This is a genomic window from Salinicoccus sp. CNSTN-B1 (assembly GCF_054792835.1).
The window spans coordinates 1,268,372-1,382,741 of record NZ_JBTWMN010000004.1 but is presented as its reverse complement, the minus strand read 5'-3'; the positions used below and the strand labels follow the sequence as shown (position 1 = coordinate 1,382,741).

Here is a 114,370-nt window from a genome sequence, read left to right as displayed (position 1 = left end):
CAGTTACATGACGCTTACTCAGACCACCTATTATGCATATGGTTTTGTAATGTTAATGGGTATAAGCCTTATAATGATGAGCTTTTATTATCTTGGCTTTGCAAAGTATTGGCTGCGATATCTGTTTACTGGATATTTTATATATGGGGTCCCTATGGTGTTGACATGGTTATTTCATTTTATGCCCCTGGTCAATATCAGTCAGATGGACAAGAATATGCCGGGAATGAATTTTTATCTCTATCACTTACCAGTCTATACTATCGTTTTCGCCATAATGCTACTCATCCTCAGCTATGTAATTAACCTCCAGAACATAAGGAAATATGATATGGCATAATATTTCTTCGAAGAGTTTTTTGCAACGATTGTTAAAGGTATCTTTCCTGTCAGTATACTATGTTCCAATCAGTTGATTTATGTGGCACAAAAAAGTCCCGGCAACCAATTTAAGTTGTCCGGGACACTTTGCTGTGTTATTTATTTGCCGCTTCTTCTTTGGCTTTACGTTCTTTTTCGTAATGTTCTTCAGCCAGTATATCGATTTCCTTCTTGAGCTCATCGACCATCGTTTCTTCCGGCACTTTTCTGACTGTCTTACCGTGCATGAAAAGAAGTCCTTCCCCACGGGCACCTGCTATACCGATATCCGCTTCGCGAGCTTCGCCTGGTCCGTTTACTGCACAACCAAGTACCGCCACTTTAAGCGGTGCCTTGATGGATGAAATATATTCTTCCACTTCATTCGCGATTGAAATCAAGTCGATCTCGATACGGCCACATGTCGGGCATGCAATGAGAGTGGCTGCGTTACTTGCCAGACCGTAGCTTTTCAGAAGTTCTCTTCCGACTTTGATCTCTTCAACAGGATCGGCAGATAGGGATATGCGCATCGTATTGCCGATGCCGCGTGAAATGATGGCACCGAGTCCCGCAGAACTTTTCACAGTACCGGCAAATAGGGTACCACTCTCAGTGATGCCGAGGTGCAGCGGATAATCAAATGCTGCTGCCGCTTTCTCATACGCTTCTATCGCCAAGTTGACGTCTGAGGCCTTCATGGAGACGATGATATCGTGGAAATCAAGGTCTTCCAAGATCTTGATGTGGTGCAGGGCACTCTCCACCATGCCGTCGGCTGTCGGATAACCGTATTTTTGAATGATGTGTTTCTCAAGACTTCCGGCATTGACGCCGATGCGGATCGGGATGCCTTTCGCTTTACACGCCTTCACCACTTCTTCGACTCTCTCCCGGCGTCCGATATTGCCTGGATTGATGCGGATTTTATCTGCGCCGCCTTCTACAGCGAGAAGGGCGAGCTTATAGTCAAAATGGATGTCCACAACGAGTGGAATATTGATCTGTTTTTTTATTTCTGGAATGGCGAGTGCATCTTCCTCTTTAGGACATGCAACACGTACTATCTGGCATCCTGCTTCTTCAAGACGATTGATTTCTGCGACTGTCGCTTCGACATCATGTGTCTTTGTCGTCGTCATGCTTTGGATGATGATCTGATCGGAACCGCCGATCGTCAAATCGCCAACCTTTACAGGTCTTGTATTAGTACGATGTGTTATTTGGGACATAATCAAGCTCCTCATGTATATGATGATACTCTAAATCACTAGCAATTATACTAGAAACCGGCCAGAAATGTAAATGTAATGCCTACTGATTACGTTTTCATGACCGGCAGTTTCCTGAAGTAATGGATATAGAACGGCAACGTCAAAAGATATAGGGACCAGAGCATGCTTCCCGAAAGCAGCTCGACTAGAGCCATCGGCAAGAGGATGAACGCAGTTGCAAAGGAAATGAATTTGTACCAGTTCATAAAGCGCGATTTCCGTTTCAGCAATGCCGAAGATGTATGGAAGAGATAGGCAAGGATCGACATGAAGATGACGCTAAAGAACATGACCACAAATATAAAGAAGACCACATATACTGACACGTAGAAATAAAGGCTTGAAGATTGTTGGGATATGAAAGTCTTGAGCCCCTCATCATCCTTGACGTCGCCGATATAGGAATAGTCGAACCCAGTGTTTTGCACATCACGGATGTATATGCCGTCTTTTACGAAACCGATCAGAACATTGCGATCTTCTACTGAATCGGTGGCGACTTCACTGCTGAAAAGGACATCATTCCCTTTTATTGACACAGTTTCATCCTCACCGACGTATTGGCCATCTACAATGGAGAATTCCGGAATTTCCGATTCGATGTCTGCAAGTCCAGCCGCAGCATTGGCACTTTGAAAAAGCGCAATGATGTTCGGCAATGCGATAAGCAATGAGATGACGAATATATTCAACAGCATGTGTTTGAAGTTTGCCGTTCTAAAAAGCGGGTATTTCTCAAATGTAAGCAGACGCTTGTAAAAAGTGAACAGTTTCATCTTGTAACGCTTCCTTTTGTACTAATGTATTGTAGTGCAGGCGTCACTCAGCCCTTAGGCTGAATAATCCATACCAATGTGCAATACATTTGTCATTTTATCATTGAATTGATATATTTGGTATGTAAACAAATCACTATGGAGGGGAATTTACTATGGCTTTTGAACTACCAGAACTACCTTATGCATATGATGCGTTGGAACCACACATCGATAAAGAAACGATGGAAATCCACCATACAAAGCATCATAACACCTATGTAACTAAACTCAATGACGCTGTCAAAGGCACAGACCTTGAAAGCAAGTCCATTGAAGACATCATTAAAATCTGGATTCAGTTCCTGAAGACAAGAAAACAGCAGTGAGAAACAATGGTGGCGGACACCTTAACCACTCACTATTCTGGGAGCTCCTCACTCCAGAAACAAAAGAACTCTCTGGTGAACTCAAAGACGCAATCGAATCCAAATTCGATTCTGTAGACAAATTCAAAGAAGAATTTGAAGCAGCAGGTGCTGGACGCTTCGGTTCCGGCTGGGCTTGGCTCGTTGTAAACAATGGTGAGCTCGAAATCGTATCTACACCTAACCAGGACAACCCAGTAACAGACGGCAAGGCACCTATCCTCGGTGTTGACGTTTGGGAACATGCCTACTACCTGAAATACCAAAACAAACGTCCAGAATACTTGAAAGCTTTCTGGAACGTCGTCAATTGGGATAAGGTAAGCGAATTGTACAGCAATGCTAAATAATTCCAAGCAATGGGAATGGGACGGGCAACCGTCCCTTTTTTGATTTCCAGAACCAAAGATTCCATAATGTGATAGAATGACATTACATATTTTTCAGGTAAAAGAGGATGAGTTTTATTGAAAAGAGCCAAAACCAAGAGTCTTGAAACCATAAATAATCAAGTGATGAAATCCAGGATAAACATAATCATGCTGATCGTCTTCCTTCTTTGCCTGGCACTCATATTCCGCATAGGTTATCTGCAGATCGTCAAAGGGGATATGTACCAGGAAGAGGTGGAGAATGCCCAGTATGTAGAGATCAACCAAAATGTGCCGCGCGGTGAAATATACGACCGGAATGGCAACTTGCTTGTCGGCAATGCTTCCAAGAAAGCCATCTATTTCACCCGTCACCGGAATATGTCCTCCGGTGAAATAATGGATGTCGCCCTGAAGTTATCGGATTACATCGAGATGGATACTGAAAACATCTCCCTTAGGGATAAACAGGATTATCTGATCAACCGTTATCCGGAAGAAGTAGAAAAGATAATGAAAAAAGAACAGACCTTACTCGATAATGGCAATATTTCACAAAAACAGTTCAATGAAGAGTTATATAGGCAAATCGATGACCAACAGCTATCAGACATTCTGTCAGAAGAAGATCTCAACACGATCGCCGTCTTCGTCGAGATGGTCAACGCCCGGGAACTCAATCCTGTAGTCGTTAAGAGTGAGGACGTGACCGAGTCCGAGTTCGCGGCCGTGAATGAGTCGCTTGATTCATTGGAAGGCATTTCCACCGGGATGGACTGGGAACGTGAATATCCGTATGACTCCACCCTTAAGACCGTTCTCGGAGAAGTATCCTCATCAGAAGAAGGGTTGCCAAAAGAACTGCTCGATTACTATATGGCAAGGGGATATTCGCGTAATGACAGAGTAGGTAAAACCTACCTTGAATACCAATATGAAAATGTTCTGCGCGGTGAAAAGGCACAGGTTAAATATTCCACCGACAAATCAGGTAAAATACTTAAGCAGGAAACGGTCAAGAAGGGGGAGCCGGGCGATGACCTGTATCTCACCATCGATATCGAACTTCAACTTGAACTTGAAGAGATTGCCGAACATCACCTCACATCCCTCAGAAAGATGGCTGAGGAAGTGGCGGCACGCAATAATAGGACCGGGGAACTCGATTACACGATCATCCCGGAATATTTGAACACAGTTGTTCTTGTCGTGCAGGACCCGAATAATGGGGATGTGCTGGCCATGGTCGGAAAACAGCTCGATGAAAATGGTGAAATCGTCGATTACCATTATGGTGCGCTTACCTCAACCTATCCGGTAGGTTCCTCCATAAAAGGTGCCACAGTCACAACCGGCTATCAAAATGACATCATCGAGCCGGGGAAGTGATGATCGATGAGCCCCTTAATTTTGCAGGGATGATACAAAATCTTCATTCTTCAACCGCGACAGCAAAGTTGCGATAGATGACCAGGAAGCGCTGATGGTCTCTTCCAACGTCTACATGATGAAGATCGCCATGGGGCTGGCAGATTTCAGCTATACACCGGGAATGTCATTGCCGACGGATATTACAGGTGGCGCGAACAAATTGAGGAATGGCTTGAATCAATTCGGCCTCGGGGTGTCGACGGGCATTGATCTGCCGAACGAAGCCACCGGGCTCAGTCCGGATCTGACAAACAACCCATCAAATTTATTATCCCTATCCATCGGACAGTATGACACGTATTCTGCACTCCAACTGTCCCAGTACATGTCCACCATTGCAAATGGCGGAAACAGGGTTGGACTTCATATGGCAAAAGAAGTGCGCAGTGGAGATGCCAACGGGGAAGGGACACTGCTGCAATCCTTCGATGGCAAAGTGCTGAATACTGTACTGTATTCTCCAGAAGAGCTGGAGCAGATCCATAAAGGGTTCTATGATGTGTTCAACACGCATGACACCGCAACGAATCGATACGGCACCGGCTGGGATGCCTATCATGAGCTCGAACCAAAGGCTGCAGGCAAGACTGGTACGGCCGAGACAGAATTTGAAGGAATAGAGGTCCTGAACCAGACATATACAGGCTACGCGCCGTATGATGATCCGGATATGGCATTCGCCGTCATCTTCCCGAATATGCCCTATACGGTTCCTTTCTTCCCTGGACAGTACTTAGGCCGCGATGTCGTCAATAAGTATTATGAACTCTATTATGAGCAGTCACCTAAACCGAATTATCAATATAATACAGATACTTTTTATCCGAAACTCGTGTACGGACAGTAAGGCACCTTTAAAGGTGCCTTATTTTTTGGATTTATAGTGCTTGAGATGGCGGTGTATAATAGTTATTGCAACTGACGGCTTTTGATTTGACGGTGGAATGATTATAATGAAAGATAGAAATGAAATGCGGAAAGAGAGGCTTTTGAAATGAATAAGAAAGATATGCGAAAAGAGATGATGGACAGGCTGGCTTCGCTCGATCCTTCTGACAAGAAGCGCAAGGAGGAAACTTTAAAAACCAAGCTACTTGAATATATCAGTCAATTGAACATCACTTCAGTCGGCATCGTGCTGTCGATGCCGCACGAAATGGATACCGATGGCATCATCAGTCAATTGAAATCGCAAGGAATAGAAATCTATACACCCGTATGCAACTACGACCAGAAAGTGATGAACTTCTGCGAGTTCTCTTCTTTTGATGCGGTTGTAAAAGATGAAAAGGGATTGAGGTGCCAGAGGATGCCGAGCGCGTCAACAATGCACCTGGTCTCATCCTGGTCCCAGGCCTCATCTATTCTCAAACCGGCTACCGGATCGGATATGGGGGCGGGTATTATGACAAGTTTCTGGCAAACTATACCGGCCTGAAAGTATCATTACTTTTTGAAGAGCAGCTTGGTGAAGTCATTGTCGAACCCCATGATATCCCTGTAGATATATTGATTACACCAGAGCGTACGATAGATGCAGCAGAGAAGAGAAATGAAGATGCCTGATATATGGCGCACCGCCTACGAAGTGACCCGTTATACAGATTATACGTTTTACGATTTCGACCAGAGTCGTGAAGTGATATGGCTTAAAAACGATAAAAAAGCGAGTATGATGTGCCTGCATGCCACAAATGTAGACACATCATCTGAGGACGCCGTCGACTATATACTACACCGCCTGTTTATCCGCGGTCAGCATGGGGTGGTGCGTCATGTTGAAAGTTATTATCCTGATGCGGACGGGGCGTCCGAACGATTCGAAGCGGATGGCGTAGAGATTACCCACGAGGGGATCAAAGACTACGGCACTCTGATCGATAATCCTTTCTATAGATTAGACTTGAAATATAAACAATCCAAGCCTGCCGCGCATTACCAGAAACGATTGTTGAGCCGGCATCCTTTTGAACGCTATATGATCCGCTTCACTCCGATGACATATTTATTGACCGCAATCAATCTGGTTGTGTTCCTGCTCAATCTCATCCTTATCCATATAGTCGGTTCCTTCCAGCTTACAGAGCAGCTGGCTGTCAGCCACTCTGCAGTGGTTTCCGGGGATTTATACAGACTTTTGAGCAGCAGCTTCCTGCACGTCACCGTCGAGCATTTCCTGTTTAACATCTTTGCTTTATTCATAGCCGGAAAATTCATAGAAGTGCTCTATGGAAAGTGGCGCTTGGCCATCGCCTATGTATTGACAGGCATACTATCAAGTCTCTTTTCACTGGTGTTCATCACTGAAGGGGCTTCCCTCGGCGCGAGTGGGGCAGTATACGGCCTGATCGGCATTCTGATTGTACATCTGTTGATCAGAGGTAAAATCGACTTGAAGCTGCTTCTGCAGGTCGCCATTTTATTTGTGGTATTATCATTCATCTCCCAAATCATGGCGAACATCAATCATTATGCGCATTTCGGTGGACTTCTGCTTGGGGGATTGCTTGGCATACTGTTTAACCGTCAATATTTCAAACGGGTGTGGGCCATAGCATCCATTTCTCTGCTGGTGTTAATTGCAGCAGTCTCATATTTTATGGTGATGGGCTCGGACGCAGAACCGTCGCATAACCAGGAAGCAATGTCGAAGCTTCAAGCCGGGGACTATGGTGCAGCACTTGGCATCGTCACTGAAGCGGTTAATGAAGGTGATGATACAGCAGGTACCTACCACGTACTCGGACTTATTGCTGAGTACACGGGAGACTATGACCTTGCTGAACAGTACCATGAGAAAAGCTTTGAGATGAATCCGAAACATGAGTGGGCAGTGAAGCACAAGCTGCTTAAACTCAGAAAGGATAAAGACTATGAAGCCATGGGCCGAATTCTGGACGACTTGAACATTAAGAGAATTAAAGACGAAGAATTGAGGCTCATCACCAAGGAGTATTATGGAAATGAATAAGGATCTAAACCACATCAACCAACTGCTGAGACGTTTTGGCATATATGTATATGATAGGGATAGGAGCAATATGCTCCTTATGATGGAAATGGAAATCAAGGAATTATACAAGGCCGGGCTGCTCGATAAGAAAGAATATGCCGAAGCCCTGTTGATTCTAAGACACAGAAAGGACGGCTGAGCATGGATAATATATTGGCGGCAGATATAGGGGTACGACCTGCAAACTAGGATTATTTTCGGATGATGTGGAATTGCTCCATAAATGGGAAATTCCAACAGAAACACTGCCAGACGGGGCAGGATACTGGAAGATATCTATGAAGCTTTCATAAAAGAGACCGCGAATCATGGCTTGGACTTGACGGATATTGCTGGTGTCGGTCTCGGAGTCCCAGGCCCGGTTGATTTTAAAAATGGCATTATAAACGGTGCGATCAACTTGAATTGGGATGGTAAAAAGCCAATTTCATATGAATTTGAGAAGATGAGCGGCATCCCAACAATCGTGGATAACGATGCCAATGTTGCAGCGCTCGGTGAGCAGCATAAAGGAGCTGGAAGCGGGTATGACGATGTGGTCATGGTGACGCTCGGTACAGGAGTTGGAGGCGGTATCGTCGTCAACGGCCTGCTTGCTCATGGTCATGGAGGCGCTGCAGGCGAGATCGGCCATCTTAACGTTGATACGAAGAGGAGGTTCCAATGCAACTGTGGCAAGAAAGGGTGTCTTGAGAAGGTGGCCTCTGCCACAGGTATTGTGAACCTTGCCAGACATCATTTTCACAATGGTGTGGAAACCACACTCTCTAAAGCCCTGGAAGAAGGCACGGTAACATCCGCGGCTGTCGTTGAAGCGGCAAAGGTCGGGGACACGCTCGGCATGAAGGTACTTGACGAAGTCGCCGGGTTCATTGGCCTTGCGTTGAGTGATATATCCGTCCTCACCAACCCGAACTACATCATAATCGGTGGCGGCGTCAGCCGGGCCGGTGAGATCCTTATGGAGAAGATACGGGAGCATTATAAGCGCCTTACGTTTCCACCAGCCTATGAAAATACTGAGATCGTCTTTGCTGAACTCGGTAACGATGCAGGAATATACGGAGCCGCACGGCTCGTGAAACAATTTTTAACATAAAAAAAGCAGCCAAGGCTGCTTTTTTTTATTAGAGGAAATCGCTGATGCTGTAGCTTTCGGAAAAACCGAAATTGTCTGATGTGATGATGCGTTTTGCGACGTAGGCAGCGACTTTCGGTGGATATAGACGATTGGAAGATTTATGCTTTCTGAAGGTTTCAAGGTCCGGGAACTCTTCAGGGTCCGCAGAACGGATTTCCCCCTGCATATCCGTATCGACAACTCCGGGCCTGTAGGTGGCGGTGAATATCGGGTAGTCCAACCGATCCATCTCTTGGCGTAGAACATCACTCACCATATTTACTGCCGCTTTAGAACTGCAATATGCTGACCAACCTTCCATCGGATTTAAAGCAGCGCCACTGGAAACCGTAAGGATGCGTTTCGCAGCTTGAATGTCACTAAAGGCATTGACATAGCCTTTCATCAACAGTGCTGGGGCCAGTACATTGATTTTATAGTTTTTCATGAATCCTTGAGCATCCATGTTCGCAATGGAATGAACCGGCCCTACGATGCCTGCATTGTTGATCAAGTATATCTCGTCCCCTTTTTCCGGCGAGATGGAATTGAATATTTCAGGCAACATCTCTTCCAATTTCTGTTCATCCAGGAAATCCACATGAAATTCTTTATAAAGCTCAACATCCGTTTCGACTTTGGAACGGGAGATGCTGATAATCCGATCTTCCCTGAAGATGTCAAGCATAGCATGGCCAAGGCCACGGCTTGTTCCGGTTATAAATACATATCTCATACTAAACGCTCCTTTTATTCAGTTACTGATGATTATAGAGTCAACTGAAATATTTGTAAAATGCTGAAATGCAGATAAATGAATAAATATACTTGATTACGAATGTTTATAATGATATTATTTAAATTATTCTAAAGACGAGGGGATGTATGAAGATGAATGAAAAAGTAGTATTGGCCTATTCAGGCGGTTTGGATACAAGTGTGACAATTCAGTGGTTTATAGATAAAGGATACGATGTTGTGGCGTTGTGCCTAGATGTCGGAGAAGGAAAAGACTTAGATAAGGTCCAACAAAAAGCTCTGGATATGGGGGCGATTGAATCATATGTGATAGATACTACAAAAGAGTTTGCAGACGACTTCGTTTCTTATGCAATTTATGCAAATTCTATGTATGAAGGAAAATATCCACTAGTATCTGCATTGAGTCGCCCTTTAATCTCCAAGAAACTCGTGGAAGTTGCACACCAATCCAATGCAGACTATGTCGCCCATGGTTGCACAGGTAAGGGCAACGACCAAGTCCGCTTTGAAGTGGCCATCAAAAGCCTTGATCCTGCACTTAAGGTTCTTGCACCAGTACGTGAATGGACATGGAGTAGGGAAGAGGAGATCGATTATGCCAAAGAAAAGCAGATTCCCATCCCGGTAAACCTCGACTCGCCTTATTCGATAGACCAGAATCTGTGGGGCAGGAGCAATGAATGCGGTGTGCTTGAGGATCCTTGGGCCAAGCCACCGGAAGATGCATATGATCTGACCAGAAACATCAAGGAAACCCCTGACGAAACGGAAGAACTTGTACTGCATTTTGAAAATGGACTGCCAAAAGCCCTCAATGGTGTGTTCTACGAGTTGGATGAACTGATCATCAAATTGAATGAGATTGCCGGAGTCCACGGTATCGGGAGGATAGACCATGTCGAAAACAGGCTCGTTGGTATCAAATCACGCGAAGTGTATGAGACACCAGGTGCGAAGGTGATCCTTACAGCGAAGCACGACCTTGAAACGATCACATTGACAAAAGACATTGCGCACTTCAAACCATCCATCGAGCAGAAATTCACAGAGCAGATCTATAACGGGCTGTGGTTCTCCCCATTGTCGGAGTCCCTCAGGAAAATGCTTAAAGACATGCAGCAGCCAGTTAACGGCGAAGTGCGCCTTGAACTGTACAAAGGCAATGTGACGGTCACCGGCAGGCGTTCCGACAACAGCTTGTATGATGAAAAACTTGCAACCTATACCAATGAAGATGCTTTCAATCAAGATGCTTCTGTAGGGTTCATTGAAATTTTCGGATTGCCGACCAAAGTAAAGGCGATGCTTGATAACGGTGTGAAACTTTATGACTAAAAAGGCATGGGGCGGAAGATTCCAAGGCGAGTCACTGGGTTGGGTGGAAGCATTCAATGCTTCCATCCATTTTGACAAGATACTCATCGAGAAAGATATAGAAGGTAGTATTGCACATGCAACCATGCTGGAGAAGAAGGGGATTTTAAGCGAAGACGAAGCAGAACAGATCATCTCCGGGTTAAAGGCGGTGATGGAGGATTTCAATGCGGGGCGGATGGAACTGTCCGTACAGCATGAAGACATCCATATGAATGTCGAACGCGCACTGATCAATAAAATCGGGAGGTGGGCGGCAAACTGCACACAGGGAGAAGCCGTAATGATCAGGTGGCGACAGATATGCATCTATACATCAAAGAACAAGTAGAACATATTATAGAAAGCATCAATAGTCTAAAAAAGACCATACTCGCACTTGCCGAGGAAAATATCCATGTCATCATGCCTGGCTACACTCACCTTCAAAGGGCACAGCCAGTCCTCTTTTCGCATCATATCATGGCATATTTCTGGATGCTGCAAAGGGATGGGGAGCGCTTCAGGGAGTCATTGAAGCGCATCGATCTATCACCGCTTGGAGCGGGGGCAATCAGCGGCACGACATTCGATATTGATCGCGAGATGACCGCCGACCTCCTTGGCTTTTCCGATATATACCAAAACAGTATGGATGCCGTCAGTGACCGTGACTATATCATTGAAACCCTTTCAAATATCAGCCTCGTGATGATACATCTGTCGAGGTTATCGGAAGAAATCATCTTCTGATGAGCGAAGAAGCGAATTTCATTCAGCTGTCCGACCAATTCACTACCGGGAGCTCCATGATGCCACAGAAGAAGAATCCTGACATGGCAGAACTGATCCGCGGAAAAAGCGGACGGACGACCGGTGCCCTGATGGGCATGTTGATGTTGGTCAAAGGCCTCCCCTTGACCTATAATAAAGACCTTCAGGAAGATAAAGAAGGAATATTTGATGCAGTGACGACTGTTTTGGGGTCCCTAGAGATAATGAACGGCATGTTGGAGACTCTGTCCATAAATGAGGAAGTGCTGGAGGAGACGGTATCAGAAGATTTTTCAAATGCTACAGAACTGGCTGATTATCTGGTGCAGAAGGGAGTGCCTTTCAGAAAGGCTCATGAAGTGGTGGGGAAACTTGTTTTAAAGTGCATCCATTCCGGCAAGTACCTCAAAGATCTTAGCCTAGAGGAATTCAAGCAACATCACTCTTCAATAGAGGACGACATCTATGATCAACTCTCCCCCGCACATCAGTTGACAGAAGGAACAGCCGGGGTGGCACCGGCACAGAGGCAGTAATCGCACAGATGAAACGTGCCGAAGCACTACTGAAATGACAAAAAAGGCAAATCCTCTAGAGGATTTGCCTTTTTTATATAAACGGTCCAGCCTAGTGCCCGAGGTCTGGATAACCGTATGTAAATATAGTCGCGATTGCGAAGAAACCAAAAGTGGCAACTGTTGCTAGACTGAAAAGTACCGCCAACAGATTTTTATTTTTGACTGCCGCCACCAATCCCCATATACCGACGATTGAAATCATCAGCATCAGCAGGGAAAAAGTATTGATCCCGATGTGGATCGTTACGCCGCCAATTTCAAACAGCTCACCCGTATCAATGAATGGCATGATGCTCAACCTCCCATAATCTCTTTATTCTCATATATATTGTATAATTAAAAATGTACTTTGTCGAGGAGATTTTAAGGAGGATCATTTATGGAAATAAGAACTTTACCCCTTGGGCCATTGGAAACGAATTGTTATCTGCTGCGTGAAGGAGAAGAGGTACTGATCGTCGATCCATCTGGAGAGCCTGAAAAGATCAAGGAGGCTATCGGGTTGGATCAGACCGTCAAAGGGATTTTGCTGACCCACGCCCATTTCGATCATATCGGAGCACTCGAAGATATCGCCAATCATTATGATGCTAAAACCTGGATGGGGCGCCCAGAAGCTTGAGTGGCTTGCCGACCCGGCAAAGAATGGGTCGGCCAAGTATACGGACATGGGCTTGCCTATTATAACAGCCGATATACAGCCAATACCTCTAGAAGAAGGTCGTCATTCGATTGGTAAGTTTGAGTTCGAGGTCCTTTATACACCGGGCCATTCACCTGGAAGCTTAAGCTATCTTTTTAACGACTTCATCGTTTCAGGTGATGTCCTGTTCAACGGTGGGATAGGAAGGACAGATTTATATCAAGCAGACCATAGCACCTTGATCGACAGCATCCGCAGCAAGATGTATATGCTCGATGATGAGATCGTTGTATACCCAGGGCACGGCCCGGAGACCACCATCGGGTATGAAAAGAAGACAAATCCTTTTGTGAGGAAATAGAAAAAGGACCGTACAGATTTGAATCTGTACGGTCCTTTTAAACATGATCAACCAAATCTCGGCTCGAGTAAAAATGTAGTGAAGTACGTAAAACCTACAAAGAAAAGGACGAGGTATGCAGCAAAAACGTACATGTACATCCTTTCTGTCAATTTCATGTAACCGAGGAGAATGAAGAATCCGGTTTGCGCGAGAAACAGCAATGTCATCGCCATCATGTCACCGACATAGAAGAGGATTGCAAATACACCAGTCCAAAAGCCGAGTGTCTTGAATACTTTATCCATAAGAACAGTCCTTTCATCCTTACTTTACATATCATAGTCAATTATAAATAAAGAAGATATTAAAGTAAATACTAAATAAATCAAATGGTTTGGAATCCATTTCCATTATTCACTATTATACAACAAAAACTATGCCAATAAGGGGAAATTCATCAATTTATTTCAGAAAAGATCAATTCCTTCACTTTTACCCATATATAAGGTGGAGGTGAAGAATGAAAAAGCTTATAGAAACGATTTTAAAAGATGCAATGCTTGAGGAGGCCACGGATGTCCACTTGACATCTGAAGGTGAAATGGCGCATGTGAGGATCCGTTGCCTCGGAAAGATGCAGCTGCTCGAAGTGATCGACATTGAAGTCTATAGGCGAGCCATCAACTATCTGAAATTCATTGCAGATCTCGACATCAACGAACATCGTGTCCCGCAGAGTGGCCGCACCGCAATCCTGATTGATGAAGAAGTCGTCAACCTCAGGGTCAGTACACTACCAGTCTCGCTTATGGACGAAGTGGTCGTCATACGAATCCTCAACCTGATGGAAGATAAGGCATCGAATGAACTATTCAGCACCACTTCTGAATACGACTTCTTCCAGGACTACATCAACCGGCAGCAAGGTCTGATTCTGTTCACAGGTCCCACCGGTTCCGGGAAATCGACACTGATGCATCGGTTGATCAGGGAGGTCGCAGCAAGAGGGGAACGGCAAATAATCAGCATTGAAGACCCGATTGAATATGAGCAGGAAGGGATTGTACAGGTTGAGATCAATGAAAAAGCACAAATCGACTACGAGCCTCTGCTAAAAGGTGTGTTGAGGTGTGACCCGGATGTCATAATGTTCGGGAGATAAGGGATGCTAATATCGCGTCCAACCTACTTAGGGCAAGTTTATCGGGACACCTTGTATTCAGTACATTCCACAGCAAATCTGCTGTGGCCGCACTCAGTCGCCTTAAAGATTTTGGGCTCTATGATGAAGAGATGATACAAAGTATCTCATTGATCATAAACCAGCGTCTCATCCATACTCAAAAAGGATCTTATATCATTTATGAAACGCTTGGAAATACAGAGATACAAGAGTTTTTGAAGACCGGTTCCGTTGTTTATGGGACACTGCACGACCGCCTGATCCTTATGCTTGATGAAGGGGGCTGAATGCGGATGAGTTTAGGTTTTACGAGGATAAATTCAAATAAACTCGGCAAATATGATGCCCACTTTCTGATCAAGCTCGCTGATTTGCTTGAAACTGGCTTCACTATGCAGCAGTCACTGCTTTTCCTGTTGGAACAATATGATGTGCTGAAACCAAAAGATCGACTGCAGATGATAGAGGCCGTCCGAGAAGGAAAAAGCCTTGGAAAATTACTTAAGGATATGGGATATGGCAATTCAGTCATTATCCAAATTGCATTTTCTGAAATACATGGGAAAGTATTGGAGACGTTGCGGGAATCTGCAAGGTATATCGAATACGTGAGGAATACGCGTTCGAAACTGCTTAAGGCGTTGCAGTATCCTTTGTTGCTGATAACAATCTTTGTAGGGCTTCTATTGACCCTCAATTTTACAGTCATCCCCCAATTCAAAAGCCTTTACAGTGCCATGGGCACACAATCTCAAGGGATTGTGGCACTGCTCATCAAAGCGCTTGATGCGTTGCCTATAGCACTCCTGGTGTGCTTTATAACCGGAGTTGTGGCTTGTATTGCTATATCAGCTATCTTTTCCATCAAGGACGTGGCATTGAAATCTCGTATATTTACCAAGATACCTTTAGTGAATTATTTTTTTACCGGCTATCAGACATATAGGTTTTCACGGGAGTTCGGCTATTTTCTGAATAATGGACTTGAAGTGAAGGAGATTCTTGACCTTTTCATTCATCAGGAAATAAATGGCTATCTAAGATATATGTCGGAGTCCATAAAGGATGGCTTGATGAATGGTGAAAGCCTGTCACTTGTCCTGGGCGAGGTAGAATTGCTTGATGCCAAATTGGCTGTGTTCGTCAGTCACGGCGAACAGAACAGCAGCGTCGGCAAGGAGCTTATCATGTTCAGCGAATACACGTTGGAGCGTCTTATCATGTATGTGGAAAATATAACGAAGAAGATACAACCCGTAATCTTCGCAATACTCGGAGTCCTCATCATCTGCTTATATCTGATTATAATACTACCGATATTCCAGATGATGTCTGCGATAAACTAGGAGGAAACAGATGAAAAAATATTTTAAAGGAAAAATGAAGGCAAACGGTGAAGAAGGATTTACTCTGATTGAAATGCTGTTGGTGCTACTGGTCATATCAGTGCTGATCATACTGATCATTCCGAACATAGCGGCCCAAAGTGCAAACGTCCAGGACACAGGATGTGAAGCGCAAGTAAGGATGGTCCAGAGCCAAGTGGAATCCTATACATTGAACGAGGGCGCGCCGCCTGCTTCAATCAATGCACTCGTACCTGAGTATTTGACCGACGACCAAGTTACATGTGCGAACGGAGACACCATTGCCGTCACCAATGGCAAAGCAGCACGCACGCCATGATGGTTTTACGCTTCTTGAAATGATGCTGACATTATTCATCGTCAGCATCATATTGCTTATTGGCGTAGTCAGTATACCTGACTACGAAGCAGGCGGGACAGAAGGGGACATAGAACGGATAAGCCATTTCTTCTATAACGCCCAGACGGAGGCGATGGCTTCAAAATCTTATAATATTGTCGATATCGACCGTGCCGGCAACACTTTTCATCTACGTAGCCGGGATGGCAATATACTTAATTCCTATACACCTGAGTGGTGCCAGCTCAATTCAGGCGGGCTCGAGCGCATCATCTTTAAGCCAGATGGTGATGCGAACAAGTTCGGCACCATAAGTTTAGACTGTCCAGGTTCTTCTGTAAGATTCATTTTCCAGATTGAGAGGGGGCGGTTCCGTGTCGAATGAAAAAGGGTTCATGCTGATTGATGGACTGCTTGCGATGCTGTGCCTCAGTATCATTGCCGTCACTCTGGTGCCGGCAGTCATTACAATTCAAACTACAGCCGAAGAAACGCAGATCCAACTGGAATTACATCGGACGCTATACATTGAGTTACTCTCCTACGATGATCGGGAGACATTCATCAGTCAGACCGAGAACTGGGTTGTCGAAGGAGGCAGAATATGTGGCAAAGCGAGCGGAGAATGCATCAAAATCAAAAAATGATTCAGGATTCACTTACCTAGAAGTACTTGTCAGCTTGGGCATCGCTACTTTTATAATGGCTCTATTGCCTTCATTACTCGCGCTATTCAATTATGAAGAAGAGGAAATGGAGTTCGAACATGATTTTTTCATAATCGATATCAGCCAGTCATATAAGGATAGTACAGCCACTGATTATGAGCCGAGCCAGGAATCCATTGTTTTCATGGATAAGACAACTAAAGTACGCTATAGAAGACATGGCTCGAGAATCATTAAGACAGTGGGGGACAAAGGTTACGTTACGGTAATGTTCAATGTCACCGAATTTAAGGTTGAAGAGACGGATGAGTCCATCATCCTCTCGTTTCTCGGGAAGGGAATGGAAAATGAAGAACAGATTACATTTATCAAATGAAGGTTTCTTCAGCTTCTCGATGTATATTGTATTGATATATATGGCAGGCGTGTACTATCATTATCATAACCGCTTCATGATGATCATTGAAATACAATCCAATTTCATCGAAATCTATAATACGCGGATACAAGATATACTGGGGTGAGGATATGATCCTTATAGGCTTTATGGGGAGCGGGAAGACTACGGTCGCAAAATTGCTTGGTGCACATATGGAAAGGGAAGTCCGTGACCTTGATGAAGAAATCGTAAAATCCTCAGGGATGACCATCCCCAAATATTTGCAGCTGAAGGTGAGACAGGTTTCAGGCTACGTGAATATGATGTCCTAAAAGCACTGCCTAAGCAGGACATTCTTGCGACAGGCGGAGGCGTGGTGACGTATGCAGCCTCAAGAAGGCTTCTTATGGAGATGGATCAGCCGATCATCTATCTTCATGCAGATTTTCCAACGCTTTATAATAGGATCCGTGAGGATATGAACAGACCTTTAGTAAAAGATAAGGCATCGGTGAAGAAACTATACGAAGAACGTCTTGATCTATACCGCAGCACTTCAGCAATTGAGATCGATGCCACTTCAACCCCAAAAACCGTCGTCGATCAGATAATGCAGACCCTTTAATGCACTTTCCTAGACAATGAATTAAAGCGCTTGCTATTTTCTAAAAATTGGGGTTATAATGTAGTCGTAAAGACAATTAAAAATTTGCGAATGAACAATGCTCGAGAGAACGAGTTATCGTCGCCGAAGGAGCAAACCGTAATGGTGAATCTCTCAGGCAAAAGAACAGCATTGGGACGCATTCCTGAAGGCATATCAACAGGGCAGCTATTGGCTGTCCTGTTTTTTTATTATCCAAAGGAGGAATAGAAATATCATGTCTGAACTTAAAAAGACGCCGCTGTATAACTATTATAAGGAAGCCGGGCAAAAGTCATCGACTTTTCCGGTTGGGCTCTGCCGGTCCAATTCAGCAGTATAAAAGAAGAACATAAGGCAGTAAGGGAGAGTGCAGGCCTTTTCGAGGTGAGCCACATGGGCGAGATCCTTGTAGAAGGGAAGGAGTCTGAAGCATTCCTCAATTATGCACTGACGAACAATGTCGAAAAACTTACCGACACAAAAGCCCAGTACACCATGTTATGCAACGAGTCAGGTGGCGTCATAGACGACCTCGTCATCTATAAATTGGAAGATGAGAAATATCTTCTGGTAGTCAATGCCGGAAATACTGATAAAGACTATGAATGGCTGACCTCCATAAAAGGATATGATGCGACTGTCAAAAATGTCACTTCCGACTATGGACAGATCGCCATCCAGGGACCTAATGCACGTGAAATTGTGCAGAAGCATACCGATGAAGATATCAGCGAAATGAAGATGTTCCGTTTTAAAAAGGATGTTGAGATCGGTGGCTGTAATGTAATCCTTTCACAAAGTGGCTACACAGGAGAGGATGGCTTCGAGATATACTGCGACAGCTCAGATACGGAGAAACTCTGGAAACTTTTCGTCGATGAAGGCGTAACCGAATGTGGACTTGGGTCTAGGGATACCCTCAGACTGGAGGCAGGTTTGCCACTTCATGGTCAAGATCTCACTGAGGATATTTCACCGATTGAAGCTAAAGCAGGCTTTGCCGTGAAAACCGACAAAGAGGACTTCATTGGAAAAGAAGTGCTCAAGCAACAAAAAGATGAAGGGGCTCCAAGAAGACTCGCCGGTTTTGAACTGCTTGAGAGAGGAATTGCGAGAACCGACTATGAAGTGACGGATGAAGAAGGAAACAAGGTAGGATATGTAACAAGTGGCACCCAATCTCCAGTCACCAAAAAATCCATCGGCTTTGCTCTTGTGGATACTGACTTCTTTGAACTCGACAAAACGTTCAACGTCAAAGTCCGCAACAAAGATGTGCCGGCTAAATTCGTGAAACCCCCGTTCCATAAAAATTAAAAACAGAAGGAGTGTATCAATTGAGTCACCGCTATTTGCCGTTAACTGAAAAAGATAAGAATGCAATGCTTGAAACGATTGGCATAAAAGATGTTTCCGAATTGTTTGAAGACATCCCTGAGAGTGTCCGGTTCAAGGGTGAATTGGACATTAAAGAAAAGAAGAGTGAAACATCCCTTTTGAGGGAACTCACCAACATCTCCAAAAAGAACATCACTACAGAAACACATACCTCGTTTCTGGGTGTGGCGTCTATGACCATTACATCCCGACAGTTGTGGATCATGTCATCTCGCGTTCGGAATTCTATACTGCCTATACACCTTATCAGCCAGAGATCTCCCAAGGGGAACTGCAGGCGATCTTCGAATTCCAGACCTTGATTGCAGAGCTCACAGGTATGGACGTGGCAAACTCTTCTATGTACGATGGACCGACTGCCTTTGCTGAGGCCGCAACAATGGCTGCCGGCCAGACAAAGAAAAAGAAAGTAGTCGTATCGAAGGGTGTTCACTATCAGGCGATTGAAGTGCTTAAAACTTATTGTAAAGGCCAAAACATTGAAGTAGTGGAAGTTGATCTCAATGGATCCTATACCGATCTTGAAAAACTCGCTGAAGCGTCTGATGAAGATACGGCAGCGGTGATGGTGCAATATCCGAACTTCCTCGGTTCCATTGAAGATCTGGAAGCGATGGAGGAGATTGCCCACAAGCATAAGGCATTGTTCGTCGTAAACAGTAATCCGCTTGCACTCAGCCTTCTTACACCTCCAGGTGAGTTTGGGGCGGACATCGTCACTGGTGACACACAAGTGTTCGGCATACCGGCACAATTCGGCGGCCCTCACTGTGGTTATTTTGCAGCCACTAAAAAGCTCATGCGTAAAATGCCAGGCCGCCTCATTGGGCAAACTCAGGATGACGAAGGCAACCGTGGATTCGTACTCACGCTACAAGCCCGTGAACAGCATATAAGACGGGATAAGGCAACAAGCAACATCTGTTCCAACCAGGCCCTGAACGCGCTGGCATCTTCGGTTGCGATGAGCGCCTTGGGTAAAAATGGTGCAGTAGAAATGGCTGAACAGAATATCCAAAAGACCAACTACATGAAGAATAAGCTGAAGTCTGCCGGATTTACAATCCTGGATGGTCAGTCTTTCAATGAATTTGCAGTAAAACTCTCAAAAGATGTCGACGAAATCAATGATGAACTACTTGAATACGGCTATATCGGCGGTTATAACCTAGAGAAAGTGGACGCTGATTTTGCGGGCTATATGCTTGTAGCTGTTACAGAATTGCGCACTAAGGAAGAAATAGATGGATTTATCGAAAGGTTGGGTGAATACAATGCTTAAGGGATCCAGTCCTTTGATTTTTGAAAGAAGCATAGAAGATCGCTTTGCCTATTCGCTTCCGGATCTGGAAGTGGAAAAGGCGGATATCAGTACGATTATAGACGATAAATTCGTCCGGAAGACAAAGGCCGAGTTGCCGGAAATAAGTGAACTTGATCTGATGCGTCACTATACTGAACTATCCAACAAGAACTACGGCGTCGACTCCGGATTTTATCCGCTCGGTTCCTGTACCATGAAATATAATCCGAAAATTAACGAAAAAGTTGCCAGGATGCCAGGTTTTGCACTCAGCCATCCACTCCAGAGCGACAAGACGATACAAGGTTCCCTTGAAATCGTCTACGATATGCAGGAACACCTCAAAGAGATTACTGGCATGGATGAAATCACATTGCAGCCTGCTGCTGGTGCGCAAGGCGAATGGACGGCACTGATGATGATCAAAGCCTTCCATGAAGACAATGGAGACTTCAACCGTACTAAAGTGATCGTACCGGACTCGGCTCACGGAACAAACCCGGCAAGTGCGGTAGTAGCAGGGTTTGAAGCCGTGACTGTAAAATCCAATGACAAAGGGCTCGTTGACATCGAGCACCTGAAGAGCCTGGTAGGCGATGATACAGCTGCAATAATGCTCACGAACCCGAATACCCTTGGACTGTTTGAAGAAGATATTCTGGAAATGCGTGACATCGTCCATGAAGCGGGCGGTAAACTTTACTATGATGGCGCCAACTTGAATGCCATCATGGCTAAAGTACGCCCTGGAGATATGGGCTTCGATGCGGTCCACTTGAACTTGCACAAAACATTTACAGGTCCGCATGGCGGTGGTGGCCCTGGCTCAGGGCCAATCGGAGTCAAATCAGAATTGGCGAAGTATCTTCCTAAACCGATCGTCGTCAAGAATGAAGACGATTCCTACAAAGTCGAGCATGATGTGCCTAAGAGCATCGGACGCGTAAAACCATTCTTCGGTAACTTCGGCATATTCCTGCGGGCATATACGTATATTCGCACCATGGGGCCGGACGGTCTCAAGGAAGTATCGGAAATTGCGGTCCTTAATGCCAACTACATGATGAGAAGGCTTGAAGGTACATTCGAACTTCCTTACAAGCAACATTGTAAACATGAATTTGTCATCAGCGGTTCCAGGCAGAAGAAAATGGGAGTGCGTACACTCGATATGGCAAAACGTCTGCTTGATTTTGGATATCATCCGCCGACGATCTACTTCCCACTCAACGTTGAAGAGTGCATGATGATAGAACCGACGGAGACGGAGTCCAAGGAGACACTGGATGGATTTGTAGACACCTTGATCGGTATCTCCAAAGAAGCTGAGGAAGATCCAGATATCGTCCTTGAAGCCCCTCATACTACTGTGGTCGGTCGCTTGGATGAGACTCAGGCTGCCAGAAAACCAGTGCTGAGGTTCCAACGTGATGACATTGTAGAAGAGAAATAAAATAATGGCCCCGGCTCATCGAGCCGGGGCCATTCATTGTATTATTTGTTTTTGGACTTGATTTTGCCAGTCCATTTGCTGATGCCGTTTTTCAGCATGTAGACATCTTTAAATCCTGCTTTCTTCAACATCTTCCCAGCCCTGTAAGGCAACCTCCCGGTCTGATCATACAGATAGACAGGCATGTCCTTCCTAAGGGAATTCATCTTCATGGAGAAATTCATCATGGGAATATTCCTTGCACCCATAATATGTCCATATTCATATTTCTCTTTATCCCTCAAGTCTATGAGCTGAACTTTCCTCAAATCTTTTTTAAATTCTTCCTCTGTAAGAGGTTTGACGCTCTTCATATTCCTGTAGCCGTTCACTACCAGAAGAAGGATGATGACGATTGACGCCAATAGAATAATCAACCAAGTATCCAATTTGTATCTCTCCTTAAAAATTTCACATAAGCTTATTATAAAGATGTTCGACACAATTTAAAAGAGAAAATGATGAGGAACATCTAGTGGGGATAATCACTGAAGCGGGGTGGAGGGGACGATGTACGAACTTAGGCTGGTCGGTTGATTGGCAGACAATGTTTAAAGATGATAAAAAAACTGCCCAATTCCGGGCAGTTTCATTATTTGCGATTCCTATATCTGCGTTTTGATTTTCTGAGTGCGCGCTTATATTTTCTTTGGCTCGGTGTCAATATAAAGAAATAATATATTCCATAGAGGATAAGGCCGATGATCAGCAGGGTCACCAGCGAATTGAGTATCATTCCCATGAAATAATCCAGGTTGGTTACAAGGCCGATTGCAGCTATGGCAAGCACCAGGTACATCAAAAATCGTTTCATCTATTTCACACTCCTTGATAATCTGTTGAATGAGGCGATGGCCACTTCAACTTGCTTATGATCGGGTTGTTTAGTAGTCAGCAGCTGCAGCAGTAGTCCAGGTAGGCCGAACCATTTAAGGACCGGCACATGCCTTACCTTATTTGTGAACTGAAGGAACTCGAAGGACAATCCGATGACTACCGGTATCAATGCCAATCTGTTGAGGATTCTGACATAGAAGGGATCTACCGGCACGAACATATAGACGACAAATCCTACAAGTACGGTGAATAGTATGAAGGAACTGCCGCATCTATAGTGCAGCCTTGAATGGTGCTGGACGTTCTCCACCGTCAACAGTTCATTATCCTCGAAAGTATTGATGACTTTATGCTCGGCGCCATGGTATTGAAACAGGCGCTTGATCATGGGAGTCATCGAAATGGCGTAAATATAGAGAAGCAGCAGAATAAGCTTGAAGAAGGACTCCAAGGCGACTTGCCCAGCATGGGAAGTAACAACCCCTGAGAAGAATTCGGCTATGAAGACTGGTATGAGGGTGAAAAGGGTTTTTCCGACCAGAAAAGAAAGTATGCCTATCAGAATGGTGGACAAGACGATTTTGGACTTATTCGCTTCCTGCTTCTCCGCTTCAATGTTCATGTCATCTGATGGATGCCTTTCATACCTTTCAGAGGCGAAATCCATATGTTTCATCCCATATATGCTTGATTCAATAATGGCCACATTCCCCCGCAAGATAGGAATTTTCTTTAGTTTCTGAACCCAGTCCTTTTGCGGACGGTCCATTTCGAAATAATCTATGGAATCGTCATTGCGGCGGATGGCGGTCACCATCTTCCTGGACGACTGGAACATTACCCCTTCGATGACGGCTTGACCGCCATATTTCGTATTGGTCATCAGTCCACGCTTCCTTCATCAATAGTATTCATTTACTTGCTTAAGCTGATCGAGGCCTTCCTTGAACAGATCAGGATCATCATTCTCTATACCCCTGTTCAAAATATCGATTGCTGCAAGGATTTCGTCGTTGGCCAGTAGAATGGATTCATGCCGGCGTTTCAGGTAATCATCCAACTCAACATCAGTGGTTTCATCATTATAGTCTTCTATCGTACGTGATATCTGTTTTTCGACTTCTTTGAAATTGGACTGGAGGTTTTGGGGCGATTCTTCGTTTTCCCTTATCATTTTGTCCAGCTCATCAAAAGAAGATTCCATTTCCGAAGCATACGATTCGATATCCTGTACATACTTGCTTATGTCGGGATTACCCCTTATTTCTTTCATTTTGGAAATTTCCTGCTCCAGATTCTCAAGGCGCTGTGTATTCTTCTGGAGCGAGACTTCCTCAGTCTGCAGAAGCCGCTTCAACTCCTCGTTACGCTCATTCGCCTTTTTTAAATCCTGTTCTACCGGGTTCCCGCTACAGGCGCTCAGGAACATCACCGACAGTATGATCGACATCATTCGTTTCATAATCTGATTCTCCTAATTTTCATTGTATAATGATATCATGTTACACCAAAAGATGATATTGTTTTGCAAATTACAAAAAAGTCGGGATATAAGCGATATTGCATGATTCTATTACTGAAATAAAGGTTGTTTTGATGTAGAATGTAATCTGAAAGGTGGAGTATAAGCATATGATCAAATTTGATAAAGTGAACACCCTTTTAGAAGAGAACAACTTGGATGCACTGCTCATCATGAGCGACTACAACAGAAGATACTTGAGTAACTTCACAGGGTCAAGCGGTGCTTTAGTCATCACGAAGGAGAACCGATACCTGATTTCTGATTTCAGGTACGATGCGCAGGCCAGGGCACAAGCTGAAGGGTTTGAATTCATCCTTCAGGATAAAGGTCTCCTTGATTTCACAGTGGAATTCATCAAAGGGAAAAACCTTCGTACCCTTGGTTTTGAGGGCCATCATATCAATTACAATACTTCTGAAAAGCTGGCTGAAAACTTTGAAATTGTGCCTTTGACGAATGAGATTGAAAAAATCCGCATGTTCAAGACACAAGAAGAGGTTTCCATAATCAAAAAAGCGTGCGAAATAGCCGATGAAACCTACGATCACATATTGAAGTACATTAAGCCAGGGATGAGTGAACTCAACGTGCGCAACGAAGTTGAGAATCACATGCGCAAACTTGGAGCGGAAGGTTCAAGTTTTGATATCATTGTAGCCAGCGGCTACAGGGGTGCACTCCCGCATGGTGTGGCTTCTGATAAAATCATAGAGGCCGGCGAGATGATCACACTTGATTTTGGAGCATATTATAATGGGTATGCATCTGATATAACCCGCTCGTTTGGCGTCGGGCACGTATCAGAAGAAATGGAGAAGGTACACAACATCGTCCTGGAGTCCCAACTGGCTGCACTTGATGAAATCAAAACAGGGATGACCGGTCGGGAAGCGGATGCGGTTGCGCGTGATATCATCACGAAACACGGCTATGGAGATAACTTCGGTCATTCGCTTGGACATGGGTTCGGTTTGGAAGTGCATGAAATGCCGAGCTTGGCGAAGTCCAGCGAAACCGTTCTCGAGAAAGACATGTGTGTTACAGTAGAACCGGGCATCTACATTGAAGACGTAGGCGGCGTAAGGATTGAAGACGACTGCCTCGTTACAGATCAAGGTCTTGAGAAACTTTCACACAGCAGTAAAGAGCTGTTCATCATCTAAATCAATGAGAATACAGGAGGAATACTATGATTTCAGTCAACGATTTTAAAACAGGACTCACAGTAGAAATAGAAGGGGGCTTGTGGCGTGTGGTCGATTTCCAGCATGTCAAGCCAGGTAAAGGCGCCGCCTTCGTCAGAAGCAAACTCAGGAACTTGAGGACAGGGGCCATCCAGGAAAAAACGTTCCGCGCAGGTGAGAAGGTGGGTAAAGCCCATATCGATAACTTGAAGATGCAGTATCTGTATGCAGATGGAGACAACCACGTCTTCATGGATAACAATACATTCGAGCAGGTGGAGTTGGATGCTTCGGCACTTACTGATGAGCTCCAGTACCTGAAGGAGAACATGAATGTTTCCCTGATTATGTACGAAGGGGAGACACTCGGTGTCGAACTGCCTAAAAACGTAGAACTCAAAGTAGTTGAAACGGAACCGGGAATCAAAGGTGATACAGCAAGCGGCGCGTCTAAATCCGCGACTCTTGAAACAGGACTTCAGCTCCAGGTGCCACTCTTTGTAAATGAAGGGGACACACTTGTCATCAGTACTGATGACGGCCATTATGTTTCAAGAGCCTAGAAAGTGAAAGCAGAGTAGCCTCTGCTTTCATTTTTTACTTGAATTGGTATGACCACTTGCGTAAAATACAAGACAGAAATTTTGAAAGTTAAGGAGCCTGAACATGAAACATGAATATATTGACTCACTGATAAGTAAAATGGAAAAAGCTTCACTCACCGAATTGACATATAAGGATGAGGAAGTTGAAATCAAACTTAAGCGCGGAGGAGAACCGGAGCAGTCTGCAAGACCGGCTGCTGTGCCTTCAACACCGGCTGCAGCAGAAGCACAGCCGCAGCAGCCATCACCTGAAGAAGAGGGCAAGGTGATCAAGGCTCCAATGGTCGGAACATTCTATAAAGCAGCTTCTCCAGAGGCGGACCCATATGTGAAAGTAGGGGATAAAGTCGATAATTCCTCAGTAGTGTGCATCCTTGAAGCAATGAAGCTGTTCAATGAAATACAGGCGGAAATTTCCGGTGAAATCACAGAGATACTTGTCGAAGATGGAGACATGGTTGAATACGATCAGCCATTGTTCAGAGTACGATGATCAAAAAGATACTGGTTGCAAACCGCGGAGAGATTGCTGTAAGAATCATCAGAGCGTGCACTGAGTTGGGGATAGAATCCGTCAGCATCTATTCTGAAGCAGATAAGGACAGCCTACACCGGAAAATCGCCACTGAATCCTACTGCGTCGGTCCAAAGCTTTCAAAAGACAGTTACCTCGATATGATCAGCATCATCACGATAGCCAAAAAAAGTGGATGTGACGCCATTCACCCGGGCTATGGGTTTTTGGCTGAAAACAGCGATTTTGCAGAAATGTGTGAAGTATCCAACCTTATTTTCATCGGCCCTATGCATGAAACAATCTCATTGATGGGTGTTAAGGATGTCGCTAAAGACACGATGAAGAAAGCGGGCGTACCTACCGTACCCGGCAGTGAAGGCGTTGTGGCTTCTGTAGAAGATGCAAAGGAAATCGCTGAAGAAATCGGTTATCCGGTCATCATTAAAGCAAGCCATGGCGGCGGGGAAAAGGTATCCGGGTTGCGAGGGATGAGGCCTCCCTTGTACAAAATTATAAGATGACGGAACAGGAAGCAGAAAGTTCCTTCGGCAACAAAAGCCTCTATATCGAAAAGTACATAGAGAATTTCAGGCATATAGAAATTCAGGTGCTCGGAGATTATCATGGCAATGTCGTACATCTTGGTGAACGCGATTGCACCATCCAAAGGCGGATGCAGAAATTGGTGGAGGAGGCACCGAGTCCGGTACTTTCCGAAGCAAGGCGTGAAGAGATAGGGCAGACGGCTGTGACAGCTGCAAAAAGCATCGATTACATCGGAGCCGGCACCATCGAGTTCATCTATGACTTGAATGACGACAGCTTTTACTTCATGGAGATGAATACGCGCATCCAAGTGGAACATCCAATTACGGAAATGATCACCGGTGTAGACCTTGTCAAAATGCAGATCAAAATCGCAAGAAGAGAACCCATACCGTTCAAACAGGAGGAAATTGAATTTAAGGGGCATGCGATCGAGCTGCGCGTCAATGCGGAGAATCCATACAAAAATTTCATGCCTTCTGCCGGCAAGATCACCGACTTCATGGTGCCAGGCGGCTTCGGCGTCAGACTGGATAGTGCCTGCTACGCTGGATACGTCATTCCTCCCTACTATGACTCCATGATCGCGAAGCTGATCACTTTTGCGCCATCAAGGGAAGAAGCCATCAACACTGCACTGCGTGCACTTGGAGAATTCAAGATTGGCGGGGTCGATACGACAATTCCTTTCCATATGAATCTGTTGAACCATGAATCATTCAAGAACAATGACTATAATACAAACTTCCTGTCAAACCATGATATAATGAATTGACGAGGTGATTAATATGATTATTGAAGAGAATAAAGCAAATCTTGGACGCATCGAGATTTCACCGAAGTACTTGAAGTGATTGCAAGTATTGCCGTGACGGAAACAGAAGGTGTGCATGCATTGCATAACAACTTTGCCAGCGGCAACTTCGAGAAGATCGGCAAAAAATATCGTGGCCGCGGGGTCAAAGTAGACAGCAAGGATAAGGAAGTCCGACTTTCAACCTACGTCACGCTTGACCAGAAGCCACAACGTGCATGGCACTGCTGAAAATATACAAAAGAACGTCACCCAGACTATTATGAACATGACGGATAATATTGTAAAAGAAGTCAATGTCCATATCGTAAATATCAAATAGATGATTAGATGGTGTTATTAATGAACCGACATGAACAACGAAAGAAAATATTTCAAATACTGTTCCAACTGGATCATGGACTTGTGAGCCTAAAGGATGCATCATTCCATGATTTGTATCAGGAATACCCGTACATCAAGTCAATCGTGGATTATCATTCAGAACATGAGTCCAGGATAGATGATGAAATTAAAAATCATCTGACCAGCTACACTTTGGAACGCATCCCGAAAGTTGAAAGGAATATTTTGAGGACAGCCATTTCTGAAATACTTCATGGGGATTCCCCAAAAAAGTAGTGATCAATGAAGCGATCATCCTTGCGAAACAATACGGGGAGAAGGATGGCTACCGCTTTGTCAACGGTGTCCTCAAAAACTTTATTTTTGAAACGGATGAAAACACGGATGGAGCACAGTAAATACCTTACCGTAGGTGCATTGACAAAGTACCTGAAATATAAGTTCGACCAAGATCCGTATTTAACGCGTGTCTATTTAAAAGGTGAGCTCTCGAATGTCAAACATCATTCGAGTGGCCATCTATTTTTTGCATTAAAGGACAAAGATGCCGTACTGCGCGGGGTGATGTTTTCACGGAATGCCCACGCATTGAAGTTTCAGCCGGAGGAAGGGCAGAGCGTACTCATCGAAGGCAGGGTCAGCATTTTTGAAAGTAGTGGCCAATACCAGATCTATGCAGACAGCATTGAGATGGATGGCATCGGCCTGCTTTTTGAAAAGCTTGAAAAAGATAAAGCCGATTTGCGCAATCAAGGGTATTTCGATGACAAGTATAAAAAAAGGATTCCGGAGTATCCCAAGAAGATTGCCATAATCAGTTCCCAAACCGGTGCAGCACTGCAGGATATGGTCACTACGCTTAAACGACGCTATCCTCTTGTTACAGTGACGATCTACAACACATTGATGCAAGGCAGTAAAAGTAGGACGACAGTCGTTCGTAGTCTTGAAGAGGCGGATGAATCGGGGGCGGATACTATAATTCTGGCAAGAGGGGGCGGATCCATAGAAGATTTATGGACTTTCAACGAGAAGGACGTCGCACTTGCTGTATTCAACATGAAGACACCCATCATCACAGGCATCGGTCACGAAACAGATACAACCCTTGTCGACTTCGTTTCTGATTTGAGGGCCCCTACACCAACTGCAGCTGCAGAAATATCTGTCCCGGACCGTGTCGATATTTTCGAAAAGCTCAGTCAGACGGAAAAATTCCTGGCACGCAGCATCCATCAAAAAATCACGTCCGATAAAAACCGCCTGTCGACGCTGGCTTCCTACTATAAACTCAAAAACCCGGACCTCCTTTATGATCAGCAGACGGAAAAACTGGTCGCACTAAAAGATAGCCTTGATTCGAGAGTTACATCAAAGATTCGTGAAAGTGGCTACCGTCTGTCGAATGCAAAAGAAGGCGTAAGATATAATACACCGATCTTTAAAATCAGAAGGGGCGCCGAAATACTGGATGCCTACACTGCAAATCTTGATAGGACACTCAAGGTGAAGATTGAATCATCACGGCAAACATTGGGTGCATCACTAGACCGCCTCAATTCGCTGAGTCCGACAAATGTATTGAAACGTGGATATTCCTACACCACCAACGAAGGTCAGGTCGTCAAAACAGTGGACGCGTTAGGTGATGGGGACATCATAGAAACGACATTAAGGGATGGCACAGTCCTATCCAAAGTAACAGAGGTGAGAAATGATGCCGGAAAAGAAAGATGAAACATTCGAAGAAAAGATGAACCAGCTAGAAACAATCGTAAAAAAATTGGATGAAGAAGAGGTTTCACTTGAAGAATCGCTTGAACTCTACCAAAAAGGAGTGGAGCTTACTGCAGAGTGCGACAAGATACTCAAAAATGCAGAGTTGAAGGTTGAAACACTTAACAAGAAAGGGGCAGAAGATGAAGAATGATATGAATGATTACCTCATAAAAGCTGAATCTAGAATCCTTGCCCACCTTCAGACGAACCGTGTCTCCAAAACAATTGAAGAAGCCAGCAGCTATTCCATCAAGGCTGGCGGCAAAAGATTTCGTCCTTATCTGCTTTTTGCCGCACTCGAGTCATTGGGTGCTGACCTGGAGAAAGGTGTCGGAGCCGCAGCAGCGGTGGAAATGGTTCATACATATTCCCTTATACATGATGACCTCCCGGCCATGGATGACGACGACTACCGGCGTGGTGAGCCCACCAACCATAAAGTATATGGTGAAGCTGCTGCGATACTCGCAGGAGACACCCTACTGACCGAAAGCTTTCACCTCATAACTCTGGATGCCCGATTGGCCCAGACCAGAAAGTAGAGATCATCGCTCAATTGTCGGAGAAAGCAGGACAGAATGGCATGATAGGTGGACAGATGCTTGATATAGAAGCGGAAGGCAAAAATATCACCTTTAACGAGCTTGAGGATATCCATCATTACAAAACGGGACAGCTGATCGTCCTTCCCATAAAAATTGCATGCATAATTGCTGAGGCCAGTGATTCTGTTATGAAACCGCTTCTTGAATTCGGCGATAAACTGGGCATCCTCTTCCAAATACGGGACGACATTTTGGATGTGGAGGGCAACCTTGAAACTACCGGCAAAGAAACAGGTAGTGACGCACGGAAAAATAAGATGACCTATGTGAGAACGTATGGCCTGGAAGGTGCTAAGAAAGAATTGGAGAAATTAACTGGAGAAGCGGAAACAATACTATACTCACTTGCTGACGAAATAGATATTTCCCATCTCGATAGGGTATTGCAACGCTTTGCAGTAAGAGATAAATGATAATTCATCAGGATGAATTATCATTTTTATTTTGACCTCTACATAAAAGTGGTATAATTGGCATTAGTAAATTTAAAGGTGGTTGCTATATGAATCTATATAGTATAAAAGAACCCTCATTCCTGAAAGAGATGGATGAAGAGGAACTTAAAATACTGGCACAAGACATCAGAGATTTTCTTATCGAGTCATGTTCTAGGACGGGCGGCCACATCGGAGCGAATTTGGGGGTCGTGGAATTGACCCTTGCACTTCATAAGCACTTCAATTCTCCGGAGGACCGCCTGATCTTCGATGTGGGCCATCAAGCCTATATCCATAAGATATTGACTGGACGCATAAACGATTTTGATTCCTTGAGGCAATATAAAGGCTTATGCGGATTTCCAAAATTACGTGAATCTGAACATGATGTCTGGGAAGCGGGGCACTCCTCAACGAGTCTCTCTGCTGCAATGGGCATCGCCAAAGCGCGCGATATAAAAGGTGAGAGTAACCACGTCGTCCCCATCATTGGAGACGGTGCATTGACGGGCGGCATGGCTTTGGAGGCGTTGAACCACATTGGTTCCGACCGTACCAATATGACCATAATATTAAACGACAATGAGATGAGCATTGCACCGAATGTAGGAGCAGTCCATAATATGCTTGGCAGAATGCGCACCAATACCCAATATAACCGGGTCAAGCATGACATTGAAGATTTCTTGAACCGCCTTCCACAAGTAGGCGTCAAGTTAAGGGATATGGCTGATAGGATCAAAGACAGCATGAAATATCTTATAGTGAACGGCATCTTCTTTGAAGAGCTCGGCATCAAATATCTCGGCCCTGTCGATGGCCACGACTTCGAAGAGTTGTCGAATGCAATCCAGATATCCAAAGATTACAACGGACCCGCCGTAATCCACGTCATCACCAAAAAGGGCAAAGGATATCACCCAGCAGAAGATGACAAGATGGGCAAATGGCATGGATTGGGACCTTACAAGATCGACACAGGGGAAGTCCTTGGCAGTAAATCGACTCCATCATGGAGTGAATTCATGTCGAACACTGTTCTTGAACATGCCAAAAACGATGACAGGATTGTTGCTTTGACACCTGCCATGCCTGTCGGCAGCAAGTTGACGAAATTCAGAATGAACTGCCGGAGCGTTTCTTTGACGTCGGCATTGCAGAGCAGCATGCTGTTACAATGTCAGCTGGCCTTGCTGCAAGTGGCATGCGACCATATCTGGCCATATATTCAACATTCCTTCAACGCGGCTTCGATCAATTGCTGCACGATGTAGATAGGCAAAACCTGAACGTCTTCATAGGCATTGACCGAAGCGGCCTCGTAGGTGCCGACGGCGAGACCCATCAGGGCGTCTTCGACATCAGCTTCATTACCCCGTTGCCGAATATGACCTTGATGATGCCAAAGGATGAGATTGAAGCATCACAGATGATCGATTTGGCATTCAGTCATGAGGGACCTATTGCGCTGAGGTATCCAAGGGGCAATGTAAAAGGCCTGAAGCAGGAAGGGACATCCGAAATCCTCGAGTACGGAAAATGGGAATTGATGGCTGAAGGTGACGATATGACCATCATCTCATTCGGACCTACGCTTGACCTTGCACTAGAAGCTTCGGATACGTTGAAAGATGCCGGGATAAAAGCCGGTGTAGTCAATGCCCGATTCCTTAAGCCAATGGATCATCAGATGCTAAACACACTGGGCGGCAATGGTAAACCTATTCTTACAGTCGAAGAATCAATGTTGACTGGTGGACTGGGCAGCATGATCGCAAGCTATCTTGCGGATAATGATTACAATAACGCCCTCCATAGAATTGGTATCGATAATGAATATATCGAACATGGGGATGTAGGGAAGCTTCTTGAAGACATCGGCATTACAGCCGAAAATATAGTCCTTCAGTCGAAGCTGCTGATGGAGCAGGCAAATGACAAGCAAATCAAGAATTGATCAGCATGTGCACCAGCACTTCAATTTAGGCACCCTTGAAGAAGTCAGACGGATCATAATGGCTGGGAAGGTTTTAAACAACAATGCCCCCATATATAAACCTTCAGAAATGATTGACCCAAGTAAAGCTGATATTCGCTTCAGGAACATAAAACCCTATGTTTCCCGAGGAGGAATAAAGCTCAACCATGCAGTACAATATTTTGACATTAGCTTAAATGATAAAATAATGATAGATGTGGGCAGTTCAACAGGTGGGTTTACTGATTGCGCCCTGCAAAAAGGCATAAAGCATGTATATGCAGTCGATGTAGGCACCAATCAGCTTGATTATAGATTGCGCGTCGATGACCGGACTACCGTGATGGAACAGACCAATTTCAAAGATACATCCGCAGGCGACTTTTCAAGTTTACCGGATGTCATCTCAATAGATGTCTCCTTCACTTCTGTAGTACCGATAATCAGGCATATCACACATCTGTTCGACCATGAATACGAAATCATCGCCCTCATCAAACCGCAGTTTGAATCCTATCTGGAAGAGAGAGAAGCCGATGGCATCATTACTTCCAAGGTGACCCATGAAAATGTGGTCAACCGTGTAATGGCGGAGTGTCTTTCCCTCTCCCTTTCAATAACAGGATTGGAACGTTCACCGATTACAGGAACGAAAGGCAATATTGAATATCTGCTTCATCTTAAGCACAGCCAGGGCAGTATTGAAAATTTAGTCGAGGAAAAGGACATCCAGCGCACCATCTGGGCTGATGTCCTTTTTTTATATTATAATCATTCATTTTATGATATTATGTGTATAAATATACATGAATGGTATAAGGAGGCTTACTGATGTCCAATAAGTCCATCAGACAAATCAAGATACGGGAGATTATCACCAACAATAAAGTAGAGACCCAAGAAGAGCTTGTCGAAAAGCTGAACGAGTATGATTTTAATGTCACCCAGGCCACTGTCTCGAGGGACATAAAGGAATTACAGCTGATCAAAGTACCGGCCCAGACGGTGCCTATGTCTACAGTATGCCTAAGGACCGCAAATTCCATCCACTCGAAAAGCTCGGCAGATATCTAATGGATAGTTTCGTTAAACTCGATTATACCGGCAATATGCTTGTACTGAAGACATTGCCCGGCAATGCCCAGTCAATTGGTGCGATAATCGATCAGCTAGACTGGGAAGAAGTCGTTGGAACCATCTGCGGGGATGACACATGCCTGCTTATATGCAGAGATGAAACTGCACAGGAAGAAATCAGGAATAGAATCTTCAATCTGATCTAAACTGGAGTGTTTATTTTGCTTATAAGACTTAAAATTAAAAACCTTGCAGTACTGGAAGATATTGAGCTGGACTTCGATAGTGGCCTCACCATCATTTCAGGCGAGTCCAGGTCTGGAAAGTCAATGATTATAGAGGCCATCAGATATCTCTACGGTAAGCGTGCGTCCGTGGAAGATATCCGTTATGAAACGAAGGGGGCAGTCATAGAGGGTGTCTTTGATCTCCCTTCAACCGAGGCTGTACAGCATCTCCTCAAAGAAAATGACATTCCTGAAGATGAGCTCTACATCATCCGCAGAGAAATCATGCAGAATAGAAAAAGTATCATAAAAATAAATTCACGCATGGTCACTTTAGGCGCACTGAAAGAAATAATGTCTGAAGTCATCAGCATCCATTCGCAATCTTCCCAATCTGAAGCTTTGGAGTACGGCCAGCACATCCTTTATCTGGATCGATACATCGACTTGGAAAACAGACCTTCCTTTAGAGAATACAGGCAGAATCATCAAAAATACAAAGCTTTGGAAGCGAAAATAAAAGAACTGGAGTATAAGGATAAGAACCGGGTACAACAGTTGCAGATGTATCGGCACCAATTTGATGAACTGGAAGAAATGGGACTTGAAGAGGGTGAAGAGGACAAGCTGATAGAGGATATCGGTTATCTTGACAACTATGAGAAGATAAACGGCAGCCTATCACTAATCAGCAATCAATTAAGCACAGAATATGCACCACAGACCATACTGTATGACATCACCAATCATATCGAGACGTTATCCAATTTTGATGAGAGCTATAAAGAATTCAATGATATATTGGTTGAGTCATATCACCTGTTGAATGAACTGGACAGCAAAGTCTCAAGCGACCTGTCAACCTTGGACTATGATGAAGAAACCCTCAATCTCAAGCAATCCAGGCTATCAAGCATCAATTCCCTAAAACGCAAGTACAATATGACAGTCGATGAACTGATGGACTACCAGAGTAAGCTGGAGCGCGATATTGCAGAGCTTGAGAACATTGCCCAATCCTTTGAAGCACTACAGGAGGATAGGGAGAAGGCATTGAAGGAAATGGAGCATCATGCTAAAGATCTCCATGATTACAGAGCCGAGCAGAAGCATTTTTTGGAAACGCGCATAAAAAAAGAACTGCATGACCTTGATATGCCAGCGGCCGACTTTGAAATCGGCATATCGGAAGCGAATTTTGATGAAAGAGGCTATACCGCAGTAGAGTTCTTGATTTCAACAAATGCCGGCGAACCTTTAAAATCAATGAACCGCATCGCTTCAGGTGGAGAGATAGCCAGGGTGATGCTCGCGCTTAGGACCATCTTTACTGAATTCGATGCACAGACCCTTCTCATACTTGATGAAATCGATACAGGAGTAAGCGGACAAGTGGCAACCCGCATGGCCCAGAAGATGGCGCGTCTCTCCAAGACGAGGCAGGTCATCTCCATATCACATCTACCGCAGGCAGCTGCAATGGCAGACCACCATCTCTATATAACTAAAGAAACATCTGATCACCGTACATCCAGCCATGCTAAATATCTCAACCAGGATGAGCATGCATATGAAATCGCGAGGATGCTCAGTGGTTCAGATATATCAGCCGCCGCTCTAGAAAACGCCAAAACCTTAATAAAAGCAAAAAATGAAGAGACGCTTTAAAGCGTCTCTTCATTTTTTTCGTTTCCTTTCCTCCCACGCGGGGGCTTGTCCACCATTTTCATATACTTTTCCTTGGCGCGGTTCTGCCGCTGTTCACGGTGCAGGATATATCCTCCAATGAACCATATGCCAAATATCGCAATTACCAACCCAACGATGAACTGGACTACTGTAAGGGTAAATGGATCATTGACGATGCCGAATACACTATCCCTCATATATTTGATGCCAAGTCCTGCCATGATTACTGGCATGACAAGGATAAGGAGCGCAATGATTTTTTTCATTAAACCACCTGTCTAAAATTTATTAAGTCCATTATAACTCAAGTCAACCACATATAAAAATGATCAATATTTTTAAATCTTTAGAATATTTCAATTTTAAGTAATGCCGTGTAATTTGATTTTCGTATCTGTATAATAATGGCTGAGGGGAGGGAATATGGTGGAGTTCGATGAAATATTCAAAAAAGAATCAAGTAAAATGATAACGCTTTCAATATGCAGGGCTGGGGACATCACAGTGCTGGAGCCAGTCATCAAACTTATTGAAAGCCATGATGTCAGATGTCATCTCATTGACGACCGTCCGAAATTAGAACACCTACTGGATTCTATGGGGCAGACGGAACTGCTTGAGAGCAACCTTTTCATCCATCATATCACGGATGATGAAGAAGCGGCCCATAGTGCCTTACGGCTCATCGCCCAAGGTAAGGCCGATATATTGGTAAAAGGTATGGTGCCGACCGCAACACTTCTTAGGGAAGTATTGAAAAAAGAGCATGGGGTGGTCGAATCGACCATGCTGAGCCATGTCGCCCTGTTCGATCCACCGAATTACCATAAAGCTTTATTGCTCAGTGATGCGGCAATGAATATTGCGCCAGATCTAGAACAAAAGAAACAGATTATCAACAATACAGCTGAAGCAGCCCAAATGCTTGGCATCAGCAAACCTAAAGTCGCGCTGTTGTCGGCTGTCGAGAAAGTGACAGATAAGATGCCATCGACCGTAGATGCACACGCGTTGGTCGAAATGGGAACTCAGGACTTCAAATATGATATTATAATGGAAGGGCCACTTCAATATGATCTGGCAATTTCTAAAAAAGCTGCATCTCAAAAGAGGTGCAATCCGAGGTGGCGGGCGATGCCGACATTCTGATTGCCCCCAATATAGAAGCTGGGAACATCCTCTACAAGTCACTGGTGTATTCAGCTGGTGCTAGGGTCGCTTCCGTGTTGACCGGGGCCCGGGTGCCGATCGTCCTTACATCACGTGCCGATAGCTCTGAAGATAGATTCAATTCCATCAATCTGGCAATGGCACTATCAAAATAATTAAATGGAGTGGTAAAAATGATATTCGAAAAAATGGAACAGTACGATTATGAGCAACTGGTTTTCTGTCACGATGAAACAAGCGGTTTGAAGGCAATCATCTGCATCCACGACACAACACTTGGTCCAGCACTCGGTGGGTGCCGTATGTGGAACTACGAGACCGAAGAAGAAGCAATAGAAGATGTACTCCGTTTGGCTAAAGGCATGACGTATAAAAATGCAGCAGCCGGCCTTGATCTCGGGGGCGGTAAGACAGCTATCATAGGAGATGCTTCCAAAGACAAGTCAGAAGCCTTCTTCAGAGCATTGGGCCGTTACATACAGAGCCTTGGAGGCAGATACATCACAGCAGAAGACGTTGGCACAACTGTAAGCGATATGGACCTCATCTATCAGGAGACGCCTTATGTCTGCGGAGTGAGTGAATCATACGGCTCAAGTGGCAACCCAAGCCCGATGACGGCTCTCGGCGTCTATATGGCAATGAAACGTACAGCGAAAGAAGCTTTTGGCGACGACTCCCTGAGTGGAAAAACTGTAGCTGTACAAGGTGTGGGCAACGTTTCCTATGGCCTCTGCAAACACCTTCATGAGGAAGGTGCCAAACTGATCGTCACAGATATCAATGAAGATGCCGTAAATCGTGCCGTCACTGATTTCGGTGCGCAAGCAGTAGGAATAGATGACATCTACTCTGTCGATGCAGACATCTTCGCACCTTGTGCGCTCGGCGGCATACTGAACGACGATACGATTCCTGAATTGAAAGTGGCAGCTGTTTGCGGCAGTGCCAATAACCAGCTTCTTGATGATGATAAACACGGCCGTATGCTGGAAGAAAGGGGCATCATATATGCGCCTGACTATGTAACAAACTGCGGCGGCGTGATCACAGTAGCGGATGAGCTTCAGGGCTATAATGCAGAACGTGCCGAAAGTAAAGTGAGGGGCATATACGACCAGATGGATAAAATCTTCTCCATTGCAAAGCGTGACAATGTGACGCCGGCAGTTGCAGCGGATCGTTTGGCAGAAGAAAGGATCAAGAGCATGATGCATGTCAAAAGTACTTTCTCCCTAAATGAAATGACACCTCTCAGCAGGAGGTAACCCATTTGACATATAAAATCCTAGTGCTTAATCTCGGAAGCACATCGACCAAAGTGGCCATCTATGAAGACGACAGGCCACTTGCTTCCGATACATTGAAGCACCCGACTGAAGAAACCGTCAAACCTTTAGCCGATCAGACCGAATTCCGGCTTGAAGCGGTCCGCACCTTCCTTAAAGCACAACGTGTGCCACCAGAAGAAATTGATATCGTCAGCGCCAGAGGCGGACTTCTCAAACCGATTTCAGGCGGGACCTATAACATTTCACAGAAAATGGTCGACGATTTGCGCGAAAACAGGTATGGCAGGCACGCTTCTAACCTGAGTGCACTGATTGCCGATCGGTTTAGGGAGAAGTACGGCTGTAAAGCCGTGATTACGGACCCTGTGGTAGTGGATGAGCTGGTTGAGGAAGTACGCATGACCGGCCTTGAGGAAATCAGACGCAAGTCGATTTTCCATGCTCTGAACCAAAAGGCTGTAGCGCGCAAGTACGCGCATTCCATAGACCGGGATTACGAGGATATCAACGTCATCGTATGTCATATGGGCGGCGGTATTACAGTAGGCGCCCACGCCCACGGGCGGGTAATTGATGTGAATGACGGACTGGCAGGGGAAGGTCCGATGAGTCCGACACGAACTGGCACTCTGCCGAATGGCAGTCTGGCCAATTCATGGAGGATAACGCCATGGACTATGATGCAGTCGTGGAAACATTGACCAAATCGGGCGGTTTCGTCTCATTGGCCGGAACGCAGGATGCTCTGGAACTTGAGAACAGGGCAATAGCCGGTGATGAAAAGGCAATCGCCATATACCAGGCGTTAGCCGTTCAAATCGCTAAAGAAATCGGCTCACGGGCGGCTATACTGAAGGGTGATGTCGAACAGATTATATTTACCGGCGGTTTGGCGTACAGCACTTATCTCATTGATCTCATAAGGCCATATATTGCATTCATCGCGCTGGATACTACTTATCCCGGCGAGGAAGAAATGCAGGCGCTTGCAGAAGGTGGCTATCGCGTGTTGAGCGGAGAAGAGGAAATGAAGGTATATGAATAGGAGGAAAACGAATGGCTCATGAATATGACCTGGTCATACTTGGTGGCGGTACTGCAGGCTATGTAGCAGCGATCAAAGCCAGCCAACTGGGTTTGAAGACTGCACTTGTCGAAAAGGAGAAATTGGGTGGCACATGCCTCCATAGAGGCTGCATACCTACTAAAAGCCTCCTGCAGTCAGCGGGCATCGCAAACGCCATGAAAAATGCAGGCACCTTCGGTATAGAACCGGTAACACCTGTAGTCAATATGGCTAAAGTACAGGAACGCAAGACTGCCGTCGTCGATCAGATGTACAATGGCGTAAAACATCTCATGAAAAAGCATGCCATCGATGTCTATAACGGTTATGGACGCATATTGGGACCTTCCATCTTCTCACCAATGGCGGGGACAATTGCAGTAGAGTACCCAGAAGATGAAGAACGAGAAAGCGATATACTCATAAATCAACATGTATTGATCGCGACAGGTTCATATCCACGCCCACTGCCGATTCTTCCCTTTGATGGCGAAGTCGTGCTTTCGAGTGATGATATGATGACCCTGGAGAGTATCCCTGATAAAATGGCAATCATCGGAGGTGGTGTCATCGGGCTTGAATTTGCAAGTTTGATGAATGACCTTGGTACTGCCGTAACGGTAATTGAAGCGGGGGGTCAGATCATTCCCCTAGAAGACGCAGATATCGCCAAACAGCTGAGACAATCCCTAGAGGCCAGAGGCATCATATTCAAGACTGGCCATGCGCTGGATGAATCAGACATAGAAGTAGGGGAGAAGTCCGTCAGCCTTGCCATCGGTGACGACGAACCAAGCATCTTTGATAAAGTGCTTGTGGCAATCGGCAGGGCACCTAATTCTGCTGATATCGGGTTAAACAATACCAAAATCAAGCTTGATGGCGGCTACTTGAATGTTAACGAGAACTACCAGACTGAGGATAAACACATTTATGCAGTCGGTGATGCCATCGGCAACCTTCAACTGGCGCACGTAGCAACCAAAGAGGCGATCAATGCCGTTCTGCATATGGCAGATAATAAGCCTTATCCAGTGGATTACAACGCTGTACCAAGGTGTATATACACCTCGCCTGAAGTCGCCTCTATCGGTATGACTGAAGCTACATTAAAATCAGAAGGTATCTCCTACAATGTTCATAAAGTTCCGTTTGCCGCCATCGGCAAGGCAGTCATCAATAATGGCTCAAAAGGATTCGGCAAGATTCTCACGGATCCAGAAGTCAAAGGATATTCTGGGCATCTCGTTAATCGGCCGGAAGCGACCGAACTCATAAACGAAGCGGCACTCGCCAAATTCCTTGACGCTTCTGCGCTGGAGCTCGGTTCAGCCATCCATGCACACCCTTCCATCGGGGAAGTGCTGATGGAATTGGGGCTCAGTGCCGAAGGACAGGCCATCCATGTATAAGGAGGAGATTTATCGTGTTGGATTATAGAGAAGCGGGGCTCGCCCCGATGATTTAAAGGAAATGTATAGGACCATGCACCTTGCAAGAAGGCTGGATGAAAGGATGTGGCTTTTGAACCGTGCGGGGAAACTGCCTTTCGTCATTTCATGCCAAGGTCAGGAAGCGACTCAAGTAGGGGCAGGGTATGCGCTCGATACGACAGTTGATGTAATCAGCCCCTATTACAGGGACCTCGCCCTGGTGACGCATTTCGGCATGACGGCTGAAGAGACCATGCTTTTTGCTTTTGCAAAAAAAGGTGATGTTTCAAGTGGCGGCAAACAGATGCCTTCACACTTCAGTAAGAAAAGTAATAACATCATGACCCAGGGCTCCTGTGTTGCGACCCAGGTCCTTCACGCAGTCGGTGCCAGCTTCAAGTTCAAGATGGACGATGAAAAGCGCGTTGCTCTGACGACACTCGGCGAAGGGTCATCGAACCAGGGCGACTTCCACGAAGGGTTAAACTTTGTAGGCGTACATAAACTGCCATTTATATGCATCATAGAAAATAACAAATACGCCATAAGTGTACCGGTGGAACTTCAATATGGTGCAGACAAGTTGTCCGATCGTGCAATTGGATATGGAATGCATGGAGAGCATATAGACGGGAATGATCCGATTGCTGTCTATAAGGCAGTCAAAGAGGCTAGGGAGCGCGCAATGAATGGCGAAGGCGGCACTCTTATAGAGGCAATGTCCACGCGGCTGACCGCCCATTCCTCTGATGACGACGACAGCTACAGGGAAAAAGGTGAGCTGAAAGAAGAGGATTGCCTCATGCGATTTAAAGCCTACATCAAAGAGCATGAAGTTGCGGATGATGAGTGGTTCGAGACTCTTGAGGCCGAAGCGAAAAAAATCGTCACTGATGCGACCAAGGCTGCAGAAAACGCACCTTATCCGGATGCCAGGGAAGCGCTGACGCATGTATATGAGGAGGTAAACAATGGCTAAGACATCCTATCTGCAAGCAATACATCAGGCACTGGATTATGAGATGGGAAAAGACGATAGTGTATTTGTACTGGGGGAGGATGTCGGCAAAAAGGGCGGTGTCTTCAAAGTTACAGAAGGCCTCCAGGAAAAGTATGGGGAGATGCGCTGTCTCGACACACCTCTTGCAGAATCCAACATTGTCGGCACAAGCATTGGCGCAGCAATGATGGGTAAAAGACCAGTTGCTGAAATACAATTTGCAGAATACATTCTGCCTGCGACAAACCAGATTTTAAACGAAGCGGCGAAAATCAGATACCGTTCCAACAACGACTGGAATTGCCCGATGGTGATACGTTCTCCTTTCGGCGGCGGGATTCATGGTGCCCTTTACCATTCGCAGTCGATAGAAACGATCTTCACCTCGACACCGGGGTTGAAGGTGGTCGTCCCATCCACTCCTTCCGACGCTAAAGGACTGCTCATCTCCGCAATCCGCGATAATGACCCGGTGCTCTTCTTCGAGCATAAGAAGGCATACCGTCTCCTTAAAGAAGATGTTCCTGAAGGCGAATATACTGTGCCGATCGGCAAAGCTGACGTCAAGCGTGAAGGCGACGACATTACGGTCATAACTTACGGCCTGTGCGTCAATTATGCCATGCAGGCTGCCGAGAGACTTTCCAAGAAGGGCTATGAAACAGAGATCCTGGACTTGCGCACCATCTATCCGCTGGATAAGGAAAGCATTATAGAAGCGGCATCCAAAACAGGTAAAGTACTTCTGGTGACCGAGGATAACCTCGAAGGCAGCGTGATGAGCGAGGTATCAGCCATTGTAGGAGAGAACTGTCTGTATGATCTCGATGCTCCGATAATGCGTCTGGCAGGACCAGATGTCCCGGCAATGCCATATTCTCCGCCGATGGAAGATTTCTTCATGATCAACCCGGACAAGATAGAAGCAAAAATGATGGAACTTGCCGAACACTAAGGAGGAAAAGAGTAATGGAAAAGGTGCTTATGCCAAAGCTTGGTGAGAGTGTCACTGAAGGAACGATAGAAAAGTGGTTGGTGAAGCCAGGCGATAAAATAGAAGAATACGAGCCTTTGTGTGAAGTCATAACCGACAAAGTCACCGCTGAGGTCCCCTCTGTATTTGACGGTACAATCAAAGAATTGCTGGTTGACGAGGGGGATACTGTCGAGGTGGGCACGCCCATCTGCATGATGGAGACGGAAGGGGATTCAAATGCAGAACCCGTTTCAGAGTCTGAGGAGTCAAGTGTAGAGACGGTGGATGAGAATCCTGAAGAAGAAAAAACCACAAAAACTAAAGGGCAGAAGATGCGCATATCTCCTGTAGTCATGCGCTTAGCCGAAGAGAATGATATCGACCTTAAAACGGTTGAAGGCACTGGATTTGAAGGTCGGATTACAAAGAAAGATATTATGGCTGCGATAGAATCCGGCAGCACTGCTCCAATGGAGCCTAAACAAGAAAAACATAAAGAGGCTGACTCTCCAGGTCGCACTGAACCTGTGGCGCCTGCAGAAACTTCTACGACCCCGGGTGAAGAGATTCCGGTAACGGGAGTACGCAAAGCAATCGCCAATAAGATGGTCCAATCCAGTCAGGAGATTCCACATGCCTGGCTGATGATGGAAGTCGATGCGACCAATTTAGTCAATGTCAGAAACAAGCATAAGAATGCCTTTAAAGAAAGTGAAGGGTATAATCTGACGTTCTTCAGCTTTTTTGTTAAAGCTGTAGCTGAAACCTTGAAAGAGTATCCAATGCTCAACAGTTCATGGCAAGGTGATAAGATCGTCGTCAATAAGGATATCAATATCTCCATTGCTGTCGCAGGAGATGATAAGTTGTATGTTCCAGTAATCAAGAATGCTGACGATCTGTCAATCAAAGGGATAGCAAAGCAGGTGAGCGAGCTCGCCTCTCTGGCCGTAGGCATGCACTGACCCAAGACCATATGAAGAACGGCACCTTTACTGTCAACAACACTGGCGCATTCGGATCGGTCCAATCAATGGGGATCATCAACCATCCCCAAGCAGCCATACTGCAAGTGGAATCAATCGTCAAGAAACCTGTGATCATAGACGATATGATTGCAGTAAGGGACATGGTCAACCTCTGCCTATCCATCGATCACCGCATATTGGATGGCCTTGTGGCGGGACAATTCCTGAAAGCAGTCAAACAGCGTATTGAAGCCTATTCCATTGAACATACTTCAATCTATTAAGCTTTACAAAAAGAGTGATTGAATATAGAATTGAGTCATCAAATCCTTTGCGTATGCTTTGGATTATAAGGACTGGAAGAAGGGATTTTTGCAATGAATATGGATTTCAACATGTACATGAATGATATTGTCACTACTGCAAGAAGCGAAATGAGGGAAGCGGGCTATACTGAAATGACGACGCCTGAAGAAGTGGATGAGCACCTTCTGAAGGAAGGGACGGCTCTGGTGATGGTCAATTCAGTCTGTGGTTGTGCCGGCGGAATTGCACGTCCAGCAGCAAAGCATGCACTCAACTATGATAAGCTTCCTGACCAGCTGCTTACGGTCTTTGCCGGACAGGATAAGGAAGCCACTGAGCATGTCAGGGAAAAAGCACCAGATTTCCTGCCTTCTTCACCATCTTTCGCACTCTTTAAAGACGGAAAGATTGTAGATATGATAGAACGCCATAACATTGAAGGCCATGAAACCATGAGTGTAATCATGGACCTGCAGGCTTGGTTTGAGGAGCACGGCAAAGATATCTGATATAATAAAAAGAGGTCCCGAGGGACCTCTTTAATTTGATTAAATCGCAGTGAGCATGCTGATGCCGAAAAGGACACCAGAAATCACTATCAGAAAGATCATAAACCAGATTACTACTCTCTGCATTTTCTTATTTTGCATGGAATCATCCTCAATTTTTTACTCATTACATTATAATACACTGAACATCCACAATCAACTCAGTAACAGGAGGCACACACAATGAATCAAGAAAGATTGACTTCGCAATTCATGGAAATGGTCCAAATCGATTCCGAAACTGGAGAAGAGAGGGAAATTGCAGATTATCTGCTGAAGACCTTCAGGGAAATGGGCGTTGAAGCAGAAGAAGACGATACCCAAAAGGACACGGGATATGGGGCAGGAAACATCCTTGTGAGGATGGCCGGCAACACTGAAGCAGAGCCACTTTATTTCACGGTTCATATGGATACGGTGGCACCCGGAAAAAATATTAAACCAGCCATCGAAGATGGTTATATCGTAAGCGATGGGACTACTATACTTGGTGCAGATGACAAGGCCGGCATTGCAGCCATCATAGAATCCATCCGTACAATCAAGGAATCTGAAATCCCACATGGTGATATTGAATTCGTAATTACAGTTGGAGAAGAATCTGGCTTGGTCGGCGCCAAGGCATTTGACGCCTCGCGTTTGAAAAGTCGTTTCGGATACGCCATAGACTCCACGGGCAAAGTCGGCACTGTAGTGACTACGGCACCGACCCAAAGTAAGATTGAAGTGAACATCCATGGTAAGAAAGCACATGCAGGTGTGGCACCTGAAGAAGGCGTCAGCGCGATAAACATTGCCGCCAAGGCAATCAGCCAGATGAAGCTCGGCCGCATCGATTCCGAAACCACAGCGAATATCGGCCGATTTGAAGGCGGTGGCGCAACCAATGTGGTCACAGATCACGTATACCTTCTGGCAGAGGCGCGCAGCCTGGATGCCGATAAGATGGAAAAACAAGTGGCGCATATGAAGGATGTATTTGAAACAACTGCCTCAGAGATGGGCGGGCATGCAGAAATCAAGTCCGAGGTCATGTATGCTGCATTGGATGCCGGGAAAGAGTCTGAAGTAGTGACCACAGCTGTCAAAGCCATCGAAAACATTGGCAGGACGCCTGATTTAATCAGCCTCGGGGGTGGCAGTGATGGCAACATCTTCGCCGGACACGGAATAGATACAGTAATACTCGGAGTCGGATATGAAAACATCCACACTACCGAGGAGCGCATCCCGGTCGAAGAACTCGTCAAGGTCGCTGAACTTGTTACAGGCATCATCAAAGTCCAAAGTGATAAGGAGTAGCATATATGCTGTATGATATCGGAGTGGTCGGCTTGGGGGTTATGGGCACAAACATCTCCAAGAACATGGCCCGGAATGAATTTGATGTTACTACATTCGACTTTTACGAAGATGTGAGAAAAAACAGGACCTTTGAACTGAAGGAAGAAGGCGTATCAGTTTCTTCCTCTCTGGAATCCTTTGTAAAGAGCCTTAAAAAACCTCGCAACATATTGCTTCTCGTCAAAGCAGGGGAAGTGACCGATAAGACCATCTCACAAATAGCCCCCTTGCTGGAAGAGGGGGATACGCTGATAGATGGCGGTAATGAACAGTATGAGAATACACAACGCCGCAACGGACAGTTGACGGCGATGGGCATCAACTTCATTGGCATGGGCGTCAGTGGGGGAGAAGAAGGCGCCTTGAATGGTCCTTCTCTAATGCCGGGTGGCCAAAAATCTGCCTATGATAATGTTAAAGATATACTGGAAAAGATTTCAGCCAAGGCGGATGATGGTAAGCCATGTGTCACCTATATCGGCAATGATGGTAGCGGCCACTATGTCAAGATGATCCATAACGGCATAGAATACGCAGATATGGAACTCATTGCAGAGAGCTACTATTTCATGAAGCATGGCCTCCGCATGAGCAATAAAGAGATGAGTGAAGTGTTCGATGAATGGAATCAGGGTGATTTGAACAGTTATCTGATTGAAATCACTGCACGCATCCTTGAATTCAAGAATGAGGACGGTGAATATATCATTGACCTCATCTTGGATAAGGCCGGGCAAAAAGGCACGGGCAAATGGACTGGTATAGAAGGTCTGAAACTGGGCATCCCGCTTTCCATCATTACTGACAGTGTGTTCTCAAGATGCCTCTCAAGTCTGATTGATGAGCGTGCGCAGATCAATCAGGCGTATGATGCCAAAATGGGAGCGCTCCCGCAAAAAGATAAGAATGAAATCCTTGAAGACCTGAAAAATGCTTTATATATAAGTAAACTGATGAGCTATTCACAAGGTTTCCGTCTATTGAAAGAAGCAAGCGACATCTACGAATGGAATCTGCAGTTGGGAGAGATCTCCATGATCTGGAGGGCCGGATGCATCATCCGGGCGCACTTCCTTGAAGAGATCAATAGAGCATATGAAAAAGACCCTGAACTCGATAATCTGCTTCTTGATGACTATTTCAAATCCGTGGTAAAGGAAGCACATCCGAGTCTAAGGCGCATTGCCATCAAGGCGATTGAAAATGAAATTCCAGTGCCTGGTTTCCTGAGTGCACTCTCTTACTTTGACAGCATGAAGCAAAAGCGTGTTTCCAGCAATATGATACAAGCCCAACGTGATTACTTTGGTGCACACACCTATGAAAGAATCGATAAGCCAGGCGCTTTCCACACCGACTGGCAACAGTAAAAAAACGCAGTGTGAGGTTGATTGAAGTCAACTTCACACTGCGTTTTTATTAATCAGATAAACGTTGCCATACTTGTACTTTGCTGTCTTCAGAGAAAAACAGACTTCTACTTTTGATCAACTCCATGGAATAGGCACAATTCAGCTCGCGCTCTTCCTTGAATCGCCATCTACGGAATATATAGCGATAGATGTCTTCGCTGACGACTTCCGGATTCCCTTCAGACTCGAAGATCACATAATCGCCGGATTCCGTATAAGTCTCTTCAAATGGTGCAGGGGAGTAGGAGGAAACGCCAATCATCAATTCCATCTTACCCCCTATATACCTCTCAAGAAGTACGATGCCTTTAATATGGCCGTCATTGTACTTGAGGAGCTCCTCAAGTACATGATTATCTTCGAGGTATGACAAAAAATCATACTTCATCAAAGTACTGTAATGGTCTACCGAGAAGCGGCGGACGGCACCTATGATTCTGAACCCTTCAATATGCTTCTCCGTGGAACGGTATTTTGGCCGTTCGACCGGAACTACTTCAAAGGATATGCGTTCCGTAAGATCCAATGTGTGAAAATACTTTTCAGTTTCGTAGGGCGAAATCCCAAACGCTTCACGATATGTTTTCTTGAACTGCTCGATGTCATGAAAACCATACTGCTTGGATATATCAATCAGCCGTCTATGTCCTGCCTCCAATTCATATGCAATCTCCGTCATCTTGCGCCTCATCTGATACTCGTAGGGGCTGAACCCGACCAATGAGGAAAAGATTGTGATGAATGATTTCGGTTCTACGGACATATCAAGGAGCACTTCATCATAATCTATATTCTCTCTGATATGGTCTTCTATATATATAATGAACCTCTCTACAAAATTTACTGTTTGCATATTAACCTCACTTCATTTCTATACATTCCACCATTTGAACCCATCTTTCGAGAGGAGCAGATTGCTTTTGACAGGCCCGTCGGAGCCCGCCCTGTAGTTTGGAAACGGAGCGATGTCCGTCTCCCATACCTGGTTGATCGAATCTACGAATTGCCAGGCATTCATCAATTCTTCATAGTGGGTAAAGTTTGCTGCGTCCCCGTTCAGACAGTCATATATCAGATTCTCATACGCATCTACTGTACGCGCAAGGTCTTTATTATCGATTGCATAGGAGAGTTTAATCTCCTTTGTATCCTTTTCACTGCCATGGTCTTTGACGTTAAGCTGCAAAGAGATGCTTTCGTCAGGCTGAATGCGTAAAATGAGAAGATTTTTAGAGAGCACATCGTCCTGCTCGTTTTGATAATACAGGTTCTTTGGCACCTCTTTAAATTCCACAACGATCTTCGTCTCCTTATTCCTCATCCTCTTACCGGTACGGATATAGAAAGGAACGCCTGCCCATCTGAAGTTATCTATAAAGAGGCGGGCGGCGATGAAAGTCGGGTATTGGAGGTTTCGCTGACATCTTCTTCATCCCTGTATTTGCAGACATACTCACCATCTACTGTCCCTTCATCATATTGACCGCGTACAAAATGATTCTTTACATCCTTCTTACCTATTTTTCTAATGCTCTTCAGAACTTTAATCTTTTCGTCCCGGATATCATCACTGTTTAAACTGATCGGTGGTTCCATGCCAAGCAGTGAAACGATCTGAAGCATATGGTTTTGGAACATATCCCGGACTGCGCCGCTTCTTTCGTAATACTCCCCACGGTCAAGTACACCCAAGGATTCAGATGAGGTGATTTGGATATTTGAGATGTAGTGGTTGTTCCATAATGGTTCGAATAAACTATTGCTGAAACGGATGACTTCAATGTTCTGCACCATCTCTTTCCCCAAATAGTGATCTATTCTGTATATTTCATGCTCTTCAAATGTTTTGGAGATGTCCTGGTTCAGTCTATAGGCACTTTCATAATCCCTACCGAATGGCTTTTCGATTATCAGTTTCTTATAACCCTTGGTCTCTGTGACACCTGAACGCCGCAGATTATCCGTAATGACCGTAAAGAATTGGGGGGCATCGCCAAATAGAACAATCTGTTCCCTTCCGTGTCGACTGATGCCTCGACACTCTCAAATTTATCCTTCAATGTTGAATAGCTGTCGACATCGGTGATATCTACCTGCACATAATGAATGCAGCTCAAAAGGAGTCCAGTCCTTCAAGGCTTTCCAGCTTTTCGTTATCTTGCAGGGAAGTGCGGGCCACTTCCCTGAAGTCTTCATCATTCATATCTTTACGTCCTATCGCCAATATGGCGAAATCATGTGTCAATGAACCCTCCTGGAACAGATGGAACATGGATGGCAGAAGTTTTCTTCTTGAGAGGTCCCCTGTGGCGCCAAACAATGCGATGGATGCTTTAAATGATTGGGTCATATGCAAACAAGTCCTTTTATCAAAAATTTTCTTATATTATTATTCCACTGTATTCTGAAAAACACAACTCCATAACTATGATATAATGAACCAACATTTAATGATAGGTGATTGCATGAAATTTAAAATACTCGGCTCCGGTGCGGGCATACCTTCGAAATCAAGAAACACCCAAAGCTATATATTGGATGTGGTCGAGGAACTCAACCAATATTTCCTCATTGATGCTTCTGAAGCATTACAGCACCGCATCATGAGCACAACGATACGACCGGCTAAAATCAAACACATCTTCATCACCCACCTCCATGGCGATCATATCTTCGGTCTGCCGGGGTTTCTCTCTTCTCGTGCCCACCAAGGCGGGGAAGGGGTGCCGTTATATATCTATGCACCTGCCGGCTTGAAGGAGTGGGTGGAGCTGACCTTAAGGACAAGCGCTTCACATCTGAACTATCCGATTCACTATATAGAGGTTGCACATAATATGGAGTTTGACGCAGATGGTTTCAAGGTGAAATCCTATCTGCTGGACCACGCTATTGAGAGCTATCTTTATGTATTCATTGAACCAGACAAGCCAGGTGCCCTAAAAGATGATAAATTGAAGCGACTCGGCATACAGCCTGGTCCGTTCTATAAAGAGATAAAACAGTCGGACACTTTCGAATTCGATGGACGGATATACAATACGTCAGAATTCATGAATCCTCCGACAGAAGGCAGGAAAGTGGCAGTCCATGGTGATACAAGGGTGGTCCAGCATCCGGATTACCTGGATTTGGTTGATGGATCGGACCTTATCGTCCATGAGGCAACATATCTCAATGGAGAAGGCGAAAAAGCACATCTTTACTACCATTCCGAAATGTCCGAGGTGCTAAAGAATTTTTCATCAATTTCATATGGAAAGCTGATTTTCAGCCATATCAGCAATCGTTATGACCAGGAGCAGATCAACAGCGTCAGCGGCACGCTGCCTGAAAACACGCTGTTGGCCTATGACCTCATGGAAATCACCATCCCACGTGATTCGCAATGAAGCTGGCGATTACCTGCCGATATTTTTCAGGATTGCGGTTGAAACTTTCAACGTGACCGCCCCGTTCGGGATACCAAGCCGCCTTAGGCGGCTTTTTTCTTTTATACAGTTCTTTTGTATGCGTATATGGGATGAATTTATCAGGCTTCGAATGGATGAAGAGTATCGGTTGCCTGATGTTGTCCACCACCCGGTATGGGGAAACTTTAAAGAGTGAGAATCGGCTTCTCAGACGGAAGAATATATTTGTGAATATAAGCACTAGAGGCGACCCGATTTTTGTATATTGGCTGAAGATGTGGGTGAGTTCATCTCCAAAAGTGGAGAATGAAGCATCCGATATATAGAATTCGGCGCGGTTCGATAATTCACCTGCATAGAGCAGCATGGTGGCCGCTCCCATGGATTCTCCATGCACACCTACCTGGATATCAGGTCCGTAGTGGTCAAAAAGATATTGTATCACTGTCTCTAGATCATATTTTTCGTAGAAGCCGTAAGTGGAATGGAGTCCACCTGTGTTCCCATGACGCCTCGCATCGTAGATGACACAATTATATCCCATTTCTGTGAACATATTGAGGTATTTTATGGAACTTATTTTATTCTCCGTGACCCCATGGCACAGGACCATCCATTTATTCGTTTCGTTAGGGTGGGTGAAGACGGCATTGATGCTGTAGTCGAATTTAGAAGATATGAGGACATCATCTTGCGGCAGCTTTTTGAATTCGTCCATATCGAGCCTCTTAGCGCGCGTTTCCCTGCGTTTGATGATCTCGACGTCCCGTAGTTTAAAGAAAAGGATCTGATTTGAGGCGTAATAGCCAAGTGAGATAAGTAATACGAGAAGGGAGCCTGATAGCCCGGCTCCCCATCTTAAGAAACTCCTCATGCCCGATGCTCCTCATATTTGATTATTTTCACCGCATCGAGAACTGCCTTATATTCTTCCTGTGACAGGTCCGGCATTTTATTGTAGCTTTCGATATTCGATTCCAACTGTTTCAGGCTGCTCACCCCGTTGACTATGGCAGCTTCATTATATTTGAGGAACGCATAGGATAATGCGGTTAGATCTTCATCCACTTCACTCAGACGTTCCAGGCTTTCTTTCAGATCTTCGTAGGAATAATCGAGGAACCCATCAGGGAATTTTTCTTCAATGACACTTCTCCAGCTGCTGCTGAGAGCGCCTTTCATGACTGGTCCGCGTGCCAGGATCGTAACATCTTCTTTTAGGGTGGTTGCAACTTCCAAAGGACGGTTATCCAACGGGTTGAACTGCATCATGATGGTCGACATGTCGCTGTGGCGCAAGTAATAATCGATGACGTTCAGCCGTATCGATGATATGCCGTAGCTTGTGATTACGCCTTCCTGCTTCAGATCGTCGAATGCACTGATGGTTTCGTCTTTATTATCTTCAATGGTCCCACCGTGGAGTTGATATAGATCAATATGGTCTACTCCAAGACGGTGCATCGAGTCTTTTATGGCTGATTTAATATGCTTTGGCGTAGGGTTCCATCCTACTTTCTCCTGCGTCTTCTGATCGAATTCATTTCCTCCCTTTGTCGCGATGGTGAAATCATAGGTAGAGCGGAAAGCATTCAGTACTTTGCCCAATTCCTGTTCGTTTTTCCCGAACTGATAGAGATCGGCAGTATCAAAATGGGTGATTCCCGACTCCAATGCAAATTGAATGATCTTCTCCATCTCATTTTTATCGTCAAGTGGCAGATTCATACATCCCAAGGAAAATTCAGAAATGTTCAATCCATCTTTTAAATTTAGTTGTCGCATATGGTTCTCCCTCCATTGAATATATGATTTGATTATACCAATTCAAGCCACAAAGTTGCACATATTTGTCTTTATTCATACGTCTGAAAACTATATGGCAGGCCATACGTGTGTTAATATAAACATATGGTTTTAAAAGAACTCGATAATGGAGCGTAATGAAATGGATAATGACCAACACTATGATCACCTTAAAGAAGAACTGATTTCAAGCGAACGAATTTTTGACGGCAAAGTAATTAAAGTGGATCACAGTCGGGTGAAATTGCCGAACGGTGCCGAAGCTGATAGGGAAATCGTCTATCATAAAGGTGCGGTATGTCTGATTGTGGTGCAGGACAACCAGATGCTGTTCGTCAGACAATACAGGGTCTCAACGAAAGAATTCCTGCTAGAAATTCCGGCAGGCAAAATCGAGGAAGGCGAAGCGCCTATTGAAACGGCTAGAAAAGAGCTGAGGGAGGAAGTCGGCGGCACTGCGGGAGAACTGAAGAAAATTCAATCTTTCTACGTGTCTCCTGGATTTTCCAATGAATATGTCCATCTTTATGAAGCGGCAGATGTATCCTTCAAACCGCAGGAACTGGACGATGATGAATTCCTCGACATTGTGAAGATCGATCTCGATCAGCTGAGGGTGGAGCTCGAAAGTGGGGCATTCAAAGATGCCAAAACAATCGTCGCAGTCCAACATGTCTTGGCCACCCACAATTTATAATCATTTTAACCACCTTTAAAATTTTATACAAATCCGTTATAATGTCTGTGATTATATTACAAAGTGGGTGAACCCGTGGAAAATAGGATTCAAAGAATCAAAGAGGCACTGCAGGGTGCCCAATACAAACTGACCCCTCAGAGGGAAGTCACGGTGCGGGTCCTGCTCGAAAACGAAAGGGATCATCTGAGTGCAGAGGATGTCTTTCTTAAAGTGAAAGATAAATACCCGGAAATCGGCTTGGCGACCGTCTATCGTACATTGGAACTTCTAAGCGAACTGAAAGTACTCGATAAGATCAATTTCGGGGACGGGTCAGCCGTTATGACCTCCGCAAAGAAGGGGCCGAACATTTCCATCACCATCTTGTCTGCATGGAGTGTGGTGCAGTTGAGGAAGTTGAAGAAGATCTGCTTGGGGACGTAGAGAAGATAATTGAGAATGATTATAACTTCAAGGTTCTGGACCATCGCTTGACCTTCCACGGCGTATGCCGGGATTGTCAGGAAAGAAGTCGAAAAAAATGAATTTTGATGCATACATCGATGAATATCTCCTCTTTCTGAGAGTCGAAAAAGGTCTGAGCCAATCTTCAATCGAATCTTACCATCAAGATCTAAAAAAATATCAGACTTATTTGAATGACTCCGCCATAGATGACTTGAATCGGCTAGACACCGAATTCCTGATTCAATTCCTAAAGATGTTGGATGGCCAAGGTAAAAGCGCCAAAACTTTATCGCGCATGCAGTCTACACTGAAAAACTTCCATCAGTTCCTGGTCAACGATGATATCACCGCACATAATCCGGCACTACGCCTCCAATCCATAAGGAAAGGCAAGACCTTACCTGTCTACTTGACTGTTGAAGAGATGGAAACACTACTATCCACTCCCGACGACTCGATTGCGGGCAGAAGGGACCGTGCCATGATGGAACTACTCTATGCTTCAGGGCTCCGGGTCAGTGAATTGATCGACATCAAGACAAATGATATCAATACGAATCTTGGCTTCATCCGCGTAAAAGGAAAAGGCGACAAGGAGCGTATCGTACCGATTACAGACTATGTAGGCGATCTTCTTGACTCACATATTTCATCAGGACGATTGTCATTACTTAAGGATAAGAATACCGATATACTTTTTTTGACGAATAGGGGAAAGGGCTTCACCCGCCAAGGACTATGGAAGACGATAAAGAAATATGAAGTGCTGAGCGGCATTGGAAAGAACATCACGCCGCATACCTTCAGGCATTCTTTCGCCACCCACCTTGTTGAGAATGGTGCTGACTTAAGAGCCGTGCAAGAGATGTTGGGCCATTCCGATATCAGCACCACTCAAGTCTACACACAAATTTCGACTGTAAAGATCAGGGAGATGTACAAACAATTCCACCCAAGAAAGTAGGAGATAGCATGTTTAAAAGAATACACCTGGTAGTACTTGATTCTGTTGGAATCGGAGCGCAGCATGATGCCAAAGAGTTCGGGATGAAGGTTCACATACATTAAAGCATACACTCGAGCAATATCCTGTAGAACTACCAAACTTGGAAAAGTTCGGTCTGGGATGCATTGATGCATTGCCAGGCATCGATTGCCCGGAGGATACTGAAGCATTCTACAGTAAAATGGATGAAGTATCACAGGGTAAGGACACCATGACGGGCCACTGGGAAATTGCCGGTCTCGATATCAAAAAACCTTTTAAAGTATACCCAGACGGTTTCCCTGAAGCTCTGCTGGATAGAATCCGGGAAGCAACGGGCCGTGACATTGTAGGGAACAAACCGGCAAGTGGTACGGATATCATCAAAGAATATGGCGAGCATCAACTGAAAACAGGCGACCTGATCATCTACACCTCCAATGATCCAGTCCTTCAAATTGCGGCTCACGAAGATGTTGTGCCCCTTGAAGAACTCTATGAGATTTGTGAAAAGGTCAGGGCGATGACACTCGACCCGGATTTCCTGGTGGGCCGCATCATTGCACGGCCATTTATCGGGGAGTCGAAAAACGACTTCAAACGTACTGAAAACAGGCACGACTACGCGCTTGAACCATTCGGCAGAACTGTGTTGAACGCGCTTGAAGACAATGGCAATGATGTAATCGCCGTAGGTAAAATCAACGATATTTTCACAGGTTCCGGTGTGACAGATGCTGTCAGAACAAAAAATAACGAAGATGGCATGGATAAGCTGCTCGAAGTCATGGATCGCGATTTCACAGGTCTTTCTTTCCTCAATCTGGTTGATTTTGATGCGCTCTATGGTCATAGGAGAGATTCTGAAGGCTACAGCAAAGCGTTGAAGGCCTTTGACGATAGATTACCCGAGATCGTCTCCAGATTGGCGGCTGATGATCTGCTCATCATTACAGCTGACCATGGGAATGACCCTACCTTCAAAGGTACGGACCATACGAGGGAGTCAGTTCCTCTCCTGATTAAAGCCGGAAAAGATATGAACTATAGAGCACTGCGCAATTCCGAGACTTTCAGCGACTTAGCAGCCACCATCGCTGAAAATTTCAATATCGAGTATAAAACGCATGGTCAAAGCCTGTTTGAGGAGATTGTTTCACATGCGAAATAAAAAGTTCACCTTCATTCTGATCGTCTTGGCAGCACTCGCATGGGGGTTGGATATTGGGTCATGGTGCTATAGAAAACATCACTTGTGATGTTTTCTTTTTTAATGGCCGCTTCGCGGTCTGAAATTACACCAGAACGATCCCTGAGCCTATGCTTAAACACTATTGCTTCATCCTGTACGAATATATTTATGACCATCTCCCGGAAGGTCCTGATAGGAGTCAATGGGTCTTGCATGGCGTGCAGGTGCGACCATGTCTCCTCTGTGAGGGGGAATTGCAGGGGAGTGAAGGGGGTAGTTTTAATATACTTCTTTCTTTCGTGAATCATTGCGATAAGATTTTCAGCCATGCCTAAAGAGAAAAGATCATATCCATGCGCTTCATAAAGTGCGATGGCGCGACTATAGGAACGTTCGGCCCCTACTGTATTTCCTTGCCTGTAATGGTATTCGGCAACTGCCACCAAAATAAGAAAGACTTCCGGATCATGCTTAGTGAAGAGAGGCTTCGATTTCCAGTGACTCTCCATGATTTCATGGCATTCGAAGTAATCTTGCTTTATAATGAGTTCGTTATAGAAATCTAAGAGTTGTGTACGGTCCATTGTGCCAGCTCCTAACAATTGAGGTTATTTTATGGATGATTATAAAGTGCGCCTCGATGTATTCGAAGGACCTCTCGATCTTCTCCTTCATCTGATCAAAGAATTGGAAATTGATATCTATGATATACCGATGAAGGTGCTCACCCGCCAGTATATGGAATACATTGAAGAAATGAAAGAACTTGAAATCAACGTCGCAAGCGAATATCTGCTTATGGCCAGCGAACTGCTGAAAATCAAGAGTCATACACTTCTTCCCGGACCCGCCTACGCTGAGGAACCATTCGAAGATCCAAGAGAATCATTGATGGAGCAACTGATTGAATATCAAAATTTCAAACAATATGCAGAACAGCTTTCCATGATGAAGCAAGAGAGTGAACGCTTGTATATCAAACCACAGAAGAGTATGAAGAAGTGGATGTGTCAGAAGACGAGATGGATGTTTCGATATCAGAACTTCTTGTCGCCTACCAAAAAGTACGGTCAAGGGTTGCGCTAGATCAACCAAAGAACGTTGTCATCAACCATGAACGATACACCCGTAAAATGGCCGAGTCTTTCATTAGTGAGCATTTCACAGATCGCGACTCACTTGCATTTCATGAACTCTTCAACTTTAATGAATCAAAATCAAAAGTTGTAGCTGTATTCATAGTATTGTTGGATTACGTCAAGGAAGGCCAAATGAGGATATGTAGGGTACAGGGAGGAGATTATAAAATTGAGAGGCTGTTTGAGTAATGGAAAAAATTGAAATTATAGAAGGGCTGTTGTACATTGCAGGTGATATAGGCTTGGAAGAAGAACAACTGATCATGCATGTTCCCATTACTAAGGAACAATTGGAGAAAGTGACGGAGAATTACGATAGATCAAATTTCGTCATCCAAAAGCATGGACACAAATACTTTTTAAAGACCTCCCAAGCGATGGAGAAGTATGTCGAACGCGTACTCAGCGACCGCCCAAAACAGAAACTGTCACAAGCTGCACTTGAAGTCTTATCCATAATTGCCTATAACCAGCCCCTTTCAAGAGGGGACATTGAAGTGATGAGAGGAATCAATTCTGATGGGCCTGTCAGTACATTGCTGAGCAAAGGATTGATTGCCAAAAAGAACATACAGGATGTGCGGGCGGCCCATTTTGTAACGACAGATTATTTTTTACAGCTTTTCGGATTGACCGATTTGGAAGAACTCCCTACACAAGCGGATATTTCAGAACAAGAAGAGATCGACTTATTTTTTGAAAACATGAAGGAGGAAGAATAATGGAAGAAATGCGTCTACAAAAAGCAATTGCAAACAGTGGCTATACATCAAGGAGAAAGGCCGAGGACCTGATAAAGGAAGGGCGTGTCAAGGTCAATGGCAAGACAGTAACGGAGCTCGGCAGCAAAGTGGTTGATTCCGATAAGATAGAGGTGGATGGCGTGCCACTTGAGACTGAAGAGAAGGTTTACATCCTCTATTACAAACCAGGTGGCGAGATTTCTGCCGTTGAGGATGACAGGCAACGCAGAACAGTTACAGATGCCTTCCAGCAAATGGATGTCCGTCTATATCCGGTAGGGCGACTCGATTATGATACTTCCGGTATCCTTCTGTTGACGAACGACGGAGAATTCACCCAGTACATGACGCATCCGAAATATGAAATGAGCAAAACATACAGGGTCAAAGTCGACGGCATCCTAAAAAGGGAACAGCAAAAAATGATGCGTGAAGGCGTCAGGCTCGATGATGGGCTGACTGCTCCTGCAAAACTCAAAGTCGTTAGAGACAAGAACAATAAGAACATGATCCTTGAGCTCACCATACATGAAGGGCGGAATCGTCAAGTTAGACGTATGTTTGAACACTTTGGGCTTAATGTTGTGAAATTGACACGCATCAACTACGACTTTTTGACTTTGGATGGCCTGAGCGAAGGAGAGTATCGTTTCCTCAAACCGCATGAAGTCAAAAAATTGATCGCCAATGCCAAATCCAGGTAAAACGGAATTGTCATAATACTGTCATGTAGGCTTAAATTATATGATGCTATAATGGACATTATGTAGAGGCATAGGTAGGTGAAATAGATGAAGAAGAGTACCAGGAACGTGCTTAGGGTCAGCATTATAGTACTGATTACGTTACTTATCGGTATCACACTGTGGTTCAATCTGACCTCGGGCACAAAAACTGTGAATGTCGGCGACCAAGCCACAGATTTCAAACTATCGACACTGGAAGGTGAGACCATCCAACTGTCGGAATTAACTGCTGAAAAAGGTGTAATACTGAACTTCTGGGCACATGGTGCAAACCATGCCGCGAAGAAATGCCTGATATGAATGATTTTTACATAGATGGCCATGAAGATTATGAAATCGTCGCAGTTAATGTCGGTGAGAACCAGCAACAGATCAGACAATTCATTTCCGGTCTGGAGGCGGAGCTGCAATTCCCTATAGCACTGGACAGCGAAAAAAGTGTGACCGACGCGTATAACATCGGACCACTTCCTACCACCATCGCCGTCAATAAGGATGGAGTAGTGGTCAAAAAACAAGAATACCAACTGAATCATGAGGATATCGCCTCCTTTATAGAGGCTTCCATAGAATAGGATGGATTTAAAATGAAGCTCAAGGACATACGATGTGAATCATGTGGGCATGTCAATCCGCCCGGAACTCAACTTTGCCAGTCCTGCGGTAAAATGATCGACAATGATTATGATAAGGACAAAATTAAAGACTTGATGCGTTATGACGGCAGTGCCGTAAGGTCAAAAACCCGCTCCAAGAGTATATTCGATAAAATATGGATATTTTTCACCTCAATTAAAGTAGGTGTCAGCATCATACTCGCAATCGCGGTGGCAGCAGCAATCGGCACCATCTTCCCACAGGAATATTTCATCCCTATGGGTGTGGATCCAGCTGAACACTATCAGGAAAACTATGGCTCTTTAGGATATCTCTACTACTCCCTCGGTTTCCATAACCTTTATTCATCCTGGTGGTTCCTTGTCCTGAATGGCATGCTTGCATTATCCATCATAGCGGCAAGCATAGACAGGGGCATACCGCTGTTTAAGTCACTCAGGAACCAGAGGGTTAAAAAGCATAGTACTTTCTTCAGAAGGCAAAGGCTCTCTGCAATGGATGAAGACGCCGGTAAAGTTGATAAACTGGTCGATGGTCTCGCCAAAAAGAGATATAAGGTGAGGGAAGAAGACGGGAATTATCTGCTTGAAAAGGGCAGACTTTCAAGATACGGTCCCTACATCAACCACACAGGCCTGATTCTGCTTCTCCTCGGCAGCATGCTAAGGTTCTTCCCTGGGATGTATGTTGATGAAACTCTCTACATCAATGAGGGGAAACCGAAGAGATTCCGACCACCGAAGGCCAGTATTATATTAAAAATGAAAAATTCACCATAGACACTTATGAGAAAGGTGATGGCGAAGTCTTCCAAAAAGCATTGGCTGAAGGCTCGAGTGTCATCAGTAATTTCCAGACTGACATCACTTTCTACGAAAATAAAAGTGCCGACATAGTGGGTTCCGCACCGGATTTGGAAGCGATTGACGAGTCCAGCATCCAGGTGAACCACCCGTACCGCTTCGGTTCCTATGAGGTATATCAGTCAAGTTATGACAATTCACAGATGAAATCGATGACTTTCAGACTCGAAGATTCTTCAGGTAATACTGTCGGAGATAACTTTACAGTCAACCTTGAGAATCCGGACTCGACTTTCCCGATCACAGAGGACATCAATGTAAATATGCGGGCTTACTCGCCTGATTTCCTCGAAGTCGCTGAGAATGGTACACTCATATCAGAAACTCCGGTTCCAAGAAACCCAGCATTTGTATTTGAAGTGGCGGATGGAAATGACAGTGAGCTGAGCCTACTGCAAATAATGAACAGCACAGATATCACTGAAGACAATGAATACAGCGTTCGTTTTGTCGGTGCAGAAGAGCATATCGCGACTGTGCTCACGGTCAAAAAAGATCATACCATCCCTCTGATTGCCACTGGGTTCGTCATATTCCTGATTGGACTCGCAATTGGCTCCTACATCAACCATAGGCGCATATGGATAAGGACCGATGATGGGCTGTTGATGGCTGCACATACGAATAAAAATTACTTCGGTATGAAAAAAGAATTGAACGAAGTGCTCGCGTCCAGCGGTATGGAACCTGTTTCCGATAAGTTGGATGTTGCGCAAACTGATAAAGACGAGGAGTAATATTTATGGCATCTCAATTAGTTACATTAAGCAGCACATTGCTGTATGCGGCTTTTCTGCTTTATCTGGTGGTATTGCTGCCTTTGGGAGCAAGCATCAAGTCGAAATCCAAAAAGCCGGAAAAGATTGCTCATATAATGATTGTTATAGGTTTTATCATGCAACTGTCCTATTTTATATTGAGATGGGTTGCACAAGGTCACGCTCCAGTATCAAATATGTATGAATTCATTACAATGTTTGCAATCATGCTCATTGCAGGATATTTGATCACCTACTACTACTTCAGAAGTACTTTATTCGGACTTTTCGCACTGCCGGTATCCTTGCTCCTGGTGGCCTATGGTAGTATGTTCTCAAGGGAAGTGGAGCCGCTCATACCTGCACTTCAGAGTAACTGGCTTGCAATACACGTCATAACTGTCACCTTGGCCTATGGTATACTGTCTATGAGTGCAGTAGCTGGACTGATCTATCTCTTAAAAGCAGTCCCGGCAACTGAGAAGTCATGGCGGGCAAGATTCCTTGAAGCTGTTATGGCAGGTGTTGTCATCGTCATCACGTTCATAGCAACTACACTAATCATGCAGAACGTGATTGGTTACCAAGACGATTTCATCTATCAAGATAAGCAGGGCCAGACGCAAGTGGCAGAGTACCACCTTCCGAGCCTGGTGAATTTTGAAGGCGCCGTGGCGGTCAAAAATGTCGGCGATAATAATTATGAAGAAGCAGAACATTTCCATAGCGGCCTCAACTTGCCACCGATCATTGATTCACAGAAACTCAATACTGTAATCTGGTCAGTGATTCTGGGTACGATCGTCTACGGTATCGTACGCCTGATTTTAAGGAAACGCATAATTGCAGCCTTGAAACCATGGTCCAGTAAAGCGGATCTGAATTTGATGGATGAAATTGGCTATCGTTCAGTAATCATTGGCTTCCCAGTCTTCGCCCTCGGCGGCATATTCTTCGCTGCCATCTGGGCACAGATTGCCTGGAGCAGATTCTGGGCTGGGATCCTAAGGAAACATGGGCTTTCATCACCTTCATGTTCTATACGATATTCCTGCACCTCAGATTGAATAGGGGATACGAAGGGGAAAAATCCGCATGGCTTGCGATTATCGGTTTCCTGCTGATACTCTTCAACCTGATTGCAATCAACTTACTTGTAGCAGGACTACACTCTTATGCATAAAATGGAAAGAGGGGTTGTATGACTGAAAGAATTCTCGTAGTAGATGATGAGGAGCGCATCAGAAAGCTCCTCAATATGTACCTTGTGCGCGAGGGGTATGAGATTGTTGAAGCCGAAGACGGCGAAGAGGCTCTTGAAATTGCAATGGAACAGGATTTTCATTGCATCCTTTTGGACCTCATGATGCCTAAAATGGATGGCATTGAAGTTGCTAAACGCCTTAGGACCCAAAAATCTACACCTATCATCATGTTGACCGCAAAAGGTGAGGAAAATAACCGGGTTGAAGGGTTTGAGGTTGGGGCAGATGATTACATCGTCAAACCATTCTCCCCACGTGAGGTTGTCTTACGTGTTAAGGCACTCCTTCGCCGCTCATCTGAGACAGCTTTCATAGAAGCTGATGCCACCGCTAAGGATGTCATCATCTACAATCATCTTGTGATTGACAATGATGCCCATAGGGTACTGGCCGACGATGAAAAAGTAAACTTGACACCGAAAGAGTATGAATTGCTGCTGTTCCTGGCACGCAGCCCCGATAAAGTCTTCGACAGGGAAGAATTATTAAGGGAAGTATGGCACTACGATTTCTACGGTGACCTCAGGACTGTCGATACACATGTGAAGAGATTGCGCGAAAAGCTCAACAAAGTCTCTCCAGAAGCAAGCAATATGATTCATACTGTGTGGGGCATCGGTTATAAATTCGAGGTTAACGACTGATGAAGTTCATTAATAGCGTTGTTACAAAACTGTGGTTGACTATCATTCTGATAGTAACGACAGTTTTAATTTTATTATCCATCATATTGAGCCTCTATTTCCGTAATTATGTATTGAATTCCACCGAAACACTCCTTCAGGAGGAAGTCTCACGAGTTGAGGAAATGGTGCTGACTGAACATTATGTCGATAATCCGGATGAAATACTATTCAGGGAAGATAATCTCATCATCTATATGGATGGGACTGTCCTATCAGAAGAATCCGCCACTGATGAATTGATCTTTAAGGAGACGATTGCCAAAGAAGGTGAAGGAAGTACAGTCATCCTAAACGATATATACGGCCATGATTATATGGTCAAGGTCTCCAATCTCAGTGATTATTTTGACGAGGATACAGCTATTCTGAAATACCGCGATCTGGAGGACATCAATGAATCGATGCGTGCAGTGACTACCATAATCATTGCAAGTGCTTTCGTACTGTTCATCATCACCACCCTATTCGCCTTCTTTCTGATAAACCGGTTGACAAGACCGCTTATAAACCTGAAGAATGCGGCATTCAGAACAGCGAAGGGGGACTATAATAAACTTCAAGTCAAAAGCCGCGATGAGTTGGGCGAGCTTACGCTTGCATTTAATAAAATGAATGATGACATCAGACATAATGTATCGGAAATCACCCATGAGAAAAATTTGCGCGAACAAATATTTACCTATATGAATGAAGGTGTATTATACTTTAACCGTAGCGCAGAATTGATCTACAGCAACCATAAGGGAAATGAAATGAATCATATATTCCAGAAGTACGGAATCGGGCAGCATACGCTTCAACGATGCCATCAAGGAAGTGGCAGATAAGCGTGAATCGACCATCGAAAGGGTAGAACTGCAACACCGTCATTTCCAACTGTCGTACACCCCGGTGAAAGAGGGGGAGACAGTTTATGGAGTGATACTTCTCATACGGGATATAACTGAAGAAGTGGGCGCTGAGAAAATGCGCTCTGAATTCATTGCCAACGTATCACATGAACTCAAAACCCCGATGGTCATGTTGAGCGGCTATTCCGAGGCGCTCCTCGACGACATTGTGACAGAGCCGCATGAGATCAAGGAAATGATCGGCATCATAAAAGATGAATCAGACCGCATGAATACGATGGTCAATGAATTGATTACAATTGCCCGCATGGACAGTCGTTCCGACTTCTTCGACATCATGGATAACGACTTTAACCTGTTGCTTGAAAAGCTAAAAAGCCGCTTCAGACATGAGATGAATGAAAACGGCATAGAGTTCTCGGTGAATTCATTGGACGGACCGCTGGTTTTCCAATTTGATTACGACAAATTGAGTCAAGTGATGACCAATCTCCTGGACAATGCCATCCGCTATACTTCAACGGGAGATGAGATCACCGTGGATGTATCATCATCGCCACATTCAGTGACGATCGAGGTCCGGGACACAGGTACAGGAATCAAACCGGAGCATCAGGCTAGAATCTTCGAACGTTTCTATAAGGTTGATGAATCGCGGACCAGGGGTCAGCACGGTACCGGGTTGGGTCTCTATATCGTCAAAAGTATCATTGAAAGGCATAGAGGCATCATTGAACTGGAAAGTAGATTCGGATCAGGTACTACATTCCGGATCACACTACCAAAAACTATTGGAGAGGATTGATGAAAATGAGAAGGTCGCGTCTGGAGAAGCTGATCATCATAAGTATCTTAGCAGCCCTATCCTTCATACTCATGCTTGTACAGTTTCCGATACCCTTTATACCACCTTTTCTGACTGTAGATTTTTCTGATATCCCTGCCTTCATAGGCTTCATGCTTTTTGGAGGTGTTGCAGGATCTCTTGTGATTTTGATGAAGATCATATTGTATGGACTACTCATGGCCAGTGAACCGATTGGCCCTTTAGCAAATCTTCTCGCCTCATTTTCACTTTTGCTCCCCGTATACTTCACCTATAAAAAATCTAAGACCAAAAAATCGTTGGTCCTAGGTTTTATTTTAGGAGTATTTGCATTAACGTTGGTCATGGCAGTTTTGAATTATTTCGTGCTACTTCCTGCGTATGGGCTGATTATCGATCAGCGTGATCTTATAGAGAATATACGTGCAATCATTACTGCCGGAATCATTCCATTCAACATCATAAAAGGCATACTGGTTGGCCTTATGGCCTATCTGGTGTATACGAAAGTGATTCCCAAACTGAGAAAATGAAAAAATCACCTTGATCGGTCCGATCAAGGTGATTTAAATATCATCATTCATATTTCAAAGGATCGCCATCAAATGGTTCATCTTCAACTTTTATGGAATCCGTCGGGCATCCGTCAAAGGCATCTTCCATATCTTCAAGCAACTCTTCCGGAACCACTGCTGTCCCTTTATTGTCATCCAAGATGACATAGGCGATGCCGTCATCATCGTAGTCATATATATCAGGTGCTGCCGCGCCACATGCACCACATGCGATACAAGTATCCATATCTACAATAGTATATTTTTTCCCGCTCAACACTTTCACCTCTTAACCGATTCATTCTTTATCATTCTAATTCTAATTACGCCATATTTCAATTAAATTAAATATTTGCCCTAATAATACAACCATGGTCGTATTAGGCCACAGACCGCCTCTTTAAATTAAAATGAAAACATATTATACTTACATTGAGAAATATTGAAGTTCTGAGGAGAATGTATATGAAAGACGATTTCTATAAAGATATAAACCATAAGCGGACCCCTGATGAAAAGAACCACGGGAAGCAGGAAAACGGGCATAATGAGAAAAAAGATGAACCCCGATTGAGCCGGGCTGAGCGCCATAAACAAAAAAATAAAGTGGATGCAAAAACCAAGCGGCAACCACTTGGAAAAACCATCGGCAGCTACATCAACCGCGAAAGTATAGACAAACAGAAAACATTCTTCCTAGATAAATTTTCTTCCTACAAAGAAAGATTCAGAGATGAAATCAATGTCTCTAAAAAGAAATTTGGGGAATTGAAGAGAAAACGTCCAAATGTCCCTAGAAATAAAAAACAAGATGAGAACGCGCATAATAAGCGCCGCCTATGGCCCATCATTGTTGCCGGTGTCTTCATACTACCCATAACCATCGCCCTCGGCATCATGATCACAAGCAACTTCTGGCCTGATGACCCGTCGACCCAGATAGCTGATCAATCAGAAGAAAACAGCGAAGAGACTGCACCTGAGGCACGTAAGGAATTGGAAGAGAAAAAGGCACAAAAAGAAAAAGAGGTCGCACAAGCCCAAAAAGGTGAAGATGAAGATGATGGACAAAGTGAAGAAAAGAACGATGACTTGGGTACAGGCACTTCGGACTTCTCCTACTCAGAGGAGCAGCAGTCTGAACTCGATGATGCCGCGGACGCAGCGATAGAAGAAAAGAGTCAGGGGATGCCAGCGACACCCCGGATAGTCCGGTGACACCACCGGAAGAGGAGACCTGGCGAGCAACCTGAAGAATCGACGCAGGAAACTGATGAAGAACAATCTTCCGTCGAGGAATCGACACAGGAGACTGAGCAGGGGCAATCAGGTTCAATCGGCACTTATACAATGAGACCCGGTGATAACCTGTACCGCATTGCAATCAGGTATTATGGTGAAGGCAGCAAAGAAAATATAGATAAGATCCGCGAGGCCAACGGCGGTGTCGATGACAGAAGTTTATCCGTCGGTCAGGAACTGACGATACCCGAATAGAAAGGTGTAGAACATGAAACAGATTGATACAATCATCATAGGAGCTGGGCCCTGCGGCCTTTCCGCAGCCATAGAGCTGCACAAGCAAGACATGGATTATCTGGTCATAGAGAAGGGGAATGTCGTTGAAGCGATCTACAACTATCCAACACATCAAACATTCTTCTCGTCCAGTGAGAAGTTATCCATCGGGGATTTCCCGTTCATTACCGAGCAGCACAAACCCCAACGGAATCAGGCGCTCGTCTATTATCGGGAAGCAGTTAAACACTTCGATTTGAAGATCAATACTTATGAAGAGGTAACTTCAGGGCGTAAATCTGGAGACCAGTTCATTCTCGAGACCTCCAAAGGACAGTATATATGTAATCATCTCATCGTCGCCACAGGGTATTATGGGCAACCGAACCATCTGGATGTGCCCGGCGAGGATAAAGAAAAGGTGTTTCATTATTTCAAAGAGGCACATCCATTCTTCAATCAGAAAGTACTTGTGATCGGCGGGAAAAATTCGAGTGTGGACGCTGCCATCGAACTCGAGAAGGCAGGTGCTGATGTCACTGTCGTCTATCGGCGCGGGGCGTATTCGAAAAGTGTAAAGCCATGGATCTTACCACAATTCGATTCTCTCGTTAAAAATTACAAGATCGACATGCATTTCAGCACTGAAGTAGTGGACATCAAAGATCAGAGCGTGGTGCTTGGGAAAAACGGTGAGACATTCGAATTGCCCAACGACTTCGTCTTTGCGATGATCGGTTATCATCCAGACTATCGCTTCCTGAGCTCATTTGGCGTTGAGCTGAATGAAAATGAATATGGTACTGCTCCTAACCATGACCCGAACACCATGGAAACGAACATTCCAAATTTATATATTGCCGGTGTCATAGCAGCTGGTAATGACGCAAATACGATCTTTATAGAAAACGGCCGATTCCACGGTAAAATAATTGCTGATGAAATCGCAAAACAGCATTCAGAATGATAGGTTAAAATTTTTTGAAACAATAATAAAACAACTTGGGAATCCCGATCCAATGGATTTCCAAGTTGTTTTTCTCTGTAATATCAGCATGCTGCCCGTCAATGTCTGAATACTTCCTCCAGGGCATCATGGCCATAATCATTACATAGCGCGAGCAATAATTTCATACGTGCTTTCTGGCCGTTCAGCCCATTCGAGAAAATCACGCCCCTTTGTTTCAGGTCATGGCCACCCCCTTCGTAGTCATAATAACTTCCGACGATACCGTTGAAGGAGCGGGAGACTAGAATGACTGGGATGTCCGCATCAAGTGCGGCTTGGAGGCCTTTCAATGCTGTTGGCGGGATATTACCCTGGCCGAGTGCTTCCAGAACCAGCCCATCATATCCGGCATCCACCAGTGCCTTAAAGAACGTACCGTCCAGATCTGCATGGGCTTTGATGAGCGCGACCTTTTTGCATAAGTCGACGGAATTGAATTGATCTTGCCTGTTGATGTGATGGTGGTAGTGGATGTCGTCCTTCGTCAAAAAACCGATGGGACCGTGGTTCGGACTTCTGGAATGTCGCAATATTTGATGTATGGGTCTTCGTCACATTACGGGCTGTGTGGATTTCATCGTTGAAGACGACGAGCACACCCCTCGAAGCAGATTCCGGGGTCATCGCAGTCTTCAAACTTGATATATAGTTATATAATCCATCAGAACCTATTTCATTTGATGACCGCATCGCCCCTGTGATGACAACGGGTTGATCGATATCAAGCGTGAGGTCTAAAAAGTAGGCCGTCTCCTCCAATGTATCGGTGCCGTGAGTAATGACGAACCCATCATGCCTGCCGCCATCCTGCAGGATGATGTCACGGATCACCATCATATCTTCTAAAGTCATATGCGGCGATGGCTTCTGCACCGGGTAGATTTCATCCAGCACAATGCCAAGTGCGCCTGCACCATCCGTTTCCATCTTGAGTGGATTTTCAGAAGTTTGAGTGACGATGCCATCGGTTGATGACATGCTGATGGTGCCGCCAGTATGTATCGCTAAAATTTTATTCTGCACATGACTTCCTCCTAAACGAATTTATAAATCTATGATAGAATATACTGGAACAATGAACAAGGCGGGTTTATATGAAAAATAAAATTAATATCGCAATTGACGGCCCTGCGGCGGCAGGCAAGAGTACCATTTCAAAGCGCGTTGCCAAAAAATTAGGCTACATATATATCGATACAGGAGCAATGTACCGCGCCATCACACTCCATGTCATAAGACATGGGGATGCAGTATTGGATCACCTGGAGGATGTGGACATACGGTTTGGGGCTTCTGGCACATCTGTATTCCTGAACGGAGAAGACGTTTCTCAAGACATCCGTAGCCAGGAAGTGACCCAACGTGTCAGTGAGGTGTCCAGTCAGCACCAGGTGCGCTCTTACCTCGTTTCGATGCAGAGGAAAATCGCGGAAGAAAAAGGTGTGGTAATGGATGGAAGGGACATAGGGTCCACCGTTCTGCCCGAGGCTGAGTTGAAAGTCTATATGAAAGCTTCCGCTGAAATCCGGGCCAAGCGCCGCCTGGAAGAAGAAGAAGCGCGTGGGGTCAAGATTGACATCGGCACCTTGACTGAGCAGATCATCCGCCGGGACGCCCTTGATATGAACAGGGAGATTTCACCGTTGGTCAAAGCACCAGATGCAGTGCTTTTGGATTCCAGTCATATGAGCATCGATGAAGTTGAGGATAAAATCATAAAGTTGGCAGAAGGCCTGATTAGGAGTTGAAGATATGTTTTACAATGTAGTCAAGTCTTTGGTGAAAGGCTTTTATTATTCCCGTTTCAAGGTAAGGGTAATTGGAGAAGACAGGATTCCTGCTACAGGTCCGGTTTTGATATGCAGCAACCACTCTTCAGAATACGATCCTCCTCTCATAGCCATAAATGTAAAGCGGGAGATGTCGTTTTTCGCCAAATCTGAATTATTCAAGATACCTGTGCTCGGTTTTCTGATCAGCCATTTGAATGCTATTCCGGTTGATCGGGGAAAAGGGGACAGGGCAGCGTTGAAGAAATCCGTCGAAAAACTGAAGGAAGGCAATATGCTCCTCATCTTCCCTGAAGGGGCAGAAACAAATCCGGCACTTTGAAAGACCTTCAACAGGGTGCCAGTTTCATGGCAGTCAAATCCGGAGCTGCCATCGTACCTGCAGCAATCAAAGGCAACTATGACAGAAAAAAGGGGATTACACTTGTTTTTGGCAAGCCGATCGATACGAAAGCACTAACGGAACAAGGTAAAAACCGTAAGGAGATTACAGAAATACTCAGGGAAGATATCAACAATCTTCTGATTTCAGAGACAATCACTTGACAAATTGTGATATTTATAAGAAGTTAGAGGTATACTTTTTAGTAATGTAATGGAGGCAGGCACATGACGACAGATAATTTTAAAGAACAAGAGAACAACGAAGAAGTAAACGAAACACAAGTGGACGAAGTGACAGAAGGCAATGTAGAAACAACAGACAGTCTTCCTGAAGAGAACACAACAGATTCTACAGGCACATTTGAAGTTGGGGATATTGTCAAAGGCACCGTCTACAAAGTAGAAGACAAATTTGTCAAAGCACACATTGAAGATTCTGATTTTGAAGGCATCGTACCAATCAGCCAGTTGACCAACAAGAGGATTGAACGCCCTGAAGAAATCGTGTCTGAAGAAGACACTATCGAGGGTGTCGTCATCAAAGTGGAAGACGAAGAAGATCGCAAGAATGTCATCTTCTCAATCAGGAAACTGGATGAGGCGAATGCCTACGAAAAATTGCAGGATGCCAAAGACAATGATGAGACGATCACCGGGAAAGTCATGGAAGTCGTCAAAGCAGGTCTTGTCGTCGATGTGGGAGTAAGAGGATTTATACCGGCTTCTCTTCTGTCAGACGCTTATATTGAGGATCTCGATCAATTCGAAGGGCAGGATCTTGAAGTCAAGGTTGAAGATATTGAATCTGAAAAGAATCGTGTCATCCTAAACCGTAAGCGTATCGTAGAAGCTGAGAAGTCCGAAGAACGCAAAAAGCAACTTGAATCACTGGAAGCGGGAAGCATCGTCGAAGGTGAAGTAGTGCGCATCACTACATTCGGCGCCTTCATTAATCTTGGCGATGTTGATGGCCTTGCACACATCTCTGAGCTGGATTACAGCAGAGTCGAAAAAGTCGAAGATGCAGTTAACATCGGCGACAAAGTCCAAGTGAAGATACTCGACGTTGATCCTGAGCAAGAAAGGATCAGCCTATCCCTTAAACAGGCAAAAGCCAGTCCTTTCGATTCCTTCATTGAAGAGCATTCAGAAGGTGAAGTACTTGAAGGGGAAGTTAAACGCCTCGTCGATTTCGGTGCCTTCGTAGAAGTCACTCCAGGAGTAGAGGGTCTCGTACACGTTTCTGAGATCAGCCACGAACATGTAGCGACTCCTTCCGATGTCCTAAAAGAAGGTCAGACCGTATCAGTCAAAATCCTTTCCTTGGACGAAGATTCCGAAAAAGTTTCATTGTCCATCAAAGAAACATCGGATAAGCCTGCTCGCGATCCTGAACCAAAAGTCTATCGTGACGATACAGACGATGACGCACCAACACTAGGTGATGTATTCGGAGATCGTTTCAAAGACCTTGATATCTAAACGTTCAAAATAATATTGGGTACGACCGGATAAAGAGCGATACCATCGCTCTTTATTTTTATTTTTATGTTAAAATAAGCTTAAATATAGGAGGTTACTTATGTATAAACCGACAATTGCCGTAGTAGGCAGGCCCAACGTTGGGAAATCCACATTATTCAACAGAATAATAGGCGAAAGAAAAGCAATAGTTGAAGATACCCCGGCGTTACAAGAGACCGCCTTTATGCTACAGGCGACTGGTTGAACTATGAATTCAACGTCATTGATACGGGAGGGATAGAGATTAAAGACGAACCCTTCCAGGAACAGATTAAAATGCAGGCGGAAATCGCCATTTTAGAGGCGGACGTCATAATGATGATCGTCAATGGCAGGGAAGGTGTCACGAATGATGACCTTTTCGTAGCCCGCATTTTGCAGCAGTCCAAAAAACCCGTTGTTTTGGCAGTCAATAAAATCGACAACTTCGAAATGAGAAGTGATATATACGAGTTCTATGAACTTGGTCTCGGCGATCCGTATCCGGTTTCAGGCTCACATGGCCTTGGATTGGGGGATGTCCTCGACCAGGCGGTAGAACACTTCAAGAATATTGAAACCGACGTGGCCGAAGATGATTCTGTCCGGGTCTCATTGATAGGGCGGCCGAACGTCGGCAAATCAAGCCTTGTGAATGCCATTCTTGGGGAAGAGCGCGTCATCGTTTCCGATGTGGCAGGTACGACCAGGGACGCGATCGACACCGACTACCATTATGATGGAGAACATTATAAACTCGTCGACACTGCCGGAATGAGGAAACGTGGCAAGGTTTATGAGGCTACAGAAAAATACTCTGTTCTTCGTGCCAATCGTGCCATCGAAAGGGCTGATGTTGTCCTTGTCATACTGGATGGGGAAGAGGGCATAATCGAGCAGGATAAGCGCATAGCCGGATTGGCTCATGAAGCGGGACGCGCCATACTGATCGTCGTCAATAAATGGGACGCGGTGAAAAAGGACGATAAGACTATGAAGAAGTTTGAAGATCAGGTGAGACAGGAATTCCAATTCCTTGATTATGCACCAGTGGCTTTTGTATCCGCTCTTAACAGGTCGCGGTTATCCACGCTCTTCCCACTCATTCGACTGGCTAACGACTCCCATAAGAAGAGGGTGCAATCAAGCACACTCAACGAAGTGCTGGTCGATAGTGTGAGCATGAATCCTACTCCGACAGATAAAGGCCGCAGACTGAATATATTCTATGGTACCCAAGTCAGTGTCGGACCGCCTACTTTCGTGCTTTTCGTCAATGACGTAGAACTGATGCATTTCAGCTATCGTAGATATTTGGAGAACCAGCTGAGGAAGGCTTTTGATTTTACAGGTTCCCCAATCCACATCATCAGCAGAAAAAGAAATTAGGAGGTTTGGTTGACTTATGAAAATTTCATTGATCGGTACCGGCAGTTTCGGCACCAGTTTATCATTGGTGCTTGCAGATAACGGCCATGATGTCATCATTTATGGCCGGAACAATGAAGTCGTCGAGGAAATTAATACAAAACACACCAATTCTTCATATTTGAAGGAAATAGAACTCCCTTCAAGCATCAAGGCAACTGTGGATTTAAATGAGGCACTGTCCCATGCGGAACTGGTGGTTTTGGCCGTTCCTGTCAAGGCTATACGGTCTGTCACCCGGGATATGCATAAGCTGTTGGAAACTTTGGGTAGGAAAGTCCAAATAGTGCATGTCGCCAAAGGACTTGAACTCGACACCCACCTCAGAGTGTCTGAAGTCATTGCTGAGGAAACCACTGCTGATACGGTTAAAGACATTTCCGTAATGAGTGGTCCGAGCCACGCGGAAGAAGTGGCCAAAAGATCACCTACGACCGTTAGTGTGGCGTCTGTGCACCCGGAATATGCTAAAATCGTCCAGGATGTCTTTATGAACAGCTATTTCAGAGTCTATGATAATGATGATATGGTGGGGGTTGAAATCGGTGGTGCCCTAAAGAATATCATTGCCCTTTCCATAGGCGTCATCCATGGGTTGGGGTTTGGCGACAACGCGAAAGCTGCAGTCATCACACGCGGACTTCAGGAGATCGCCCGCCTCGGGACACGTATGGGGGCTGATCCACTCACATTTACAGGCCTTGCTGGTATGGGAGACCTCATCGTCACAGCAACAAGCATGCACTCCAGAAACTATAGGTGTGGCATAATGCTGTCGGAAGGCAAGAGTGTAGAGCAGGCCCAAGAAGAGATGGGCATGGTCGTTGAAGGCGTCAATACGACACGTGCCGCTTATGAGCTTGCTGCAGAATATGAAGTCGAGATGCCGATAACAAAAGTGCTTTACCAGTTTCTGTTTGAAGAAATGAGCGAAGAAGAGGCGACTTATGCCCTGATGCTCCGTGAGAGGACTGGAGAGACGGATAAGCTGAAAGAAGTTATGGGAAAACAAAACAAAGAATGGACTAGAGAGTGATCAAATGTTTGATATATCAAGAATGGATCTTATGTGGATATCCTTCTATTCAATAGGGGCGATGGCTCTGGCAGCCGTCCTCATCTATGTAGCAAGGTATAAAATGAATCAGGGGATTTTCAGTTTCATCGTCTCAATGATTGCATGGGCCCTTCTGATCATTGCATTTCTGTTGATGATTCCTGTACTGGGGGTAGTACCCATGCATAGATGGAGATTGATGATGATGATCATCATCAGTACCGTATTCATGGCCGGTTGCCTTTATCCGGAATCCGAAAAGGCAGAGCGTCAAATGCCTGATGAGACACAGATCCAGATGGTGCAGAACGCAGTGGAGCTATTCAGTCAGGATTCTGGAGGACTTTTGCCCATTAAAACTAAAGAAAGCCAGCGCGAATACTTGGAATACCAAATCGACTTTGAGAAACTCGTGCCGGATTATCTGGAGAAACGACCGGAAAACTCCTATGAAATGGGCGGACACTATCAATATGTCGTCATCGATGCTGAGGATGACCCGAAAGTTAAGCTTGCAGATCTGAGGATCACTGAGGAGGTGCGTTCTCTACGTCTGCGGTTAAATGCAATGGGGATCATGTTGAACTGGATGAACAGATTGGTCCGAATGTATACCCACTTGATTTGAAATTCTACAACTTGGAATCAAACCCTACGGTAAAAAGCCCTTATACTGGAGCGGCATTGAATGTCTACTACAACGGTGGGGAAGAATTCATTGTAGACTATAGGGAAGACATCGGAAAAATAATCAAGGAGAATGATCTCTCTTTTGAAACCGGAGATGATGTACGCAGTGTGTTGTACGAACACACACCCATAGTGCCGGTCTATTCCCCAGAAATCACAGTTGATGAGAATAATAATCCAATCTTCATGACAAACCGGTCAAAAGGTGATTAATACGCCTTTTTTTGGCCATAAAACTTCCAAATGCGTTGCAGTGCCCCGGCCACTGTGTTAAAGTCAAAACATAATGATAATGAGCATTATCATTATAGTTATATAAGGAGGTGGACCTAATGAACAAAACAGATTTAATCAATGCTGTCAGTGATCAGGCTGACTTGACTAAAAAAGAAGCAGGTGCTGCTGTAGATGCAGTATTTGACACTATTCAGGAATCACTTAAAAATGGTGAGAAAGTACAACTGATTGGTTTCGGTAACTTCGAAGTACGTGAACGTTCTGCAAGAAAAGGACGCAATCCACAATCTGGAGAAGAAATTGAAATCGCAGCATCGAAAGTTCCAGCTTTCAAAGCAGGTAAAGCACTTAAAGATGCAGTAAAATAATTAATTATTTTAGGCCTAACATATGGTTAGGTCTATTAATTTATAAGGTGATATTTTTCATGGATGCTCTAAGAAAAGAACTCATATCAGACCTCGGTTACCATTCACATATACTTGATATACATAACGATCCCTTCTTCGATTTCTTTTCAGATAATGCTCATACTTTCCAAACCCCCCATGTGAATGAAGCGGTCCTCTTCTTTAATACTGCACTCAATTTTCTGGACACACCATCTGATGACAGCAGGGAACTTGGTGTGCTCGTAGGAGACTATCTCTTCAGTAAATTTTATTTGAAGCTCGCTGAACATGAGGAATATGAAGTGCTCCATGATATGATGAACATGTCGAAGTCTTTGAGTTCTACAAAGTCAGAATTGGCGCTCAAGGAGTCCAGTCCTCAACTTGAAGAGCTTAAATGGCTCACGTATGGTCCGATGCTGTACTTGATCAAGCATGGCTATGCGGATGATTCACTCAATGATGTCATTGATGAACGGATTAAAAACCTGGACATCACTTCATTGCCATACATAAATCATAAGTAAAGGTGAGGTCAATGGATAAAGAGAAAAAAGTACAGAATATATTCAATACCATCTCAGGAGACTATGACAGGATGAACGATATCATCAGCTTCAATCAACATAATATCTGGCGCAATCGCACGATGAAGGAAATGTTCGTCAAAAATGACCACCGGGTGCTCGATGTCTGCTGTGGCACTGGCGACTGGACCATACAGCTTTCTAAAGTGGCTCCAGGTGCCCAGATTACCGGTTTGGACTTCAGCAAAAAATGCTTGAGGTTGCTGCACAAAAAGTTGAGGGCTATGAGAATATAGAATTGATCCAAGGCAATGCCATGTCATTGCCTTTTGATGACGGTTCCTTCGACTACATTACCATCGGCTTCGGTCTGAGAAATCTGCCTGACTACCATAAAGCAATCACGGAATTTTATCGCGTACTCAAACCTGGCGGTAAATTGGTGATACTTGAGACATCCAACCCTGAAAATTATCTCATCAACAAAGGCTTCAACCTATATTTCGGTAAGGTGATGCCAGTGTTGGGCGGCATTATTGCAAATCGTACCAAGGAATATGAATGGCTTTACGAATCGACAAGCACCTTCCTTACAAAGGACGAACTAAAAGCATTAATGGCTGAAAATGGCTTTGTAAATATAAAAGTCATCAGGCACACTTTGGGCACAGCAGCTACCCATATCGGATATAAGCCCATCGAATGGACGGGTCGCTGTGAAAACAGTCAAAGAGTACCTTTCCTCAGATTTCGAGGAAATAAATGCACTGATTAAAAAGCTTGGCTCCAAATAATGTGCTTGTCAATAATAAGAGTTATGAGCTTTTTATGTCGGGCGGAAAAAAAATAAGACCCACATTCACACTTCTTGCAGGAAAACTTGGCGATCCGGGTAAATTCGGGGACGTGCTAAAAGCAGGGGCCAGCCTGGAACTCATCCATATGGCCAGTCTGGTGCATGATGACATCATCGACAACAGTAAAATGCGTAGAGGCAAAACGACGGTGTACTATGAACATGGTTATCTTCAGGCCATAAATACGGGTAACTATCTGCTGTCCACGTCAATCTCGCTCGTCAGCACGATTAAACATAAAGAATTGCATAGATCTTTTCCGAAACGATAAGAGATCTGGTCGATGGAGAACTGTTTCAGCTTGACCAGCAGTTCAATGCGCAACAGACGCTTGATGACTATTATCGGAAAATATACCGAAAAACTGCACTTCTCATCGAGCTCAGCATCAAAATGGGCGGATATGCTTCCGGACTGTCCTCACACACACTCAACCATCTGATCGAATACGGCTATCATATAGGTATGAGCTTCCAGATTATAGATGACTGCCTTGATTTCACAGGGGACGAAAAGAACCTGGGGAAACCGAAGTTTTCAGATATGGAGAATGGCCATTATACACTGCCCGTCCTTTTGCACCGGAATCGTGATGCATCTTTCAGGGATAGGCTTGAAGCATTCAGTAAGGATGGAAAACACCTTGAAGGGTTGATAGAAACGCTACTTGCCTCAGACGCAATTGAACAATCCTTGTCAATCAGCTCCCAACATATTGAGAAAGCCCGGGAAGCCATAAGAGATATAGACTCTCCAATCAGGGAATATTTGATGGAAACAGCAGAAAAGCTTGCGAATCGTCCAAATTGAATTGAAATAACAAAAATAATAGTGTTAAAATGATGAAGAATAGAAAAAAAGGAGTTTTTGAATAATGGAAAAGACATTTCTAATGATCAAACCTGACGGGTACAAAGAAATCTTATCGGTACCATCGTCGAGCGACTCGAAAACAAAGGTTTTAAAATTGCTGGTGCTAAATTGATGCATGTATCTGAAGAGCTTGCGAAAACGCACTATCAGGAACATGCAGACAAACCATTCTTTGGAGAGTTGGTGGACTTCATCACTTCAGGTCCAGTTTTCGCCATGGTACTCGAAGGTGAAAATGTAATCGATACTGCTCGCCTTGTGGTAGGCTCCACAAACCCTCAACAAGCAGCACCAGGTACAATCCGTGGAGATTTCGGCCTTACAGTCGGCAAAAACATCATCCATGGTTCTGACTCGAAAGAGAGTGCAGAGCGTGAAATTTCTCTATTCTTCAACGACAGTGAAGTATTGGATTACAACTTGTCCAACACTGACTGGATCTACTAGTAGATCTTAATACAAGCTGGGTAATCTACTCAGCTTTTTTTAGTATAAAAAATTAAATGGGAGGCTATTTACATGAGATTTTTGACAGCAGGGGAGTCGCACGGCCCAAAATTATCCGCAATAGTTGAAGGGTTTCCATCCAATCTTCCGATTGATAAGGAAAGGATGACGCAAGAACTGCTCAAACGGCAGGGTGGCTACGGTAGGGGACGTCGCATGCAGATCGAAAAGGATACCTTCCAGTTCGGGAGTGGCATCAGACACGGCAAAACACTCGGAAGCCCGATAATGATTGAAATCATCAATGATGATTTCAAACACTGGAGTAAAATCATGGGAAGCGAGCCTCTCACTCCAGAAGAACAGGAATCACTGAGACGTGTCATCACCAAACCGCGTCCCGGCCATGCGGATCTCGTTGGTGGGATGAAATACAATGTACGGGACCTCCGCAATATACTTGAGCGCTCCTCCGCGAGGGAAACTGCTGCACGTGTAGCAGTAGGTGCGTTGAGCAAGGAACTGCTGCATGCACTCGACATACGCATCTACAGCCGCGTCAATCAGATCGGCAGCGTCGAAGATTCAGGCGACTACAGTATGGAAGAGCGCCGCGACCTTCCAGCCGAATCATCAGTCCGTATGGTGTCAGAAGAGAAGACCAAGGAAGCGGAAGCTTTGATAGATGAAACAAAAAAACAAGGTAACTCGATCGGCGGCATTGTGGAAGTCATCGTTGAAAATCCACTTCCTGGGCTTGGGAGCCATGTCCATTATGATCGTAAACTCGATGGCAAGATTGCAGGCAGCATCATCAGCATAAATGCCTTCAAAGGTGTAGAATTCGGCATCGGCTTCAGGGCAGGGTCCACTCCAGGTTCTGAAGTCCAGGATGAGATCCTCTATACCGAGGAAAGAGGGTACCATAGACGCACCAACAACCTCGGCGGTTTTGAAGGCGGCATGACAACAGGAATGCCGATTATCGTAAAAGCTGTAATGAAGCCTATTCCAACATTATACAAGCCTCTATTCAGTGTAGACATCAACACTAAGGAACCATTCAAAGCAACGATAGAACGTAGTGACGCTTGTGCAGTTCCTGCTGCATCTGTAGTGTGTGAACATATGGTGGCCATTGAAATGGCACGCGCTGTGCTCGAGAAATTCCCTCATGATGACTTCAGCGAACTCCTCGCTGCTGTAGAACGATACAAGGAAAGAACAAAGGAGTACTAGATGGATATAGAGACCACCTATAATGACAACAACTATACGATTCATATAGGCTGGGGATATTGGAAGAGAAACTTTTGAAGTACACGGCGCACTATGGAACAATCCACACATTGGTGGACCAGAGCGTCTACACCCTCTACTCCAGCACCATTGATGCTTTGGTCTACCAACCCATTATATTGGAAGGTGGCGAAAAATCCAAAAACTTCCAATCCTATGCCCATGTTATGGAAACACTCCTCTCTAAAGGCATCCACAGAAATGATCTGATCATTGTGATTGGCGGCGGTGCTTCTGGTGACGTTGGTGGTTTTATTGCATCTACTGTATTGAGGGGCGTAGACTATATCCAGATACCGACAACGCTTTTGGCACATGATTCATCAATAGGCGGAAAGACTGCTATAAACAGTGCCCACGGCAAAAACTTAATTGGTACATTCTATAGGCCTCAAGCAGTCATATATGATTTGAGTTTCCTGAAGACATTACCCCAGGAAGAACTGAGAAGCGGATTTGGGGAAGTCTTCAAGCATGCATTGCTCGACGGAGAGGACACTGTTCATTCATTGATGTCAAAAACCACCGAAAACATCCAGTTAGAGAGTCTGGAACCGTATATCATAAGTGGTATAAGAACGAAGATGCGGCATGTCACACAGGACGAAAAAGAGGCAGGTATAAGAAGATACCTTAATCTTGGACATACATTCGGCCATGCAATAGAATACAATGACAAGCTACCCCATGGCGTAGCGGTGGTACTTGGCCTCTACATCATGATGCATGTGTCAAATTCAAACTCAAACGCTCAAGTGTTTGAGCTATCGTCCTATTACAGGTACTTCAAACGGCTCGGTTATCCGATGGATACTCTAAAGCATATGGATGTCGAAAAGCTGATCGCCCTTATGTCGAAGGACAAGAAAAATCAGGATGACACGAGCATCGGTTTCATCTTAATGACGGAGATAGGGGTATGCCACTATCAACAAATCGCAAAGGAGCACCTGATCCAGCTTCTTGAAGAGTTAAAGGAGACATTATGAAAACATTGATGAACAGCCGGTTTTACGGCACCCTGAAAGTTCCAGGCGACAAATCGATCACCCATAGAAGCCTTATGTTCGCTTCATTGGCGAAGGGGACCTCTCATGTGAAAGACCCCCTCCTCAGCGAAGACACATATGCTACGAAAGCATGTATGGAGTCTCTGGGCGTCGAAATAGTGACTGAGGCCGAAGGGTGGAGAGTCGATTCTCCAGGAAGAAAGCACCTCCACTCCCCTAGTGCACCATTATATGCCGGTAATTCCGGAACTACCGCCAGGTTGTTGACTGGAATGATTGCCGGAATTGGACTGGAAGCTGAAATAATAGGGGATGCCTCCATATCGAAGCGCCCGATGGACCGCATTAAAGAACCCCTTGAACAGATGGGCGCACGCATTGCCCTGAAGAATGACAAATATCCTCCAATCGAGATAAGCAAGGCTGGGCTGTCACCCATCTCATATACTATGCCGGTCGCAAGTGCACAAGTTAAAAGTGCACTGCTTCTTGCGGGATTGTTTGTTGAGGGCAAAAGCGTCATAACCGAACCCTCGCCGTCCAGGAACCACAGTGAGCTCATGTTGGAGGAATTTGGGGCCGACATCTCGGTTGATGACCAAGTAATCACATTGGATGGTGGTAAAGAGTTGAGCCCTGCCGATGTAGTAGTACCTGGAGATATATCTTCGGCGGCGTTCCTACTGGTGTTGGCAATTCTCAAACCAGGTTCCGACATCACCATCGAGAACGTTTCCCTCAATGAAACACGTTCTGGCATTATAGATGTGTTGGAGATGATGGAAGCTGACATCACCGTTGAACCCACTTCGATGACAGGTGAACCCATTGGAAACATCCGCGCTATCTATACCCCCAAATTGAAAGGCTTTGAAATCTCAGGAGCACTCATCCCAAGATTAATTGATGAAATTCCGATCCTGACACTACTGACCGCCCATAGTGATGGACCATGCACGGTAAGGGATGCTGTAGAGCTCAGATATAAAGAGACAGATCGGATTCGCGCCGTCATCGATGAGTTATCAAAATTCGGATTCGAATTTACGGAATACAATGATGGATTTACAGTTTCCCTAGAAAAAATTCACCTGGCTGAGGGAGTGTCCATGAGAGGATATGACGACCATCGGATCATCATGATGCTGATTGTGTTGGGAATCGTGATGGACCAACCACTTGATATAGATGATATGACGGCCATAGATATTTCCTATCCGGATTTTATGGCAGACCTCGAGGCGTTAAGAAAGGATGCATAGCATATGCAAAATCAGATTTATGAAGTAGTTGACCTTTTGAGGAAAGGGGAACACCCGGAATCAAAATTGAATGAGGTATTGGCTGAAGTTCCCAAGCTGACGGAAGAGGAAGACCTGGAAGCCTTATTCATACTTGGCGATGCCCTCATGTCATTAGGTCTCCATAAAGAAGGGGAGACCGTATTCACCCATTTGAACGCGCATGTTGGGCATGATGATGAAGTGTTGTCTTACCTTATAGACATCATGATAACTGACGGCCGACTGGATGAGGCTTTGAGCTTGGTGAACAGCGCTGAGAAGACGCCTGCTATCCTTATATTGAAAGCTGAAATATTCCAGCAGCTCAACATGAATGACGTAGCCGTCAAATCGCTTCACGAAGCTAAAATGCTTTCTGATGACCCGATACTGGATTTTGGTTTGGCAGAAATCCACTATCAGGATGGACAATTCCCGGAAGCGATCCGCTTCTATGAAATGCTCACCGCAAATGATATCAATGAAGTGAATGGTATCGAACTTAATCTACGCTTGGCAGAACTTCATATGAATCAACTTGAGCTCGAGTCCGCCAAAGACTATTTTGAGGCTGTAGACGAGTCCAAATACACCAATGACGACCTTTACCGCAAGGCATTGCTCAACTATCAGCTCCAATCATATGAATCTGCCAAACAACTACTCGGTAAGGTCATCGAGAACGAACCTTACTTCGTCAACTCCTATATTCTACTGATGAACATATATGAAACGGAACATGATCTCGAAGCGGCTAAAGATCTGCTTAAAAGATATATTCTGGAAGATGATACGGATGCGCTCTTCTTCTTCCATTTGGGCCGTCTACATTTCAGGAGTGGAGAGTCTGACGAAGCTATCACAAACTTCAGTCGTGCAATAGCACTCGATGAAGATTATGATGATGCCTACCTGATGCTTTTTGAAACCTTATTGAAATCATCAAGGACAGATGAAATAGGGGCCTATACCTCGCATCTCGATATCCATGCGTTGTCTGGAGAAAGTCTGTATCTGTTGGCCAAGATCCAACAGGAAAATGAAAATGACGATGATGCTTTATCGCTATATCAGGAAGCCGCAATGCTCATCGGAGACTCGCTGGAATTCTACACGGATTATTATGGTTACCTGACAGAGATCAGGCATCCTTCAAGAATGGAAGTATTGGATAAACTCAGGTTGATTGAACCTGACAATGTCGAATGGCAGTTTGAAAAGGAGAGGTTGGATGACGAATACGATGAAATATAGAAAAGACTTCATTGACTATATTTTATATAATTATGATTTTGATGACCGTATTGCGGTATGGATCTTAAACTTCATCAAATCGCATCCAGATATCTCAAGTAACATCCACTTTCAAGATGACCAGGAGATAGAACGTCACCTTAAAGTCGCTTCATCAGGACAAGGTCCAACGCTCATGCTTGAGAAGGGGAATACGATCACTGTAGATGGTGAAGTAATATTCCATGAATTGAATATGAATCAGGACGAGCCTTTACTGCTTACTTTCAGGTTAGGATATGAGGATAACCGTTATGAACAAATAAAGGAACTTGAATCCTCTCTGGACGAAGAGTTGATGGCCCTCAGCCGTACTGCCGTGCTAAGTCAGATTGATGAGGCCCTAGACAGGAAAGACCACGACCGTTTCATAAAATTGACCGATTACTTGCAGAAAACAAACCGATAGGAGGGCACCTGATGCTTTATAACCATCAAGATCTCAATGTGCTCAAAGATGAAATTGAATTTGTGGATACGGCTGTCATTCCCTTTGCGTATGGGGATATGAACGAAGATCCTAAAATGCACGCAAGCGATATGGAAATGATGCAGATGATCACTGTTCATCTTGAGAAACAGTTCAAAGGCAGACTCTTCATCACACCTGCAGTCGTTACCGTCAATGGCATCACGGCTGTTGTAGAGGACTATTCTGAGCAGCTCCGCAACTATGGCTTCAAGAAAATCATCATTCTTTCCCATAATGTGCCTCAGGTAGAAGGAACACATGGCATACAATTGAACCACATCCCCTTGGAGGATATGTCTGCAGATATGAAGATGAGCCTCATCGATGATGAGGTCAAAGATACGATGAAACAAATCATTGCGGTATGGAACAATAAAAAATAGGTGTTTTTACACCATTATGCTTTAGGCCGTTGTCAAAACTTGATATACGTTATTGACCGGCCTCATCTAATAGGCTAAAATTGAACTGTCCTAGTTATATTAATATGTAAAAGAACGCGCGTTTGAGGGGGAAATACGAATGTCGCAAAAAGTAACAAGACGCCAATTTCTGAACTATTCCCTGATGGGGGTCGGTTCATTCATGGCTGCCGGCATAATACTACCTATGGGAAGATTTGCCGTCGATCCATTGTTCCAAGGTGAAGCAGAAGGTGCTATGATCACAACGAGCATCAAAGTCGATGAGATCACTGAAGAGCCTACGAAGGTCGACTTTTCCTTTGAGCAGCAGGATGGCTGGTATAAGAGTGAAGTGACTGACTTCGCCTGGGTGTATAAGGACGGAGATAAGCTCATAGCGTTATCACCGGTATGTAAGCACCTCGGTTGTACAGTGACCTGGGCGGGTGATGATGCAAACCCGAATCGTTTCTTCTGTCCATGCCATAATGGACTTTACGAGAAAAATGGTAAGAATGTTCCGGGTACTCCTCCAAGAGGACCATTGGATCAGTATGAAGTCGGCAAGTCCGATGGTTTTATTACAATAGGCGAATTGAAGCCTAACGAACTGGTGAATTAATATAGGAGGGAATAATGTGCTTAATAGAATCTATGATTGGATAGACGATCGCATGGACATCACTCCTATATGGAGGGATGTCGCTGACCATGAAGTGCCGGAACACGTTAACCCTGCCTACCACTTCTCAGCATTCGTCTATTGTTTCGGCGGGTTAACATTCTTCATCACTGTTATTCAAATATTGTCGGGCATGTTCCTGACAATGTACTATGTCCCGGACATCGTCAATGCTTGGAATTCCGTCTACTATCTGCAACATGATGTTGCTGCAGGACTTATAGTAAGAGGGATGCACCACTGGGGCGCAAGTCTGGTCGTAGTGATGATATTCCTACATACGCTCAGGGTATTCTTTACCGGATCGTATAAAGCACCACGTGAACTCAACTGGGTCGTTGGTGTACTGCTGTTCCTCGTCATGCTTGGGCTGGCGTTCACAGGCTACCTGCTGCCATGGGATATGAAAGCATTGTTTGCCACAAAAGTAGGTTTGGAAATTGCAGAGAGTGTACCGTTCGTCGGTGAATGGATTAAGACGTTGCTTGCTGGTGATGAACAGATCATCAGTGCCCAACATTGACACGTTTCTTTGCCATCCATGTATTCTTCCTGCCTGCTGCTCTATTTGTACTGATGGCTATCCACTTCATCATGATACGTAGACAAGGCATCTCAGGACCACTATAGGAATCAAGGGAGGTAAATTGATATGAAACGTGGAAAAGGGCTGACTTTTGTCGGCGATTCCAGAATACAAAAGTATGAAAAGCCAAAACTAAATCGCGACTATTCAGAATTTCCTGGTCGCACGGAAGAATTCTATCCTGATTTCCTTCTGAAAGAATGGGTGACTGGTTCGGTTTTCCTTATAGGGTTCCTATGTTTGACAGTGGCCGATCCTGCGCCGCTTGAGCGTATAGCAGATCCTACCGACACTGGTTATATACCGTTACCTGACTGGTATTTCCTGTTCCTTTATCAGATACTCAAATACTCATACGCATCCGGCCCGTTCAACATCATCGGCGCAATCGTCATTCCGGGGCTTGGTGTAGGTGCATTGCTTCTTGCACCATGGCTTGACAACAATAAAGAACGCCTCTGGTCAAAACGTCCAGTCGCTTCTGCAATGATGCTGATTTCTTTTGCGATTATTTTCTATACTACATGGGAATCAGTGGCATACCACGACTGGGAGACACAGAATCAGCAAGGGGAGATCGTATTCTCCAACTTGGATACTGAAGACCCTGTCTACCAGAACCTCATCAAAACGAACTGTACAAGTTGCCACGGCGGTGAGCTGACCGGTGCTTCAGGTCCAAACCTGGTTGAAGCCGATCTCGCTCCTGAAACTGTACAGGCATTCGTAGAGAACGGCTCAGGGGATATGCCAGCATTCAAAGATCAACTTTCAGACGATGAAATAAAGCAAATCTCAGAATTTGTAGCAAACCTTGAAGAAACTTCAGAAGACGAATAAGTTCTTCTGGAGCGTCACGCTACAGATCGATAAGTCAAAAAGCCCTAGGAATAGGGCTTTTTTTAATAAGGGAATGTTTATATGTATAAGCTACTGGACCTAATGTACAACAGGGCTTTTTTATTGCTCCTGCTCATTTCAAATATACTCGGGACTTTGTATGGGTATTGGTGGTATAGGGGACAGTTGGGTTCAACCGAATGGTACTTCATGCCTTTCGTCCCGGATAGTCCGACGGCCACGCTTTTCCTATGCATAGTTATCGTGCTGATTCTCCTTGGCAAAAGATGGGGGCTGATGGATGCGCTTGCCTTTACCACGCTTATAAAATACGGCGTATGGGCAGTGGTGATGAACTTCCTGACTTTCATAGAAACAGGTTTTGTTTCGTGGATAGGACTTATGCTTATAGCAAGCCACAGCATAATGGCTATACAGGCGTTCCTATTCCTGCCACATCTTGAAATAAAACAAAGTCATTTCTATATCACTGCAATATGGCTGTTCCATAATGACGTGGTGGATTATGTCTATGATCAGTACCCCGTATATGGTAATCTCGTCCAATACCAGGATCATATCGGGTATTTTTCGTTCCTGGCTGAGTGTGTTGGTGCTGGTGCTGCTACATCAACTGGTAGAAAGGCGTTCTGATTGACGGGATACTGAAATTTGAAGTAAAATAAAGTATGTAAAAATAATGGAGGTTGGAATACACGTGTATATCATTCTATATTTTGTAATCCTTATGGTTGTTCCAATGCTCGCACAAATGAATGTAAAATCCACATTCAATAAGTATTCCCGTGTGCGATCAACCAGCGGCCTGACAGGACGTGAAGTCGCAGAGGAAATTTTGAAGGAAAATGGCATCTACGACGTGTCCGTTGAAAGAGGCAAAGGATTTCTGAGCGACTACTACGATCCCAAGAATAAAAAACTAGTTCTATCCCCCACAACTATGATACGCCTAGTGTTGCCGGAACCGCGGTAGCAGCGCACGAAGTGGGGCACGCAATCCAACATGCAACAGGATATGCTTTCCTGAACTTCCGCTCCGCACTGTTCCCACTCGCACAAATTGGCAGTAATTTCTCGTACTTCCTCATCATTGCAGGAATGCTCATCACCTATGCACAAAGCAATGCAGGTGGTGGACTGGGTGAAATGCTCCTATGGGGCGGTATCGCACTTATGGCTTTTGCAGTACTCTTCCAGGTGGTCACGCTACCGGTCGAATTCGATGCTTCAAAACGCGCCATGAACCAGATAGAGACTTTGAATATCGTCAATGAGAAGGAATACCGTCATGCCAAGAAGGTCTTGAATGCAGCGGCCATGACTTATGTCGCCGCGACTGCTGTCGCTGTGGCAGAACTGGTCCGGTTCATCCTCATTGCACGTGGAAGCAATTGATAGTTTCTGGAACCCTTTTGGAGGGTTCCTTTTTTATTTGTCTTGAACTCTGGTAAAATAATGATGATATGAAGTAAACTCGACAATATATACTCTTTTGAATATCGATCATTGAATGATCAGAAAAGGATGATGAACATGAAGATTGCATTGATTGCACATGATAAGAAAAAGGATGACCTCTTACGTTTTATGGACATCCACTTGGATTTCTTCAAAAATCAAGAGCTCTTTGCGACAGGGACTACCGGAGGACGCATCATTGAGCATACAGGTTTGCCGGTCAACCGCTGTAAATCCGGTCCCCTAGGGGGCGACCAGGAGATAGGTGCTATGGTCGCGAATAAAGCCATAGACTGTATCATCTTTTTCAGGGATCCACTCACTGCCCAACCGCACGAACCGGATGTTACCGCCCTGCTCAGGTTATCCGATGTCTATGACGTGCCTCTAGCAACCAATGAGGGCACTGCGGAAGCAGTCCTGTACCATCTGACACGCACGGAAAGGGAGTAGCACTATGAAAATTGGCATTACATGTTATCCAAGTGTGGGCGGCAGCGGAATCATCGCCACCGAGCTTGGTATACAGATGGCAGAGCGGGGCACGAGGTCCATTTCATAACTTCCAATGTACCGTTCCGTCTAAGCACAAGCCATCCCAACATCTATATTCACCAGACGGACATCAATGATTACAGCGTTTTTCGTTATCCGCCATATGACATAACCATCGCAAGTAAGATTTCTGAAGTGATTCTTGAGCATAACCTGGACATCATCCACATGCATTACGCAGTGCCCCACGCCGTATGCGGTATACTGGCGAGGCAGATGGCTGGACGGGAGGTGTCCGTTGTAACCACCCTCCATGGTACAGACATCACAGTGCTCGGCTACGATATGTCGTTAGTGAGCGCCATCCGTTTTGGCATAAACGGCTCTGATGCTGTTACGGCAGTTTCCGAGAGCTTAAAGGAACAGACGAAAGCTGTGATAGAGACGGAGAAAGAGATCCGCACCGTACATAATTTCGTCGATGAAAATTATTTTAATGTTGAACATCGCCAGATGATGCAGCAGAAGATGAAGGAACGTTTCAGTATAGATGAAGACACTATCGTATTGATGCACACCTCCAATTTCAGGAAGATCAAGCGCATCGATGATATAGTGCGGGCCTTCCATACTGTGCATGAAGCACTCGATGGAGTGCTGGTACTGGTGGGTGATGGTCCCGAAATGAACAGTGTCAAAAGACTGGTAAAGTCACTGGGGCTGCAAGACCATGTCATCTTCGCCGGTCAGCAGACGGATGTGCGGTCATTCTATCTGATGAGCGATATTTTCCTGCTGCTGAGTGAGAAGGAAAGCTTTGGATTAGCCTTGCTCGAAGCGATGAACTGCGGCGCAGTACCTATCGGCAGTGTGGCTGGTGGCATCAGTGAAGTGATCAGAAATGAAGACACTGGATTTCTAGTTGAGGTCGGGGACTACAGAAGTGCCGGAGAGCATATCATGCAACTGGCGAAAGACCCTTTTTTATATAGGGAGATGCAGGGGAATATGTTGTCGGATATTGCATCAAGATTTCACTCCAACGTCATCGTCAGTCAGTACGAGAAGCTTTATGGAGATCTGTTAGGAGATGCAGACAATGCATGAGTTATTTATTTTAGGTGGAGAGATACTGAAGACATTGAAATCCAACGGGTTCGAGGGATACTTTGTTGGAGGCTGCGTACGGGATTACTATATGGGACGCACGGTGAATGATGTAGATATCACAACCAACGCTCTTCCGGATCAGATAGAATCACTATTCCCGCAGACGATCGATGTGGGTAAGGAACATGGCACGGTCATCGTAAGGATTTCAGGTGTCTCCTTTGAAGTCACGACGTACCGCACAGAAGAAGGCTACAGCGATTTTCGCAGGCCGGACCGCGTATCGTTCACCAACCGGCTTTATACGGACTTGGAGCGCAGGGATTTTACGATGAATGCGATGGCCATGGATGAAAATTTCAAGATTTTAGATCCTTATTCAGGCAAAGCTGATATAGCAGGTGGAATCATCCGGACTGTCGGATGCCCAAGGGAACGATTCGGTGAAGATGCCCTCAGGATGTTGCGGGCAGCACGCTTCTCTTCCCAGCTGCAGTTTGACGTTGAAACAGCCACGCAAGACGCCATGACTGAGAGTGCCAAATACCTTGAACATGTGGCAGTAGAGCGAACAGTGGCAGAGCTTGTAAAATTGTATGCTGGGCAGGATAATATAAAAGCAAAACATGTCCTTATCAAAACTGGGATTACAGCGCATCTCCCTTTCTTCAAACATGTGTGTGAAACATCATTCCTCAAAACACGGCCAAAATCATTACTGGAAGAGATTGCACTGCAGATTTGGCTTGATGAAGATTTATATGATGCGCTCAACACCTTGAAACTTTCGAACGAGATGAAAAATGAAATCAACCAGATATTAAAATTGTCGGAGGATGCTGCACACGAAGATTACTTGATGCTTGCATATAATTTTTCTGATAGAATACTATCTGTTGCGTCCTCCATGATGGGCGCCAATCCTTTTTTCTCTTCACCGCTGAAGGTGCAGAATATAACTGCCGCGATAGGGGTGAAGTCGGATTTGCCGATACATTCACAAAAAGATATTGCCATCGATGGCAAGCAGCTTATGGCGTATTTTAATCTGTCTGGTGGCAAATGGATCCGTACAATCATGGAGGCGCTTGAAGAAGAGATTCTGCGTGGTAATTTAAAGAATGACAAGTATGAAATCATGAAATGGATGGACGCCCATGTCGAAATCGAAACAGGACATATTAAGATTATTAAAGAATGATGAATACATTTCAGGCCAGTCGATGGCGGATCAGCTTGGCATATCCAGAACTTCAGTATGGAAGAGCATTAAAGCGCTAAAAGCGGAAGGCTATCAGATTACATCTGTACCGAATAAAGGTCATCGGTTGATTGCTCCGCCCGGCTACATAAATCAGACCGCCTTGGAAGTTCTGGTGGAACACTCCGAAGTGTTCGGGCATATCGAATATCTGCAGACGGTCGACTCGACGCAGAATATTGCTTTTAAGATGCTCGATACCTATGATGGTGCATTTGTCGTGGTTTCAGAGGAGCAGACGAAAGGACGTGGCCGATTCAACCGTGATTGGGCTTCTCCCAAACAGCGGGGGTTCTATATCTCACTCGTATTGAGACCGAACGTGCCACTGACGGACATCATCCGGTTCAATTTATTCATTTCGTTGGCCATCTCCAAGTCCATTGATGAAACTTTTAGTCTATCGAGCGGCATAAAATGGCCAAATGATATATATATCAATAATAAGAAAGTATGCGGATTCCTGACGGAAGTAGTGAGTGAAGGGAATGCCGTCAATGCTGTGGTATGCGGCATCGGCATCAATATATTCAATGACGCAGCTTTGTCTTCCTTGCCGAGGGCAACTTCCATCGAAGCGGAGATGGGGAAGGGCTCGATACGGATATTTTCATGAAGTATCTCTTTAGAAACCTGGAACATTATTATGGTTTGTTCCTAAAGCATCCATTCACTGCCATCAGGGACGAGTGGAAAGCCAAATCGATAATATTCGACAAATATTTAAAAATCAGCGAGACAGGAGATTCATACATGGCTCGGGCACTTGATATAGATGAGGATGGCTTCCTTGAAGTGGTAGATGAAAATGGTCGACTCAGAAGAGTAATCAGTGCAGATATAGAATTATAGTGGGGAATCGGTGATAAGATGCAACATCAGAAATTTGCGGTTGTAGACCTTGAAACAACAGGCAACGATCGGAATAGAGACAGCATTATACAAGTAGGTATTGTAATAGTTGAAAACTTGAAGATAGTCGATCAGTATACTACATTTTTGTCGGATGAAGTCATGCTCTCTCCTTTCATCCAAGATTTGACGGGGATTGACAGCGGGATGCTGGAAGGTGCCCGAAGTTTAAACAGGTTGCAAAACACATCTCGAATATGCTTGAAGGATGTGTATTTACGGCACATAATGTGGAATTCGACTACGGGTTTCTTGAAATGGCCTTCAAATCCTGTGGTATTTCCTTCAGGCCTTTATATCTGCTCGACACCGTTGAACTATCCAAGATTTTCTTGCCCACGCTCGAGCGCTTTCAGCTTAATGAAATTGCGCAAGTATTAGATCTTGAACTGTCAAACGCCCATAGGGCTGATGAAGATGCGCGGGCTACTGGAGAACTGCTCATCCATCTGCTCACTAAGATCACTGCACTCGATACAGAGACTTTGAAACTTTTGTACCATTTATCCAAACCCCTGAAGTTTAACCTTTCAGATCTGATCTTTTCTGTAGCAGCAGAATCTACAGCATCAAAGACGACTCATCTCGAACGGTATGGCACCTTCCATATCCGTAAAGTCACAACGAAGCCGGCGAGTGTTGCTCCCATGTCAGTGGACGAAATGTATGGTGCCTACATACGCTGGTCACATAAAGACTTCAGGGCGGACCAGCTGCATCTTGCGAAAGAAATATTCGAAGCGATGGAACGATCTGAAAACCTCGCGGTGGAAGCTTATACTGGTATTGGGAAAACCATCGCTTTTCTTATTGCAGCCGTAAGCTATCATTCGTTGTATGGAAAACAAGTGTTGATATCCACGTCGAAGAAGATTCTGCAGAACCAGATCATCAAAGATGAATTGGCATCGCTGCAGGCGGCGCTTGGCAAAGATATACCGACAGCCAGCTTGAAGGGAAAAGATAATTACATTGATCTCGATGCCGTAGAACTCCTGCTCTCCGCTGAAGATGATAATACAGAAATCATACAGTTGAAGATGAAATTGCTCGTATGGCTTTTGGAAACTGAAACAGGGGATATAGCGGAAATACATTTAAGGGGACCTGAAAAATCCTACTACCGGACTGCGTCGATCCAATCCGGGACACTCGGGGAGATTTTCTTCAACCGTGCCCTAAAACGTGCCGAAGAGTCGACTTTGATAGTGACCAACCATTATTTCCTTACAGACTGTGTTGAATACCTACAGGATGTAGAAGTGCTTGTCATCGATGAGGCCCATCAGCTGAAGCGCGCGCTCGATGAGCGCCTGAAGGTCTCCTATGGCTATCAGGACATGAAGTTCTTCATTGGACAGATAGGCACCACCAATCAGGATAGACTACTCTCTACCTACCTTGAACAGAATGTTGCGGCGGATGCCGAAATGCTGGAGGATATATTAAAACGCATCAACCATAATATCGATAATATCTTCAGCGCCATCTCGGCCGGCAATAGAACCCAGCTTATGGCACATCTTGAGACAGGCTCAAGACATGCCTCGACATTCCTTGGCATCGTCAGGGACACAGGCGACTACCAGGCGATCTATAACCATATGCACCATTATGCTATGGTGCTTAAACAGATATACGAAGGGCTTCAAAATGAGCGCTTTTCTCTTGATGTTGACGTTAATTTCCAAAAGATAAAAATCCATATACAGCTTGATGATATGGAGACCATCAAAGAGAGAGTGGTACGCGACTCGGCGTCCATACTGCTCTCAGGGACCCTCGAGGTGAACGGCGGCTTCAGCCACCTTGATTATTGGTTCGGAGAGCATGAGCCCCGCACCAAAGTCTTTGCGAATGATTCCCTGTTCAACAGCACGAAGCTCTTCATTCCTGAAGATGTGCCGGACTACAATATCAATGACGATGCCTTCATCTCGTCAATCGTGGAATACATGGCCGTCTATTTGAGTGAAACGGATCAAAAACTAATGATTCTATTCTCCAATTATGAACTGCTTGATAAAGTATATGAATACATGGAAGCCATCGAAACATTCGAAAGCTTCGTCATACTTAGGCAGACGAAAGGAATGGCCAGCGACAAGTTGCTGTCCCAATTCAATCAGCTGGAACGCAGCATTTTGCTTGGCACTTCCAGTTTCAACGAAGGCATCAATATAGAGGGGGATGGATTGAAGAGCCTAATGCTGACAAAATTACCATTCCCCGTGCCAAAACAGCCGGACTTCAGGCATTTCTATAAAAATGATCTGCCGGAAGCTGTCTTTCAATTCCGTCAAATAGCAGGGCGCATCCATCGCAAACCATCTGACAAGGGGCTTCTGTTCCTGTTCGATAAACGGCTGCTCAGCAGAAGGTATAAAAATGCCTTTCTGAAATACTTCCCTGACGAAAACGTCATAGAAGGAAACACTGAGTCTTTCAAAGCTTTGCTTCGTGACTTATAATGGATATAACACTATTAAAGGAGACAGACGATGCAACTCTCTAAAAAAATAAAGAACATCACACCAAGCCAGACATTGGCCATCACAGCCAAATCAAGAGAACTGAAAGCCCAGGGCGTTGATGTCATCAGCCTTGGAGCAGGAGAACCTGACTTCAATACACCAGATGAGATCATCGAGAAAACCTACCAGGCGCTAAAAGAAGGCCATACCAAATACACCGCTGCCTCTGGTGTTCCAGAGCTTAAAGAAGCCATTTCAAAAAAGATGAAACTGGACCATGACCTGCAATACGACACATCAGAGATTTTCGTTGGAAGCGGTGCAAAGCATGTCCTCTACAACATCTTCCAGGCGACCTTGAATCCAGGGGATGAAGTCCTGATACCGACCCCTTACTGGGTAAGTTACACTGAACAGGTTAAACTGGCCGAAGGTAAGCCAGTCATCATGCATACAGATGAATCCACGTCCTTTAAAATGACGCCGGAAATACTTCAGCGTCACGTGACTGACCGTACACGCATGCTGCTCCTCAACTCACCAAGCAACCCGAGTGGCATGGTCTACACAGAAGACGAACTCCAGGCACTTGCAGATTATCTCGAAGAGACGGATATAATCGTAGTGGCTGATGAAATATACGAAAAACTCGTCTACGATAATGTACACATCTCGATTGCCTCGATGAGCGATAAGATGAAGCAGAACACCATCATCGTAAATGGTGTCAGCAAATCCCATGCGATGACCGGATGGCGCATCGGTTACGCTTGTGGCGATCGTGACCTCATGAAGGCGATGACTGACTTGACGACCCATTCGACATCGAACCCTGCCACACCATCACAATGGGCTGCGGTAGCGGCTTATGAGATGGAAGATTCGTATCTGGTTGAATACAACAATACTTTCCGGGAACGCCGGGATAAAGCGTACAGTAAATTGATGGAGCTGCCATATATAACTTGCATAAAACCAGAAGGCGCATTCTACCTCTTCCCGAATTTCAAGGAGTGTGCTGTTAAATGCGGATTCGATAGTGTCGATGATTTCGTCGCACAGCTGCTTGAAGAACAGCATGTGGCTGTAGTGCCGGGTTCCGGATTCGGTTCACCCGACAATATCCGCCTGAGCTACTCATTGAGCGCAGAAGATATGGAAAAAGCGCTTGAACGCATCAAAAAATTCATAGCACAACATGCAAAAGGAGTTTGACATGAAGATTTCAATTAACCAGGCACCAAAACATGAAGGACAGAAAGTAACGATAGGATGCTGGCTGCTCCAGAAAGAGGGAGCGGCAAGATTCAGTTCCTACAACTTAGAGACGGGACAGGTTTCATGCAAGGCATCGTAGTAAAAGAAAATGACGAAAGTCTATTCGAAACCGCCAAGGGCCTCAACCAGGAAACCTCCATGTATATTACCGGCACCATCAAAGCTGATGACCGCTCTTCGTTTGGATATGAGATGGAAGTCGAGGGCATTGAAATCATCCATGAGTCCCATGGATATCCGATCACACCGAAAAATCACGGCGCTGAATTCCTTATGGACAACAGGCATCTGTGGCTGCGTTCGAAGAAGCAGCACGCCGTCATGAACATCCGCAACCAGATCATCAAGAGCACTTATGACTATTTCTTCGATAACGGCTACAAAAAGATCGATCCGCCGATACTGACGAGCAGTTCACCGGAAGGTACGACAGAGCTGTTCCATACGAAATATTTCGATGAAGATGCCTACCTCTCACAAAGCGGCCAACTATATGCAGAAGCGGCAGCAATGGCTCATGGAAAAGTGTTCTCTTTCGGACCTACATTCCGTGCCGAAAAATCGAAGACAAGGCGACACCTTATAGAGTTCTGGATGATCGAACCGGAAATGGCGTTCTATAAGCATGAGGACAGCCTTGAAGTTCAGGAACGGTATGTAGAATACTTGGTTACGCAAGTTCTGGAACACTGCAAGCTCGACCTTGAACGGCTTGACCGTGATACAGCAGCGCTTGAGAGGATCAAAGCGCCGTTTCCGCGCATCACTTATACTGATGCGATAGAATTGTTGAAGGAAAAAGGTTTTGAAGATATAGAGTGGGGGATGACTTCGGAGCGCCACATGAAACCGAAATCGCCAACCATTTCGATAAACCCGTCTTCATAATCAACTATCCAAAAGAGATAAAATCATTCTATATGGAAGAAAATCCCGAGGATCCACGTACCGTCCTATGTGCCGATCTGATTGCACCGGAAGGGTATGGAGAAGTCATTGGAGGCAGTGAAAGAATCCATGACTATGACACATTAAAACAAAGGATAGAAGAAAGCGGACTCAACCTTGATGCCTATGAATGGTATCTTGAATTGAGGAAGTACGGCAGCGTGCCGCATTCCGGCTTCGGACTCGGCCTCGAGCGTACTGTTGCCTGGCTGAGTGGTGTACAGCATGTCAGGGAAACAGCACCATTCCCACGCCTGCTCAACCGCCTCTACCCATAAAACCAATATCGCCGCAAGGCGATATTTTTATAAGGAGCTTTTATCATGCTTGCAGATTATATACAGTATATGAATGTGCCGGTCAATAAAATTCTACTCGACAATTACTCTAAACTCGGGTTGGATGAGAAATCATTGATCATCGTCATAAGACTGTCTGATATTCGTCAGAAGTCAGCAGAACTGCCTGATTTCAAACACCTTTCTGAAGGGATGACGATATCATTTGGAGAAGTTTCGGATGTCATCCAACATCTGATCGAAAACGGACTGCTTGAGGTCGAAACAGTCAAAGATGAAGGCCGGTATGTCGAACATTTCTCGCTCGAACCACTGTTCAGGAAACTTCCACAGTTCATCGAGGAAAAGCAGCAGAGCCGGATCCTTCGGAAATACGCTCGTTATTCGAATATATTGAAGCACTGTATGGCCGTGTCATCAGCCCGAATGAATTCGAAAGGATCAACAGCTGGCTTGAAGACCCAGCAAATAGTGCTGAGTCAATAAAAGAAGCTGTCGATCTTGCCTATCAGAATCAAGTGACATCCCTTCAGTATGTCGAGCGCATCCTCAGTCAGCCGAGAAGCAAGAAGTCACCTCAAACCAGCACCCATATGCCCCTCAGATCTTGGTTGGAAGGAGAAGATGTCTTTGATTAGCCGGAAAAAAACCATAGAAATGATAGATAAGATTGACGCCATGTTCCCAGATGCCGAGTGTGAACTCGTCCATAAGAACCCGTTTGAACTGACTATAGCCGTCCTCCTTTCTGCACAATGTACAGATAACCTCGTCAATAAGGTGACTCGTGAGCTCTTTAAGAAATATAAAGGACCCGAGGATTTTATTGCGGTCGAGCAGGCTGAGCTGGAACAGGACATCAGATCAATCGGCCTGTTTCGAAATAAAGCCAAAAACATCCAAAAATTAAGCAAAGATGTCATTGAGCGTTTTGACGGAATAATTCCTGATAATTACGATGATCTGGTCAGCCTTGCTGGAGTCGGCCGAAAAACCGCAAATGTTGTACTTTCAGTGGCATTCGGCGTCCCGAGAATTGCGGTGGACACGCATGTCGAACGTGTATCCAAGCGATTGGGCATTGCACGGCATAAAGACTCTGTGCTTGAGGTGGAACAGACCCTCATGAAGAAAGTCCCTGAAGATAGATGGAGTAGGACCCATCATCAGATGATCTTCTTCGGCAGATACCACTGCACCGCGAGAAACCCGAAGTGTGAAGCGTGTCCGCTTCTCGACGATTGTAGGGAAGGGCAAAAACGGATGAAGAAGGCAGGGCTACTGTGACGATCGAGGCAGTCTACGGTTCACTCATCAAAAATGCCCATCAGCCTGACCATGACCTTTACGACAAATACTATTCACTCGTCACCGATCATATCCAAAAGCACTTATCGGAACTAGAAGCAGACGATCACCCAGAAGTCCTCCCCTTAATTACTGCGACAGGATTTCTTATATAAAAGCCAACCCCTATAAATACCACAGCATCGTCCAGTTGAATTTGATTTATACGGAATTCGTTAAAAAGCACGCCTCCTATTGCGTCAGGAGAAACAAAAAATAAGCACCCCAGCTGGGGTGCTTATTTTTTATGCCGCTTCATCTGTCTCTTCTTCCGTCTGTTCCTCCACTGGTTCTTCAACAGAAGGCGCCGCTTCTTCCGTCTGCTCCTCAGTCGGTTCAGAAGTCGGTTCTTCTGTCCGCTCTTCAGTGGCTTCTTCTTGGGTCGGCTCTTCAGTTGTTTCTTCCTGGACCGGTTCAGAAGTCGTTTCCTCAGTTGGCTCTTCGGTAGTCTCTTCCTGTGTTGATGGTTCAGTAGTATTTTCCTGCGTGCTTGGTTCTTCTTCACTTTCTGTAATGACCTGACTTGGTTCTTCTACTGTTTTCTCGGTTTCAGTGTTCTGTTGTTGTCTTCTGCCGGATTCTGTAGACTGAAGTCCTTCATTGCCCCGAACGGCGAGTTCATTGCCGTTCACCTGGACAACGCTATCAGGCCTTGCGAAATCTTGTCCATTATAGGTGCTGATCGACTGCATGATATCCCTGAAGAACCATTGCGGCGTAATGTGCTCATCCTGACCGACGAATGACGCCTCACCATTTTCAAGGGTTTTGTTGAACCCGGTCCACACACTCATTGTGTACTCAGGTGTGTATCCTACAATCCAGGCATCTTTCGCTGCATTGTCGGCAGATTATTCTCTTCCCTCAATTCTTTCGAGTAGGAAGTGGTTCCTGTTTTGGCGGCTATGTTCAGGCCATTCATTGGAATGAAGTCTGCACTGCCGTAAGGTTCGAAAGTGCCTTTTAGCATATCAGTCATCATGTAGGCTGTATAATCTTCCATAGCCTTTTCGGATTCGCTCTCAAACTCTATGGTTTCACCTTCATCGGTGACGACGTAGCGGATTGACTGCGCTTCATTGTAAGTACCACCGTTGCCGAAAGAAGCATAGGCTTGGGCCATTTCCAGTGGACTGAACACTGAATGCTCACCGCCCCCGAGCACATCATTGAACGTCAACGACAGATCGTCTTCGTCCTCAGTGCTGTACTCAAGTCCGACATTTTCCGCAAATTCCTCAGGCGCATTTTCTCCCGCTTCTTCCTTTACAGCCTCAAAAGTCTTGACTGCCGGAATATTGAAGCTCTGCCTCAAGGCATCCCTCATCGTAACTTCTCCGTGATCCTGCATATCATAGTTGCGGATTGTATGATTGAAGCCCTCGGGTTGGTATTCCATTTCATCTTCAATGAGATGATCCGTCCGCCACTTCATATGTTCTATGGCAGGGCCGTAGGAAAGGAAAGGCTTCATTGTAGACCCCACGTTCTTTTTGACCAATGCCTGGTTATGCATGACGACTTCACGGTAATCACGTCCTCCAGAGATGGCGACCAGATCACCTGTCTGTGTATCCAGTATGGTGGACGCAATATTGAAGTGCTCGCTTTTGAATTTTTCATTATAATAATAATCTCTGTCATTGACCATAGTCTGAAGCTCTGCTTGGACATCACTGTCCATATTCGTATAGATCGACAGGCCGCTTGCCAGTGCTTCACCAAGCTCCATATCTTTAAATTTATCGTTCGTCTGCAGTTCCTGCTTGACCATATTTATATATGAGGCATATTCAGGATCTTCCGGTTCGCTAGAAGCACGCTCTTCTTCCGAGCGGCTCACCAGATTCGCTGTGATGTCCGTATTTATCGCTTCATTGTACTGTTCTTCGGTGATGCGTTCATGATGCAGCATGAGATTCAGTACAGTGTGGGCCCGGTTGGTTCCCGATTCGCCATCTACATATAGATTATACCGGTTGGGCAGCTGCGGCAATCCGGCAAGGTAGGCTGTTTCCGCCAGGTTCAATTCATCAAGCTCTTTGTCGAAATAGTATTTTGAAGCTGTCCTGATGCCGTATATCCCATCCGAGTAGTAGATTTTATTCAAGTACATCTCGAGTATCTCGTCCTTCGAATATTCCTGTTCCAGGCGATAGGCGAGATACGCTTCCTGTGCCTTTCGGGCGATGGTCTTCTCTTCGGTCAGAAAGACCCGTTTGACGACTTGCTGCGTGATTGTACTCGCTCCCTGACTGCCGAAACCATCCGTAACGTTGTTGAGCACCGCTGCGCCGAGTCTCCGGAAGTCCACAGCCCCATGCTCATAGAAACGGTCGTCCTCAACCGACAGCACAGCGTCGGTGACGTATTCCGGCGTATTGTCGATGTCCAGCAGTTCCCGCTTTTGGCCTTCAAACAATTTCGTGACCAATTCATCGTCCTTATCGTATATTTTAGCAGGTATCGGGTCTTTCAGCTTCTCCTCGCTGAAGGCGGGGGCTTTCGATGCATAGTAGGCGAACAGGAAGGACCCGACAACCAGCATGACCAGGCCGATGAGCAGGAGCCATAAAACTATGCGTTTGATCATTGATGACCTGGAGCGTTTTCCACCTTTCTTCTGTGGCTTTCCAGAACTTCTCTTATAATTTTGTGCCATTGTCATTCTCCATTCTCGAAATAGAATTCATCTACAGCGTCCAAATATTGGATGCGCGGGTTTATGGCCTGCTTAAGCAGGATGCTCTCATCCTTGATGTCTTGATATCTGATTGATTTTCTGCCACCATCTTTATAAGCATCCCAAAACGGCAGGAACTTTTCAAAGGGCATCATATACGTCTCCCCATAGAATGAAAAGCGGAGGATGATAAAGACTAAGCCGCCATGCCTATGGCACCGTGTCATATGGTCAACCTGGTGTTCATGTATGTTGATGAAGGGGAAACGGGACTCGTTGTGCGTTTCCTTCGCTTCAAAGTCTATATATTTCCCTCGATATATGCCATTGTAGTCGCTTGTCGACGGTACTTTAAAGTAGGCTTCATCGATCTTGGCCCTGTTTCTTGACGGGTAGTCCACATTGACGATCTGCACGGGCGTCGGTTTCTTGTGTATGACGGCCCGTCCCGTCTCCAGGTAGAATTGATTGGTATGGTCAAGATCTTTTTCCAGCGTCATTCCCCGCGATCCGTAGCGGACCGTCCCGCTTCTCGACTTCTTCCGGGAAGCAGGATTGTTGTGCCGGGGCTTCGTGCCTTTAGGGTACTTCATGCCCATCACCTTTCGTTATTGTGTATGATGATATATCATTATACAATATTTACGCTGACTTAAACATTGATAATTATAGGAGGTGCAGCATTTTTGTCAAGAAACCCCTCTTTTTCCGAACTGCGCGCATTGCTTGATGAAGTTGCCCGGAGGTACGAGGAGGCCAGGGCAGGATATGAATTCGACTTCGATGAGGAGATCGAACCGTTCCTTAAAGATAACGAAGAGACCGTAATGTCCATAAGGAACATGAAGACGGATTTCCGCTTCAACGCTGCCACCCGTGAAAAGGCCGAAGAGGAATTCATGGAACTCTTGATGGCTTGCCATATGCGCCGCTTCAGTAAGAAAGTTTCCCGCGAGAAATACAAATTCCTCAACATGTGGCTGGCCCACGCCGAAAGGGAGGCGCTATTCTGATGCGGACACTGATCGCCGGCTACAGGCCTTATGAGCTCGGTATATTCAAATCGTCACAGCCTGAAGCCCAGGTGCTTAAAGACTTCATGGAATTCAAATTGAAGGAATATATCGATAACGGCACCGAATGGTTCATCATCCAAGGGTACACCGGCATCGAGTTCTACGCCGCCTTGGCGATGATCGAGCTGAAAGAGGAATATACATTCAAGTATTCGGTGCTGAAGCCCTTCCACGGCTTCGACGACCGGTACAAGGAGGACGATGCGCTGCTGTTGCATCAGATTTTAGATAACAGCGATCATCACCAGTTCATCTTCGACAGACCTTACGAATCTCCGCGGATGTTCCCGATGATCAACCGATTCCTGATCGACCATTCGGACCAGGCCCTCATCGTATATGATGAACAGGCCGAGTCAAAAACCCGATTCATATATGATCAAATGCTTGAACTAAAGGAAGATAGGCCGTATAATATTGAAAGAATACAATTTGACGAAATCAATGCTTTCATAGATTCCGCTTATGAGAGGTGATACAATGAGCGAGTACACGCTGAAGCTTTCAGCAAAAGATATATTCGAGAAAGAATTCGAAAAATCTATTAGAGGATTCAAGCCGATTGAGGTAGATAGTTTCCTTGATGATGTCATCAGCGACTATCAGAAGATGGCTGATATGAATAATAGCCTCAAAAGACTGGAAGATGAGAATGCCCGCCTCAAAAAGGAAGTAGAGGAACTGAGGATTCGTGTAGCGACTAAATCACGCTCCGTTGATAACCAGACGCAAAACCACCAGATCGATATACTCAAACGCTTGAGCAATCTGGAGAAAAAGGTGTTTGGACAGTCTAAAGTAAATTGATTCGAACCGGTATGTCTCGGATAATCGCTATGCACTCTGATGCATAGAGGAAAGTCCATGCTCACACACTTCTGAGATGAGTGTAGTGTTCGTGCCTGACGAAACAATAAGTCAGGGCAGCTTAAGGCTGACGGCGACGACAGGGCCTAAGTGAGAATATGGTCCCGGTAGTCATAAATGTGCCACAGTGACGTAGCTTCTGCAGAAATGCAGAAGGTGGAACGCGGTAAACCCCTCGAGTGAGCAATCCAAATTTGGTAGGAGCACTTTCCAATGGGAATTCAACCGGCGGAGAGATACTACTTTGTAGTATAGACAGATGATTATCACCACTGTGCGAGTGTAACTAGTGCACATGACAGCACGGTGGTACAGAACATGGCTTACAGAGACACCGGACTAGACATGCTCTCCATTACGAAATGGGGAGCTTTTATTTTATAGATTATGGGTCATACATAAAAAAAGAGAGGGTTTTTAGATGCAATTCAAACTGCTGGCAAACACACCAATGGGCGTAGAGAGGGTCGTCGCCGATGAAATAGAGGCGCTTGGCTATCCTGCGACACTCGAAAATGGACGGGTCTATTTTGAGGGCGATGAAACGGCCATCATCCGGACAAACTTGATGATGCGCACAGCCGACCGCATCCGCATCATAGTCGGGGATTTTGAAACGACATCCTTCGACGATCTTTTTGAACAGACGAAGGCATTGCCATGGTCAGATATACTTGGTCCAGCGGCTGCGTTCCCCGTTACAGGCCGCTCCCATAAGTCGACGCTGTACAGTGTACCCGACGTGCAACGCATCGTAAAAAAAGCCATCGTCGAACATCTTAAGGAAGCATTCAACATTAAAGGCAAGCTGCCTGAAAATGGTCCAAGATACAAAGTGGACATCGCCATACTGAAAGACCGGGCAGTGCTGACCATCGACACAAGTGGCGATGCCCTCCATAAACGCGGCTACCGTACGGGCCAGGGGGAGGCGCCGATCAAAGAAACGTTGGCCGCCACCATGCTCAAACTGGCCAACTATGACGGCTCGAAAACGTTGATAGACCCCTTTGCCGGTTCCGGTACGATCGCGATCGAAGCCGCGTTGATGGCGCTCAATATCGCACCCGGTTCGAACCGTACTTTTGATGCCGAAAAATGGGATATCATCCCGGAGGCGGATTGGCAGAATATGCGTATGGAGCTGGAAGAAGCGGCCCTTTATGAGCGGGACATCAAAATCATCGCCGCCGATATCGATCCTGAAATGATATCAGTCGCTAAAGATAATGCCCTCGAAGTCGGCCTGCAGGATGATATTGAATTCCTGGTGTCCGATATCCATGATTTCGAGATTGAAGATGAATATGCCCAACTGGTGACCAATCCACCTTACGGCGAACGCATCGGGGAGGCAAAAGAAGTCGAAGAGATGTACAGACGGCTTGGCGATATGATGGTTGCCGACCCGACGCTGAGCGTCTATCTGCTGACTTCAAATAAAATGTTCGAACATATAGTAGGGAAGCGTGCGACGAAGCGCCGTAAACTGTTCAATGGCTATATAGAGACCACGTACTTCCAATATTGGGGAAAGCGGGGGAATGAATAATTGTTGGAACCGCTACCCTTGAAACCCTGTATAAATTACGGAAAGAGATTCTGAAGTCGAACAATGCATTTCTAGTGTCACAGATTGACCATGCCATTATGAAAACTTATAGGGGCCAGCTTGTATTTTCATTTATCGGCCACTTCTCTGCAGGGAAATCCAGTTTGGTCAATCATCTTCTCGACCGCGATATCCTGCCTTCTTCGCCAGTGCCGACCACAAGCAACACCGTATCGGTGGAAATCGGTGAAGCGGAGGAGATCCAGGCCTTCATCGACCAATATAGATACATTCCACTCGAAGACTATAGCGCGCTCAGGGAGTTGAACACGGGTGACTTGGACATCGCGTCGATCTCCATGAAAGTCGCCCACCCGGTATTTAAGGAAAAGACGGTGTTCCAGGATACGCCGGGCGTCGATTCCAGAACCGACAGTCATGAGGACAGTGCCAACCGCTTCCTGCTGAACAGTGACTACATCTTCTTTACAGTCGAATACAATCACGTCGAAAGCGAACATAATCTAAGGCTGCTAAAAGAGATTTCAGAGATGAACATCCCGTTCTCCCTGATCATCAACCAGATCGATAAGCACGACGATGGGGAACTGTCCATGGACACCTTCATCGCACGCATCAAAAGAACATTGAGCCAATGGCGCATCATGCCGGAGAAAGTGTTTACGACTTCCATCTATGATACCCCGCATAATGATGTGAAGGCGCTGGCTGTGCACATCTCACACGTCGAATCGCGCCACGGGGCATATGAGGCGGCGTACCATGAACGCATTGTAGACAATATTGAGCGCCGTCAACTGCATTATCTGGATGACCAGATCTCTTCTCTACAGGAGCGCCTGGAACTTGAAGAGGGTGTCCAGAAAGATGTTGTAGAGGCCCATATCGATTATCTCGAAAAGGAAGATGACCAGAGCAGGATTGCAGCACTGCACTCCGACCCAGACCAATTGAAGAGACATATACAGGATAAAGTGAAGGCGCTCGCAAAGGACAGCTATCTCTATCCCCACCCAGTCAAATCCGCCATCACCGAATTTTTGAAGGTGTTATCGGGAGACATCAAACCAGGGGGTTCTTTGGCAAGCAAAAGAAGTACCAATCATTGTATGAGTCCCACCGCACAAAGATCGGTGAAGAGATTCAACCCGTCATCCAATCCGAAATAAATGCCCCGGTGAATGCCCTCTTTGATACGCTCGCTCTAGAAGGGGCGCCTTTTCGGTACATCTGGAATGATGAACTGCTGTCTGAGGAAGACATCACCACCCTGTCTTCCCAGTACATCATGAACTATTTGGACAAGTTGAAAGCCAGGATTGAAAAAGACGTCACCGCATCTGCATTGACGCATGTCGCCACATTATCCGCAGCCACTGAAGGGCCACGGACTGAAGACCATTCGGACGAGATTGATGACGCGAAACATCTGGCGGCATTGCTTGCCTTGAAGGAGTCCCTAGACACTGCCAACTATAGGCATTTCTATATCCATCTGGACGACGAAACCGACAAGCTTGAACTGACGGAAGCGGTGAGCCGTGATGTCGTCCAAACCGAAGTGGAACGCCCCGAATCGAGAGGGTATGAAGCACCTGCACCGCAAGACATGGACATCGACCAGTTCGAATATCTCCTGAAGATCCTAAAACCGCATCCGCGGTATGCGGAGTTCGCTGCAATAATCAACGAGAAGCTCAAACGCATCCATGACGGTAAAGTCAACATCAGCGTCTTCGGTGGCTTCAGCGCCGGCAAAACGACGTTCATCAATGCATTGATGGGGGAGGCCCGACTGACCGCAAGCCCGAATCCGACCACCGCCACAATCACTGAGATATCGAACGAGGGCGAGTCGCGGGCACTCTATAAGACAGAAGCGGATATCGTCCAGTCGCTTCAGGTGATCACCAATCAGGATGGTCAGGCCATCACTGATTTCATCCCTTGGATTAAACGCCATAAAAATAATGTCAAAGAAGCCTACATTCCGTTCCTAAACGGCATATTGACGCATTACGACGCCCATCGGGATGATCTGGGCAAGGAAATCAGCATGTCCGAAGATAAACTTATAGAAAAGATCAGTGCAGACGAAGAAGCGATCTTCATCCATAAAGCATACCTGTCCGTCGATAATGAATTGACACAGCGCTTTTCCATCGTCGATTCACCAGGCATCAACTCAATTAACGAACGCCATACAGAGGAGACGCACCGCATCATCTCAGACAGTGACATGATCATATACGTCTCCTACTACAATCATGTCTTCAGCCGTTCCGATGAGCGCTTCCTACAGTATATAAAATCGATAAAGGGCAGCGGGTTCCCGATCATCTTCATCATCAATGCGGTGGATCTGATGCGGACCGAGGCAGACTTGGAAAAGTCATGGACTATACCCACGAGTCGCTTGATCACCTCGAGATCAGCCATAAAGTATTCCCGGTCTCGAGCAAACAAGCAGTGGCGTCCCATAATGCTCAGTTTGAAGCGGCCAAGGCGGAAATCACCGAGATTGCCAACAATAATGCCATAGGCATGCAGTATCAGTCGCTTAGGGAAACGGCCAACCAGCTGGAAGAAGCAGTGGCTGCCAATATGCGGCGGTACCATAATCAGAATGAGGAAAAGGATCGCATTGAAACGCTTCGGCGCCGTCTCCTTGAAACGCTTGCCGACTACAGTGCCCAGCAATTTGCACATACCCTGCAGCAGGAGATCGACATCATCCTCTCCCATACTGAAAAGCAGCTGAAGCTTAAACTCTACGATTACTTGAAATACTTGATATCGGCTGCGGACATAAAAGATCGGAATTTCATCGCTGACAATCTGACGGCGCTCTCCAATGACATCAACCAGCACCTTGGACTTGAACTTGCCACAAGTTTCAACGCAGTCTACCATAAGGCTGATGCCGAGCTGATGCAGTCCTTGACAGCCATCAACGAAGACTTGGGCAAAGCCATGATCGCCAGCCGTATTGAAGACGGGCGTGTGCCGAGGCCACAGCCGGAACTGCGCATCGATCCGCAAGTCCTGTTGGACCACCAAAAAGCACTGCATAAATCGAGGAGCCAACCTAAAGCATTCAGGAGTCTGCTACTCGAGCTGTCCGAGGCGATTATCGGCTCCATCGATTTCGAGGCACTTGAAACAGAGCTGGTGCAGATGGCAGATGAGTATCTGACAGCCAAAGACACCGTTTTGGACGATGAACTCACCACTGTCTCTCACGCATTGAATGAACCGCTTGCTGATATCAGCGAAACGGACTATGAAGAAGACCAGGCACTTTTCGAACAACTGAAAAGGCATAAAGGAGATTAAAAAATGATTATAGACAGTACCGACAATAATCTACGCGGCACACAGTTCATGCCCATCGATTGCCGTAATGTCATGGATGACCTAGATGCATCCGCCGCGATGGTGGCGGATGCACCATATCTAGGCCTCCATATCCCCCAAAAGCCATGGATGTTCACATCAGAAGGCCTAAATGAAGGGCGTCATCCCATACCACCAGGCTCTGTGGTAGGCGCACTTTATGATGCACTGAAGCAAGACGCAGATGCCGAACTGCTTCTATTGGATAAGGAGGACGCATTCTTCCATACGCGCCTCTATTATCTATTCCAGCTATACGGCTTCCATGCCGTGCTGTGGAATGACTCGTGCGAGAGCCTAAAAGATTCCGGCCTCACGCTACTGGAGCACACGCCTTCCTTACCGGATGAAGTTGATGAATCCCGTGAGGTGCAGCCTCCAGATGCATCGATGCTCGCCACACTCGAAGACGTGGCGCATGCTGTGGGCATTGATGATGTGCTGCTGATCGACGTCAGGGCACGCGGACGCTACCTCGGTGACACGGAGCCGATCGACTTTAAGAAAGGGCATATACCGGGTGCTGTGAACATCCCGTATTCCGACGTCTTTGAATCAGGCCGCCTGGATATAACCAGCCTGGAGCACCTCAGGCCCTTCCTGTCGCAATTTAAGGAACTCATAGTCTATTGCGGCTCGGGCATGAGTGCGACGCCGCCATATTATGTGCTCGAGAATATGGGGTTGCCGGCACGCCTCTACGGCGGCAGCTTCTCGGAATGGATCCGCCATCACGATGTGGAGACCGGTGTGTCGACCATGCACGAAAGGATGGCAAAATTTGAAGGATAAAAATCTGATCATAGACGGCATGGCGCTCTTGTTCCGTCATTTCTACGCCACCAGTTTCAGGCAGCAGTTCATGTACAGTGCCTTCGACAGGCCGACCAACGGCGTGCAGGGGGTTGTGCGCCATGTCTTCAAACTGGTCGAAACCGTGCAGCCGACCCGGCTCATCATCACATGGGATATGGGGTCACAGACGATCCGCAACGACTGGTATCCAGACTATAAAAAGAACCGCACAGCCCCGCCTGATGAGCTGATTCCACAATTCGACCACATCAAGGAAGTATTTGATGACTTGGGCATCTTCCAGATCGGCATCAAAGGCTACGAAGCGGACGACATCATCGGTACGCTGTCGACCGCGCTCGACGATGTCGTGATGGTCAGCGGTGACCGCGACCTCCTGCAGCTTCTGGATGAAGAGAACGAGCTGTGGCTGACGAAGAAAGGCTATACCGAATACCATCACTATACAAAAGAGCGTTTTATACTGGAACATGGCATCACCCCGGGCAATTCGTCGATGTCAAGGCGCTGATGGGGGATGCAAGTGACGGCTATAAAGGCGTCAAAGGCGTGGGCGAGAAAACCGCATTCAAGCTGATACAGGAATATGGCAATATAGACAATATGCTGACTAATCTCGACATCCTGACGCCAGCACTGAGAAAGAAGATTGAAGCGGATATGGCATCTTTGAGGATTGCCCATCAGCTGGCGAAGATCATTACCGATGTCCCGCTTGACGCGAATGAGATAAGTGAATCGAGCATACTGCGCCTGTCCCTTCAGGACGTCGATCAGGTGCTCTTGGCACATGACCTGTCCATCGCCAGAAAATATGTAGGGAAGCTCGGTCTCTAGGAGGGTCTGTATGACACGTGTATATATAGATGCAGCAGCAGGCACCAACCCGAAGGCTGCCGCCGGCGCTGTAGTCTTCAAGGATGACGCTGGACAAAAAGAATTCACCACGTATCTGGGGAGATGGATAACCATGAGGCGGAGTGGGCGGTTTTGGAATTTGCGGTAGATAAGGCGCTTGAGCATGGATATCACTCACTGATCATCCACACCGATTCAAAGGTCATTGCAGATAGCTTCGATAAAAACCACGTCAAAAATAAAGTGTTCCGAAAATATTTTATGAGTGTTTCAGATAAGATAGGGGAAATGGCTTTGTTCATCATCAGCTGGACCCGAGGAATAAAAATAGACACGCTGATGCACTCGCTAAAGACGCACTGTTCAGGCACCGGAAAAACTGATTGTGTGGCCCTGCCTTTTGTTATGGAAGGAACTTCGTTATAATCAGTGGAGGAGGTTGAAAAGTGAACACAGATGTACTTGAAAAAATTAATGATCTAGAAGAAAAGTACTGTCACGGCTGCCTTCTCAAAGAATTGAACCGTTCCGAAGGCAGCAGGACAGCTGCACATAATTTCTGCATCCATGAGTGTTCGGTCGGCATTTCGATACGGACGCATGGCAATAAACTTCAATAGGAGGATATATAATGGAAATCGTAAAAATTGAACCGACACCAAGTCCCAATACAATGAAAATCACTGTGAGTGAAGAGAAGAAGGAAATGAAGTCATCGACTTACCGCGCTGTTTCAGATGAGGCACCTGAGTTCATCAACCGCGTACTTGAATTGGAGGATGTCACAAGCGTCTTCCACGCCCTTAATTTCATCTCGGTCGATAAGTCGCCGAAGGCGGACTGGGAGACGCTCATCCCTCAGATCGAGCAGACTTTCGATTCCAATAATGACGATGAAGTAAAAAAAAACTAGAATCTGAAAATGCGTTTGGCTCCGTCTCGGCCCAGGTGCTTACATTCAAGGGCATACCCTACCAGATTAAGCTCAACGATGGCCAGGAACACCGCAGGCAGCTGCCAGAACGTTTCACCGATGCCGTGGAAGCGGCAACCCTCCCTGAAGACAACATCATCATGCTCAGGAAATGGGAGGACTATGGCACCAGATACGGGGAGCCCGAATCAATCTTCGAAGAATTGACTGAAGAGCTTGAGGCGCTCCATGACGATGCAGTGCTTAAGACCATGGTGGAGGAAGCAAAGACAAAGAAGGCCCCGGAGCCAAAACGCTACTTTAAAGTAGAGAAGTCCGACTTCACTGCACGCGACAACTGGAAGGAACGCCTGTGGCTGCTCAATCATATGGAAACACCCACACAGGATGATTATCCCGTCCTGGCAATCGCCCTGGAAGATGAGAAGATGCAGATCAGGCGGGAAGCGGTGAGCCTGCTGGCAATGGTTGAGGAGCGTGCGACGCTGCCTTATCTTAAGAAAGCCTTGCAGGATCGTTCCGTACCCGTCAGACGGACTGCTGGTGATGCATACAGTGACCTTGGGTACAAAGAAGGGTTGCCGGACATCTATCCTCTACTCGGCGACAAGAGCCCGATTGTGCGGTGGCGTGCAGCAATGTTCATATATGAGGTCGGTGACGAAGAGAGCTTATCTCATCTAAAGGCGCATAAAGATGATCCGCAGTACGATGTACGGCTGCAGATCGAAATGGCCATCACCCGGATAGAGCAGGGCGAAGAAGCCCTCGGCAGCGTGTGGAAGCAAATTCAGGAAAGGGAGCGATAATATGAACGCCTATGAAGAGTACATGAAGGAAATGGCACGTCCAATGCGTGAGGAATTGACCGGCATGGCTTTCAATGACCTTACTACAGCAGAGGCAGTCGATCAGTTCATGAAGGATATCGGCAAAGATGAAACCGCCTTTGTGGTTGTAAACAGCGTCTGTGGTTGTGCAGCGGGACTCGCACGGCCTGCTGCCGTAACTGTAGCGGAACAGAACCCCATCAAGCCGGATCATAAAGCAACGGTATTCGCCGGCCAGGACAAGGAAGCGACTGAACGTATGCGCGAGTACATCGGCCAAGCGCCTTCCAGTCCTTCCATGGCCCTTTTCAAAGGGGATGCACTTGTGCATTTCGTACCCGGGAAAGTATTGAGGGCCGGGATGTGCATGACATCATGATGGACCTGAAAGAAGCATTTGATGAAAATTGTGCAAAATAAAAACAGGAAAGGCCCAGCCTTTCCTGTTTTTATTGGATAGGTTCTACTCAAAAATACTCATCGACATCAAATAGAGAGCAAGAAGAGTGAGACCGACCGTCATAAATATTTCCATGATCGACACCCCAAATCAAATAAATTTTTAACTGTTTCAATTGTATTCAATGTATATTATATATAAAGACGTCCAAAAAGAAAAGGGGAGGATCTAATGAATACTTTTGATGATACGTATCATGACCTTATGAAAAAAATCAAAAGCGAAGGCAGTTACAAGGATGACCGCACCGGGACCGGCACCTATTCGTTGTTTGGCCATCAGATGCGCTTTGACCTTAAAGAAGGATTCCCGCTGTTGACCACCAAAAAGGTGCTTTTCAAAATGCTTGCAACAGAATTGATATGGTTCATACGCGGGGATACGAACATACGTTTCCTGCTTCAATACAACACTAACATATGGAACGAATGGGCGTTTAAAAATTGGGTCGAATCCGCAGAATACGAAGGCCCGGATATGACCGATTTCGGACGCCGTGCGCTGGAAGATGAATCATTCAACGAAACATACAAAGAAGAAATGGCGCGTTTTAAAAATAAGATACTGGAAGACGACGTGTTTGCCGAGAAATACGGTGATCTTGGAAATGTCTATGGCAAACAATGGCGCCATTGGCAAGGCCCGGACGGCTCGTTTACGGATCAGTTGAAGAATGTCGTCGAAAGCATCAAAAAGAATCCAGATTCAAGAAGACACATTGTTACGGCGTGGAATCCTGCTGAAATCGATGGTATGGCATTGCCGCCATGTCACGCCTTCTTCCAATTCTATGTAAATGACGGGAAGTTGAGCCTGCAGCTCTATCAGAGAAGCGGAGATGTTTTCCTAGGCGTACCATTCAATATAGCAAGCTATGCGCTATTGCTTGAGCTCGTCGCACGGGAGTGTAATCTAACGGCGGATGAATTCATCCATACATTGGGAGATGCGCATATCTACACCAACCATATGGACGCAGTAAATGAACAGCTCGGCCGTGAGAGCTTCAGTCCTCCTAAAATCAAAATAAAAGGCAATAAATCAATGTTCGATCTGGAATATGAAGATTTCGAAGTCATCGACTACGAAAGCCACCCTTATATCAAGGCACCAATAGCCGTCTAGGAGGAGAATCATGATATCTTTAATAGTCGCTTATGCCGACCAATCTGTAATTGGCTTTAAAAACAAAATGCCCTGGCACCTTCCCGAAGATCTGAAACATGTAAAACGACTGACGGAAGGGAATACAATCGTCATGGGGCGTAAGACATTCGAATCATTGGGGCGTCCCCTGCCCAATAGGCGTAATGTGGTATTGACGCGCGATGAAACTTTCAGTGCAGAAGGCATTGATGTCATCAATCATATTGACGACATCAATTCTTTGGAAGGAAAAGTATTTATCTTTGGAGGGAGCACCATCTATGATCAGACGATGCACCTTGTAGAGGAAATGCATATCACCCGCATTCACAGGCGCTTCGCTGGTGACACCTTCTTTCCCGATTATGATCCTTCCAAATGGGAACTGGTCGACAAGATTGAAGGGACTCAAGACGAAAAAAACAGATATCCTTATGAATTCCTGCACTATAGACGCAAGTGAAGAAGGAGAGGAGTGGGAGGTTGAATATTTGGAAGACTCTCTTCGTAATACTAGTATCCATCAATATCCTGTTCATCATCTGGATAGCCATTACATTTGGCAATTCATATGATCTGCCTGATGAGAAAAACAGTAATTATAATACAGCAGAATCGGGTATAGAATTGAAGATGACCAATCAGGCAGTGCAATCCATCTTCAACGATGCAATCGATGATGAATCCATTCAGGTTTCGGTGGGTGAAGCGGGTATCTATTTTAAGGCTGTGCAGGATGTACTTGGCATTGAAATAGAAACTTCTTTGAATCTTGAACCCGTCTCTACAGGTGAAGAGATTGTCTTTGCCGTAAAGGATATCGATGTTGCCGATTTGCCGCTCACCCAAGATATGTTCTACTCAATCATCAAAAACCAAAGCGATCTCCAGAGGGCATCCGCTTTGATGATGATGAGCGTGCATTGTTAATCAACACCAAAACATTAACGCAGGATTTTGAAATGGAAGTGGAAGTCGAAAAGATTGATTACCGGAATGACGAGTGGTACTTTTCAATAATAAATGATTAAGAGGTGAGTAATTTGTCAACAGCTACACTAGCAGGAGGATGCTTCTGGTGCCTGGTCAAACCATTCGACCAATTTGAGGGTGTCAATTCCGTCGTGTCCGGCTATTCGAACGGACATGTGGAAAATCCTACGTACCAGCAAATCTCAACCGGCACAACAGGACATGTTGAGGCCGTTCAAATTGATTTTGATGAAACTGTAATGCCTTACGAAAAACTATTGAATATCTTTTCCAGGTTTTCGATCCAACTGATACAGAAGGTCAGTTTGGGGATAGGGGCCCGCAATATGCACCGGCAGTTTTCTATCATGATGACAGGCAAAAAGAAATTGCAGAATCTGTAATTGCAGATTTGGACAAACAGAATATATTCAATGGTCCGATAAAAACACCTGTTTTACCTTACAAAAACTTCTATAGAGCTGAAGAGGAACATCAAGACTTCTATAAAACGAACAGCGCCCATTATAATGCGTACTTTAAAGGTTCCGGCAGAAAAGCATTCATAGAAAAGCATTGGGGGATGAAATAGAATGTCAATAGAACGTCATGAATCAGAGTTATCACCAAAAGAATATAGCGTAATGAAGGAGAATGGAACTGAACCACCATTCCAGAATGAATATTGGAATCACTACGAGGATGGCCTTTATGTCGATAAATTGAAAGGCACACCGTTATTCACTTCAAGGGACAAATTCGCCTCCGATTGCGGTTGGCCAAGTTTTGCCAAAACAATTTCAGAGGACGTAAGTGAAAAGTTCGATGATTCTTTCGGGATGCGCAGAACTGAAGTGAGGAGCGAAGCTTCAGACAGCCATCTTGGCCATGTCTTCGAAGATGGTCCCAAAGAATTGGGGGCTTGCGCTACTGCATCAATTCAGCCGCTATGGACTTCATACCGAAAGATGAACTCGAAGAAAAAGGTTATGGGGAATACCTCAAATTATTCGATTGAATTTCAAATCCATTTTGATAGGAGAGTAAAATTATGTTCAAAAATCTATTTGGTAAAAAAGACAATGCTGAGAAGAAATTGGAAATTACGAGTCCGCTGAACGGTGAATATGTACAACTTGAAGACATCCCAGACCCGGTCTTCGCCGAAAAAATGATGGGCGAAGGGTTTGGCGTCGACCCTTCCGACGGTGAAGTCGTTGCGCCCGTCTCCGGGACGGTCATGCAAGTATTTCCGACAAACCATGCAGTTGGACTCAGAACTGCCAATGGACTTGAAGTTCTGATCCATATCGGTCTTGAGA

The 114,370-nt window shown here is 45.4% G+C and carries 117 protein-coding genes, 1 other RNA gene, 33 pseudogenes and 1 riboswitch (2 of these 152 cut by a window edge); of the genes and pseudogenes, 129 read left to right on the top strand and 22 right to left on the bottom strand.

What is annotated here, in order from left to right:
- On the top strand, positions 1-340 hold the 3' portion of the coding sequence (locus tag ACYF68_RS08230; protein ID WP_344702156.1) for a hypothetical protein. It extends 314 nt beyond the left edge of the window; the window shows 340 of its 654 coding nt (coding positions 315-654); the start codon falls outside the window, past its left edge; the stop codon is at positions 338-340.
- Between the two features lie 136 nt (positions 341-476).
- Here ACYF68_RS08230 and ispG read toward each other — a convergent pair whose 3' ends face one another.
- On the bottom strand, positions 477-1,592 hold the full coding sequence (gene ispG / locus ACYF68_RS08225; RefSeq protein WP_425568351.1) for a flavodoxin-dependent (E)-4-hydroxy-3-methylbut-2-enyl-diphosphate synthase: 1,116 nt from the start codon (positions 1,590-1,592) through the stop codon (positions 477-479).
- 89 nt (positions 1,593-1,681) lie between these two features.
- Positions 1,682-2,410: a DUF1189 family protein gene (locus ACYF68_RS08220; RefSeq protein WP_344702160.1), complete on the bottom strand. Its 729-nt coding sequence runs from the start codon at positions 2,408-2,410 to the stop codon at positions 1,682-1,684.
- 155 nt (positions 2,411-2,565) lie between these two features.
- On the opposite strand from ACYF68_RS08220, the pseudogene ACYF68_RS08215 reads away from it, so the two are divergent.
- The 8 genes and pseudogenes from ACYF68_RS08215 (at position 2,566) to ACYF68_RS08180 (ending at position 8,731) form a co-directional block, all read left to right on the top strand.
- Positions 2,566-3,167, top strand: a pseudogene (locus ACYF68_RS08215) (superoxide dismutase).
- 117 nt (positions 3,168-3,284) lie between these two features.
- A complete protein-coding gene (locus tag ACYF68_RS08210; protein WP_461046279.1) occupies positions 3,285-4,577 on the top strand; it encodes a penicillin-binding transpeptidase domain-containing protein in 1,293 nt (430 codons plus the stop codon).
- A gap of 94 nt (positions 4,578-4,671) precedes the next feature.
- Complete coding sequence (locus tag ACYF68_RS08205) at positions 4,672-5,466, top strand: penicillin-binding transpeptidase domain-containing protein (RefSeq protein ID WP_461046277.1); 795 nt, start codon at positions 4,672-4,674, stop codon at positions 5,464-5,466.
- 147 nt (positions 5,467-5,613) lie between these two features.
- Positions 5,614-6,057: a 5-formyltetrahydrofolate cyclo-ligase gene (locus tag ACYF68_RS08200; RefSeq protein ID WP_461046275.1), complete on the top strand. Its 444-nt coding sequence runs from the start codon at positions 5,614-5,616 to the stop codon at positions 6,055-6,057.
- The gene (locus ACYF68_RS08195; protein WP_461047546.1) at positions 5,961-6,185 is read left to right on the top strand and encodes a 5-formyltetrahydrofolate cyclo-ligase; all 225 of its coding nucleotides are present in this window, start codon (positions 5,961-5,963) and stop codon (positions 6,183-6,185) included. Before ACYF68_RS08200 ends, ACYF68_RS08195 begins: the two co-directional genes overlap by 97 nt.
- Positions 6,154-7,590, top strand: coding sequence for a rhomboid family intramembrane serine protease (locus tag ACYF68_RS08190; RefSeq protein ID WP_344702168.1), 1,437 nt, complete (start codon positions 6,154-6,156; stop codon positions 7,588-7,590). The genes ACYF68_RS08195 and ACYF68_RS08190 overlap by 32 nt, the downstream gene beginning before the upstream one ends.
- Positions 7,583-7,771, top strand: coding sequence for a YqgQ family protein (locus ACYF68_RS08185; protein WP_344702170.1), 189 nt, complete (start codon positions 7,583-7,585; stop codon positions 7,769-7,771). The genes ACYF68_RS08190 and ACYF68_RS08185 overlap by 8 nt, the downstream gene beginning before the upstream one ends.
- A gap of 2 nt (positions 7,772-7,773) precedes the next feature.
- Positions 7,774-8,731: pseudogene (locus tag ACYF68_RS08180) on the top strand (ROK family glucokinase).
- A 28-nt stretch (positions 8,732-8,759) separates the two neighbouring features.
- Here ACYF68_RS08180 and ACYF68_RS08175 read toward each other — a convergent pair.
- On the bottom strand, positions 8,760-9,488 hold the full coding sequence (locus ACYF68_RS08175; protein ID WP_344702819.1) for an SDR family NAD(P)-dependent oxidoreductase: 729 nt from the start codon (positions 9,486-9,488) through the stop codon (positions 8,760-8,762).
- Positions 9,489-9,643: 155 nt separating this feature from the next.
- Here ACYF68_RS08175 and ACYF68_RS08170 point away from each other — a divergent pair, with 155 nt between their 5' ends.
- Together ACYF68_RS08170 and argH are read left to right on the top strand one after the other, a co-directional pair.
- Complete coding sequence (locus ACYF68_RS08170) at positions 9,644-10,849, top strand: argininosuccinate synthase (RefSeq protein ID WP_344703086.1); 1,206 nt, start codon at positions 9,644-9,646, stop codon at positions 10,847-10,849.
- A pseudogene (gene argH / locus ACYF68_RS08165) lies at positions 10,842-12,215 on the top strand (argininosuccinate lyase). Before ACYF68_RS08170 ends, argH begins: the two are co-directional and overlap by 8 nt.
- A 53-nt stretch (positions 12,216-12,268) precedes the next feature.
- On the opposite strand, the gene ACYF68_RS08160 reads toward argH, so the two are convergent.
- The gene (locus ACYF68_RS08160; RefSeq protein ID WP_461046271.1) at positions 12,269-12,508 is read right to left on the bottom strand and encodes a DUF2759 domain-containing protein; all 240 of its coding nucleotides are present in this window, start codon (positions 12,506-12,508) and stop codon (positions 12,269-12,271) included.
- 90 nt (positions 12,509-12,598) lie between these two features.
- Here ACYF68_RS08160 and ACYF68_RS08155 point away from each other — a divergent pair, with 90 nt between their 5' ends.
- Positions 12,599-12,841, top strand: a complete 243-nt coding sequence (locus ACYF68_RS08155) for an MBL fold metallo-hydrolase (RefSeq protein ID WP_461046269.1) — start codon at positions 12,599-12,601, stop codon at positions 12,839-12,841.
- A complete protein-coding gene (locus ACYF68_RS08150) occupies positions 12,804-13,223 on the top strand; it encodes an MBL fold metallo-hydrolase (RefSeq protein ID WP_461046267.1) in 420 nt (139 codons plus the stop codon). The genes ACYF68_RS08155 and ACYF68_RS08150 overlap by 38 nt, the downstream gene beginning before the upstream one ends.
- 47 nt (positions 13,224-13,270) lie before the next feature.
- Here the strand turns inward: ACYF68_RS08150 and ACYF68_RS08145 are convergent, their stop codons facing one another.
- Positions 13,271-13,510: a DUF2626 family protein gene (locus ACYF68_RS08145; protein ID WP_344702823.1), complete on the bottom strand. Its 240-nt coding sequence runs from the start codon at positions 13,508-13,510 to the stop codon at positions 13,271-13,273.
- A gap of 215 nt (positions 13,511-13,725) precedes the next feature.
- Here ACYF68_RS08145 and ACYF68_RS08140 point away from each other — a divergent pair.
- The 11 genes and pseudogenes from ACYF68_RS08140 (at position 13,726) to gcvPB (ending at position 21,942) form a co-directional block, all read left to right on the top strand.
- Positions 13,726-14,675 (top strand): annotated as a pseudogene (locus tag ACYF68_RS08140) (ATPase, T2SS/T4P/T4SS family).
- Between the two features lie 6 nt (positions 14,676-14,681).
- Positions 14,682-15,734, top strand: coding sequence for a competence type IV pilus assembly protein ComGB (gene comGB, locus ACYF68_RS08135; RefSeq protein WP_344702826.1), 1,053 nt, complete (start codon positions 14,682-14,684; stop codon positions 15,732-15,734).
- A gap of 10 nt (positions 15,735-15,744) precedes the next feature.
- Positions 15,745-16,074, top strand: coding sequence for a competence type IV pilus major pilin ComGC (gene comGC / locus ACYF68_RS08130; protein WP_344702828.1), 330 nt, complete (start codon positions 15,745-15,747; stop codon positions 16,072-16,074).
- Complete coding sequence (gene comGD, locus ACYF68_RS08125; protein WP_461046265.1) at positions 16,037-16,480, top strand: competence type IV pilus minor pilin ComGD; 444 nt, start codon at positions 16,037-16,039, stop codon at positions 16,478-16,480. Before comGC ends, comGD begins: the two co-directional genes overlap by 38 nt.
- Positions 16,470-16,742 (top strand): hypothetical protein, encoded by a 273-nt coding sequence (locus tag ACYF68_RS08120; protein ID WP_461046263.1) that lies wholly within the window; start codon positions 16,470-16,472, stop codon positions 16,740-16,742. The genes comGD and ACYF68_RS08120 overlap by 11 nt, the downstream gene beginning before the upstream one ends.
- Positions 16,702-17,139: a competence type IV pilus minor pilin ComGF gene (locus ACYF68_RS08115; protein ID WP_344702834.1), complete on the top strand. Its 438-nt coding sequence runs from the start codon at positions 16,702-16,704 to the stop codon at positions 17,137-17,139. Before ACYF68_RS08120 ends, ACYF68_RS08115 begins: the two co-directional genes overlap by 41 nt.
- A complete protein-coding gene (locus tag ACYF68_RS08110) occupies positions 17,111-17,287 on the top strand; it encodes a hypothetical protein (protein WP_344702836.1) in 177 nt (58 codons plus the stop codon). Before ACYF68_RS08115 ends, ACYF68_RS08110 begins: the two co-directional genes overlap by 29 nt.
- A 4-nt stretch (positions 17,288-17,291) precedes the next feature.
- A pseudogene (locus ACYF68_RS08105) lies at positions 17,292-17,767 on the top strand (shikimate kinase).
- Positions 17,768-17,857: 90 nt separating this feature from the next.
- Positions 17,858-17,946, top strand: a riboswitch (glycine riboswitch).
- A 74-nt stretch (positions 17,947-18,020) separates the two neighbouring features.
- Positions 18,021-19,105 (top strand): annotated as a pseudogene (gene gcvT, locus ACYF68_RS08100) (glycine cleavage system aminomethyltransferase GcvT).
- Positions 19,106-19,125: 20 nt separating this feature from the next.
- Positions 19,126-20,468 (top strand): annotated as a pseudogene (gcvPA, locus tag ACYF68_RS08095) (aminomethyl-transferring glycine dehydrogenase subunit GcvPA).
- On the top strand, positions 20,461-21,942 hold the full coding sequence (gene gcvPB, locus ACYF68_RS08090) for an aminomethyl-transferring glycine dehydrogenase subunit GcvPB (protein WP_344703090.1): 1,482 nt from the start codon (positions 20,461-20,463) through the stop codon (positions 21,940-21,942). Before gcvPA ends, gcvPB begins: the two are co-directional and overlap by 8 nt.
- 41 nt (positions 21,943-21,983) lie before the next feature.
- On the opposite strand, the gene ACYF68_RS08085 is transcribed toward gcvPB, so the two are convergent.
- The 4 genes from ACYF68_RS08085 to ACYF68_RS08070 form a co-directional block, all read right to left on the bottom strand.
- A complete protein-coding gene (locus tag ACYF68_RS08085; RefSeq protein ID WP_344702842.1) occupies positions 21,984-22,370 on the bottom strand; it encodes a rhodanese-like domain-containing protein in 387 nt (128 codons plus the stop codon).
- 203 nt (positions 22,371-22,573) lie between these two features.
- On the bottom strand, positions 22,574-22,795 hold the full coding sequence (locus ACYF68_RS08080) for an SA1362 family protein (protein WP_344702844.1): 222 nt from the start codon (positions 22,793-22,795) through the stop codon (positions 22,574-22,576).
- Complete coding sequence (locus tag ACYF68_RS08075; protein ID WP_344702846.1) at positions 22,796-23,701, bottom strand: DUF1385 domain-containing protein; 906 nt, start codon at positions 23,699-23,701, stop codon at positions 22,796-22,798. It abuts the gene before it with no gap.
- A gap of 18 nt (positions 23,702-23,719) precedes the next feature.
- Complete coding sequence (locus ACYF68_RS08070) at positions 23,720-24,280, bottom strand: hypothetical protein (RefSeq protein WP_344702848.1); 561 nt, start codon at positions 24,278-24,280, stop codon at positions 23,720-23,722.
- A gap of 170 nt (positions 24,281-24,450) precedes the next feature.
- Between ACYF68_RS08070 and ACYF68_RS08065 the strand changes: the two genes are divergently transcribed.
- The 15 genes and pseudogenes from ACYF68_RS08065 to recN all read left to right on the top strand — a co-directional run bounded on the left by ACYF68_RS08065 (position 24,451) and on the right by recN (position 36,125).
- Entirely contained in the window at positions 24,451-25,506 is a 1,056-nt protein-coding gene (locus ACYF68_RS08065) for a M24 family metallopeptidase (protein ID WP_461046259.1), read from the top strand.
- Positions 25,507-25,532: 26 nt separating this feature from the next.
- The gene (gene efp / locus ACYF68_RS08060) at positions 25,533-26,090 is read left to right on the top strand and encodes an elongation factor P (protein ID WP_344702852.1); all 558 of its coding nucleotides are present in this window, start codon (positions 25,533-25,535) and stop codon (positions 26,088-26,090) included.
- Positions 26,091-26,193: 103 nt separating this feature from the next.
- The gene (gene accB / locus ACYF68_RS08055; RefSeq protein WP_344702854.1) at positions 26,194-26,625 is read left to right on the top strand and encodes an acetyl-CoA carboxylase biotin carboxyl carrier protein; all 432 of its coding nucleotides are present in this window, start codon (positions 26,194-26,196) and stop codon (positions 26,623-26,625) included.
- Positions 26,622-27,526 (top strand): annotated as a pseudogene (locus ACYF68_RS08050) (ATP-binding protein); the annotation flags it as partial. The gene accB and the pseudogene ACYF68_RS08050, both read left to right, overlap by 4 nt.
- Positions 27,527-27,970: a hypothetical protein gene (locus tag ACYF68_RS08045; RefSeq protein ID WP_461047543.1), complete on the top strand. Its 444-nt coding sequence runs from the start codon at positions 27,527-27,529 to the stop codon at positions 27,968-27,970. It begins immediately after the preceding pseudogene.
- A 75-nt stretch (positions 27,971-28,045) separates the two neighbouring features.
- On the top strand, positions 28,046-28,240 hold the full coding sequence (locus ACYF68_RS08040; protein ID WP_461046256.1) for an Asp23/Gls24 family envelope stress response protein: 195 nt from the start codon (positions 28,046-28,048) through the stop codon (positions 28,238-28,240).
- 99 nt (positions 28,241-28,339) lie between these two features.
- A pseudogene (gene nusB, locus ACYF68_RS08035) lies at positions 28,340-28,752 on the top strand (transcription antitermination factor NusB).
- The gene (gene xseA, locus ACYF68_RS08030) at positions 28,739-30,091 is read left to right on the top strand and encodes an exodeoxyribonuclease VII large subunit (RefSeq protein WP_461046254.1); all 1,353 of its coding nucleotides are present in this window, start codon (positions 28,739-28,741) and stop codon (positions 30,089-30,091) included. The pseudogene nusB and the gene xseA overlap by 14 nt, the downstream one beginning before the upstream one ends.
- Positions 30,072-30,284 (top strand): exodeoxyribonuclease VII small subunit, encoded by a 213-nt coding sequence (gene xseB / locus ACYF68_RS08025; protein ID WP_461047541.1) that lies wholly within the window; start codon positions 30,072-30,074, stop codon positions 30,282-30,284. The genes xseA and xseB overlap by 20 nt, the downstream gene beginning before the upstream one ends.
- Complete coding sequence (locus ACYF68_RS08020; RefSeq protein WP_461046252.1) at positions 30,274-30,675, top strand: polyprenyl synthetase family protein; 402 nt, start codon at positions 30,274-30,276, stop codon at positions 30,673-30,675. Before xseB ends, ACYF68_RS08020 begins: the two co-directional genes overlap by 11 nt.
- A 14-nt stretch (positions 30,676-30,689) precedes the next feature.
- Positions 30,690-31,151, top strand: a complete 462-nt coding sequence (locus tag ACYF68_RS08015) for a polyprenyl synthetase family protein (RefSeq protein WP_461046250.1) — start codon at positions 30,690-30,692, stop codon at positions 31,149-31,151.
- A gap of 89 nt (positions 31,152-31,240) precedes the next feature.
- Positions 31,241-33,132 (top strand): annotated as a pseudogene (gene dxs, locus ACYF68_RS08010) (1-deoxy-D-xylulose-5-phosphate synthase).
- Positions 33,110-33,985, top strand: coding sequence for a TlyA family RNA methyltransferase (locus tag ACYF68_RS08005; protein WP_461046248.1), 876 nt, complete (start codon positions 33,110-33,112; stop codon positions 33,983-33,985). The pseudogene dxs and the gene ACYF68_RS08005 overlap by 23 nt, the downstream one beginning before the upstream one ends.
- Positions 33,985-34,436 (top strand): annotated as a pseudogene (ahrC, locus tag ACYF68_RS08000) (transcriptional regulator AhrC/ArgR). Before ACYF68_RS08005 ends, ahrC begins: the two are co-directional and overlap by 1 nt.
- Positions 34,437-34,442: 6 nt before the next feature.
- A complete protein-coding gene (recN, locus tag ACYF68_RS07995; RefSeq protein ID WP_461046246.1) occupies positions 34,443-36,125 on the top strand; it encodes a DNA repair protein RecN in 1,683 nt (560 codons plus the stop codon).
- Here recN and ACYF68_RS07990 read toward each other — a convergent pair.
- Positions 36,122-36,412, bottom strand: a complete 291-nt coding sequence (locus ACYF68_RS07990; protein WP_461046244.1) for a DUF2627 domain-containing protein — start codon at positions 36,410-36,412, stop codon at positions 36,122-36,124. The genes recN and ACYF68_RS07990 overlap by 4 nt on opposite strands.
- 157 nt (positions 36,413-36,569) lie before the next feature.
- On the opposite strand from ACYF68_RS07990, the pseudogene ACYF68_RS07985 reads away from it, so the two are divergent.
- The 9 genes and pseudogenes from ACYF68_RS07985 to ACYF68_RS07945 all read left to right on the top strand — a co-directional run bounded on the left by ACYF68_RS07985 (position 36,570) and on the right by ACYF68_RS07945 (position 44,866).
- Positions 36,570-37,471 (top strand): annotated as a pseudogene (locus tag ACYF68_RS07985) (phosphate acyltransferase).
- 18 nt (positions 37,472-37,489) lie between these two features.
- On the top strand, positions 37,490-38,584 hold the full coding sequence (locus ACYF68_RS07980) for a Leu/Phe/Val dehydrogenase (protein WP_461046242.1): 1,095 nt from the start codon (positions 37,490-37,492) through the stop codon (positions 38,582-38,584).
- Between the two features lie 5 nt (positions 38,585-38,589).
- Positions 38,590-39,309: a butyrate kinase gene (locus ACYF68_RS07975; protein ID WP_461046240.1), complete on the top strand. Its 720-nt coding sequence runs from the start codon at positions 38,590-38,592 to the stop codon at positions 39,307-39,309.
- Entirely contained in the window at positions 39,279-39,653 is a 375-nt protein-coding gene (locus tag ACYF68_RS07970; protein ID WP_461046239.1) for a hypothetical protein, read from the top strand. The genes ACYF68_RS07975 and ACYF68_RS07970 overlap by 31 nt, the downstream gene beginning before the upstream one ends.
- Positions 39,654-39,664: 11 nt before the next feature.
- Positions 39,665-41,086: a dihydrolipoyl dehydrogenase gene (lpdA, locus tag ACYF68_RS07965; RefSeq protein ID WP_461046237.1), complete on the top strand. Its 1,422-nt coding sequence runs from the start codon at positions 39,665-39,667 to the stop codon at positions 41,084-41,086.
- A gap of 14 nt (positions 41,087-41,100) precedes the next feature.
- Positions 41,101-42,086, top strand: a pseudogene (locus ACYF68_RS07960) (thiamine pyrophosphate-dependent dehydrogenase E1 component subunit alpha).
- Positions 42,079-43,062 carry an alpha-ketoacid dehydrogenase subunit beta gene (locus tag ACYF68_RS07955; protein WP_380569537.1) on the top strand — a complete coding sequence of 328 codons (984 nt, stop codon included), beginning with the start codon at positions 42,079-42,081 and terminating at the stop codon, positions 43,060-43,062. Before ACYF68_RS07960 ends, ACYF68_RS07955 begins: the two are co-directional and overlap by 8 nt.
- 14 nt (positions 43,063-43,076) lie before the next feature.
- Positions 43,077-44,335, top strand: a pseudogene (locus ACYF68_RS07950) (dihydrolipoamide acetyltransferase family protein).
- A gap of 93 nt (positions 44,336-44,428) precedes the next feature.
- On the top strand, positions 44,429-44,866 hold the full coding sequence (locus tag ACYF68_RS07945; protein ID WP_344702889.1) for a BrxA/BrxB family bacilliredoxin: 438 nt from the start codon (positions 44,429-44,431) through the stop codon (positions 44,864-44,866).
- A gap of 39 nt (positions 44,867-44,905) precedes the next feature.
- On the opposite strand, the gene prli42 is transcribed toward ACYF68_RS07945, so the two are convergent.
- On the bottom strand, positions 44,906-45,007 hold the full coding sequence (gene prli42, locus ACYF68_RS07940; protein WP_344702891.1) for a stressosome-associated protein Prli42: 102 nt from the start codon (positions 45,005-45,007) through the stop codon (positions 44,906-44,908).
- Between the two features lie 81 nt (positions 45,008-45,088).
- Here prli42 and ACYF68_RS07935 point away from each other — a divergent pair, with 81 nt between their 5' ends.
- Together ACYF68_RS07935 and gndA are read left to right on the top strand one after the other, a co-directional pair.
- Entirely contained in the window at positions 45,089-46,207 is a 1,119-nt protein-coding gene (locus ACYF68_RS07935; protein ID WP_461046235.1) for a M20/M25/M40 family metallo-hydrolase, read from the top strand.
- 5 nt (positions 46,208-46,212) lie between these two features.
- A complete protein-coding gene (gene gndA / locus ACYF68_RS07930) occupies positions 46,213-47,619 on the top strand; it encodes an NADP-dependent phosphogluconate dehydrogenase (RefSeq protein ID WP_461046233.1) in 1,407 nt (468 codons plus the stop codon).
- 49 nt (positions 47,620-47,668) lie between these two features.
- On the opposite strand, the gene ACYF68_RS07925 is transcribed toward gndA, so the two are convergent.
- The 3 genes and pseudogenes from ACYF68_RS07925 to ACYF68_RS07915 form a co-directional block, all read right to left on the bottom strand.
- Entirely contained in the window at positions 47,669-48,514 is an 846-nt protein-coding gene (locus ACYF68_RS07925) for a helix-turn-helix domain-containing protein (protein WP_461046231.1), read from the bottom strand.
- An 18-nt stretch (positions 48,515-48,532) separates the two neighbouring features.
- Positions 48,533-49,760, bottom strand: a pseudogene (gene zwf, locus ACYF68_RS07920) (glucose-6-phosphate dehydrogenase).
- A 14-nt stretch (positions 49,761-49,774) separates the two neighbouring features.
- Positions 49,775-50,011, bottom strand: a complete 237-nt coding sequence (locus tag ACYF68_RS07915; protein WP_461046230.1) for a hypothetical protein — start codon at positions 50,009-50,011, stop codon at positions 49,775-49,777.
- Between the two features lie 115 nt (positions 50,012-50,126).
- Here ACYF68_RS07915 and ACYF68_RS07910 point away from each other — a divergent pair, with 115 nt between their 5' ends.
- Complete coding sequence (locus tag ACYF68_RS07910) at positions 50,127-51,053, top strand: MBL fold metallo-hydrolase (protein WP_461046228.1); 927 nt, start codon at positions 50,127-50,129, stop codon at positions 51,051-51,053.
- Here the strand turns inward: ACYF68_RS07910 and ACYF68_RS07905 are convergent.
- The gene (locus tag ACYF68_RS07905; protein WP_461046227.1) at positions 51,028-51,948 is read right to left on the bottom strand and encodes an alpha/beta hydrolase; all 921 of its coding nucleotides are present in this window, start codon (positions 51,946-51,948) and stop codon (positions 51,028-51,030) included. The two genes, ACYF68_RS07910 and ACYF68_RS07905, sit on opposite strands and share 26 nt — an antisense overlap.
- Entirely contained in the window at positions 51,945-52,859 is a 915-nt protein-coding gene (locus ACYF68_RS07900; protein ID WP_461046225.1) for an aldo/keto reductase, read from the bottom strand. Before ACYF68_RS07900 ends, ACYF68_RS07905 begins: the two co-directional genes overlap by 4 nt.
- A gap of 163 nt (positions 52,860-53,022) precedes the next feature.
- Between ACYF68_RS07900 and ACYF68_RS07895 the strand changes: the two genes are divergently transcribed.
- The 4 genes and pseudogenes from ACYF68_RS07895 to deoB all read left to right on the top strand — a co-directional run bounded on the left by ACYF68_RS07895 (position 53,023) and on the right by deoB (position 56,183).
- The gene (locus ACYF68_RS07895; RefSeq protein WP_461046224.1) at positions 53,023-53,577 is read left to right on the top strand and encodes an NUDIX hydrolase; all 555 of its coding nucleotides are present in this window, start codon (positions 53,023-53,025) and stop codon (positions 53,575-53,577) included.
- Positions 53,578-53,640: 63 nt separating this feature from the next.
- Positions 53,641-54,104: pseudogene (gene fur, locus ACYF68_RS07890) on the top strand (ferric iron uptake transcriptional regulator).
- Complete coding sequence (gene xerD, locus ACYF68_RS07885; protein ID WP_461046222.1) at positions 54,101-54,991, top strand: site-specific tyrosine recombinase XerD; 891 nt, start codon at positions 54,101-54,103, stop codon at positions 54,989-54,991. Before fur ends, xerD begins: the two are co-directional and overlap by 4 nt.
- An 8-nt stretch (positions 54,992-54,999) precedes the next feature.
- Positions 55,000-56,183: pseudogene (deoB, locus tag ACYF68_RS07880) on the top strand (phosphopentomutase).
- 11 nt (positions 56,184-56,194) lie between these two features.
- Here deoB and ACYF68_RS07875 read toward each other — a convergent pair.
- On the bottom strand, positions 56,195-56,788 hold the full coding sequence (locus ACYF68_RS07875) for a DUF309 domain-containing protein (RefSeq protein WP_461046220.1): 594 nt from the start codon (positions 56,786-56,788) through the stop codon (positions 56,195-56,197).
- A 31-nt stretch (positions 56,789-56,819) separates the two neighbouring features.
- On the opposite strand from ACYF68_RS07875, the gene ACYF68_RS07870 reads away from it, so the two are divergent.
- The 11 genes and pseudogenes from ACYF68_RS07870 (at position 56,820) to ACYF68_RS07820 (ending at position 65,232) form a co-directional block, all read left to right on the top strand.
- A complete protein-coding gene (locus ACYF68_RS07870) occupies positions 56,820-57,290 on the top strand; it encodes a segregation and condensation protein A (RefSeq protein ID WP_461046218.1) in 471 nt (156 codons plus the stop codon).
- Positions 57,291-57,531: 241 nt separating this feature from the next.
- Entirely contained in the window at positions 57,532-58,065 is a 534-nt protein-coding gene (scpB, locus tag ACYF68_RS07865) for an SMC-Scp complex subunit ScpB (RefSeq protein WP_461046216.1), read from the top strand.
- Positions 58,065-58,790: a pseudouridine synthase gene (locus ACYF68_RS07860; RefSeq protein ID WP_461046214.1), complete on the top strand. Its 726-nt coding sequence runs from the start codon at positions 58,065-58,067 to the stop codon at positions 58,788-58,790. The genes scpB and ACYF68_RS07860 overlap by 1 nt, the downstream gene beginning before the upstream one ends.
- Before the next feature lie 87 nt (positions 58,791-58,877).
- Positions 58,878-59,407: pseudogene (locus ACYF68_RS07855) on the top strand (redoxin domain-containing protein).
- A gap of 12 nt (positions 59,408-59,419) precedes the next feature.
- Positions 59,420-60,229, top strand: coding sequence for a cytochrome c biogenesis protein ResB (locus tag ACYF68_RS07850; protein WP_461046212.1), 810 nt, complete (start codon positions 59,420-59,422; stop codon positions 60,227-60,229).
- Positions 60,178-61,050 carry a cytochrome c biogenesis protein ResB gene (locus tag ACYF68_RS07845; RefSeq protein ID WP_461047539.1) on the top strand — a complete coding sequence of 291 codons (873 nt, stop codon included), beginning with the start codon at positions 60,178-60,180 and terminating at the stop codon, positions 61,048-61,050. The genes ACYF68_RS07850 and ACYF68_RS07845 overlap by 52 nt, the downstream gene beginning before the upstream one ends.
- Before the next feature lie 5 nt (positions 61,051-61,055).
- A pseudogene (gene ccsB / locus ACYF68_RS07840) lies at positions 61,056-62,254 on the top strand (c-type cytochrome biogenesis protein CcsB).
- A gap of 18 nt (positions 62,255-62,272) precedes the next feature.
- Positions 62,273-62,980: a response regulator gene (locus ACYF68_RS07835; RefSeq protein ID WP_461046210.1), complete on the top strand. Its 708-nt coding sequence runs from the start codon at positions 62,273-62,275 to the stop codon at positions 62,978-62,980.
- The gene (locus ACYF68_RS07830; RefSeq protein WP_461046208.1) at positions 62,980-63,849 is read left to right on the top strand and encodes a HAMP domain-containing protein; all 870 of its coding nucleotides are present in this window, start codon (positions 62,980-62,982) and stop codon (positions 63,847-63,849) included. The genes ACYF68_RS07835 and ACYF68_RS07830 overlap by 1 nt, the downstream gene beginning before the upstream one ends.
- Positions 63,839-64,678 carry a sensor histidine kinase gene (locus ACYF68_RS07825; RefSeq protein WP_461046207.1) on the top strand — a complete coding sequence of 280 codons (840 nt, stop codon included), beginning with the start codon at positions 63,839-63,841 and terminating at the stop codon, positions 64,676-64,678. Before ACYF68_RS07830 ends, ACYF68_RS07825 begins: the two co-directional genes overlap by 11 nt.
- Entirely contained in the window at positions 64,678-65,232 is a 555-nt protein-coding gene (locus ACYF68_RS07820) for an ECF transporter S component (RefSeq protein ID WP_461046205.1), read from the top strand. The genes ACYF68_RS07825 and ACYF68_RS07820 overlap by 1 nt, the downstream gene beginning before the upstream one ends.
- Before the next feature lie 43 nt (positions 65,233-65,275).
- Here ACYF68_RS07820 and ACYF68_RS07815 read toward each other — a convergent pair whose 3' ends face one another.
- Positions 65,276-65,500 carry a 4Fe-4S domain-containing protein gene (locus ACYF68_RS07815; RefSeq protein ID WP_380569626.1) on the bottom strand — a complete coding sequence of 75 codons (225 nt, stop codon included), beginning with the start codon at positions 65,498-65,500 and terminating at the stop codon, positions 65,276-65,278.
- 218 nt (positions 65,501-65,718) lie between these two features.
- Between ACYF68_RS07815 and ACYF68_RS07810 the strand changes: the two genes are divergently transcribed.
- From ACYF68_RS07810 to ACYF68_RS07800, 3 genes are all read left to right on the top strand, one after another.
- Positions 65,719-66,471, top strand: coding sequence for a hypothetical protein (locus ACYF68_RS07810; RefSeq protein WP_461046203.1), 753 nt, complete (start codon positions 65,719-65,721; stop codon positions 66,469-66,471).
- A 132-nt stretch (positions 66,472-66,603) separates the two neighbouring features.
- A complete protein-coding gene (locus tag ACYF68_RS07805; RefSeq protein WP_461046201.1) occupies positions 66,604-66,750 on the top strand; it encodes a LysM peptidoglycan-binding domain-containing protein in 147 nt (48 codons plus the stop codon).
- Positions 66,751-66,763: 13 nt separating this feature from the next.
- Positions 66,764-67,738 (top strand): YpdA family putative bacillithiol disulfide reductase, encoded by a 975-nt coding sequence (locus ACYF68_RS07800; RefSeq protein WP_461046199.1) that lies wholly within the window; start codon positions 66,764-66,766, stop codon positions 67,736-67,738.
- A 98-nt stretch (positions 67,739-67,836) separates the two neighbouring features.
- Here ACYF68_RS07800 and ACYF68_RS07795 read toward each other — a convergent pair.
- Positions 67,837-68,758 (bottom strand): annotated as a pseudogene (locus tag ACYF68_RS07795) (asparaginase).
- Between the two features lie 116 nt (positions 68,759-68,874).
- Between ACYF68_RS07795 and cmk the strand changes: the two are divergent.
- The 38 genes and pseudogenes from cmk to ACYF68_RS07605 all read left to right on the top strand — a co-directional run bounded on the left by cmk (position 68,875) and on the right by ACYF68_RS07605 (position 97,657).
- Positions 68,875-69,528 (top strand): (d)CMP kinase, encoded by a 654-nt coding sequence (cmk, locus tag ACYF68_RS07790; protein ID WP_461046197.1) that lies wholly within the window; start codon positions 68,875-68,877, stop codon positions 69,526-69,528.
- A gap of 4 nt (positions 69,529-69,532) precedes the next feature.
- Positions 69,533-69,892, top strand: a complete 360-nt coding sequence (locus ACYF68_RS07785; RefSeq protein ID WP_461046195.1) for a lysophospholipid acyltransferase family protein — start codon at positions 69,533-69,535, stop codon at positions 69,890-69,892.
- A 26-nt stretch (positions 69,893-69,918) separates the two neighbouring features.
- Positions 69,919-70,116: a hypothetical protein gene (locus tag ACYF68_RS07780; RefSeq protein ID WP_461046193.1), complete on the top strand. Its 198-nt coding sequence runs from the start codon at positions 69,919-69,921 to the stop codon at positions 70,114-70,116.
- Positions 70,117-70,179: 63 nt separating this feature from the next.
- Positions 70,180-71,436: a 30S ribosomal protein S1 gene (gene rpsA, locus ACYF68_RS07775; RefSeq protein ID WP_461046191.1), complete on the top strand. Its 1,257-nt coding sequence runs from the start codon at positions 70,180-70,182 to the stop codon at positions 71,434-71,436.
- Between the two features lie 100 nt (positions 71,437-71,536).
- Positions 71,537-72,846: pseudogene (gene der / locus ACYF68_RS07770) on the top strand (ribosome biogenesis GTPase Der).
- A 16-nt stretch (positions 72,847-72,862) separates the two neighbouring features.
- Positions 72,863-73,921 carry an NAD(P)H-dependent glycerol-3-phosphate dehydrogenase gene (locus ACYF68_RS07765; RefSeq protein WP_461046189.1) on the top strand — a complete coding sequence of 353 codons (1,059 nt, stop codon included), beginning with the start codon at positions 72,863-72,865 and terminating at the stop codon, positions 73,919-73,921.
- 4 nt (positions 73,922-73,925) lie between these two features.
- Positions 73,926-74,570 carry a DUF2768 domain-containing protein gene (locus tag ACYF68_RS07760; RefSeq protein WP_461046188.1) on the top strand — a complete coding sequence of 215 codons (645 nt, stop codon included), beginning with the start codon at positions 73,926-73,928 and terminating at the stop codon, positions 74,568-74,570.
- A 56-nt stretch (positions 74,571-74,626) separates the two neighbouring features.
- Positions 74,627-74,845 (top strand): hypothetical protein, encoded by a 219-nt coding sequence (locus tag ACYF68_RS07755; RefSeq protein WP_461046186.1) that lies wholly within the window; start codon positions 74,627-74,629, stop codon positions 74,843-74,845.
- A 119-nt stretch (positions 74,846-74,964) separates the two neighbouring features.
- Positions 74,965-75,237, top strand: a complete 273-nt coding sequence (locus tag ACYF68_RS07750) for an HU family DNA-binding protein (RefSeq protein WP_031544853.1) — start codon at positions 74,965-74,967, stop codon at positions 75,235-75,237.
- Between the two features lie 59 nt (positions 75,238-75,296).
- On the top strand, positions 75,297-75,788 hold the full coding sequence (locus ACYF68_RS07745) for a hypothetical protein (RefSeq protein WP_461046184.1): 492 nt from the start codon (positions 75,297-75,299) through the stop codon (positions 75,786-75,788).
- An 11-nt stretch (positions 75,789-75,799) separates the two neighbouring features.
- Positions 75,800-76,563: pseudogene (locus ACYF68_RS07740) on the top strand (demethylmenaquinone methyltransferase).
- 53 nt (positions 76,564-76,616) lie between these two features.
- Positions 76,617-77,455: pseudogene (locus ACYF68_RS07735) on the top strand (polyprenyl synthetase family protein).
- A gap of 64 nt (positions 77,456-77,519) precedes the next feature.
- A pseudogene (gene ndk / locus ACYF68_RS07730) lies at positions 77,520-77,965 on the top strand (nucleoside-diphosphate kinase).
- Positions 77,966-78,037: 72 nt separating this feature from the next.
- Positions 78,038-79,204 (top strand): chorismate synthase, encoded by a 1,167-nt coding sequence (aroC, locus tag ACYF68_RS07725; RefSeq protein WP_461046182.1) that lies wholly within the window; start codon positions 78,038-78,040, stop codon positions 79,202-79,204.
- A gap of 59 nt (positions 79,205-79,263) precedes the next feature.
- Complete coding sequence (gene aroB / locus ACYF68_RS07720) at positions 79,264-80,253, top strand: 3-dehydroquinate synthase (protein ID WP_461046180.1); 990 nt, start codon at positions 79,264-79,266, stop codon at positions 80,251-80,253.
- A complete protein-coding gene (gene aroA / locus ACYF68_RS07715; protein ID WP_344702969.1) occupies positions 80,250-81,536 on the top strand; it encodes a 3-phosphoshikimate 1-carboxyvinyltransferase in 1,287 nt (428 codons plus the stop codon). Before aroB ends, aroA begins: the two co-directional genes overlap by 4 nt.
- Positions 81,537-81,539: 3 nt before the next feature.
- Complete coding sequence (locus tag ACYF68_RS07710) at positions 81,540-82,811, top strand: tetratricopeptide repeat protein (RefSeq protein ID WP_344702971.1); 1,272 nt, start codon at positions 81,540-81,542, stop codon at positions 82,809-82,811.
- Positions 82,789-83,259 carry a YpiB family protein gene (locus tag ACYF68_RS07705; RefSeq protein ID WP_344702973.1) on the top strand — a complete coding sequence of 157 codons (471 nt, stop codon included), beginning with the start codon at positions 82,789-82,791 and terminating at the stop codon, positions 83,257-83,259. Before ACYF68_RS07710 ends, ACYF68_RS07705 begins: the two co-directional genes overlap by 23 nt.
- An 11-nt stretch (positions 83,260-83,270) precedes the next feature.
- The gene (locus tag ACYF68_RS07700; RefSeq protein ID WP_344702975.1) at positions 83,271-83,705 is read left to right on the top strand and encodes a DUF2487 family protein; all 435 of its coding nucleotides are present in this window, start codon (positions 83,271-83,273) and stop codon (positions 83,703-83,705) included.
- Between the two features lie 139 nt (positions 83,706-83,844).
- Positions 83,845-84,348: a ubiquinol-cytochrome c reductase iron-sulfur subunit gene (locus ACYF68_RS07695; RefSeq protein ID WP_344702976.1), complete on the top strand. Its 504-nt coding sequence runs from the start codon at positions 83,845-83,847 to the stop codon at positions 84,346-84,348.
- 16 nt (positions 84,349-84,364) lie between these two features.
- Positions 84,365-85,038: pseudogene (gene qcrB / locus ACYF68_RS07690) on the top strand (menaquinol-cytochrome c reductase cytochrome b subunit).
- A 22-nt stretch (positions 85,039-85,060) separates the two neighbouring features.
- Positions 85,061-85,834, top strand: coding sequence for a menaquinol-cytochrome c reductase cytochrome b/c subunit (locus ACYF68_RS07685; protein WP_344702980.1), 774 nt, complete (start codon positions 85,061-85,063; stop codon positions 85,832-85,834).
- An 81-nt stretch (positions 85,835-85,915) separates the two neighbouring features.
- Complete coding sequence (locus ACYF68_RS07680; RefSeq protein ID WP_461046176.1) at positions 85,916-86,488, top strand: DUF1405 domain-containing protein; 573 nt, start codon at positions 85,916-85,918, stop codon at positions 86,486-86,488.
- 46 nt (positions 86,489-86,534) lie between these two features.
- Positions 86,535-87,250 (top strand): annotated as a pseudogene (locus ACYF68_RS07675) (zinc metallopeptidase).
- Positions 87,251-87,388: 138 nt separating this feature from the next.
- Positions 87,389-87,766, top strand: a complete 378-nt coding sequence (locus tag ACYF68_RS07670; protein ID WP_344702986.1) for a methylglyoxal synthase — start codon at positions 87,389-87,391, stop codon at positions 87,764-87,766.
- Between the two features lie 4 nt (positions 87,767-87,770).
- A pseudogene (bshA, locus tag ACYF68_RS07665) lies at positions 87,771-88,915 on the top strand (N-acetyl-alpha-D-glucosaminyl L-malate synthase BshA).
- On the top strand, positions 88,908-90,119 hold the full coding sequence (locus ACYF68_RS07660; protein WP_461046174.1) for a CCA tRNA nucleotidyltransferase: 1,212 nt from the start codon (positions 88,908-88,910) through the stop codon (positions 90,117-90,119). Before bshA ends, ACYF68_RS07660 begins: the two are co-directional and overlap by 8 nt.
- Positions 90,076-90,795, top strand: coding sequence for a biotin--[acetyl-CoA-carboxylase] ligase (locus ACYF68_RS07655; protein ID WP_461046172.1), 720 nt, complete (start codon positions 90,076-90,078; stop codon positions 90,793-90,795). Before ACYF68_RS07660 ends, ACYF68_RS07655 begins: the two co-directional genes overlap by 44 nt.
- Positions 90,792-91,031 (top strand): hypothetical protein, encoded by a 240-nt coding sequence (locus ACYF68_RS07650; RefSeq protein ID WP_461046170.1) that lies wholly within the window; start codon positions 90,792-90,794, stop codon positions 91,029-91,031. The genes ACYF68_RS07655 and ACYF68_RS07650 overlap by 4 nt, the downstream gene beginning before the upstream one ends.
- A gap of 18 nt (positions 91,032-91,049) precedes the next feature.
- Positions 91,050-91,471 (top strand): annotated as a pseudogene (locus ACYF68_RS07645) (3'-5' exonuclease); the annotation flags it as partial.
- A 267-nt stretch (positions 91,472-91,738) separates the two neighbouring features.
- Positions 91,739-93,562: an ATP-dependent DNA helicase gene (locus ACYF68_RS07640; RefSeq protein WP_461047537.1), complete on the top strand. Its 1,824-nt coding sequence runs from the start codon at positions 91,739-91,741 to the stop codon at positions 93,560-93,562.
- Between the two features lie 30 nt (positions 93,563-93,592).
- Positions 93,593-94,780, top strand: a complete 1,188-nt coding sequence (locus ACYF68_RS07635; RefSeq protein WP_461046168.1) for a pyridoxal phosphate-dependent aminotransferase — start codon at positions 93,593-93,595, stop codon at positions 94,778-94,780.
- A 1-nt stretch (position 94,781) separates the two neighbouring features.
- A pseudogene (gene asnS, locus ACYF68_RS07630) lies at positions 94,782-96,069 on the top strand (asparagine--tRNA ligase).
- A 45-nt stretch (positions 96,070-96,114) separates the two neighbouring features.
- The gene (locus ACYF68_RS07625) at positions 96,115-96,576 is read left to right on the top strand and encodes a DnaD domain protein (RefSeq protein ID WP_461046167.1); all 462 of its coding nucleotides are present in this window, start codon (positions 96,115-96,117) and stop codon (positions 96,574-96,576) included.
- Entirely contained in the window at positions 96,462-96,728 is a 267-nt protein-coding gene (locus tag ACYF68_RS07620) for a DnaD domain-containing protein (protein WP_461047535.1), read from the top strand. The genes ACYF68_RS07625 and ACYF68_RS07620 overlap by 115 nt, the downstream gene beginning before the upstream one ends.
- The gene (nth, locus tag ACYF68_RS07615) at positions 96,721-97,377 is read left to right on the top strand and encodes an endonuclease III (RefSeq protein ID WP_461046165.1); all 657 of its coding nucleotides are present in this window, start codon (positions 96,721-96,723) and stop codon (positions 97,375-97,377) included. Before ACYF68_RS07620 ends, nth begins: the two co-directional genes overlap by 8 nt.
- Positions 97,374-97,553: a hypothetical protein gene (locus ACYF68_RS07610; protein ID WP_461046163.1), complete on the top strand. Its 180-nt coding sequence runs from the start codon at positions 97,374-97,376 to the stop codon at positions 97,551-97,553. The genes nth and ACYF68_RS07610 overlap by 4 nt, the downstream gene beginning before the upstream one ends.
- Entirely contained in the window at positions 97,484-97,657 is a 174-nt protein-coding gene (locus tag ACYF68_RS07605; protein ID WP_461047534.1) for a YpoC family protein, read from the top strand. Before ACYF68_RS07610 ends, ACYF68_RS07605 begins: the two co-directional genes overlap by 70 nt.
- A gap of 25 nt (positions 97,658-97,682) precedes the next feature.
- Here ACYF68_RS07605 and ACYF68_RS07600 read toward each other — a convergent pair whose 3' ends face one another.
- The 3 genes from ACYF68_RS07600 to recU are packed head-to-tail and all read right to left on the bottom strand — an operon-like array spanning position 97,683 to position 100,719.
- Positions 97,683-98,231, bottom strand: coding sequence for a hypothetical protein (locus tag ACYF68_RS07600; RefSeq protein ID WP_461046161.1), 549 nt, complete (start codon positions 98,229-98,231; stop codon positions 97,683-97,685).
- A gap of 20 nt (positions 98,232-98,251) precedes the next feature.
- Positions 98,252-100,099 (bottom strand): transglycosylase domain-containing protein, encoded by a 1,848-nt coding sequence (locus ACYF68_RS07595; protein ID WP_461046159.1) that lies wholly within the window; start codon positions 100,097-100,099, stop codon positions 98,252-98,254.
- A 2-nt stretch (positions 100,100-100,101) separates the two neighbouring features.
- Entirely contained in the window at positions 100,102-100,719 is a 618-nt protein-coding gene (gene recU, locus ACYF68_RS07590; protein ID WP_425568373.1) for a Holliday junction resolvase RecU, read from the bottom strand.
- A gap of 87 nt (positions 100,720-100,806) precedes the next feature.
- On the opposite strand from recU, the gene ACYF68_RS07585 reads away from it, so the two are divergent.
- The 22 genes and pseudogenes from ACYF68_RS07585 to ACYF68_RS07480 form a co-directional block, all read left to right on the top strand.
- Entirely contained in the window at positions 100,807-101,133 is a 327-nt protein-coding gene (locus tag ACYF68_RS07585) for a hypothetical protein (RefSeq protein ID WP_461046156.1), read from the top strand.
- Positions 101,133-101,672 carry an SLOG family protein gene (locus ACYF68_RS07580; RefSeq protein ID WP_461046154.1) on the top strand — a complete coding sequence of 180 codons (540 nt, stop codon included), beginning with the start codon at positions 101,133-101,135 and terminating at the stop codon, positions 101,670-101,672. The genes ACYF68_RS07585 and ACYF68_RS07580 overlap by 1 nt, the downstream gene beginning before the upstream one ends.
- Positions 101,673-101,676: 4 nt before the next feature.
- A complete protein-coding gene (gpsB, locus tag ACYF68_RS07575; protein ID WP_380569479.1) occupies positions 101,677-102,003 on the top strand; it encodes a cell division regulator GpsB in 327 nt (108 codons plus the stop codon).
- A 12-nt stretch (positions 102,004-102,015) separates the two neighbouring features.
- Positions 102,016-102,394: RNase P RNA component class B (gene rnpB / locus ACYF68_RS07570), an RNA gene on the top strand.
- 90 nt (positions 102,395-102,484) lie between these two features.
- Positions 102,485-103,615 (top strand): THUMP domain-containing class I SAM-dependent RNA methyltransferase, encoded by a 1,131-nt coding sequence (locus ACYF68_RS07565; protein ID WP_461046152.1) that lies wholly within the window; start codon positions 102,485-102,487, stop codon positions 103,613-103,615.
- A 98-nt stretch (positions 103,616-103,713) separates the two neighbouring features.
- Complete coding sequence (locus tag ACYF68_RS07560) at positions 103,714-104,805, top strand: dynamin family protein (protein ID WP_461046150.1); 1,092 nt, start codon at positions 103,714-103,716, stop codon at positions 104,803-104,805.
- The gene (locus tag ACYF68_RS07555) at positions 104,742-106,178 is read left to right on the top strand and encodes a dynamin family protein (protein WP_461046148.1); all 1,437 of its coding nucleotides are present in this window, start codon (positions 104,742-104,744) and stop codon (positions 106,176-106,178) included. The genes ACYF68_RS07560 and ACYF68_RS07555 overlap by 64 nt, the downstream gene beginning before the upstream one ends.
- Positions 106,106-106,972, top strand: a complete 867-nt coding sequence (locus ACYF68_RS07550) for a hypothetical protein (RefSeq protein WP_461046146.1) — start codon at positions 106,106-106,108, stop codon at positions 106,970-106,972. Before ACYF68_RS07555 ends, ACYF68_RS07550 begins: the two co-directional genes overlap by 73 nt.
- Before the next feature lie 3 nt (positions 106,973-106,975).
- Positions 106,976-107,824, top strand: a complete 849-nt coding sequence (locus ACYF68_RS07545; RefSeq protein ID WP_461046144.1) for a sulfurtransferase — start codon at positions 106,976-106,978, stop codon at positions 107,822-107,824.
- Complete coding sequence (locus tag ACYF68_RS07540) at positions 107,814-108,359, top strand: 5'-3' exonuclease (protein WP_461046142.1); 546 nt, start codon at positions 107,814-107,816, stop codon at positions 108,357-108,359. Before ACYF68_RS07545 ends, ACYF68_RS07540 begins: the two co-directional genes overlap by 11 nt.
- Positions 108,359-108,685: a 5'-3' exonuclease H3TH domain-containing protein gene (locus ACYF68_RS07535; protein WP_461046140.1), complete on the top strand. Its 327-nt coding sequence runs from the start codon at positions 108,359-108,361 to the stop codon at positions 108,683-108,685. The genes ACYF68_RS07540 and ACYF68_RS07535 overlap by 1 nt, the downstream gene beginning before the upstream one ends.
- A 10-nt stretch (positions 108,686-108,695) precedes the next feature.
- On the top strand, positions 108,696-108,854 hold the full coding sequence (locus ACYF68_RS07530) for a hypothetical protein (RefSeq protein WP_461046138.1): 159 nt from the start codon (positions 108,696-108,698) through the stop codon (positions 108,852-108,854).
- Positions 108,839-109,132, top strand: coding sequence for a ribonuclease H family protein (locus ACYF68_RS07525; protein ID WP_461046137.1), 294 nt, complete (start codon positions 108,839-108,841; stop codon positions 109,130-109,132). The genes ACYF68_RS07530 and ACYF68_RS07525 overlap by 16 nt, the downstream gene beginning before the upstream one ends.
- Before the next feature lie 20 nt (positions 109,133-109,152).
- Positions 109,153-109,326, top strand: coding sequence for a zinc-finger domain-containing protein (locus ACYF68_RS07520; protein ID WP_380569473.1), 174 nt, complete (start codon positions 109,153-109,155; stop codon positions 109,324-109,326).
- Positions 109,327-109,337: 11 nt separating this feature from the next.
- Positions 109,338-110,449, top strand: a pseudogene (locus ACYF68_RS07515) (conserved virulence factor C family protein).
- Position 110,450: 1 nt separating this feature from the next.
- Positions 110,451-110,890: pseudogene (locus ACYF68_RS07510) on the top strand (BrxA/BrxB family bacilliredoxin).
- Between the two features lie 211 nt (positions 110,891-111,101).
- Positions 111,102-112,055, top strand: coding sequence for a thymidylate synthase (locus ACYF68_RS07505; RefSeq protein ID WP_461046134.1), 954 nt, complete (start codon positions 111,102-111,104; stop codon positions 112,053-112,055).
- Between the two features lie 7 nt (positions 112,056-112,062).
- A complete protein-coding gene (locus ACYF68_RS07500; protein ID WP_461047532.1) occupies positions 112,063-112,539 on the top strand; it encodes a dihydrofolate reductase in 477 nt (158 codons plus the stop codon).
- 20 nt (positions 112,540-112,559) lie between these two features.
- Positions 112,560-113,006, top strand: coding sequence for a DUF2140 family protein (locus ACYF68_RS07495; protein ID WP_461046132.1), 447 nt, complete (start codon positions 112,560-112,562; stop codon positions 113,004-113,006).
- A 113-nt stretch (positions 113,007-113,119) separates the two neighbouring features.
- A pseudogene (msrA, locus tag ACYF68_RS07490) lies at positions 113,120-113,640 on the top strand (peptide-methionine (S)-S-oxide reductase MsrA).
- Position 113,641: 1 nt separating this feature from the next.
- A pseudogene (gene msrB / locus ACYF68_RS07485) lies at positions 113,642-114,066 on the top strand (peptide-methionine (R)-S-oxide reductase MsrB).
- A gap of 33 nt (positions 114,067-114,099) precedes the next feature.
- On the top strand, positions 114,100-114,370 hold the 5' portion of the coding sequence (locus tag ACYF68_RS07480) for a PTS sugar transporter subunit IIA (protein WP_461046130.1). 230 nt of this gene lie beyond the right edge of the window; 271 of the gene's 501 nt are visible here — the first part of the coding sequence; its start codon is at positions 114,100-114,102; its stop codon lies off the right edge, out of view.

What these genes read in the sequence shown, in the direction of transcription:
- ispG (WP_425568351.1), bottom strand. Translation starts at nt 1,592, where the DNA reads ATGTCCCAAATAACACATCGTACTAATACAAGACCTGTAAAGGTTGGC.
- ACYF68_RS08200 (WP_461046275.1), top strand. Translation starts at nt 5,614, where the DNA reads ATGAATAAGAAAGATATGCGAAAAGAGATGATGGACAGGCTGGCTTCG.
- cmk (WP_461046197.1), top strand. Translation starts at nt 68,875, where the DNA reads ATGAAAAATAAAATTAATATCGCAATTGACGGCCCTGCGGCGGCAGGC.
- lpdA (WP_461046237.1), top strand. Translation starts at nt 39,665, where the DNA reads ATGGCTCATGAATATGACCTGGTCATACTTGGTGGCGGTACTGCAGGC.
- ACYF68_RS07560 (WP_461046150.1), top strand. Translation starts at nt 103,714, where the DNA reads ATGAAAACTTATAGGGGCCAGCTTGTATTTTCATTTATCGGCCACTTC.
- ACYF68_RS07545 (WP_461046144.1), top strand. Translation starts at nt 106,976, where the DNA reads ATGATTATAGACAGTACCGACAATAATCTACGCGGCACACAGTTCATG.
- ACYF68_RS07805 (WP_461046201.1), top strand. Translation starts at nt 66,604, where the DNA reads ATGAGACCCGGTGATAACCTGTACCGCATTGCAATCAGGTATTATGGT.
- ACYF68_RS08045 (WP_461047543.1), top strand. Translation starts at nt 27,527, where the DNA reads ATGATCACCGGTGTAGACCTTGTCAAAATGCAGATCAAAATCGCAAGA.
- ACYF68_RS07670 (WP_344702986.1), top strand. Translation starts at nt 87,389, where the DNA reads ATGAAGATTGCATTGATTGCACATGATAAGAAAAAGGATGACCTCTTA.
- ACYF68_RS08005 (WP_461046248.1), top strand. Translation starts at nt 33,110, where the DNA reads ATGACAAGCAAATCAAGAATTGATCAGCATGTGCACCAGCACTTCAAT.
- ACYF68_RS08220 (WP_344702160.1), bottom strand. Translation starts at nt 2,410, where the DNA reads ATGAAACTGTTCACTTTTTACAAGCGTCTGCTTACATTTGAGAAATAC.
- comGC (WP_344702828.1), top strand. Translation starts at nt 15,745, where the DNA reads ATGAAAAAATATTTTAAAGGAAAAATGAAGGCAAACGGTGAAGAAGGA.
- ACYF68_RS07625 (WP_461046167.1), top strand. Translation starts at nt 96,115, where the DNA reads ATGCTTGCAGATTATATACAGTATATGAATGTGCCGGTCAATAAAATT.
- aroA (WP_344702969.1), top strand. Translation starts at nt 80,250, where the DNA reads ATGAAAACATTGATGAACAGCCGGTTTTACGGCACCCTGAAAGTTCCA.
- ACYF68_RS07505 (WP_461046134.1), top strand. Translation starts at nt 111,102, where the DNA reads ATGAATACTTTTGATGATACGTATCATGACCTTATGAAAAAAATCAAA.
- ACYF68_RS07870 (WP_461046218.1), top strand. Translation starts at nt 56,820, where the DNA reads ATGGATGATTATAAAGTGCGCCTCGATGTATTCGAAGGACCTCTCGAT.
- ACYF68_RS07530 (WP_461046138.1), top strand. Translation starts at nt 108,696, where the DNA reads ATGACACGTGTATATATAGATGCAGCAGCAGGCACCAACCCGAAGGCT.
- ACYF68_RS07580 (WP_461046154.1), top strand. Translation starts at nt 101,133, where the DNA reads ATGCGGACACTGATCGCCGGCTACAGGCCTTATGAGCTCGGTATATTC.
- ACYF68_RS07895 (WP_461046224.1), top strand. Translation starts at nt 53,023, where the DNA reads ATGGATAATGACCAACACTATGATCACCTTAAAGAAGAACTGATTTCA.
- ACYF68_RS07785 (WP_461046195.1), top strand. Translation starts at nt 69,533, where the DNA reads ATGTTTTACAATGTAGTCAAGTCTTTGGTGAAAGGCTTTTATTATTCC.
- ACYF68_RS07700 (WP_344702975.1), top strand. Translation starts at nt 83,271, where the DNA reads ATGCTTTATAACCATCAAGATCTCAATGTGCTCAAAGATGAAATTGAA.
- ACYF68_RS08065 (WP_461046259.1), top strand. Translation starts at nt 24,451, where the DNA reads ATGATCAAATTTGATAAAGTGAACACCCTTTTAGAAGAGAACAACTTG.
- ACYF68_RS07660 (WP_461046174.1), top strand. Translation starts at nt 88,908, where the DNA reads ATGCATGAGTTATTTATTTTAGGTGGAGAGATACTGAAGACATTGAAA.
- ACYF68_RS07875 (WP_461046220.1), bottom strand. Translation starts at nt 56,788, where the DNA reads ATGGACCGTACACAACTCTTAGATTTCTATAACGAACTCATTATAAAG.
- ACYF68_RS07765 (WP_461046189.1), top strand. Translation starts at nt 72,863, where the DNA reads ATGAAAATTTCATTGATCGGTACCGGCAGTTTCGGCACCAGTTTATCA.
- ACYF68_RS08070 (WP_344702848.1), bottom strand. Translation starts at nt 24,280, where the DNA reads ATGAAACGAATGATGTCGATCATACTGTCGGTGATGTTCCTGAGCGCC.
- gpsB (WP_380569479.1), top strand. Translation starts at nt 101,677, where the DNA reads ATGAGCGAGTACACGCTGAAGCTTTCAGCAAAAGATATATTCGAGAAA.
- ACYF68_RS07815 (WP_380569626.1), bottom strand. Translation starts at nt 65,500, where the DNA reads ATGGATACTTGTATCGCATGTGGTGCATGTGGCGCGGCAGCACCTGAT.
- ACYF68_RS08020 (WP_461046252.1), top strand. Translation starts at nt 30,274, where the DNA reads ATGAAGAATGATATGAATGATTACCTCATAAAAGCTGAATCTAGAATC.
- ACYF68_RS07595 (WP_461046159.1), bottom strand. Translation starts at nt 100,099, where the DNA reads ATGGCACAAAATTATAAGAGAAGTTCTGGAAAGCCACAGAAGAAAGGT.
- ACYF68_RS07980 (WP_461046242.1), top strand. Translation starts at nt 37,490, where the DNA reads ATGATATTCGAAAAAATGGAACAGTACGATTATGAGCAACTGGTTTTC.
- ACYF68_RS07990 (WP_461046244.1), bottom strand. Translation starts at nt 36,412, where the DNA reads ATGAAAAAAATCATTGCGCTCCTTATCCTTGTCATGCCAGTAATCATG.
- ACYF68_RS07750 (WP_031544853.1), top strand. Translation starts at nt 74,965, where the DNA reads ATGAACAAAACAGATTTAATCAATGCTGTCAGTGATCAGGCTGACTTG.
- ACYF68_RS07565 (WP_461046152.1), top strand. Translation starts at nt 102,485, where the DNA reads ATGCAATTCAAACTGCTGGCAAACACACCAATGGGCGTAGAGAGGGTC.
- ACYF68_RS07635 (WP_461046168.1), top strand. Translation starts at nt 93,593, where the DNA reads ATGCAACTCTCTAAAAAAATAAAGAACATCACACCAAGCCAGACATTG.
- ACYF68_RS07945 (WP_344702889.1), top strand. Translation starts at nt 44,429, where the DNA reads ATGAATATGGATTTCAACATGTACATGAATGATATTGTCACTACTGCA.
- ACYF68_RS07970 (WP_461046239.1), top strand. Translation starts at nt 39,279, where the DNA reads ATGGACTATGATGCAGTCGTGGAAACATTGACCAAATCGGGCGGTTTC.
- recU (WP_425568373.1), bottom strand. Translation starts at nt 100,719, where the DNA reads ATGGGCATGAAGTACCCTAAAGGCACGAAGCCCCGGCACAACAATCCT.
- ACYF68_RS07705 (WP_344702973.1), top strand. Translation starts at nt 82,789, where the DNA reads ATGACGAATACGATGAAATATAGAAAAGACTTCATTGACTATATTTTA.
- ACYF68_RS08110 (WP_344702836.1), top strand. Translation starts at nt 17,111, where the DNA reads ATGAAGAACAGATTACATTTATCAAATGAAGGTTTCTTCAGCTTCTCG.
- accB (WP_344702854.1), top strand. Translation starts at nt 26,194, where the DNA reads ATGAAACATGAATATATTGACTCACTGATAAGTAAAATGGAAAAAGCT.
- ACYF68_RS07850 (WP_461046212.1), top strand. Translation starts at nt 59,420, where the DNA reads ATGAAGCTCAAGGACATACGATGTGAATCATGTGGGCATGTCAATCCG.
- ACYF68_RS07925 (WP_461046231.1), bottom strand. Translation starts at nt 48,514, where the DNA reads ATGCAAACAGTAAATTTTGTAGAGAGGTTCATTATATATATAGAAGAC.
- gndA (WP_461046233.1), top strand. Translation starts at nt 46,213, where the DNA reads ATGCTGTATGATATCGGAGTGGTCGGCTTGGGGGTTATGGGCACAAAC.
- scpB (WP_461046216.1), top strand. Translation starts at nt 57,532, where the DNA reads ATGGAAAAAATTGAAATTATAGAAGGGCTGTTGTACATTGCAGGTGAT.
- efp (WP_344702852.1), top strand. Translation starts at nt 25,533, where the DNA reads ATGATTTCAGTCAACGATTTTAAAACAGGACTCACAGTAGAAATAGAA.
- ACYF68_RS07710 (WP_344702971.1), top strand. Translation starts at nt 81,540, where the DNA reads ATGCAAAATCAGATTTATGAAGTAGTTGACCTTTTGAGGAAAGGGGAA.
- ACYF68_RS07935 (WP_461046235.1), top strand. Translation starts at nt 45,089, where the DNA reads ATGAATCAAGAAAGATTGACTTCGCAATTCATGGAAATGGTCCAAATC.
- ACYF68_RS07640 (WP_461047537.1), top strand. Translation starts at nt 91,739, where the DNA reads ATGTCAGTGGACGAAATGTATGGTGCCTACATACGCTGGTCACATAAA.
- ACYF68_RS07820 (WP_461046205.1), top strand. Translation starts at nt 64,678, where the DNA reads ATGAAAATGAGAAGGTCGCGTCTGGAGAAGCTGATCATCATAAGTATC.
- ACYF68_RS07650 (WP_461046170.1), top strand. Translation starts at nt 90,792, where the DNA reads ATGAAGTATCTCTTTAGAAACCTGGAACATTATTATGGTTTGTTCCTA.
- xseB (WP_461047541.1), top strand. Translation starts at nt 30,072, where the DNA reads ATGCCGGAAAAGAAAGATGAAACATTCGAAGAAAAGATGAACCAGCTA.
- ACYF68_RS08175 (WP_344702819.1), bottom strand. Translation starts at nt 9,488, where the DNA reads ATGAGATATGTATTTATAACCGGAACAAGCCGTGGCCTTGGCCATGCT.
- ACYF68_RS08145 (WP_344702823.1), bottom strand. Translation starts at nt 13,510, where the DNA reads ATGGATAAAGTATTCAAGACACTCGGCTTTTGGACTGGTGTATTTGCA.
- ACYF68_RS08150 (WP_461046267.1), top strand. Translation starts at nt 12,804, where the DNA reads ATGATGCTAAAACCTGGATGGGGCGCCCAGAAGCTTGAGTGGCTTGCC.
- ACYF68_RS07600 (WP_461046161.1), bottom strand. Translation starts at nt 98,231, where the DNA reads ATGAGTGTGTGGACCGGGTTCAACAAAACCCTTGAAAATGGTGAGGCG.
- ACYF68_RS07800 (WP_461046199.1), top strand. Translation starts at nt 66,764, where the DNA reads ATGAAACAGATTGATACAATCATCATAGGAGCTGGGCCCTGCGGCCTT.
- ACYF68_RS08155 (WP_461046269.1), top strand. Translation starts at nt 12,599, where the DNA reads ATGGAAATAAGAACTTTACCCCTTGGGCCATTGGAAACGAATTGTTAT.
- ACYF68_RS08190 (WP_344702168.1), top strand. Translation starts at nt 6,154, where the DNA reads ATGCAGCAGAGAAGAGAAATGAAGATGCCTGATATATGGCGCACCGCC.
- ACYF68_RS07915 (WP_461046230.1), bottom strand. Translation starts at nt 50,011, where the DNA reads ATGACCCAATCATTTAAAGCATCCATCGCATTGTTTGGCGCCACAGGG.
- ACYF68_RS07955 (WP_380569537.1), top strand. Translation starts at nt 42,079, where the DNA reads ATGGCTAAGACATCCTATCTGCAAGCAATACATCAGGCACTGGATTAT.
- ACYF68_RS08185 (WP_344702170.1), top strand. Translation starts at nt 7,583, where the DNA reads ATGAATAAGGATCTAAACCACATCAACCAACTGCTGAGACGTTTTGGC.
- ACYF68_RS07760 (WP_461046188.1), top strand. Translation starts at nt 73,926, where the DNA reads ATGTTTGATATATCAAGAATGGATCTTATGTGGATATCCTTCTATTCA.
- ACYF68_RS08160 (WP_461046271.1), bottom strand. Translation starts at nt 12,508, where the DNA reads ATGCCATTCATTGATACGGGTGAGCTGTTTGAAATTGGCGGCGTAACG.
- ACYF68_RS08170 (WP_344703086.1), top strand. Translation starts at nt 9,644, where the DNA reads ATGAATGAAAAAGTAGTATTGGCCTATTCAGGCGGTTTGGATACAAGT.
- ACYF68_RS07680 (WP_461046176.1), top strand. Translation starts at nt 85,916, where the DNA reads ATGTATAAGCTACTGGACCTAATGTACAACAGGGCTTTTTTATTGCTC.
- ACYF68_RS07835 (WP_461046210.1), top strand. Translation starts at nt 62,273, where the DNA reads ATGACTGAAAGAATTCTCGTAGTAGATGATGAGGAGCGCATCAGAAAG.
- ACYF68_RS07535 (WP_461046140.1), top strand. Translation starts at nt 108,359, where the DNA reads ATGGGGGATGCAAGTGACGGCTATAAAGGCGTCAAAGGCGTGGGCGAG.
- ACYF68_RS07655 (WP_461046172.1), top strand. Translation starts at nt 90,076, where the DNA reads ATGTCGAAATCGAAACAGGACATATTAAGATTATTAAAGAATGATGAA.
- aroC (WP_461046182.1), top strand. Translation starts at nt 78,038, where the DNA reads ATGAGATTTTTGACAGCAGGGGAGTCGCACGGCCCAAAATTATCCGCA.
- gcvPB (WP_344703090.1), top strand. Translation starts at nt 20,461, where the DNA reads ATGCTTAAGGGATCCAGTCCTTTGATTTTTGAAAGAAGCATAGAAGAT.
- ACYF68_RS08205 (WP_461046277.1), top strand. Translation starts at nt 4,672, where the DNA reads ATGGTCTCTTCCAACGTCTACATGATGAAGATCGCCATGGGGCTGGCA.
- ACYF68_RS07695 (WP_344702976.1), top strand. Translation starts at nt 83,845, where the DNA reads ATGTCGCAAAAAGTAACAAGACGCCAATTTCTGAACTATTCCCTGATG.
- xerD (WP_461046222.1), top strand. Translation starts at nt 54,101, where the DNA reads ATGAATTTTGATGCATACATCGATGAATATCTCCTCTTTCTGAGAGTC.
- xseA (WP_461046254.1), top strand. Translation starts at nt 28,739, where the DNA reads ATGGAGCACAGTAAATACCTTACCGTAGGTGCATTGACAAAGTACCTG.
- ACYF68_RS08075 (WP_344702846.1), bottom strand. Translation starts at nt 23,701, where the DNA reads ATGACCAATACGAAATATGGCGGTCAAGCCGTCATCGAAGGGGTAATG.
- ACYF68_RS08080 (WP_344702844.1), bottom strand. Translation starts at nt 22,795, where the DNA reads ATGAAACGATTTTTGATGTACCTGGTGCTTGCCATAGCTGCAATCGGC.
- ACYF68_RS07860 (WP_461046214.1), top strand. Translation starts at nt 58,065, where the DNA reads ATGGAAGAAATGCGTCTACAAAAAGCAATTGCAAACAGTGGCTATACA.
- ACYF68_RS07905 (WP_461046227.1), bottom strand. Translation starts at nt 51,948, where the DNA reads ATGAGGAGTTTCTTAAGATGGGGAGCCGGGCTATCAGGCTCCCTTCTC.
- ACYF68_RS07780 (WP_461046193.1), top strand. Translation starts at nt 69,919, where the DNA reads ATGGCAGTCAAATCCGGAGCTGCCATCGTACCTGCAGCAATCAAAGGC.
- rpsA (WP_461046191.1), top strand. Translation starts at nt 70,180, where the DNA reads ATGACGACAGATAATTTTAAAGAACAAGAGAACAACGAAGAAGTAAAC.
- ACYF68_RS07900 (WP_461046225.1), bottom strand. Translation starts at nt 52,859, where the DNA reads ATGCGACAACTAAATTTAAAAGATGGATTGAACATTTCTGAATTTTCC.
- prli42 (WP_344702891.1), bottom strand. Translation starts at nt 45,007, where the DNA reads ATGCAAAATAAGAAAATGCAGAGAGTAGTAATCTGGTTTATGATCTTT.
- ACYF68_RS07685 (WP_344702980.1), top strand. Translation starts at nt 85,061, where the DNA reads ATGAAACGTGGAAAAGGGCTGACTTTTGTCGGCGATTCCAGAATACAA.
- comGB (WP_344702826.1), top strand. Translation starts at nt 14,682, where the DNA reads ATGAGTTTAGGTTTTACGAGGATAAATTCAAATAAACTCGGCAAATAT.
- ACYF68_RS07830 (WP_461046208.1), top strand. Translation starts at nt 62,980, where the DNA reads ATGAAGTTCATTAATAGCGTTGTTACAAAACTGTGGTTGACTATCATT.
- ACYF68_RS07810 (WP_461046203.1), top strand. Translation starts at nt 65,719, where the DNA reads ATGAAAGACGATTTCTATAAAGATATAAACCATAAGCGGACCCCTGAT.
- ACYF68_RS07745 (WP_461046184.1), top strand. Translation starts at nt 75,297, where the DNA reads ATGGATGCTCTAAGAAAAGAACTCATATCAGACCTCGGTTACCATTCA.
- ACYF68_RS07910 (WP_461046228.1), top strand. Translation starts at nt 50,127, where the DNA reads ATGAAATTTAAAATACTCGGCTCCGGTGCGGGCATACCTTCGAAATCA.